We start from the raw sequence: 115,343 nt of genomic DNA on the forward strand, positions 1-115,343 counted from the left end.
GACGACACATAAGCACACACTTATGCGATTCGCAAGCGCCCCCCTCCTGCATTTGTGTCGCAAACCGGATTTTCGCAAATCCACGCTCTCTTGTGTCACGAACGCTTTATGCCCTCGCACGTTCTCACCCGGCCTGATAATCTTCAGGCGGGAGTGATCAAAACAAGTGACTGCATTTACGGTCTTTATAACTATTGTGTTGCTGGTCCTCGGATCGAGCCTGTTTGTTGTCATCAGCAAGCAGCGGGAAAAGACCATTCCCAAGCGTCCCTCAACCGCCCTGCCCGTTGCCGAGGATGCCACCAGGCTCGATCGGCACTGGCAGTCGATAAGGAACGGCTGGAACGAGAAAAACGCGCTCTGCCTGCTGCATTCCAACCTCGATGCCTTTGCCGTGCGGGTGGCGGCGGCACGGGCCGCGGGGCGAAGCCTCGATCTGATGTATTACATGTGGAATGCTGACCTTACCGGGCGGCTGATGATGCGCGAGGTCATTGCCGCAGCGGACCGCGGCGTGCGCGTGCGGCTGCTGCTGGACGATCTCGGCGTTTCCATCTCCGACCGCATCTTCCATGCGATCGACAGCCATCCCAATATCGAACTGCGGCTGTTCAACCCCACCAGGGCGCGGGAAAACATCCTGTATCGAGGCATCGAACTCGTGCTGCGCTTCCGAAGCGTCAACCGGCGCATGCACAACAAGGCGTGGATCGCCGACGGACGCGCCGTCATCGTCGGAGGCCGCAATATTGGCGATGCCTATTTCGATGCTGCCGAGCGGGCGAATTTTCATGATTTCGACATTCTCGGTTTCGGCAGGATCGTTGCTGACGCCACCGAAATATTCGACGATTACTGGAACAGCGCCGTTTCCGTGCCGGTGCGTTCGCTTCTGGCGCGCAGGCCGAGCAAGCTTGCCAGATTGCGGCGCGAGCTTGCCGCGCTGCCGAAAAGCGAGGCCGCCAAACCCTATCTGGAGCGGGTCGAGAGCCAATATGGCAGCGGCCATTTCCTGATGTCGGATCGTCTGCACTGGGTCGATGAAGCGGACGTGCTTGCCGACCCGCCGGAAAAAGCGGCGGGGAAACGCCGGGACGGCTATAATTTCCTGATGGAGAGCCTGCTGCCGCTTCTGCAGGCCGCAAGTGACAGCCTGCACATCACTTCGCCCTATTTCATTCCCGGCAAACAGGGCGTGGATATTTTCTCACGCCTTGCCGAGCGCGGCGTGTCGGTCGCCGTCCTGACGAATTCGCTGGCCGCAACGGATGTGGCCGCCGTTCACGCCGGTTATGCCCGCTATCGGAAACCGCTTTTGCTGGGCGGGGTCCGCTTGCACGAATTGCGCGCGCAGGCGGACCAGTCCAACTTCACCCTGCGCGGTTCGGGACAGGCGAGCCTGCACACCAAGGCCTTCACGCGCGATGGCAAGACCGGCTATATCGGCTCGCTCAATTTCGATCCGCGCTCCGCCTCGCTCAACACCGAAATGGGCGTCGTGTTCACCTCGGCCCCGCTGGTCGCCCGCATGGACGCGATATTCGCCGAAGAAATCCGCCGCCAGATGAGCTTCGAGCTGGATATGGACAGTGGCGATCGCCTCATCTGGAGAACGGAGGAACAGGGTCAGCCGAAGATATACCGGCGCGAACCGGACGCCGCTATCGGCCGCCGGCTCGTCGCAGGCATCATGCGTCTCCTGCCGCTTGAATCGCAGCTTTGACGGATAACGATTTTACGCCGCCGGCCTCACCCCGGCCTTCGCCAATTGTATCTGCACCAGCGTGTCGAGGTTCTGGTTGACACGACAGTAGAACTCTTCGTCGATGAAGGGGCGCAGCATGAAGTCGTTGCCGCCCGCCTTCAGGAACCGCGCCGACAAAAGCCGGTTGGTGGAGGAGGAAACGCCGATGATGCGCAGCTCGTGCGACCCGCGCACGGTGCGGATGCGCCGCGTCAGTTCGAAACCGTCAATATCCGGCATGTTGTAGTCGGTCACCACCAGCCCGATATCGGGATTGGCCTTCAGGATTTCGAGCGCTTTCGCGCCGCTGTCGGCAAGGCTGACGCGGAAATTATAGCGTTTGAGGCGGCTGGAAAGCAGCGCCCGTGCCGTCGGGCTGTCATCGACGATCAGCACATGGTGGCGGTGGTTGGTGAGGAACCGGCAGATGGATTCCGTCAGCATGTCCACGGCGAAAATATTGTCTTTCAGAATGTAGTCGACCACATTCTTGGCAATCAGCGTTTCGCGGGTCGCCTCGTGAAAGGTGCTGGTGAAAACGATGGTCGGGATCGAAAGATCGATCAGATATTCCAGCGCCTCGCCATTTTCCGCCCCCGGAAGGTTGATGTTGGAAATCGCAAGCGTGACAGGATCGGCGGAGTGTTCGTAACACGCCTGCAACTCTTCGAAGTTGCGGCACACCTCCACGGAAACGCCCAGCAGCTCCTTCAGACGCAGGCTCACCATCTGGGTGAACACATTGGTGTCTTCCGCCAGCAAGATGCGGCAATTGGTGAAAGGCACGCCCGAATATTGCATGCCCGTAATGCCCAGAAAATTCATTTTGTCCTAGTCCCCCGTCGTCTTTCAGAGGAAATTAGCAGGCGTATTTTTCAAATTAATTAATAACACTTTTGCCCGAAAACAGTCGGCACACATGCTTACCCAAAAGAAAACACGGCCCCGAAGGGCCGTGTTGCAAATGCGGGCGGAAAAGCGCCTCAGGCGCGCAGCAGCGCATTCTCCGTGTCGAAGGGGCTTTCTTCCACCACCTCGGCATCATAAAGCGTGCCGAGAATGCGGATTTTCAGCTTCGTGCCAACAGCTGCATATTCGGGTTTCAGCATGGCGAGCGCGATGGACTTGCCGACGCGCCAACCGAAACCGCCGCTGGTGACGCGGCCGGCAAGTGCGCCGTTTTCATCGGAGATTGCTTCCGAACCGCGCGCATCGACATCCGTATTGCCCGACACGGTCAGCGTCGAGAATACCGATTTCAGGCCAGCTTCCTTGTAGGCCACCAGTGCATCGCGGCCGATGAAGTTTTTCTCCGGACGCAGGAAGCGGTCGAGACCGGATTCATAGGCGTTGTATTCCACCGAAAGCTCGCGACCCATGTTGCGATAGGATTTTTCGAGCGACATCGACACCATGGCCCGGATACCGAAAGGCTTGATGCCGAATTCGGCGCCCGCTTCCATCAGCCGGTCGAAGATGTAGTTCTGCATCTCGATCGGATGGTGCAGTTCCCAGCCCAGTTCGCCCACGAAGTTGACGCGCAGCGCATGCGCCGTCGCAACACCGACGGAGATCTGTTTCGCCGTCAGCCAGGGGAAATCCTTGTTCTCGAGGCTGGTGCGGGTCAGCTTCTTCAGAAGATCGCGCGACTTCGGACCGGCAAGCACCAGCACACCGTATTTCTGGGTGATCGGCTGCAGCACCACGGAACCGTCGGTGGGCGCAAGCCGCTGAAGCACGTCATGATCGTGGGCCTCAAGACCGCCGGCAGACACCAGATAGAACCGGCCCGGCGCCCATTCATAGACGGTGAACTCGATCTTCACGCCGCCATTCGGCGTCAGAAGATGCGTCAGCGCGATGCGGCCGCGCTTCTTCGGCACGATATTGGCCAGAATGCTGTCCAGCCAGGCGCGCGCGCCGGGACCGGACACTTCCATCTTGGCGAAGGCCGACATATCCAGCACGCCGACATTCTGGGTGACGTTCTTCACCTCGTTGCCGACATGTTCGAAATAGTTCGAGCGGCGGAACGACCATTTCTCGACGATCCGGCCATCTTCCAGCGGCGGCGCATGGTTGTGGCTGGTGATGACGTCAGCACCGACGCCGAGGTCTTCTTCGCGCAGCGCATAACCTTCCGGCGCATACCAGTTGGCGCGCTCCCAGCCATAAACGGAGCCGAACACGCCGCCAAGCTTCTTCAGACGGTCGTAAACCGGCGTCGTCTTCAGCGGGCGGGCGGCGGAACGCTCTTCATCGGGATAATGCATGGTGAAGACGTTGGCATAGGCTTCCTCGTTCTTGGCAATGAGGTAGCCTTCGGTAGCATGAGGTCCGAAGCGGCGCGGATCGACACCCATGAGATCGAGTGTCGGCTCGCCATCGACGATCCATTCCGCTAGCTGCCAGCCGGCGCCACCGGCGGCGGTGATACCGAAGGAATGGCCTTCGTTCAGCCAGAAATTCGTCAGGCCCGGCGCCGGACCGACGATCGGGTTACCATCCGGCGTATAGGCGATCGCGCCGTTATAGACCTTCTTGATACCCACTTCGCCAAAGGCCGGAACACGCGCGATGGCAGATTCGATATGCGGCATCAGGCGGTCGAGTTCCTCCTGGAACAGCTCATATTCGCTGTGCTCCGAAGGACCATCGACATAACAGACCGGCGCGCCGACTTCATAGGGGCCGAGGATAAGACCACCCGCCTCCTCGCGCATGTACCAGGCCGAATCCGATTCACGCAGAACGCCCATTTCCGGCAGGCCCTGACGGCGGCGCTCCTGAATGGCCGGATGCGGCTCGGTGACGATATATTGATGCTCGACCGGAATGACCGGAATATTGATGCCGACCATCTCGCCGGTCTTGCGGGCGAAGGAACCGGTGCAGGAGATGATATGTTCGGCGATGATCTCGCCCTTGTCGGTCGTCACCTTCCAGTGACCGTCCTCGAGCTGCTCGATGGCGGTAACGGTGGTGTTGCGGTAGATGGTCGCGCCGCGGTCGCGCGCACCCTTGGCCAGTGCCTGTGTCAGGTCGGCGGGCTGGATGTAGCCGTCATCGGGATGCTGGATCGCGCCGAGCAGGCCGTCCGTCTCGCAGAGCGGCCAGACTTCCTTGACCTGTTCCGGCGTCAGCATCTTGACCTCGACCCCGATGGTCTCGGCAATACCGGCGTAATACATGTATTCGTCCCAGCGATCCTTGGTGCGGGCGAGACGGATGTTCGAGACCTTGGAGAAACCGACATTCATGCCGGTCTCTTCCTGAAGTTCTTCATAGAACTTCACGGAATATTTGTGAATCTGGCCAACCGAGTAACTCATGTTGAACAGCGGCAGGAGACCGGCCGCATGCCAGGTGGAACCCGACGTCAGTTCCTTGCGCTCGATCAGAACGCTGTCGCTCCAGCCCTTCCTGGCAAGATGATAAAGCGTCGAAACGCCGACGACGCCGCCACCGATCACCACCGCCCGTGCATGTGTCTTCATTTACAGAACCCCTAAAAAGCGCCGGCGTTGCCTGATTGTCCCGCCAAATCGATGGGAGGAATATGAAGCGCCCGGCCGCCCTTCAGCCGCCTGATTGCGACATGGCCATAGGGTGCTGCGACAGGCGCGAAAATGAGCAGCGCCGCTTCATACCTTCCCGTCCTGCCCGCCCTCCCCAGCGGTCTTAACGCCTTCTTTCGGTTCTTCCTTCCTCGGCGAAGCAGACGCCGCGCCCGTATGCGCCACCACCGCCTTGTCGCCCTCTTCGGAAAGCAGCGCCGCCAGCATTTGCGGGTTGGCGTCGCCTTCCACATGGATGTTGAGATTGCGCTGCGGGAACGGAATATCGATCCCCTCCTCGCGGAAGCGTTTGAGGATCGCGATCCTCAGCGCGTTTTTCACGCCAAGCCCGGTCGACAGATCGGCAAGGTGGAAACGCAATTCGAAATCCAGCGAAAAATCACCGAAACGGAGGAATTCCACATGCGGTTCCGGGTTGCGCAGCACCGGCGGCTCGGCGCGCACCAGTTCCAGCAGGATATCCATGACCTTCTGCGGATCGGAATCATAAGACACGGACACCGGAATTTCCGCGCGCATGATGCGGTTGCGGTGCGTCCAGTTGCCGACCGAGGAATTGATGAATTCGGAGTTCGGCACGATGATCGACTGACCGCGGAAGGTTTCGATCTCGGTCGCGCGCACGGAAAGCCGCTTGACGGTGCCTTCCGTCGTGCCCGTGACCACCCAGTCGCCCACCTTGAAGGGACGCTCCACCAGCAGGATGAGGCCGGAGACGAAGTTCGAGACGATGTTCTGGAGGCCGAAACCGATACCGACAGAAAGGGCGGAGGCGACCAGCGCGAGGCTCGAGAGGTTGAGGCCGGCGGACGAGACGCCGAAGATCGCCGCAACTGCGATGCCGAGATAACCGATGCCGGTCTTGACCGAGTTGCGCACCCCGGCATCCACCTGCCCGCGCGCCATGACGTTGTTGTCCAGCCACTTCTGGAACCAGCGCGTGATGATATAGCCGATGGCGAAGACGAGCACGCCGCCGAACAGGCCGATCAGCGAGATCGAGGCATTGCCGACGGTGATGCCGGTCAGCAGGCGATAGGCCCAGCTTTCGATGTCGCCCGGCTGGAACCCCCAGGAAAACAGGATGAGCGGCACGCCGAAGGCAAGTGCGACGACATAGATGCCAAGCCCCGCGGCAAGCCCGGCCTGATCGAGCGCAACCAGGCCGAGACCGTAACGCCGTGCGAGGTAACGGCCGGCGAGCGATTCGGAGAACGCGCCCTGTCTGGAAATCGCCTTGCCGGAAAGAATGCCGATATACATCGTCGCCAGCACAGCACCCGTAGCGACGATCTGCGTGGCGAGGAAGCGCGCCAGCCCGACATAACCCGTCAGGCAGGCGCCGATGAGAACAAGCCCGCCAACCCTGAGCAGAATGACGAGCCAGCGCGGCAGGCGCTGATTGCCGGTGTCGTAGTCCTGCCCCTCGCCGATGACAGGGCGCAGGAACGACACGGTGAGCAGGATGATGCCGATGATGACCGAGGCGACGAAGCTCTTGGCGACGGTGACGATCAACGGCGAATAGAGCGTCTCGCTGATCGTGCCGAACAGATAGTCGAGACCGTTGACGAGCGCCATCAACAGCACCGCCGAAGACAGCGTGTGCGCACCCTTGTTGGAAACCTGCAGCAGACGCCATTCCGGTTGCGTCGGCGCGAAGATCGCATAGCTCAGCCGCGACACGAAATAAACGAAGCCCGTGATCGCCATCGCACCGAACAGGATCGGCGCTATATCGGAACGGAGTACGTTGAAATTATCGAGGAAAAACGCCGAGGTCACCAGGAACAGGAACAGCGACAGCGACTGCACCATCGTCGACCAGAAGGCCACCGAAAGGCGCCGCAGATAGGAAGGCTCGCCCGAAAAGGCACGCCTTTCCATGCGGCTGCCAAAAAAACGGTAACCGCCCACCAGAAACAGCAGCGCCGCCATGATCGACAGCACCACCGCCCCGAACATCGGCAGGCGTTTGTAATTCCAGACGAAACCCGCCCAGCTGCTGAAGGCGTTGTTGAGATTGGTCAGCTCGCTGAGGAAGGCGGAAGATGCGTCACCCAGCGTCTCGGCGGAGACTTCGGTGCGCTTGAACAGGGTGGCGGCGAAAAGCGCCCGGCGAACCGCCGTGATGTTGTTGGAAATCTGCGCAGCGTTGGTGGCCGTGCTCTCCACCTCACCTGCGATCGCATTCACCTCGGCGCGCTCCGCCGTCAGCCGGGAACGCTCCTCCGTCACCATGCTCGCTTCCGGCGGCTGGTCCTCCGCCGGGGCGGCGCCAAGCGCCTCCAGACGCGTCTTGATCTGATCGAGGCGGGTGCGCAGCTTGGTGTTGCTGGCGGACGCATCGGTCGCAACGCCATCGGCGCGGCCCTTCAGGTCCACCAGCTGTGCGTCATCCTTGCCGCCTGCCTCCACCTGCGCGGCGATGGCCGACACATCGGCCTTCCATTTTTCCAGATCCGCCCTTGCCTGCTCGACGATGGAAGCCTGGATCGCCACCGGGGCAGGCGTTGTCGCGTCCTGCGCGGACGCCGGCATTGCGGCCAGCAGAAAGCCACTGGCGAGAGAGAGCACGACGGTCATCATCGTGGCCATGGCGGCTTTTTGCCACCGGCCGGGCATAAGCCCGCCGAACATCCGCCTGCCATATATCAGTCCGCCAAACATCAACCGCACATCCATGCCTTTCGCCTCTTAACTCCGCATCAGGCTATTTACCGCCTGCCGCGCAGAAAACCACCCGCAAAAAACGAGGTTTTCAGGAGTTTGCCTTGCTTTTCACCCGGAGAATCATCACCTTCGATAATGCAGCAAACATGGGAGGAAATCATGGAATCTGCTGGTATCGGCTGGATCGCAGCTATCATCATCGGTGGTGTCGCCGGGTGGCTCGCCGAACAATTCATGAAAAGCAATATGGGTGTTTTCATGAACATCCTTCTTGGAATCGTCGGCGCGATCATCGCCAACGCCATTCTCTCGGTGTTTGGAATCGTTTTGACCGGCTGGCTCGGTTATCTCATCGCCGGCTTCATCGGCGCCTGTATCCTCATCGTTATCGGCAGGGCCTTCAGACGCGGGTGAGCAAAAGGCTAAATCCGTAAAACCCCGGATTTCCAGGCTTTTCCAGCGCGGCTGAAATTTTTTCGTCACAAAAGTCGAAGAAATTTCATTTCCGCGCTGGACAACCCAAAACTTCCCCTTTATATGCCCCTTCACACCGCCACACGGTGTCGGTCGGGTGATTAGCTCAGTTGGTAGAGCAGCTGACTCTTAATCAGCGGGTCGTAGGTTCGAGCCCTACATCACCCACCAAATTCTCCTAAAATGACAAGACGTTGCGATGCTAATTTAAAGCATCGCATCAGCGGCCGAGTGGAGAAAATCATCCACATCGCCATGCCTGAGCGAGACACCGGGCCTGTCCTCCGACGGCGTCGGGCGTACGGCGAAATAGCTCCCCGGACGGTCTACAATTCCATTTCCGGCACGCTGCTCGTTCCGATGAAGCGAGGTCCCAAAGGTCGGCCGGCAATACGGCTTCCGAAGTCCTCGGTGAAAGGAACCGGCGCCGCCTGCTTTACCGCGTCGATGGCGGAATCGATAAAGGCCTGCCGTCTTGGGCTGTCCTCCTGCGGGCGCGCTGCGGTGACGACCACCTTGCCCCGTATCTGCCCGTCCTTGTGCAGGATGAACTGCAGCGTCACCACAAGCCCCTCGCTATCTTCCGGCGGCACCCAGCACGCATAGATCGCGTCGAACATTTCGTTGATATTGCTGGCCGGCGTCGGATCCCTGCATTCCCGCGACTGACCTGAAGCCCGCGTCAGAGCGCCTCCGGTCAAGATAACCAACGCCACGAGCCCCGGCAGCCTGAGGCTGCGGAACACCCAAAACGAGCGATTGAACAACTCAAACATCCTTTATCGGGAAACGACTAGTCTCTCTGGCCAGCCGGTTACAATTTTTTAAAAAACCGTTTTCGTAAGTAAAATTTCTTTAAAGCGTCGGAGATGAAAAACATCCGAAAATCTGGTTTCGCCATCACTACGGAATACATAATATATATGTCGATAAAAATAACAGAGAAATACATATCCATAAAAAATAGTATTGTAATACAAATTATTATCAATCATAAAAATAAATACAAAAATATACATATATAAAATAATTAAACTATCAAACAGCAAAAACAATATGACAAAAATCAATTATGTATTTATAATTTACCAAATAATCTGACTGTCACGAAAATCTACTCCACAAATGCGCTTTCCGCCTTAACCAAGGGCCATAGTTTGCATTGCAAGCCGCCAGTTTGGCTGTATGCATTGCCCGGCCAGAACAATGGCGCAATGGGGGATATCATGACATCGAAATGGGTAATGGCGGCATTTTTCGGCGCGGCGCTGACGGTTGCGGGTGGGGCGCAGGCGGAAGACCTCGTCTTTTCGCTGAAGAACGGCACAAACTCGGTTCTCAACGCTTTCTACACCTCACCGGTCGGCGTCGATGACTGGGAAGACGACGTTTTCGGAAAGAAGGCGCTTGGTCCGGGCGAAACGATGGAGATCTCCATCGCCGATGGCCGCCGCGTCTGCAAATATGACATGCGCTTCGAATTTCAGGGCGACGAGCTGGAAGACCTCGAGGATACGCAGAATCTCTGCGAACTCGGCGAATACACCATCACCGAATAACAGACCGGCAATAACGGCCCCGCCCGATCAAGGCGGGGCCTGCTCCGGCGAACAGTCTTCAAAAACGGGTTTGCCGCTCCGACAATAGCGGTTTTTCGGCAAAGCCGCCGAAACGGTGAAATATCGGCGTGGCTGTGCCGCCCCTTCCCCAAAGCTGTCTCAATCATCCTTATGATTGGCGTGATGAGATTGATCGTCAACATATTGCTTTTCGTCGTCGGCGCAGCCGGAAGCGGGGTATGTGCGTTTTTATTGTCCGGAGCGCTGGCCGATTCCGGATTTCTCGGTTCTTGTTTTGAGGGAAGCTGCGCTTATGCGGCACTTTTTATGGTGCTGCCCGTCACATGGTTCGTGCTTTTTGCGCTTTACGTCATGGCCCTGCTGGTCTGGAGACGGAAACCTTTTCGGAACGGAAGGCGCTGAAAAAGCGCGCGCCTGCGCCGCCGCTACCGCGCGTTCGTTGACAGAGATCGGGACTTGCCGTTAACGTCCCGCCTGCTGGGGGATTCGCTGCCAGTGATATGCGGGCCTGCAAAGCAGGCCGATATCACAGGCCTCTGAATGTGCATGTTCCGATTTGCGTTTCGCGTAACGATGGGCATGACGGAAAACAGGGAGACCAAACGATGCGGGCCGCTATAAATTCTCCATCGCTTTCTATCGACACTATGGACTACCAGGCCGAGTGCCAATTCGCGTTGGAGCCCTCCATTCAGGGGTTGATCGAAAAAGCGGAAAGCGCCGGCTGGAACCGCCAGCAGGCCGCACTTGCCATCGTCGCACTCGCCAGCGAACATTTGAGCGACATGCTCTCCAGCCTGGCCGCGCCGGATCACCGCCCTCTGTCCTGATATCCTCCCGCCAGACGGAGCCGATCGACGTCGGCATCGTCGCCGCATCATCCCGAAAATCGATTGAACTGGCTGGAGCGTCCGCCTCGCTCCCGCAGGGGCATTGCGTCGCTCCGTGGTAAGCACGCGAGGCGAAACGGCTGCGCGCCGCCAACCGCATCGCAGGCCAGCCAGCCCCCCTTACCGGTCATCCCCCGGGGCATTCGCGCTGTCTTGGCGGCAACGCCGCCATAGTGTTGACATAAGCGACCAATAATGAGAACATAAAGTGAACATTATGGAGGCCAGCGATGAACGCAGCAGACGCAACCATAGAAAATGCCCTCTCCGTAGTCGCCCGCTCCCGCGATATGCGTGAACGCGCGCTCGAGCGGCGGCGGGAATTGCAGCGGCGAACGGAAGTCATCATCGCCCGGCCGCTCTACGTGCTGAAAAAGAACGAAGGGCCACGGCAATTGTCGCTGAAACTCGACAGCTAGACGACGGCAGAAGGCTCACGGAAAACGACGGGCAGAGTAGGATCGCGAAGCGGAAACGCTCATCCTCGCCCCTGTCTGCCGAAAGCAAAATCCCGTGCGGATCACATCGCGCACGGGATTTTCAGAATGAAGAGATCATTGTCTTGTCTTATTGCATGCGTTGCATTGCGGCTTCGGGCTCACCTGTCGTCGCAACCGTTGCCGCCGGAAGGCGATCGGTCTTTTTCAGGATGACGACGGGCTTGTCCACCGGATCCGTCGGCGGAACGATGCTTGCGGTTTTGAATTCACGGTCGACGGCAGGAACGGAAGCGTTGATCTTTTCATGACCCGCGCATTCCGCGAACGCTGCACTGGCAGAAAAACCAAGGACAGCGGCGATAATGAGAACTGATTTCATGTCATTCTCCCTTCGCTTTCGTGGCGATCTCCCAGTCTAGGGGGAGATGGTCCGGATTGAAAATCACACTTTAGAGACATCTAAAGTTGTCGATCATTACGGCAGTCGTCGTCATCGGTGGGCAATGGGGCGATGGGTCAGGCATATCGCTATTATTTTTTCCGCACATCCAGCGGATTTTGGCAAAGCGGCCTGCGGAATATCATCGCCACATAACTTCCCTTGAGGGAAATGAGGCTTGGCGTGTAAGTCGTGGCCTTTGCCGCATTGGCGGCCTTTATCGTTCTTGCGTCAGAGGAATTATGCTGCATGGCACGCCTCCTTCCATAAGCGATAACGAAAAAATACCGATATTGTTCCGAAAGCGGTTCCTGTGGCCCGAGGGAGGGCAAGGCGCCGCCGCGTGTTTCTTCTCCCCGCCGGGGAGAAGGTGGCCCGAAGGGTCGGATGAGGGGGGAACCCTCACTGATTATCTCTGACCTTGCCCCCTCATCCCGCTGCCGCGACCTTCTCCCCGGCGGGGAGAAGAAACAAGGAGCACTCTCCCAATCCCAACCCAACCCCACGCTTGAAAATTCGCAGCAAAACCGCTATATGGCTGGGCGAGAGGACGACCTCGGCCATCAAGGCGACAGCATGCGGGACGGCCCGGTCACATACCGGAGAATAAATTGCGCTCCCTGCCCGATCGTATCCGCCACGCCCTCAGCTTCGAAATCCTCGGCCTTTTGCTTGTCGTGCCGCTGGGCGCACTCGTATTTCACATGCCGATGGAAGATATTGGCATTGTCGGCCTCGTCAGCGCCACGCTCGCGACGGCCTGGAACTATCTTTACAATCTCGGCTTCGACCATGCCATGCAGCGCCTGAAAGGCACGACGCTGAAGACGCCCGCCATCCGGGTCGCGCACGCCCTGCTGTTCGAACTGGGCCTCTTGATCGTGCTGATGCCCTTCATCGCCTGGTATCTGGGCATCAGCCTTGCGCAGGCGCTGGTAATGGATATCTCGTTTGCGCTGTTCTACGTGGTCTATGCCTTCGTCTTCAACTGGGGTTACGACCGGCTTTTCCCGCTGCCGGAATGGCAATCGCAGGACGCCGTCTGACCGACGGCGAACCCGGCACGCAGCGAAAAGCTCAAGGCGCGGTCGTTATCCTATCAACTCCTCGGGCTTGCCCGAGGAGCCAGCGATTTCGAAAGGGTATGGGTCAAACTGAAGGACGAGAGGTGTCATCATTCTCGGCAGCCATGGGCTCAACGCCGGCAACTCTTCCTTACTGATCAGAGAGATTTCAGCGTCCAGGCCACGATATCGCGGGTGGCGGCGGCGAAGGCCTGATCCAGCGCTTTCACGAAATTGGCGTTGCCGGAACCGCTGACGCGAGTGCTGGCGCGGAACACTTCCTGCGCCTTCACCGAGCCGTTGCGGTCGTTCAGAAGCTTCACCGACATTTCGATATTGGCGATGTTCTTGCCCGTATCCACCTCGAAGGCGCGGATATCGGTCACCACCTGATAGTCGATCGCCAGTCCCTGCCCCGGACGGCCGACGCCGCCGAGCTTGCCGGTATCCTCAAAGGCTTCCACGAGCTTGGATTGCACCATGCGCGGCAGGCGGTCGCTCCATTGCGAATTGCCGAGATATTGCACTTCCGAACCGGAGAGGCGCACCACGATGTTTTCGCTGTCCAGCGCCTTCAGCGCAGTCGGATCGGCGATCAGCAATTGCCGGCTTTTGAGCGAAGGCCCCTGCGTCACGGTCGCCGGAGAGACGGAGAGATCGAACGTGTCGTTCGAGGGGGTTCCCGCGCAGCCCGCCATCGCGACGGCCAGCAGCGGAGCCAGAAGCAGGGCGCGGCGCATTCGGCCGTTCGTCAATCGTGTCATTGGCCCATACCCCTCTTAGCGCCTTGTTCTGCCGTCATATTGTTTCACGGTTTCGCCGCCGAAAATCAACCGCTGCGGATCGCGGTCGATATTGGTGATGGCATTGTTGAGATTGTCGACTGTCTGCCGCGTGCTGCCGATCAGCGCCTGGAAGTCTTTCAGGCCCGAGCTGGAGAAGCGGGTCAGATTGTCGGCGATCGGCCCGATCCGGGCGTTGAGATTGTCGGCAACGGCCTTGAACGAGGTCAATGTCTCGCGCACCTTGGCAAACAGCGAATTGGCGTCGTCTGTTCCGAGCATGGTGTCGACCTTGACGAGAATGCCGTCGACACGGCTGGAGGCAAGGTTCAGCTTGCGGCCCATGTCGGTGAAGTCGGTAATCGCCTTGTCGATATCGGCGCGGCGGGTGCCGACATCGTCGGCGATCCGCTTGAAGTTCGCCACCGCGTCGCGCGCATCGGCGGTCGCAGAGGAAACATCGTCGACGACGGTGCCCACCTTGGCGGGATCGACGGAGGCCAGAAGCTCGTCGGCGCGCTTCACCACGGTCTGCACCTGCGTGCTCGCCGCCTCGAAGTTACGCGCGGTAGTCTGCACCGTCTCCATGATGCCCTGAATATCGCTGGAAGCGGAAGCGACGTCCTTCGTCACCTTGTCGACATTCGACAGGATGGAATCGATCTTGCCCGCATCCACCGCCTTCACCAGATCCTCGATGGCGGTCAGGGTCCCGTCGAGACGGACCGAAACCGACTGCACGGTGGTGGAAAGCGAACTGAGGCTCGCGATGAAACTCTTGATGCCGTCGGAGTTGGCGGCCAGCGCATCGGAGAATTTCTCGGCGTTGCGCACCGTCTGCGTCAGGGGAGCACGGGCATCCTGCACGAAACCCTGCAATTCGCCGATGGCGCCATCGGCACGCTTCAGGATCTTGTCGGCGGTGGCGAGAAGGTTGGTGACGCTGGAAAGATCGGCGGTCAGCTCGGCGGGAACGCCGCTCTCGACGGATTTCTGCAGAATGCGCTCGCCATCCTTGTTGCCGCCGGAAAGCTCGATATAGGCCGCACCCGTCAGGCCCTGAATTTCAAGCACGGCGCGCGTCGAAGGGAAAACCGGTGCATCGGCCTGCACCTCGGTAAAGGCGATGGAATAGGCCGGATCGTCGCGGTCGATGGCAAGGCCGCGCACCGTGCCGACCGGAATGCCGTTGAAGCGCACCGGAGAGCCGACGGAAAGGCCGTTCGCCGAACCGGGAATACGCACCAGAAGCTGCGCCGTCGGGCCGCCCCGGCCGAATTCCGCCATCCAGTAGACGAAGCCGAATGCGGCGGCGATCACGATCAGCGTGAAAATTCCGACTATGGTGTAGTTCGCCTTGGTTTCCATGCTTCTTGTTACTCCACCGGGTGTTCCTGCCTGCCGTCCGGAAGAACGACAGAGCGCGCTCGTTTGCCGCGGAAATAGGACTGCACCCAGGGGTCGTCACAGGCAAACATGTCCTGCAGCGTCCCTTCCACCAGTACCTTCTTCTGGCCGAGAACCGCGATGCGGTCACAGACGGAGAACAGGCTGTCGAGGTCGTGCGTCACCATATACACGGTCAAACCGAGCGAATCGCGCAAGCGCGAGATCAGCATATCAAATTCCGCCGCCCCTATGGGGTCGAGGCCGGATGTCGGCTCGTCGAGGAAGACGAGGTCGGGATCGAGCGAGAGCGCGCGGGCAAGGGCTGCGCGCTTGATCATGCCGCCGGAAAGCTCCGACGGGTATTTGTCGCCTGCATCCGGATTCAGACCCACCATCTCGATCTTCAGATAGGCAAGCTCGTCCATCAGCTTTTTCGGCAGATCCAGATATTCGCGCATCGGCAGCTGGATGTTTTCCTTGACCGTCAGGCCGGAAAACAAAGCGCCCTGCTGGAAAAGCACGCCAAGGCGCGTATCGAGCATCACCCGCTCTTCCTCGCTCGCCTTGTCGTAATCGGTTCCGAGAATGCGGATCGCCCCCGCCTGCCGCGGCAAAAGTCTCAAAACCGTGCGCATCAAAACCGACTTGCCGGAACCGGAAGGCCCGATAAAGCCCAGAATTTCACCGCGATAGACATCGAGGTTGAGATTCTCGAGCACGTTCCGGCCGTTGAAACCAACGGTCACACCCTCGACCGAAAGCACCACTTCGCGCCCGTCTTTTGCGGTTCCGGTCTGTTGCTGTCTCTGGTCCGGTTTCTCCAACGCGCCCTCCTTAAAAATCGATGGCTGCGTAGAAGACGGCGAAGAGGCCATCCACCAGAATGACGACGAAGATCGATTTGACCACCGACGACGTGACGTGTTTGCCGAGCGATTCCGCCGAGCCGCCCACTTTCATGCCCTCGACCGCCGCGACGATGCCGATGATGAGCGCCATGAACGGCGCCTTGATCATGCCGGCGGCGATGGTCGATTCCTCGACCGCACCATGCAGGCGCGACAGAAACACCTCAAAGGTGATGCCGGAATAAAGAAGGGTGACGACGGCCGCGCCGAAAAGTGCGGCGAAATTGGCAAGGATGGTCAGAAGCGGCAACGCGATCGTAAGCGCAACAAGACGCGGAAACACCAGCACGCCGACGGGGTTGAGACCGATCACCTTCAGCGCGTCGATTTCCTCGCGCATCTTCATCGAGCCGATTTCCGCCGTGATCGCGCTGCCGGAACGGCCGGCAATCATGATCGCGGTCAAGAGAACGCCGATTTCGCGCAATTGCAGAATGCCGACCAGATCGACGACGAAGACTTCCGCCCCGAAATAACGCAGCTGGAAAGCGCCCTGCTGGGCGATGATGGCGCCGATCAGGAACGACATCAGCATGATGATCGGCACGGCGCGCACGCCCATATGGTCGATCTGGTTGACGATCGCCGCCGGCGACACACCGCGTCCGCGCCCGAGCTTCATCTGCGCGCCGCGCACGGCCGAGCCTAAAATATACATGCCGGCCAGAAAATCCGCGCCGTTCTGGACGACGGCCTTGCCGATCGGCGAAAAGATGCGTTCCGCCAGTCCCTCGCGGACAACGGGTTCGCCCTCCATCGCCGCTTCGTCCGGCAATTGGCCGATCAAATCCTCAATGCGCTTATTGCCGGTAAGCGTGACGGTCGCGCCACTTTGTTCCACCGCCTTGCGCAATCGATGGATGACCCATGCGCCGGTGGTATCGATCGCCTCGACGGAGGACATATCGATCTCGACCGGACCGGCTATCCTGCTTTTCTCTATCTTCTCAATATTTCTGAAAACGCTGGAAAGATTGCTGTTGCGCCAGGAGCCGGACATAACATACCGCAGGCCGCCACCGGAGACGGTGCCGTCTTCGGTAATTGCGGCCGGGTTCGCCTGTTGCCGTGTGTCCTGATCTTGCATAATGCTCCGAGCGAATGCCGCCGTCACGAGATTCTTAAAGGTTTCATAACGTTTCGGTCTTCGGCAAGCCACAGTGACGGCTGACAATTCGTGATAAATTTGGCGTCATGTGTCTTTTGTCGCCCAATCGGAAGTGAAAAAACATGCCCCGTTACCTTCAAGCCACAACAGAGCGCTTTCCCGTCGCCGGCAGCTTCACCATCTCGCGTGGCACCCGTACGCATGCGGATGTCGTAACGTGCACCATCCGCGATGGTTCCTTCACCGGCATCGGCGAATGTGTGCCCTATCCGCGCTACGGCGAAAGCATTGAGGGCGTCATCGCCGATATCGAGGAGATGGCTGAGCAGATTGCCGGCGGCCTGACACGGCAGGAGTTGCAGCAGGCCATGAGACCGGGGGCCGCCCGCAATGCGGTAGATTGCGCGCTGTGGGATCTGGAAGCCAAAATGAGCGGCAAAAGAGCCGCCGAGCGCGCCCTCGGGCAGGCGGCAAAACCGCTCGTCACCGCCTATACGATCTCGCTTGCCGACCCCGAGACCATGGCTGCGAAAACGGCGGAAAACGCCGCACGCCCGCTGCTGAAAATCAAGACCGGCACGGCGGATGACGAAGCGCGGCTGCGGGCAGTGCGCGCCGCAGCACCCGATGCACGTATCATCATCGACGCCAATGAGGGCTGGAACGATTATAATATCGAATATTATCTGAGACTTGCAGCCGAGCTGAACATCGCGCTTATCGAGCAGCCGCTACCCGCCGGCAAGGACGCCATCCTCGCCCGCATCGACCACCCGGTCCTGATCTGCGCCGACGAAAGCGTGCATTCCACCGGAGATCTCGCAGGCCTGCGCGACCGTTACGATGCGATCAACATCAAGCTCGACAAGACCGGCGGCCTGACGGAAGCGCTGCTCATGAAGGCGGAGGCGGAACGACTCGGTTTCACCATCATGGTCGGCTGCATGCTCGGCACCTCGCTCGGCATGGCGCCTGCCGTGCTGGCCGCTCAAGGGGCAGCCTTTTCCGATCTCGACGGCCCGCTGCTGCTGGCTGAGGACCGGCAGCCGGGGCTCGTTTATGAGGGATCGCTGGTCTATCCGTCACGGCCGGAATTGTGGGGTTAAGAGCCGTCGTTACGGTTCCACAGAGGACCGAGGCACCGCAGCTATCTACCCACGAAGTCGCTGAGAAGGTTCCAAAACCCCTCCTCCGTCATGCCGGACTAGATCCGGCATCCAGCCACGGCGTGTCTGCGCCGTGAAAAGAGTCTACCGCGATCAAAGACTTGATCGCACTGGATCCCGGCTCAAGGCCGGGATGACGGTGTGCGGATGTTGTCGCCTCCCCGAACGGACCATTCCTAAGAGGGCTTATCGTCCGCTACAGCTAACCGCCCCAATCAGGCCGCGTGCTTGCCGATCAGCCCCGGAATATCCACCGGCTCCATCTCATCCGACGTCCGTTCGGAAGGAACATCGCTTGTCTGCATCCAGGTGATCAGCTCGAAGGTGCCGTCTGCATTTTCGGCGATCGCCGTGCAGCTTTCCACCCAGTCGCCGGTGTTGATGTAGCGGATGCCGTCCATGTCTTCCATCACAGCGTGATGAATGTGGCCACAGATGACGCCGTCGACATTGTTGCGCCTCGCCTCTTCGACAACCACGCGCTGGAACTCGCCGATGAAGTTGACGGCGTGTTTCACCTGCAGCTTGGCCCAGGCCGAAAACGACCAGTAAGGCAGGCCGATACGGCGGCGCACGGCGGCAATGGCGATGTTGATCGCGATCGCCGCATCATAGGCCCAGTCGCCGAGATAGGCGAGAAGGCGGGCATTGCGCACAACCACGTCGAACTCGTCGCCATGGATGACGAGGTACTTCTTGCCATCGCCCGCCTCGTGGATCATGCGCTCGGCCACTTCGATACCGCCAAAATGCATGCCCGGAAACTCGCGCAGGAACTCGTCGTGATTGCCGGGAATATAAACGATGCGCGTTCCCTTGCGGGCCTTGCGCAACAGCTTCTGCACCACGTCGTTGCAGCCCTGCGGCCAGTACCAGCTGCGGCGCAGCCGCCAGCCGTCGATGATGTCGCCGACCAGAATGATCGTCTCGGCCTCGTGATACTTCAGGAAGTCGAGCAGGAAATCCGTCTTGGCCGCTTTGGAGCCGAGATGGACATCGGAAATGAAAAGCGTTCTGAACTGTCTGGTTTCAATTTGACCGGCCACGGATTTCATCCCCCTGTTCGGTTGCGTCCCTGCGGCTTTCTTCCCTCTCAGAACCAGACTCGTGTTTCAGCAACATGACAAAGGCCCGTTTTTATACGGAATATGACTGATGGCATCACGAAAACGCGAATAAGCCATGCCCGCATTTGCATAAGGAGGCGGTAAATAACGGCTGTACCACGGGGAAGTTTGTTGTATTCAGAGGGCCGGAATGAAACGAAATATGACGGTGCCAGATATGACGGTGAAAGAATGACCTCTCACGATAAGAACAACACGCCCGCCGACACGGCAAAGGCCGACATCGAGGAACAGGCGCTCTTTTTCCACCGCTACCCGCGCCCAGGCAAGCTGGAAATCCAGGCCACCAAGCCGCTCGGCAACCAGCGCGATCTGGCGCTCGCCTATTCGCCCGGCGTTGCCGCCCCCTGCCTCGCCATCCATGAGAACCCGGAAATGGCGGCGGAATATACCGCCCGCGCCAATCTGGTCGCGGTCATTTCCAATGGCACGGCGGTGCTTGGCCTTGGCAATATCGGCCCGCTCGCTTCCAAGCCTGTCATGGAGGGCAAGGCCGTCCTCTTCAAGAAATTCGCCGGCATCGACGTTTTCGACATCGAGATCGACGCGCCCGGCATCAACGACATGGTCTCCACCATCTCGGCGCTGGAGCCCACCTTCGGCGGCATCAACCTTGAGGATATCAAGGCGCCGGAATGTTTCGAGGTGGAGCGCCAGCTGCGCGCGAAAATGAACATCCCGGTCTTCCACGACGACCAGCACGGCACGGCGATCATCGTCGCCGCCGCCGTCACCAATGCGCTGGAACTGGCCGGAAAGTCGCTTTCCAACGTCAAGATCGTCGCCTCGGGCGCCGGTGCGGCGGCGCTGGCCTGCCTCAACCTGCTTGTCGCCATGGGTGCTGCCAAGGAAAACATCTGGGTCCACGATATCGAGGGCCTCGTTTATGACGGCCGCAACACGCTGATGGACGAGTGGAAGGAAATCTACGCCCAGAAGACCGACAAGCGCGTTCTGGCCGACTCGATCGATGGCGCCGATGTCTTCCTCGGCCTTTCGGCGGCGGGCGTGCTGAAACCGGAACTTTTGGAGCGCATGGCGGAAAATCCGCTGATCCTGGCGCTGGCCAACCCCAATCCGGAAATCATGCCGGAGGCGGCCCGCGCTGCCCGCCCGGATGCGATGATCTGCACCGGCCGTTCGGACTTCCCGAACCAGGTCAACAACGTGCTCTGCTTCCCCTATATCTTCCGCGGCGCGCTGGATTGCGGCGCAACCACGATCAACGAAGAAATGAAGATGGCGGCCGTGCACGCCATCGCCGAGCTTGCCCGCGAGGAAGTTTCCGAAGTCGCCGCCAAGGCCTATAGCGGCGAAACGCCGATCTTCGGCCCGAACTATCTCATTCCCTCGCCGTTCGATCCGCGCCTCATCCTGCGCATCGCGCCCGCCGTTGCCCGCGCCGCAGCTGCAAGCGGCGTCGCGGCCCGGCCGATCACCGATTTCGAAGCCTATCTCGACCAGCTGAACCGTTTCGTCTGGCGTTCCGGCTTCATCATGAAGCCGGTCTTCAATGCCGCCAAGGCTGCCGAAAAGAAGCGCATCATCTTTGCCGAAGGCGAAGACGAGCGCGTGCTGCGCGCAGCCCAGGTGCTGCTGGAAGAAGGCACCGGCATCCCGATCCTCATCGGCCGTCCGCAGATCATCGAAACGCGCCTCAAGCGCTTCGGCCTGCGCATCCGTCCGCATACGGATTTTGCCGTGGTCAATCCGGAAGACGATCCGCGTTACCGCGATTATGTCGACGATTATTTCGCTCTCGTCGGCCGCGCCGGCATCAGCCCGGAGGCGGCCCGCACCATCGTGCGCACCAACTCCACTGTCATCGGCGCGCTGTCAGTGAAGCGTGGCGAAGCGGATGCGCTGATCTGCGGTCTCGAAGGCCGTTACGACCGGCACCTGCGCGATGTGAACCAGATCATCGGCAAGCAGGAGAGCGTACGCTCGTTTGCAGGCCTCAGCCTGCTCATCACCCAGCAGGGCGCGCTGTTCCTCACCGATACTTTCGTCAATAACGATCCGACATCCGAGGAAGTGGCTGAAATGGCCATTCTGGCGGCCAAGGAAATCCGCCGCTTCGGCATCACGCCGAAGATCGCGCTCGCCAGCCACTCCAATTTCGGCTCGCGCGATTCGGAAAGCGCCCGCAAGATGCGCCGCGCGCTGAAGATCGTGCAGGCGGCGGCACCCGAACTGGAAGTGGACGGCGAAATGCAGGGCGGCTCCGCGCTTTCGGAATCGCTGCGCAAGCGGGCGATGCCGAACAGCGTGCTGACCGGCGAGGCAAACCTGCTGGTCTTCCCCAACCTCGATGCCGCCAACATCACGCTCGGCGTCACCCGCACGCTGACGGAGGGCCTGCATGTCGGCCCGATCCTGCTCGGCACGGCGCTTCCCGCCCACATCCTGTCGCCCAGCGTCACCTCGCGCGGCGTCGTCAACATGGCGGCCTTCGCCGTGGTGCAGGCTTCGCACCCTTCGGTGTGATGCCAGCGCATTAACGCAATTTTGAACAAGCTGTTGCCGCATTGCGGCAACAGCTTATGTTATCTTCCAGAAACACGGTTTTCGTGAAGTATAACGCCCTTGCACCAGCCGGGGACATCGAACGGATCGAACAATTGACCCGGCGCCGCAGCCGCATCATCGGCCTCCTGCTTCCTCTTCTCTTCGTTGCACCGGCCGCCTCTTTCGCGGATCAGGTCTGCGACACGCTTTATGCGCAGCTGCGCGAGCCGCCACGTGTCATCGGCAATACGGCGCAGGTGCGCCGCTACGCCAATGCGCTTACCCGCCAGAACATAGAAATCCGCAGGATCAGGAACGATCTGCGCCGTTATGGCTGCTCTTCCGGAAGCGTCACCGTTTATGGCAGCCCCAATGCCGATCTCTGCGCTGAGATCAGCGACGCGATGGCGGATGCGCAGAGCGAACGCGACGCCATCATCCGCGACCGCGACGATGCGATGGCCGCCCAGAGCAGCGACGATGGCGACATCAGACGCCAGCGCATCCTCGCCGCTCTGGACGCCAATGGCTGCAACGCCATCCCCGAAACGGACGCGCAGTCGCCACAGGCTCCCGATGTGACGCGTTACCCCGATGCATTCGGCCAACCCGGCAATCCGCCGGGACAGGCGGGGCTGTCGCCCTACCCCAACGCCGCAGCCGAAGGCGGGCTTCGGACGCTGTGCGTGCGCACCTGCGACGGCTCGTTTTTCCCCATTGCCGCCAACGCCTCGCCGCTCGATTTCCGCGCCCAGGCAGAGCAATGCCAGAAAATGTGTCCCGGCACGGAGACGGAGCTTTATTTCCACTCCATGACGGATCAGGAAACGGCCGACATGGTCTCGGCCGAAACCGGAAAACCCTACAAGGACCTGCCGACCGCCTTCGCCTACCGCAACGCCTCGACAAAAGCGCCGGGCTGCGCCTGCAACATGGCCGCCTATCACGACGAGATGAAAAAGCAGGAGACCGCCCGGCCAGAGGCTGAAAAACCCTATTCCGGCATCACGACCATTCCATCACCACAAGGTGACAAGGATCAAAAACCAACCGAACTGCAACAAGCCGCAAAGCCGCCGGAGCAACCGGTTCCCGAACGCGACTACGACCCGAACAGCAGCAAGGTCCGCGTTATCGGCCCGAAATTCCTGCCCGACCAGACAGGCCGGATCGACCTGAAGAACCCGGCGTTGAAGGGCCTGCAACCGCAGCAATAACGCCCATCGTATACCGGTTGTGGAACGAGCGAGCGCCACTAGTTTCTTCTCCCCCGATATGCGGTGAGGGTTCCCCCTCATCCGACCCTTCGGGCCACCTTCTCCCCGGCGGGGAGAAGAAATAAGCCCAACGTCCTGCCAGCCAATGGTCACCCACAGTCGATCCCGCGCCGCCCTCTACCGCCCACCCCAGCGATTGCGAAACACCAGTTCCTCCAGCGGCACGCGCTGCCGCCAGCCCTTCACCGCCAGTTCCGGTTCTGTGTAGAGCGTATCGACGCGGCCGAGGCATAGCCATGCGACGATTTCGACGTGGTCGGGAATATCGAGAATAGTGCGAATATCGCTGTCGTGGAAAATGCTGACCCAGCCGACGCCGATACCTTCGGCGCGGGCCGCGAGCCAGAGGTTCTGGATGGCGCAGACGGTGGAATAGACATCGGTGCGCGGATTGTGGGTGCGGCCCAGCACCACCTTGCCGCCGCGCGTCGGATCGCAGGTGACGCAGATGCTGAGCGGGGCCTTGCGGATGCCTTCGAGCTTCAGGCTGCGGTAAAGCACCTGTTGCTCGCCCTCGAACATCGCCGCAGCCTCGGCGTTGGCGCGGCTGAAGGCCACCCAGGCCGCCTGCCTGACCGCGCCATCGGTGACGAGCGTGAAATTCCAGGGCTGCATGAAGCCGACGGATGGCGCGGAATGCGCCGCCTTCAGCAGACGCTGCACCACATCTTCCGGCAGCGGATCGGGTAGGAACTGGTCACGCACATCCCGGCGGGTTTCTATAGCGCGGTAGATCGTCTCTCGCTCCCCGTCGGAAAACGGGCGGGCGGGCGAAAGTGCGTGATCGAACGTATTGGCGTCGAGCGGATTGGTGGCGAACGGATCGGACGGCATCGTTTATCCCCAACAATGCGAAGGCCGGGCGCAAGCGCGCCCCGCCTTTTCAACAACCTGCCGCCGTCCGCGCGGTGCGGTCTATCCTGTCAGGCCGGTCTTCTGACTTGGCTTCATCCGCCCGCTTTCGCCTTCCCGAATTGCTTCAGTGGCACGATAAAAAGGGCATCCGCCTTACAGCGCTGGGCACGTACCGGTCTTGCACCGGATTCCCGATTCTCCCACCGCGAATGGCAGGCACCTGACGGCGGAAGCTTATGGGCAAGAAAGCTCGCCAACGCAAGCATCCTGGCGGGCAATGCGGCAATGCGGCCATGGCACCCCTCACCTTCGTCATGCCGACCTTGAGCCATCCAGCCAGACCAAGTCCTTGGGCTGAAAAGAATCTTTTCGCCGCGCAGACGCGCGTCGGCTGGATACCGGCTCAAGGCCGGCATGACGGAAGGAGTACCTCCTCGTCTTAATCGCATTATTCCACGGGAAAATAACGCACATAGGCGAATTCATCCCCATCCGGTGACCAGTTGGGCGAGTTCATCGTGCCCTGCCCGCCGAAAAGTTCGAACAGCGTCTCCGCGTTGCCGCCATCCATATCCATCAGCCGCACGCGCACATTGAGATCGCGCGGATGATCGAAGACATCGGCGTCATAGGAGACGAACACGACCTTGTCACCCCCAGGAGACGGATGCGGGAACCAGTCGCCATAGGCGCTGTCGGTGATGCGCTCGACGGCCGAGCCATCCACCCGCACGCGCCAGATCTGCATCAGGCCGGTGCGGCTGGAATTGAAATAGATCCATCCGCCATCCGGCGAATAATCCGGTCCGTCATTGCGGCCTTCACCATGGGTAAGGCGCGTCTCAACGCCGCTGTCTATGTCCATGGAATAGATATCGAAAACCTGATCGCGAATGCCGCAATAGGCGAAGCTTTTTCCGTCGGGAGACCAGCCGTGCCAGTAGGAAGGGAGATTCTTAGTCATCAGTCGCGGCGCGCCACCCGTCGAGGCCAGGAGATAGATGGCGCTCTTGCCGAATTCCACCTTGTCGGAAATGGCGTAGAGCGAACCATCGGGCGAAATGCCGTGGTCGTTGTTGCAGATGGTGGCAAAGCCGGTATCGACTTTCTCCGGCAAAGCATCGCCGGCAAGAGACAGCCGGTAAAGCAGCCCTTCGGCGTTCAACAGCAGATATTTTCCGTCCGGCGACCAGTTCGGCGCCTCGAACAGATGAGGTGTCTGCCAGACCACCCGCATCTGCCGGGTGCGGATGTTGAAGATTTCGATTGAGCTGCGCATGCTGCCTCCCGGCCTGTCGATAATCTGGAGCGGAACGTGACGTGGCGCGGATATTCCATTTGCATCCGCCGCCACCGTGATTATGATCCTATTGCCGCAGGCACCGCCCTGCAAATTCAAATCGGAAAAAACAGCAGCGTTCCGGCACCGTCCGCATCGCTCCCCGTTTCTCCCAGATCCGAGGTTCCGCGATGAATACCATCGCCGATCACGGCATCCGGTTCGGCCGGATCGCCGCAATGCTTCCTGTCAAAAATATCGAAAAGGCCCATGATTTTTATGTCGGTCTGCTGGGGTTCGAAAAGACCTTCGAAAACGGCAGCCCCGTGGGTTTCATGATCCTGAAACAGGGTAATGCCGAACTGCACCTGACATTGCAGACCACGCACAAGCCGGCACCCTTCAACGTGGCGCATATGCTGGTCAGCGACGTCGACGCGCTGCATACGCTTTGCAAGAAACATGGGCTGCGCATCATCAAAAGCCTGCAGGACAAGGATTACGGCCTGCGGGCCTTCGTTTTCGAAGACCCGGATGGCAACCGTATCGATGTGGGGCAGGTTATTTGACGTGAGTGGGCGGCGCGGCATGTCCGCGCCGCTTGTCTATAAGAGACACGAGACCTCATAGTGCAGCGTCGTTGGGGACCGAGCGCATGCCACTTGTTTCTTCTCCCCGCCGGGGAGAAGGTCGCGGTAGCGGGATGAGGGGGCAAGGGCAGCGATATTCGGTGAGGGTTCCCCCTCATCCGACCCTTCGGGCCACCTTCTCCCCGGCGGGGAGAAGAAACAAGCGGCGACGCCGAGCGAAATAGCACCTACCCACACGGCCTCCAATCACCGATCCCGAAACCGGTTTGTAATCGGGTAACGGCGGTCGCGGCCGAAATTCTTCTTGGTGATCTTCACGCCGGGGGCGGATTGGCGGCGCTTGTATTCGGCGAGATAGAGCAGATGTTCGATCCGGTGCACCGTCGCCACATCGTGGCCGCGTGCGAGGATTTCCTCGACCGACATTTCCTTCTCGACCAGGCACTCCAGAATGTCATCCAGCACCGGATAGGGCGGCAGCGAATCCTGGTCGGTCTGGTTGGGACGCAATTCGGCGGACGGTGCTTTCGAGATGATATTGGCGGGGATCACCTCACCGGAAGGCCCGAGCGCACCCGGAGGCACATGACCGTTGCGCCAGCTGGAAATGGCGTAGACCTGCATCTTGTAGAGGTCCTTGATGGGATTGAAACCACCATTCATGTCGCCGTAGAGCGTCGCATAACCCACCGACATTTCCGACTTGTTGCCTGTTGTCACCACCATCGAGCCGAACTTGTTGGAAACGGCCATCAGAATGGTGCCGCGTGCGCGGCTTTGCAGGTTTTCCTCGGTGATGCCCTCTTCCGTGCCCTCGAAAAGATCGGCAAGCGCCGTCAGGAAACCATCCACGGGTTCTGCGATCGGCACAATATCGTAACGGCAGCCGAGGGCTCTCGCGCAATCGGCAGCGTCCTTCAGCGAATCCTCGGAGGTGTAACGATAGGGCAGCATGATACAACGTACCCGCTCCTCGCCCAGCGCATCGACGGCGATCGCGGCGCAGATCGCCGAATCGATGCCGCCGGAAAGGCCGAGAACCACGCTCTTGAAGCCGTTCTTGTTGACGTAGTCGCGAAAGCCCAGCATGCAGGCGCGGTAGTCCGCCTCCTCACCATCGGGGATTTTCGAGAATGGTCCGCTTTCGCAGCGCCAGCCTTTTTCCGTGCGTTTCCAGTCGGTCACGGCAAGGGTCGCCTCGAACTGGCTCATCTGGAAGGCCAGAGACTTGTCGGCGTTGAAGCCGAAGCTCGCACCGTCGAATACCAGCTCATCCTGCCCGCCCAGCTGGTTGGCGAAGACCAACGGCAACCCGCTTTCGATCACCTGTCTCAGCGCCACCTGATGGCGCACATCCAGCTTGCCGCGATAATAGGGCGAACCATTCGGCACCAGCAGGATTTCCGCCCCGCTTTCGGCCAGCGTCTCGCACACGCCCATGTCGTTCCAGATTTCCTCGCAGATCGGAATACCGATCCGCACACCACGGAAATTATAGGGACCGGAGATCGACCCTTCGGCGAAAACGCGTTTTTCGTCGAACTCGCCATAATTCGGCAGGTCGATCTTGTCGCGCAGCGCAACGATCTTGCCACCATCCAGAAGCGCCACCGAATTGTGCCGTCCCGTCTCGCCCTGACGAGGGAAACCGATGACGACGCCCGGCCCGCCATCGGCAGTCTCCGCCGCCAGTTCCTCAACCGCCCTCAGGCAGGCGTTCAGAAAAGCCGGCTTCAGCACCAGATCTTCCGGCGGATAGCCGGATATGAACAACTCGGTCAGAAGCAAGAGATCGGCGCCCTGCGTCGCCGCATCGGCCCGTGCCTCGCGCGCCCTGGCGAGATTGCCCGCCACGTCGCCAACTGTCGGATTGAACTGCCCGACGGCAATTCTGAGATGGTTCTTGATGTCGTGTCTGTCGCTCATGACTTTTTCAATACCGCGCCCGTGGCCGCTCCGCAACGCGGCAATTGCATGCCGGGCCGCCTTGGAGCGTTCAAGCAGGGGGCACGTTCCAGCCACGGTTCCCGTTCACACGAAGGTTATCGCCGCGCCCGTCGGATTCCGCAAAGTTCATGTCGCGTTCATCCCGCGTATGTGACATTTACATGACAGTTTTGCGACACCCCGATTCACCTCCCCGAATTGCGCGGTGCCGCCCCGCAATACCGGAGTATGAGTTTGAGACAATCGGCGCCAAAAACAACGGCTTCCGAGAAGGCTGGTTTTACCTTTTCGCCCGCATGGACGCGGGGCCTTTCGAAGCTTTCGGGCACGGCCTATACGCTGGTCAACCTGACGCTCACCTCCGTCGTGCTCATCGTCGTGCTGGAATGGATCGCCCGCGGTTCGCTCAGTGATATCGGCACGTTCCTCACCTCACCCGCCCGCCCCGGCATGACCACCATTGCCGCCGTGCTCACTATCCTCGTGGCGCTGGATTCGATCCTTGGCCGGCGTTACCTGTCGCTGATTGTGGTTGTGCCGCTTTGCGCGCTGACGGGGCTGATTTCCGCGCAGAAACAGACTTATCTCTCCGACCCGCTTTATCCCTCCGACCTGCTGTTCGGCCGGCAGATTCTCGAGCTTCTGCCGACGATGCTCAAAGCTCAGCCGCTGACGGCGGCGCTGGTCGGTTTTGGCCTCTGTGCCACCATTGCGGCTATCGCCGCTCTCTGGCTGCTGGCGCGGCGTCATTCGCCGGGCCTGAGCTGGCGGGAACGCGCCGCCGGGCTGGCGCTCGCGCTGCCGATTTTGGCTGGCCTCGCCTCGCTGATGGACTATTCGCATTATTCCTGGGTACGCGATCGCCTCAACATCATTCCCATGATGTGGGATCAGCAGGAAAATTACCGCCATAACGGTTTCCTGCTGGCCTTTGCCTTCAATATTCCGATGGCGAATGTTTCGGCCCCACAGGGTTACGGCGAAAACAGCATCGCCGATCTGACATCGGAACCGGCCGCCTTCGCCGCCAATAAGGGCGATTACCCTGACGTCATCATGCTGATGAGCGAATCGCTATGGGACCCGACCCGGCTTGAAAACGTGAAGCTCTCGGCCGATCCGATGCCGACCATCCGGGCCAAGCAGTCCGGCAACGTGTTCTCGCCGGAATTCGGCGGCATGACGGCGAATGTGGAGTTTGAAGCGCTGACCGGCTTTTCCAACGCCTTCCTGCCCTATGGCAGCATTCCCTATCAGCAATATATCCGCCGCCCGGTGCCCTCGCTTGCCAGCTTCTTCCGGGGCGAAGGTTATTCGGCCATCGCCATGCATCCGTTTCAGGAATGGTTCTGGAACCGCAAGGAAGTCTACAAGAATTTCGGCTTTGAGGAATTCCGCTCTGAGGAAACATTGCCGCCCATGGAAAAGCGCGGCAACTTCGCCTCCGACGACGCGCTGATGGACGAGATCATGGCGACGACCGAGCAGGCCCGCAACCCGCTCTTCCTCTTCGCCGTCACCCTGCAGGGACATGGGCCTTACGAGGCGGGCCGTTATGCCGCCGATACTATCGGCGTGGAAGGTGATCTTTCCGCTTCCGCATCACAGGCGCTCGCAACCTATTCGCAGGGGGTAGTGGAGGCCGACGAGGCGCTTCTGAAACTGATGCGCTGGGCCAAGAAGCGTGACCGGGAAACCATCATTGTGCTTTTCGGCGATCACCTGCCGCCGCTCGGCCAGACCTTCGTGGAAAGCGGCTACATGCCGGGCATGGTGGCAAGCCGCCGCGCGCCGCTGGATGTCATGAAAAAGGAACACGAAACGCCGCTGGTGGTCTGGTCCTCGAAGACCGGTATGCGCAAGAATATCGGCACGATCAGCCCGGCGCTTCTGCCCTATCACGTGCTGAAGACCGCCGGCTTCTCCGACCCCTTTTATACGGGAACGCTCGGCGAGGTTCAGCAGGCATTCTCCGTCATCGACCGGCATATGCTGGTTGGCACGGACGGCAAAGCCCTGCCCGACTGGTCGATCGCGTCGAATTCCATTCCCGACGTGGTGCGCAACTACCGACTGCTGCAATTCGACATGATGTTCGGCAAGCAATATGGCCGCGAGCGCTTCTTCCCCGGCTTCAACTGGGTAAACGAGGCGGCCCCCTCCGTCTGATGGCCCATCGACGCTGGACGTGAGACCCGCACGGCGGCGGAAATCGTTTGAATTCCACCGCAATGCGGGTCTATTTCGATAGGAGCCCGTAACGAACCATCCGCAACCGGAGACACACCGTGTCAGACATCTCCGATTATATCGCCGCACATTTCAAGCGCTCCTCCCGCGAAATCGGCGAGGTGGAGCGGCGCATTCTGGAATTGTCGCACCAGAAAAAGCTGATCTCCACCGATACCAATGCCGAGTTCTCCGCTGGCGCGAGCCTCGGCGACAGGCTGGCCGACAATATCGCCAAGGTTGGCGGTTCCTGGGGATTCATCCTCAGCTTCTGTTTTTTCCTGGTGGTCTGGGCCATCGTCAACACCATCGTGCTGACCACCGGCGCCTTCGACCCCTATCCCTTCATCTTCCTCAATCTTCTGCTCTCCATGCTGGCGGCCATACAGGCGCCGATCATCATGATGTCGCAGAACCGGCAGACCGCCCGCGACCGTTTCGAGGCCGCCAAGGATTACGAGGTCAACCTGAAGGCCGAGCTTGAGGTTCTGTCGCTGCATGAAAAGATCGATGTGAAGGTGCTGGCCGAGCTTGCAGCGCTCAGGCAGGATCTCGCCGTCCTTCACCGCCACGTCACCCGGAAAGAAGACTGAAGCGGAAAATTTCATCCCCGCTTTTCCCCGCCGCGCCGCACGCTGTTATTCTGACACCAGTCCTGCCGGGTAGAAGCCAGACGTGGCGCAAACCGAGGGACGGTTCTGAACCACGTGAACGCTGGCACGTTCAACCAATTCAGAACCATTTCGCGGAAGGCGGTGCACCGCCTCTCACGAAATGCGGCATTCGGAAAGACCCGGCTGCGCAACGCATCCGATCCACACCTACCTCAACTATAGCGCAGCCGGGCAACCGCCCGACGCCCTCCATCCATCCCACGCCCGGCAGCGCCGCGCGTGGACGAAGTTGTGTCGCTTCATTCTCAAGCTTGGAGATGGCCGAAACCTTGCCGCAGATCGATCTCCCCCCTTGAGGGGGAGATGCCCGGCAGGGTAGAGGGGGGTGAACCCTCACGCACCCCACGGCCGCTGTGAACGGACAACTTCCTCAAAGTTCACACCTAGTTACGAATCCGTCAGATTATTACGCTACAGATTGACGCAGGCGTTTGTTGCATTGCACTCTTGCGGGCAAGATCAAGGGGGAATCACTTCCCCTCGTCAAAATGGCATCACGACCATTTCGCGGCAACGCCACGCCGGATGCACCATCCGGTCCTCATAATGCATTCTGTACCGGGGTTTTTCATGTACCAGTTCGATCTGATTGTTATCGGCAGCGGTCCGGCGGGAAGACGGGCCGCCATTCAGGCCGCCAAGCTCGAAAAGAGGGTTCTGGTCATAGAGAAAGGCAGCCGCGTCGGCGGCGTTTCCGTGCACACCGGCACCATTCCTTCCAAGACGTTGCGCGAAACCGCGCTCAATCTCACCGGCTGGCGCGAGCGCGGCTTTTATGGCCGCTCCTACCGCGTCAAACAGGAGATCGACGCGGATGACCTGCGCCGCCGCCTGCTGATCACACTCGATCACGAGGTCGAGGTGCTGGAGCACCAGTTCGCCCGCAACCGTGTGCAGCACATTCGCGGCACGGCAAGCTTCGTCGACGTCAACACGATGAAAGTTGTGAAGAGCGATGGCGAGATCATGAACGTCACCGGCGCTTCCATACTTCTCGCCATCGGCACGCGGCCCTACCGGCCGCCGCATATTCCCTTCGACGGCGAGGCGGTGCTCGATTCGGACGAGATCCTCGAAATCAAGCAACTGCCACGCTCCATGGTCGTCGTCGGCGCGGGCGTCATCGGCATCGAATATGCCACGATCTTCAGCGCACTCGACACGCAGGTAACGGTGGTGGAGCCGCGCGAGACCATGCTGGAATTCATCGACAAGGAAATCGTCGAGGATTTCACCTATCAGCTGCGCGACCGCAACATGAAGCTGATCTTCGGTCAGAAGGCGGAAAAGGTGGAGCGGGACGAAACCGGCAAGTGTCTCGTTTCGCTCAGCAACGGCCGCGTGCTGAAAGCCGAGACCGTGCTGTTCGCCGCCGGCCGCGTCGGCGCGACCGACACGCTCAATCTTTCGGCCTGTGGGCTCGAAGCCGACAGCCGGGGCCGGCTGAAAGTCGATCCCGAGACTTTCCAGACGACGGTGCCGAACATCTACGCCGCCGGCGATATCATCGGTTTCCCGAGCCTTGCCTCCACCTCGATGGAACAGGGCCGCATCGCCGCCCGCCATGCCGTCGGCGCACCGGCCGGCGAACCGCCGCAGTTCTTCCCCTATGGCATCTACGCCGTGCCGGAAATCTCCACCTGTGGCCTGACGGAAGAGGAAGTCATCGAACGCAGCATTCCCTATGAATGCGGCATCGCCCATTTCCGAGAAACCTCGCGCGGCCATATCATGGGTCTCGACAGCGGGCTGTTGAAAATGATCTTCTCACTGAAGACCCGCCGCCTGCTCGGCGTCCACATCGTCGGCGAAGGCGCCACCGAACTGGTGCATATCGGCCAGGCGGTGCTGAACCTCAAAGGCACGGTGGAATATTTCGTCGAGAACACCTTCAATTATCCGACGCTTGCGGAAGCCTACAAGATTGCCGGGCTGGATGCCTGGAACCGCATGGGCGAGTTGAAGAAGGATTGAGCGGCGTATTTCCAAGGGTACCCCAAGCTACCTTGGGGATGGCGAGCTGCAAAGCCAGCGCCATAACACCCAACCCCGTCATACCGGCCTCGAGCCGGTATCCAGCCAGCCCAAGTCCTTGGGCTGAAAAAAACCTTTCGCCACGCAGACGCGTGTCGGCTGGATGCCGGATCTAGTCCGGCATGACGGAAGAGAGGTTCTCGACACCATCTTCCGCATCTACCTGGAACGACTGGCATACATCAGGTGAATGCCTCACCAGCGAATACTATACCGCGCGCTCACGCCCGGCCGAAAATGATCGGCATAACCCTGATCGAGCGTTCCACGCACCGTCAGGTTATCGCCAAGCTTCTGCTCCACCGCTACGCCGCTGCTGAATTCGTTGAAGCTGTTGCGGCTCGCCCCCGTCAGCACAAAGGCGGTGCCGCTCTCGGAGCGGGAAAGGCGCAGCGATTGCGAAACGTCGAGACCGTTCCATTGCTGCGCCGTGCCGTCATAACGCACCGTGAAATTGCGGTTCGCCTCGATATCCAGTTCCGGCGTGACAATACGTTTCTGCTGCGAACTCATCGAAACGCTGCTCGAACCCGTCAGCGCATTGAAGAGGACGCCGACATCACGGGCAAGCGAAACGCCAGGCAACTGTTCCGCCAGCAGCGTGACGTTGCCCCACAGCCGAACCGGCGTATCCACCACCTGCCCTGTCCTCGAGGCATTCATGCCCATTTCCAGCCCCGCCCGGATCGGCGTATCGACCGGCAGCTTCGCGCCGATGCGCGCCGTGTAGGAACGATCGGAATTCTTGACCGGCTTCCAGATCAACCCGGCGTCATCGGCATGGGCGGTGGTGCCGAGCGCGGTGAACAGAGAAAACAGCAGGGCAAAGCCCGTTCGTGGTGACATATCTTGTCCCCTGGCAAATTAAGGGCGCACCGGGAGAACCCGGCAAGCACGGTAAAAGCTTAAGGCCAATGGTTTTTGGCAGCGATGATGGCCACGCAACGGCGGCCCATATTTCCTGCACGGCCGCACCCGGCAGCCGAGGAAAATCATGCTGCGCAGGGTGCCAGATGAACGGGAGATGAACAAGAGCAGATGCAGCAAAAAATCATGCTGCACTGCATTGTGATCGAAACGACGGGAAGCGCCACCCTGTTACTTGCCTGTGGCAGGGCCAACGCAGCGGGCCAGGATATCATCGACCACCACGTCCAAAGACCTTGATGAATCAATAACCGTTGCATTGACGGGGAGGTCTTCTTTCGTCGCATGGAGTTGCAAGACAAATTCACGTTCGGCCGGTTTTCCACCGAACTCGTCCTCGGGCCTCTCCATCAGCCGTCGTCGCAAGGTCGCAACGTCGATATCCAGAACGAAGACCTGATCGAAGTGGTCTATAAAACGCCAAAAGTTCCTCGAGCCGCCGCAGAAGAACGTGATTGCGTGACTTTGATCTGTCACAAGCTCCTGAACTTTTTCGACATCCCAAATATGACGCCGGTGCCGGAAGGCAATATCCCCATCGCCCTGAAACAGGGCGAGATCGATCGGCTCTCCGGTTTCAGGATCACCTTTGTAAGCCAATTCACGGTCGCCATGAATGACGTGATAGCCGCGCTGCTGAAGTTCTGTAGCAACCGAAGTCTTGCCGGTTCCGGAGACGCCCTCGATCAAATAGTTTCTGACGCCCATGACGCTCTCGTTCGATATTCCCCGGGTTCTTGGCCGCAGGTTTCGTGGCGATGCCTTCTGGCCTGACAGCCGCAGCTTCGAACGATATTGATAGAGAATGGCGCAACGATGTCGGAAGGTTCAAACCCTTGGTATAACGCGGACATCCCTGTTGCGGAACGCCACACGGCGCAAAACGAAAAAAAGCCGCAGCTTTCGCCACGGCCCTTCCATTCATTCAGCTTTCGCCAAGCAAGATTATTCGGCGTCGCCTTCGGCGGCCTTCTTCTTGGCCGGAGCCTTCTTCTTCGGTGCGGCTTCGTCGCCTTCAACGGCGTCGTCAGCCTTGGCAGCAGCCTTCTTCTTGGCCGGAGCCTTTTTCTTGGTTTCCGTCTCTTCTTCGCCGTCGTCAGCCAGAAGCTCTTCCTTGGAAACGGCCTTGTCCGTTACCGAGATTTCCGTGAGCAGCTTGTCGATGACCTTTTCTTCGAAGATCGGAGCACGCAGCGAAGCGGAAGCGCCGGGGGTGTTGCGGAAGAAATCGAGGATTTCCTTCTGCTGGCCGGGGAACTGCTGCAGCTGCTGGAACAGCGCGCGCTGCATTTCTTCTTCGGTCACTTCAACGCCGGCCTTTTCGCCGATTTCGGAGAGAACGAGGCCGAGACGAACGCGACGTTCGGCAAGCTTGCGATATTCTTCGCGGGCTTCTTCTTCCGTCGTGTCTTCGTCAGCGAAGGTCTTGCCGGACTGTGCAAGATCGGTGTTGATCTGGCGCCAGATGTTGTCGAACTCGGCGTCGACGAGGCCAGCCGGCGTGTCGAACTTGTACATTTCGTCGAGCTGGTCGAGGATCTGACGCTTGACCTTCTGGCGAGTGACGTTGCCGTACTGGCTTTCGATCTGGCCGCGAACGATTTCCTTCAGCTTTTCAGCCGATTCGAGACCGAGCTTGGTCGCCAGTTCGTCGTTGATTTCGACAGCAGCGGCAGCAGCGACTTCCTTGACGGTGACGTCGAAGGTAGCGTCCTTGCCTGCGAGGTTCGCAGCCGGGTAGTCGGCCGGGAAGGTCACGGTGATGGTCTTTTCGTCGCCGGCCTTGACGCCAACGAGCTGGTCTTCGAAGCCGGGGATGAAGCGGCCGGAACCGAGAACCAGTTCGGCATCTTCTGCGGTGCCGCCGTCGAAGGCAACGCCGTCAACCTTGCCGAGATAGTTCATGGTGACGCGGTCGCCATCGGCGGCCTTGCCCTTCTTGGCTTCGAAGGTACGGGCGCTTTCGGCGATCTTGAGGATCTGCTCGTTGATTTCGTCTTCGGAGACTTCAACGACTTCGCGGATAACCTTGATGCCGTCATTGGCCTTCAGTTCGATGGCCGGGATGATTTCATAGGCAACGGTGAATTCGAAGTCGGTTTCGGCCGAAAGGATCTTTTCAGCTTCCTGCTCGTCTTCGGTCATGGAGATTGCCGGCTGCGTGGCAGACTTCTCGCCGCGGCTGGAGAGGATTTCGGAAGGCTTTTCACGAACCAGCTCGTTGACGAGGTCGGCCATGATGGACTTGCCGTACATCTTCTTCAGATGGCCCATCGGCACCTTGCCGGGACGGAAACCATTGATGCGAACCTTGTCCTTGGCGTCAACCAGGCGCTCGTCCAGACGGGCCTTCATGTCGGCAGCCGGAATAACGACCTTGAGTTCGCGCTTCAGCCCATCAGCCAGCGTTTCGATAACCTGCATTTTCTCAAACCTTCACATCATGGCGGCGGTGCTCAGACAGCCGTTGGTTTACTTTCGAGCACTGCGCCGGAAACGTCGTTCCCCGGCCGTGGCTTCCATTATTTCTTCACACAAGCCCCTGCCGGACAAAATTGCGCCAGCGCCGGAGACAAGGGCGCAATGGGGATGATGAACCCCGAAGCTCCCCGCATCATTAAAGATGCACTCTGGCACAAGCGTGGCACAGCCATGCTTTACTTGTGGTGCGGGTAGAGAGACTCGAACTCCCACGCCGAAGCGTTGGTACCTAAAACCAATGCGTCTACCAATTCCGCCATACCCGCACGTTGGGCGGCGGTATGTCACAATGTTCTGGAAGGGTCAAGCACGCCTTATCGCCGCCTTTCGTTTCATCAGGACTTTTATTGCCGCCCGTTCCGGCGCCGAAAGGCGGCAAGCCCGCTTTTGCCGAATCGCGCTTGCGCAAAAGGAAGTGGCGCGGCCGCAAAACCCTTGCGAACAAGGATCGGGGAACTGCAAGTCCTGCCCCTGCCCTGCACGCCCGGCCCTGCATGTTTCGACGGTAAAAGCGCGCATATTTATGCGGCTACATGACATTATATATAGGACATCCCGCCTATCGTTTTGCGAGAACGGTGTGTCTCCGACCGAATCCCGGAACCGGACGGCCTTTTGCGCCCTCACTCTACCTTTCCCTCCCCGCCCTTCGCATTCAGCCAGACCGCACGGCTTGGCAGTTGCGGATGCTGGAGACTTCACCAAAAGCACACAAATTGGTCACAAATTATGCAGTAACCGCCGCAATTGAGGTCATTTACCGGTTTGCATTGCGCTCCATGCATAGGTGGCATCTTGCTTTGTCTGTTTTTGTTTTGATTAAACCGATTATATTCATGGTTATACAGAGATCGAGTTCAGCCCCGGACCTAATCCTCCCAAGACGGCCGGGAATGCTGGACAGCACGAAGAGGAAAATGACAATGAACATTACACGCTCGCTGACCAACTGGCGCAAGTATCGTCAGACCGTAACCGAACTGGGCCGCATGACCGACCGCGAACTGAGCGACCTCGGCATTGGCCGTCAGGACATCCGCCGCGTCGCACGTACCGCCGTCGGCATCTAATACGCTCCGCCGCTTAAGTGCGGCGGATGTGAGACGACCTTCCCAAAAGGCCTGAGGCTTCCCGCCTCCGGCCTTTTTTTCGTTTTGGACACCTCTCAAAATCAAGCCGCTCCGCCGCATCAACATGCGCCCGTGACAAACAGATGAAAAATGCATCGATCAGCCGGTTGCCGCTGAGACGCCAGGCGAGCCGGAAGGCCCTTTAAGCACCGTTCAGGGCAGGAAAAGCCGGTTCGACGCAGCCAAAACCTGCAAAACCCTGCAAAACCGCCCGAAAGACAGGCATTTCCGCTCATATTTTGCCCATACGGTAACCAAAGCCGCAAAATTAGCCGACATAGTGCACAAACGCATGGCAGTAGCCTAAATTCTGCACTGCACAACATGACTCAATGTCTATATATAAAACCTCAACAGCCGAGAGCACAGAAACACTGAGCCGGCCGACGAAATCAAAGAAAGATTGAGGAAACGATCATGAACCCTATTCGCATCGCAAAGAACTGGATCTCCTACCGCCGCACGATCAACGAACTTGGCAGCCTCTCCAACCAGGCCCTGAGCGACATCGGCCTGACCCGTTACGACATCCGTAACGTAGCTTCCCGTTCGTTCCGCTAAGGCGTAAACGATCGTCCCGCTGCCCGACCTCCAGGGCGCGACGATTGAGCGACAGGTAAAAGAAAGCGGCGCCTCTGGCGCCGTTTTTGATTCTGGCGGTATCCGCGGGGAATCGGTCTTCCGTTGCCGCTTATACCGGCATTCGCGATCATTTGGTTTGACGAAACCGATGCACCTCCCAAAAGCACGCTAGGGCCAATTGCATCTGGCTCGACATTGCCACTTGTTTCTTCTCCCCGCCCGGGGAGAAGGTGGCCCGAAGGGTCGGATGAGGGGGCAACCTCTCAGCATATCTCTGGCGTCGCCCCCTCATCCCGCTGCCGCGACCTTCTCCCGGCGGGGAGAAGAAATATGCGGCGAGCGCTCTGTCCACAGGCGCCCTTGCAACTATCCCCATCGGCCACCCACCCGCAAAAACATTTGGCTGTCATCGCCATGCATGGTAGTGCATCGCCCTGAAAAACGCGTCCTTCGGGACCCGCGCGGAACAATCACTCGAAAGACAGCCGCCGGACGGGAGCCTTTGGCATCCTGCGCGGCTCATGGACGCCAGTATGCAAGACAAGACCTATTCTCCCATTCACGTCGTGGGCGGCGGACTGGCCGGTTCGGAAGCCGCCTGGCAGATTGCGCAGAGCGGCGTTCCCGTCATCCTGCATGAGATGCGCGGCGTGCGCGGCACGGATGCGCATAAGGGCGACACGCTGGCGGAACTGGTCTGTTCCAACTCCTTCCGCTCCGACGATGCGACTGCGAATGCGGTGGGCGTCATCCATGCCGAAATGCGGCTCGCGGGATCGCTGATCATGGCTTGCGCTGACAGGCATCAGGTGCCGGCCGGCGGTGCACTCGCCGTTGATCGCGACGGGTTTTCGCAGGCCGTGACGGACATGCTCGAAAATCACCCGCTGGTAACGATCCTGCGCGAAGAAGTCACCGGCCTGCCGCCGAAGGAATGGGGCAGCAGCATCATCGCCACCGGCCCGCTCACCTCGCCGGATCTGGCGGCGGCGGTTCAGGCACAGACGGGCGAGGATGCGCTGGCCTTTTTCGACGCCATCGCTCCCATCCTGCATCGCGACAGCATCAACATGGATATCTGCTGGTACCAGTCGCGTTACGACAAGGTCGGCCCCGGCGGCACGGGCAAGGATTACATCAACTGCCCGATGGACGAGGAACAATATAACGCCTTCATCGACGCGCTGATCGCCGGCGACACGGTGGGTTTCAAGGAATGGGAAGGCACGCCCTATTTCGACGGCTGCCTGCCGATCGAGATCATGGCCGAGCGCGGCCGCCAGACGCTGCGCCACGGCCCGATGAAACCGATGGGTCTGACCAACGCCCATAACCCCACCGTCAAGGCCTATGCCGTGGTCCAGCTGCGGCAGGACAATGCGCTCGGCACGCTCTACAACATGGTCGGTTTCCAGACCAAGCTGAAATATGGCGCGCAGGCGGATGTATTCCGCATGATACCAGGTCTCGAAAATGCGGAATTCGCAAGGCTCGGCGGCCTGCACCGCAACACCTATATCGATTCCCCCATCCTGCTCGATCCGTCGCTGAAGCTGAAATCGCGACCGGACCTGCGTTTCGCCGGACAGATCACCGGCTGCGAGGGCTATGTGGAAAGCGCATCCGTCGGACTTCTGGCCGGCCGCTTCGCCGCCGCCGAACACAAGGGCGAAACCCCGAGCCTGCCGCCCGCCACCACCGCGCTCGGCTCGCTTCTGAACCACATCACCGGCGGGCACCTCTCCTCCAACGATGAGCCGGGTAAACGCTCGTTCCAGCCGATGAACATCAATTTCGGCCTGTTCCCGGAACTGGAACCGGGCTCCATCGTCAAGCCGGAAGGCGTGAAACGTTTTCGCGGCAAGGACAAGACGATCATGAAACGCCAGCTTGTCGCGGCACGGGCGTTGAAGGATTGTGCGGCATGGCTGGGTATCGAGGCTGCAACGGCGTCCTGATCCCCGCCGATGACCACCATATCGCGACCATCGGTTACATCACATTCCACTTGTCGAAATCGGATTTTCCAGTCTGATAGGGATAGTGTCTGGAAAAGAAAGGGTTGACGGCGGTTACGTGTTCAAAGCTGATAGCGGTGCCAGACAGGATTGAAAACAGCGGCTGGTAGCTGTAACGCCCGGAAATCACGATAACCGCCTCTTTGGGTCCAAATTTTCCGTCAGTTACCGCTTTTTCCCATTTAACCTCTTCGGCCGAACCGAAGAAGTTGTGGGGCTTAAATTGCTCCACGGGCGTGTTACCCACCAGTTCTACGCTTCTCAACGTCAGGTTCAGCTTGTCCGTCTGAAGAATGCCGTTTCCGGACATGACAGCGAAAGTGGTAACGCCGGTTCTGACCCGTTTCTCGAATTCGGGAAATCTTGCCGACCATCGAGCAGCATTGTCAACGACACTCACGAAACGATCATAGCTGAGCCAACCACGTCCAACTTCGAGCACGACTGCCAGAATGAGGATGAGGAGCGGCGCCAGAAGTGCCATCTCCACGGCTGCGGCGCCCGACCGGCAGTACAACAAACGATGGACACGGGATGAGCGTCTTAAATCGGTCATTCCGTCACCCGTACTGCTGTGATCGCCAGAGAAACATTTTGAAGCTGACGAACGCCTCCCGTCGTTGGCACAAGAAGATGTGTCGTTGGCATAAAGAAATCCCAAGTGTATCCGACTGCCAGTATATATTGCCCTGCGGAGCCATCCGGCGTTTGAAAACGGTTCTCTATCGGAAAAGAAATCGGTGCCGCGGTAATATCCTCATCGGGTATCGGGGCAAGTGTGATCTTCAGAGTTTCAACATCGGTCGCCATAATGAACTTGTCGGCGACTGCATGACGAAGTGCGTCTGCAGTCACCTGTTCGCGCTGCATCGCTGCCTTTCGGAGATATTCTATGCCTGCACTCGTCGCCGTCGAAAGGTAGAGATGGTAGAGAAGCAGCAGCCCGATTTCCAAGATTCCGAAGATGAGCATCAGGAAAACCGGCAACAGCAGCGCGACCTCAACTGCCGTCGCGGCCTGTCTGTCGCCGAGAAGACGCCGATAAAGCCCTCGCTTTTGCAAATCAGAACCAGCTTGGGGCGCTCTATGAGTATCCGGCTGGATGCTAGCGACGCTCATCACCATACCTTCCGATATATTTCAACTCGAAGCCGGTGATGATACCGCCGAAACTGTCACTCAATCCTGATGCTTCAATCGTCAGCCGGTAGGTGGAATAGGTGTCGACTGTGAATTTCTTCTGGTAATATCGCCACCTGATCGTCTGATCGACGGCATCGGGCATTCCTGACCCTTGCCTCATGTCGAATATCTGTTTCACCTCACCCAATTTCGGGCGCAGCTGTTGCAATTTGATGTCGATACCATTCGTCTTTTCCGCGCTGATGGTTTTTTTCGGATCATCAGGATCTGGAAAGTTGCTCTTGCGACCGTTGTACCAGACAGATATTTCATAATGGCCGGGGTGAAGTTCCACTGTTCTAAAGATGGAGCTGTTGGCATCTTTTCTTCCCGCGCCCCAGTGACTGTCTAGTTCGATCACATAGCGTGTGGGCAATGAAGCCAAGTTGCCGGCAGTTTCCTCGACAAGAGTTTTACCGGTCGTCGCGGTCTTACCGCTGCCATTGATTTTGCATGCTTTGTCATTTGCGGTTTCTTCTCCCTTCTTAGGTTCCTGCCCGAACCCATCCGGATAGCCTTCCCAGTCGTGGTTCTTGCGGCAGCAAGGGCTGCTCCAGTCCTGTAATTCGATACCTGGTCCCGTCCCGCCATGCCAACGCAGCTCCGTGTAAGGGTAGACACCCCAGCATCCACTGGGTGTTTCCGGCTTAATCCCGTTTTTGAGAACGCGCTCCACGCCGAGCGTATTGTTTTCGAAATTATTATCGACGAGCACTTCGCCGTCATACGGATAGGGTGGGATACCCTCGCAGGTATAATTCAGACGATACTTGATCTCATCGAGATTAAACATCTTCGCAAAAACAAGACTATAACTGAATTCGGCGCTGACATCCGTTCGTATCCAATCGATGATGACACCACGATTGATGACCTTCTGTTTCGTGGACTGGATCATCGAATCAAAGGTCGAAAGTACACTTTCACGGCGATCCTCGTCAGCAGGAGTATCGGTGCGCGTCGGCTTGGTCGATCGCTCGCAGGCCAGTGCCATGACCCGCTTCGACTGGCTGTAATAGGCCAAAGCCCTGCCGCCTTCGAAAAGCAGGCCGATCAACAGAATGAAAACCGGCAATAGCAACGCGGTCATGATTGCGAACGTCGCCGTCCGGTCGTTCAACAACGCACCTAAGGAGGCCTTCAGTCCGTTCAGTTTTTTCTCAATACCCAACATATGCAAACGCCGCTTCATGAAACTGGTTATCCCGCCTCGGAAAAACGCCCGGCCCCTCCACAGACGGACAGACTCAAACACCACGGCCCAACGAAGTGTTCGGGCCATAGAAAAACAAACTCAGCAAGGGCTGATGGGCCGCGATCATGGCGGTGCGCGACAAATGGATCGGACCATTTGCAAGTATCAGATGAAAAATACTATCATAATCTGCCGCAAACCGGCGTCGACTGCGAGTTATATTTCATTCGAAATTCTATAGTGCGAAATAGACACGAAATGTGTAAATTAAAGATCACCTTTATTCAAAAAAATATATGCAAAATCATATACTTAATTCATGTATTAATAATTTATAATAACCGAAGTAAATCATATGAAAACAGGAGGAAGCATCGCCCTGACGACAGGCCTGTGGCTATGGGCAAATCCCTTGACCGCATGACGGGCATTGCCGTCTTTTGAATACAACGAGACGGATTTGTACCTTGCCCCTGCCGCCAAGCTCGGGCAAAAAGCCCTATCCAATCACGAGACAAATGCTAGGAGATCAAAAATGGACGTTCGCGCCGCAGTTGCCGTACAGGCCGGAAAACCGCTTGAGGTCATGACCGTCCAGCTGGAAGGCCCTCGCTTCGGCGAAGTGCTGATCGAGGTCAAGGCTACCGGCATCTGCCACACCGACGATTTCACGCTGTCGGGTGCCGATCCGGAAGGTCTGTTTCCGGCCATTCTCGGCCATGAGGGCGCCGGTATCGTCGTTGATGTCGGCCCCGGCGTCACCTCGGTCAAGAAGGGCGATCACGTCATTCCGCTCTACACGCCGGAATGCCGCGAGTGTTATTCCTGCACGTCGCGCAAGACCAATCTCTGCACCTCCATCCGCGCCACCCAGGGCCAGGGCGTGATGCCTGACGGCACCAGCCGCTTCTCGATCGGCAAGGACAAGATCCACCACTATATGGGCTGCTCGACCTTCTCGAACTTCACCGTCCTGCCGGAGATCGCCCTTGCCAAGATCAATCCCGACGCGCCTTTCGACAAGGTCTGCTACATCGGCTGCGGCGTGACGACCGGTATCGGCGCGGTCATCAACACCGCCAAGGTCGAGATCGGGGCAACCGCGATCGTCTTCGGTCTCGGCGGCATCGGCCTCAACGTCCTGCAGGGCCTGCGTCTTGCCGGCGCCGACATGATCATCGGCGTCGACATCAACAATGACCGCAAGGAATGGGGCGAGAAGTTCGGCATGACCCACTTCGTCAATCCGAAGGAAGTCGGCGACGACATCGTGCCCTATCTCGTCAACATGACGAAGCGCAATGGCGACCTGATCGGCGGCGCGGACTATACGTTCGACTGCACCGGCAATACCAGGGTCATGCGTCAGGCGCTGGAATCCTCGCATCGCGGCTGGGGCAAATCGGTCATCATCGGCGTTGCGGGCGCCGGTCAGGAAATCTCCACGCGTCCGTTCCAGCTGGTCACCGGCCGCAACTGGATGGGCACGGCCTTCGGCGGCGCGCGCGGCCGCACCGACGTGCCGAAGATCGTCGACTGGTACATGGAGGGCAAGATCCAGATCGATCCGATGATCACCCACACCATGCCGCTCGAAGACATCAACAAGGGCTTCGAGCTGATGCACAAGGGCGAGAGCATTCGCGGCGTCGTGGTCTATTGATCGACTAACACCGGCAGGCGCGCACCTCGCGTCTGCCATTCCTGCGAATTGACCGACTTTTCCGCCTACAGCCCTGCCGATTAACGGGACGGTAAATCTATCGTCGTATGCCAATATTGCGCGGTGGAGTTGAAAAATCCCTCCCCGTCCAAAACGACGCCAGACAGCGGGAGCGACCTCTGAAAACCGTACCGATCGACAACGGAAACCGCGTCGCCGCCGTTGCGCTTTTGACGAAGGGTTTCCCGGAAAAAAGCGAGGCTTTCTGGTCTCGCGGGCTGGCGCTTATCAGCACGCATCATGAGCGGCGAAACCTCGGCGAAATCGGGCAATTGCTGATGAAGGGCGACGATGCCGTCGGCGTTCTTCTGACGATCCGAAGCCGCCTGCCCGACCCCGACAGGATCGTCGTCAACCTGTCGAGCTGGTATGTCGAGCCGTCCAGCCGGTGGTTCGCACCGCGCATGCTGCAAATGGCCTCATCCTCGCCGGACGAAATCTTCACCGACTTCACCCCGTCTCCGGAAGCCTGCAAGCTGAATGAAAGGCTGGGGTTTTCGACGGTGACGGATTATACGCTCTTTTATCCCCTGCTACCAAAGGCGATCGGCCCGGCAAGGGCGCGGCTCCGCCCGCTTGCCGACGTTCCGCCCGGCGCGTTGCCCACGGCAATGCGCGATATGCTGGAAGATCATGCGCTTTTCGGCTGCATGGTGGCGGTGCTGGAGGCGGATGGACGTCATCATCCGCTGGTATTCTTAAAAACGGTGACCAAAAGGCTACCCTCCGCCCGCCTCATCTATTGCGAAGACAGGCACCTCGCACAAAGGCACATATCCGCCATTGCCCGCCATCTTCTTCGCAAGGGCCGGTTCGCCATGACCATGGCGGCCCCTGACGAGGAGCGAGACGCCGGTGGATTTGCCGTGCTGAAATCTGCGCCGATACAAGTAAAGGGCGCATGGAACCCACGGTTCATTAACGAAACATACTCAGAATCGGTGTTATTGCCACCCAGGGTATTGGGACGCTCTTGAAAAGACCGCGTTGAACCTTGCCTGCATAGAAGAAAATGCGCTTCGGCAAATATATCCCGACAGCGCGAACGAGCGGAGAAGAAGCATGGTTTCAGCGAAACTTAGGGAAGCGGATGTCTCAGAGACTATCTATTCCTACCTCTCGCAACGTTTTCCGGCTCACGCCCCCTTTGCGGCCGATACGCAATTGCTCGAAGGAGGCGTGATCGATTCGCTCGGCTTTCTCGAACTGATGATCTTTCTCGGCGAAGGCTTCGGCATCATTCTCAATGACGAACATTTCACCCCGGAAAATCTCGGCACGCCAGCCGATCTGATTGCCTTCGTCGCGCAGGAACGGCGCAGATGACACCCCATGTCCTGCTGCACCACCTGCTCATCACGCGGGCGGAAAGCGGCGATGAGGCGCTTGTCTACAAAGAAAAATCACTAAGCTATCGCGAATTTTCCGAAGCGGCGTCGCGTTGTGCTGCGGCATTGCGGGAAGCCGGAACGGAACGCGGCGACCGCGTCGTCATCTTCCTGCCGCGCGGTATCGAGGAGTGCTGGGCGATCTTCGGCGTGAGTATGGCGGCCTGCGTCTTCGTGCCGGTCAACGCGCTTCTGAAGGCGCAGCAGATCCGTCATATCGTCAGGGATTGCGGCACGAAAATCATCATCAGCAATATGGCGATGAAGGATGAGCTGAACGCGGCGCTGGAAGACATGCCCGACGTCAAAGTGCTACTGGCGGAAGATATCGACAGCCGCCCGAGTGCACTCGCCAAAGCCTCGGCCGCGATCGGCGAGGACCTTGCGGCGATCCTCTATACGTCCGGCTCCACCGGCTCGCCCAAGGGCGTCATGCTGTCGCACCGCAATCTTCTGGCCGGCGCGCGCATCGTGCGCACCTATCTGGAAATCACCGGCAAAGACCGCATTCTCTCCATCCTGCCCTTCAGTTTCGATTACGGCCTGAACCAGCTGCTGACGGCGGTGGAACAGGGCGCCACGACGATCATCTCCACCTTCCGGCTGGGCGATGACATCGTCCGCGATCTGCGCGACCATGCCATCACCGGGCTTGCCGGGGTGCCGACCGTCTGGGCGATCCTGACGCGAGCAGCCCCATTGCTCGCGAAGACGCCGCTGCCGCAGCTGCGCTATATCACCAATTCCGGCGGGCGCGTGCCGCAGGAAACCGTCCGGGCGCTGCGTGAAAAGCTGCCGGACACGAAAATCTTCCTGATGTATGGCCTGACAGAAGCCTTCCGCTCCACCTTTCTGCCGCCGGAAGAAATCGACAGCCGCCCGACCTCCATCGGCAAGGCCATTCCGGAATGCGAAATTTTCATTGTCACCGCTGAGGGACAGAGGGCGAAACCGGGCGAGCCTGGCATTCTCGTCCATCGCGGCCCGACTGTTTCGCTGGGCTACTGGAACCGGCCTGAGGACACTGCCAAAGTCCTGCGCCCTCACCCCTTCATCCCCGCTGCACGCGGCGGCGAGACGGTGTGTTATTCCGGCGATCTGGCGGTGGAGGACGAGGACGGCTTTTTCAGCTTCGTCGCCCGCAACGATGCGATGATCAAATCATCCGGCTATCGCATCAGCCCGACGGAGGTGGAGGAAAGCCTGATGTCGACTGGCCTTTTCCAGCAGGTCGCCGTCATCGGCCTGCCCGACCCGTTTGCGGGCGAAAAGGTGCATGCGGTGGCAACCGCCGCCAACGAGAATATCGATGTTTCGGCAGCGCTCAAGAAAGCCGCCGAAATGCTCGCCCCCTTCATGATCCCGCGCGCCATAGAACTGGTCGACCGCCTTCCGGTCACGGCCAATGGCAAGGTGGACTACCGCGCGCTGGTGCGCGAACGGACGGACGATGGCGCCCACGGATAAACCCCAAAACCACGGCCCGGCCCTTGCCGCCGCGCAATTCGCAGTCAACGAAAACGATCTTGTCATCGGCGGCCTTGCGGTGCGCGATATCGTGGCCGAGACCGGAACGCCGTGTTTCCTTTATGACGCCAGCGCCATGCGCCGCGCCTGTCGCGATCTTAAAAACGCTCTCGGCGGCTTTGCCGACATCTATTATTCGGTAAAGGCCAATCCCCTGCCCGCCATCATCTCGCTTTTCCGGCAAGAAGGCACCGGTGCGGAAATCGCTTCCGTCGGCGAATATCGCGCCGCCATCAAGGCAGGTGTGCTGCCGGAAAAGATCATCTTCGCAGGCCCCGGCAAACGCAGGGCCGAGTTACTGGAAGTGATCGAGGGCGGCATCGGCGAAATCCATATCGAAAGCGCCGAGGAAATCGCCCGCATCGAGGAGATCGGCAAGCCGGTCAAGGCCTCGATCCGCATCAATCCAGTACCGGATGCTCAAGCCGGCGCCATGCGCATGGGCGGCAAGGCCACGGCCTTCGGTTTTGACGAGGAAGAACTGGAAAATATCCTGCCGCTCTTCCAGGCCGCCCGGCATATCGATCTCGTCGGCGTTCATATTTACGGCGGCACGCAGATCCTCGACGCCGACATGCTTGTCTCGCAATGGAGACACGCCATTTCCCTTGCGGCGCGCATGGCGGAGATGCTGGGCAAACCGCTCGAAACCATCGATCTCGGTGGCGGTCTCGGTATTCCCTATTTCACCGGGGAAACACCTCTCGATCTCGCGGCGGTCAGCGCCGCCATTCCAGACCTCAGGGCGCTGATGCAGGCGCATCCGCTGATTGCCGATGCCCATGTCATCGTCGAACCCGGACGCTTCCTGGCGGGGCCTGCGGGCATCTATGTGGCCGAAGTCAATTCGGTGAAGACCTCGCGCGGCACCACCTTCGTGGTGACGGATGGCGGCATGCACCACCATCTGGCGGCATCCGGCAATCTTGGCCAGATCGTCAAGCGCAATTACCCCATCGTCGCACCGGCCATGATGCAGGCAGCCTATGACGAGACCGCAACCATCGTCGGTCCGCTCTGCACCCCGCTCGACACGCTGGCCCGCAACGCGGTCCTGCCGAAGCTGAAGGCCGGAGATCTCATCGCTTTCCTGCAATCGGGAGCCTATGGCGCAACCGCCAGCCCAGCGGGTTTTCTCAGCCATCCGGCGGCGAAGGAAGTGCTGGTTGAGAATGGTGCGTTTGAGGTGATCGGACGTTGAGGACGTGAGGTAGCGAAAACCTGACGCGGTTTTCCTACGGGCACACATGTGACTGCTGACATCGGAGCTTCCTCCAAACCTCATTCCTGTACTCGTCCCAGGAATGAGGGAGAGAGCAGCGCCAGTCACCCCCGCAACAACCTGTCCCCGACCGCGAATTTCGATTTCAGCAGACACTCATCATATTCCGCCTCGGCATCGGAATCGAACACGATACCGCCGCCGACGTTGAAGACGGCGCGGCCTTCGTCGAACAGGGTAAGCGTGCGGATCGCCACCGAGAACCGCATATCACCACTGGGAGACATAAAGCCGATTGCGCCGCAATAGGCGTCGCGCGGCGTCTGTTCCAGTTCGCACAGGATTTTCATCGCCCACATTTTCGGTGCACCGGTGACAGAGCCACAGGGAAACAGCGCCGCGAAAATATCCTCCACCGTCACGTCGGGCAAAAGCTTCGCCCGCACATGGCTGACCATCTGGTGCACGGTCGGATAGGTCTCGATATCGAACAGTCGCGGCACATCGAGACTGCCGACCTCGGTGATGCGGGAAATGTCGTTGCGCAAGAGATCGACGATCATGCGGTTTTCGGCCAGCGTCTTTTCATCCTCAAGCATCGCCGCGATGATCGCCCGGTCCTCTTCCGCATTCGCTCCACGCGGCGTCGTTCCCTTCATCGGATGGGTTTCGATGAAGCCCTGACCATCGACCGCGAAAAACAACTCCGGTGAGCGCGACAGGATGACCGGGCCGCCAAGATCGATCAGCGCGCCATATTTTACCGGCTGGCGTTCGACCAGCGACCAGAAGGCCGTGAGCGGATCACCGTTCCAACCCGCATGAACGGGCATGGTCAGGTTGCCCTGATAACAGTCGCCCCGGCGAAGATGCTCGTGCAGCCGCTCGAAACGCTGGCGATATTCCGCAAACGTCCATGCGGGCGTGGGGTCGGAAAGAAACGCATCCGCATCCGGCAGGTTTTGGGGACGCGCAAACCGTCCCTCATCCGGCTGCGGACCGGAGAAGACGCCGAAACGCAGAAACGGCACATTGCGGGGTTGCGAAGCCGATGGCGCAAGTTTCGGCTCGAACAGGAAACCCGCTTCGTAGGACATATAGCCGGCAAGATATTTCCCGGCACGGCGCAGCTGCTCCATGCGCTTCAGCGCCGCGAAAAACGCCTCCGGCTCATCCGCGACGATGATCTCTTCCGGCTCGGTGAAGGCTGTCACCGTGCCAGTCGTGTCATCCCGGAAAAGAACGTAAGGCGCATGTGCCAAGGAAAAAATCCGTAGGAGGTAAATCAGGGAACTTCAGGGCGTCGGAAAGAAACTTCTCCATCGTCATTCTCGGGCTTGTCTCGAGGATCTACCGCCCGTTGACTTTAGCTACCTCGGCAGATCCTCGGCACAAGGCCGAGGATGACGTCGAGTGTGGAAGAAGCGTTCACCGTTCTCACTAAACCGGGTCTATATCGCCCCGCGCCCACATTTCGATGGTTTCCGCATAAAAATCGGCGAAACGGCCTTCCTCGATCGACTTGCGGATACCCTGCATCAGCTCCTGGTAATAGGCAAGATTGTGCCAGGAGAGCAGCATGCCGCCCAGCGCCTCGTTGGAGCGCGTGAGATGATGCAGATAGGCGCGGGAATAATCGCGCGAGGCCGGGCAGTTGGATTGCTCGTCCAGCGGGCGCATATCCTCGGCGTGGCGGGCGTTGCGGATATTGACCCGGCCCCGGCGGGTGAAGGCAAGTCCGTGGCGGCCGGAGCGGGTCGGCATCACGCAGTCGAACATGTCGATGCCGCGCGCCACCGATTTCAGGATATCGTCAGGCGTGCCGACGCCCATCAGGTAACGCGGTTTTTCGGTGGGCAGCACCGGCAGCGTGATGTCGAGCATGCCGAGCATCACTTCCTGCGGCTCGCCGACGGCAAGACCGCCGACCGCATAACCCTTGAGATCGAGCTGCTTCAGCCCTTCGGCCGAACGGATGCGCAGATCCGGCTGGTCGCCGCCCTGCACGATGCCGAACATGGCCTTGCCGGACTGCTCGCCGAAGGCGACACGGCAGCGTTCCGCCCAGCGCAGCGACATTTCCATGGCGCGCTCGATTTCCTTGCGCTCGGCCGGCAGCGCGATGCATTCGTCGAGCTGCATCTGGATGTCCGAATCGAGCATGCCCTGAATTTCGATCGAGCGTTCCGGCGACATGTGGTGCAGCGAACCGTCCACATGGCTCTTGAAGGTCACGCCCTTCTCGTCCAGCTTGCGCAGGCCCGAAAGCGACATGACCTGGAAGCCGCCGCTGTCGGTGAGGATCGGGTGCGGCCAGCGGATCAGCTCATGCAGGCCGCCAAGCCTTGCCACGCGCTCCGGGCCGGGCCGCAGCATCAGGTGATAGGTATTGCCGAGAATGATATCGGCTCCCAGCTCACGCACCTGATCGAGATACATGGCCTTGACGGTGCCGACGGTGCCAACCGGCATGAAGGCGGGCGTGCGGATGACGCCACGCGGCATGGCGACCTCGCCGAGGCGCGCGCCGCCGCTCGTGGCTTTCAGGGTGAAGGTGAATTTCTCGTGCATCAGTTCTTCCGGAACAACAGGCTGGAATCGCCATAGGAATAAAAACGGTATCCGGTTTCGATGGCATGCGCATAAGCGTCACGCATCGTCTCGAGACCGCAAAAAGCCGAAACCAGCATGAACAGCGTCGATTTCGGCAGGTGGAAATTGGTCATCAGAATATCGACCGCCCTGAAGTGGTATCCGGGCGTGATGAAGATGCCCGTGGCGCCCGACCATGGGTGAATGACGCCATTCTCGTCGGTGGCGCTTTCGATCAGCCGCAGCGACGTGGTGCCGACTGAGACGATACGCCCGCCGCGCGCTTTCACGGCATTGAGACTTGCCGCAGTTTCTTCCGAAACATGGCCGATCTCGAAATGCATCTTGTGGTCGTCGGTATCGTCGGACTTCACCGGAAGGAAGGTGCCTGCCCCGACGTGAAGTGTTACGAAATGCCGCTCTATCCCGGCATTGTCCAGCGCCTCAAACAGATCAGGCGTGAAATGCAGCCCGGCGGTGGGTGCGGCGACTGCGCCTTTTTCGCGGGCGTAAATGGTCTGGTAGTCGGTCTGGTCCTGTGCGTCTTCCGGCCGTTTGGCGGCGATATAGGGCGGCAGGGGAATATGGCCGACGGAGGCGATCGCTTCGTCCAGCACCGGGCCGGAAACGTCGAACAGCAGCGTGATTTCGCCCTCATCGCCCTTTTCCTCGACGGTGGCTTCGAGATGGGCAAGGCCGCAGGCATTGTCGCGCTCGTAACCGAAACGGATGCGGTCGCCCGCTTTAATGCGCTTACCGGGCCGCGCGAAAGCCTTCCAGCGCGATTGGTCGGCGCGCATGTGCAGCGTCGCGGAAACCGCCGTCTCCGGCGCGCCTTCGCGCAGCCGCACTCCTTCAAGCTGGGCGGGAATAACGCGGGTGTCGTTGAACACCAGCGCATCGCCGGGCTTCAGAAAGGAGGTCAGGTCGAAGACACGATGGTCTTCCATGCGGTTGGCATCCGGATCGACCACCAGCAGGCGCGCGCTATCGCGCGGGTTCGCCGGGCGAAGGGCGATATTCTCCTCGGGCAGATCGAAATCGAACAGGTCTACACGCATTGCAACGGCTCTCGAAAATATCAAAACCCGCCCTGCATGGCATGGGGCGGGTGAAGGCTGATGACAAGGCTTCCATACACTCGACGTCATCCTCGGGCCTGTCCCGAGGATCTAACGATCCACAACATCAAATGTGGTTAGATCCTCGGGACAAGCCCGAGGATGACGGCGGAGAGGTTCGACACCTTCTCAATATTCAGACCGCTCCGCAGTCGCCTGCGGAGCGGTCTGATGCATTATCCCTCAGGCTGCCGAAGCAAGCTTGATGGAAACGATCGAATCGGGGTCCTTCACAGGCTCGCCGCGCTTGACCTTGTCGATGGCTTCCATGCCTTCGATGACCTGGCCCCACACGGTGTACTGCTTGTTCAGCCAGGGCGAATCGGTGAAGCAGATGAAGAACTGCGAATTGGCAGAGTTCGGGCTCTGCGAACGGGCCATCGAGCAGGTGCCGCGCACATGCGAGATCGCGGAGAATTCAGCCTTGAGGTCCGGCTTGTCGGAGCCGCCCATGCCGGCGCGGGCCGGGTTGAAGCTTTCCGAGCCCTTCTTGCCAAACTTCACGTCGCCGGTCTGGGCCATGAAGTCTTCGATGACGCGGTGGAAAACGACGCCGTCATAAGCGCCTTCCGACACGAGTTCCTTGATGCGGGCAACGTGGCTAGGGGCAACTTCCGGAAGCAGCTGGATGACGACCTTGCCGGTCGTCGTTTCCATGATGATCGTGTTTTCCGGATCCTTGATCTCGGCCATGATTATTCTCCTCTGTTCGGGCTCTATTGCCCTACCTTACTTTTTGCCGACAGTGACCTTGATCATCCGGTCGGGGTTGGAAACTTCGCCGTTACCGCCGGCGCCGCGCTTGATCTTGTCCACGGCTTCCATGCCGGACACGACCTTGCCGACCACGGTATATTGGCCGTTCAGGAACGGACCGTCGGCAAACATGATGAAGAACTGCGAATTGGCGGAATTCGGATCCTGCGAGCGGGCCATGCCGACCACGCCGCGCGTGAACGGTGTCTTGGAGAATTCGGCCGGAATATCGGCCAGGTCCGAGCCGCCGGTGCCGGCGCGCTGGGCGTTGAAACCCTTCTCCATGTTGCCATATTGCACGTCGCCGGTCTGCGCCATGAAACCGTCGATGACGCGGTGGAACGCCACGTTGTCATAAGCGCCCTTTTTCGCCAGCGCCTCGATCTGCGCCACATGCTTGGGCGCGACCTCAGGCATCAGCTCGATGACGACAGGGCCGTCCTTCAGCTGAACGGTTAGAAGTTCGGCGGCCGAAGCAAAGGTGCTGGCGGCAAGCGCGCCCGCAAACAGGGCGCCGGCAAAGGCAAATCGAACGAGTTTCATCGGATTGGCTCCAGAATGTAGGGCTGAAGTCAGCGCTTCAGCTTGGCGTTGAGGGCTTCAAGCACGGCTTTGGGAACGAAGGCGTCCACATTGCCGCCCATGGCGGCGATCTGCCGGACCAATGTGGCTGTAATGGGTCGCGACGACGTTCCGGCGGGCAGGAACACGGTCTGGATATCAGGCGCCATCTGGCGGTTCATGCCGGCCATCTGCATTTCATAATCGAGATCGGTGCCGTCGCGCAGGCCGCGCAACAGAAGATGCGCGCCGTGCTGGCGCGCGGCATCGACGACCAGATTGTCGAAAGAAACGACCTCCATACGCGCCACCTCACCCGGCAGGGTCTCGGAAAGGGCCTGGCTTATGAGCGCCGCCCGCTCCTCGAAGCTGAACAGCGGTGCTTTTCCGGGATGGATGCCAACGGCGACGATGACTTTCGAAGCCACGTTCAGCGCCTGGATGAGCACATCCAGATGTCCGTTGGTCATCGGATCGAAGGATCCTGGATAAAAGGCAATCGTCATATCGCTCTCAGGTGGTGGGCGTTATGTGCCGCCTTTTGTCATGGAGACGGGCGCGGCGCAAGACTTTTGCAACCCAAGCCTCCACCCGAGGCGGCCTGAACCCCGGATGAATGCGCCGTTCAGTGCGGTTTCAGGGCTCATTTGTATAAATACACACCATAAGGAAACCGAAACGCCCCTCACCCGTTAAGCATCCGGAGAAATGAAAATGCTGGCCTTTATGATCGTCCTTTCGATCACCGCATCATTCGCAGCCGAGTATCTTTTCCTCGAATGAGGCCCACCGCCAGTTTCCTGAACGCCAGATGAACAGGCCATTCAAGGAAGTTTCACAGGCGCGATGCTAATCGATTTTTAAGATTGACGCGGAACATGGTTGGACGTGGCGCGTTAACGACAAACCAAAGGAACAGACAGATGTTTGTAAGAGAAAAACAGTCTACTTCGGCGAAAATCAGCGTCATCAGCACAGCCTGGACAGTACTGGTCATCGCAATGGTAGCAACGACGTTTAGCCTTTATGAACAAAAGCCTGACGCACAGGGACCGGACTACCAACAGATGACTTCCCGTTCCCAGTACATGAATTATTATTGATAAAAGCGAGGAGTTCCTCGCAACACACGGAGACGATCTCATGTTCACATTTCTGACGCTGCTTCTTGCCCTGATCAGCATTATGTTCGTGACATCGATGATCACCGCCGTCGCCGAGATGCGGCGGGAAGACGAGGAGTTCAAGGCCGTGGTCCGGCGCGATCGTGCTTTCTGACCGCCCCCTCTGACCGCAGGAAACCGGCTTACACACCGTTCGAAATATGATTCTTTGCAACCGCCTGGCCGCTCCGGGCGGTTTTATTTTGCCGCCTTACAGGCCGGAACGGCGAAGATGACGGCGCAAAAACCTGGGCCCAATCACATAACCGTTTTCAAAACCCCGTTTTTCCAAGGCAAATTCCCTTCAATTTCCCTTTGGATTGATTTAAGGAACGCCGATACGTTGCGGGCCGGAGAGCTGGCGACCGCGATGATGTTCCTGTGAGGTTTGCATAACGATGCTCGATTCCCTGAGAAATGCTTCTCGAACCATGGCAGCCAAGCTGCTGCTTCTCCTGCTTGTTGTTTCTTTTGGCGTCTGGGGCGTCTCCGCATCGCTTGTCACCGCCAATTCGCATGCGGTCATGACCGTGGGCGACCAGACGGTCAGCCCCGAGGAATTCCGCCTCGCCTATCAGCGTCAGGTTTCCGATCTCAGCCGCCAGTTCGGCACGAGGCTGACGACCGAACAGGCCAAGGCCTTCGGCATCGACCGCCAGGTGTTCAGCCAGCTTGCGGCGGGCGCCTCCCTGGACGAACTGGCCTCGAAGATGAATCTCGGCCTTTCGGAAGACCGTCTCGCCAACCTCATCGCCGAAGACCCGGCCTTCCGCTCGGTCAACGGCCAGTTCGATCGTAATCTGTTCAGCGAGCGCCTGCGCAATTCCGGCTTCCGCGAGGACGACTACATCAAGGAACGCAGCAAGGTTGCAGTCAGAAGCCAGATCGTCGAAGCCGTTTCCGACGGTTTCACCGCGCCGCAGGTGCTCGTGGACGCGCTGAAACAATACCGCAACGAGCAGCGCTCGGTCGATTACGTCATCCTGTCCAACGCCGTCATTCCGCCGGTCAAGGCGCCGGGCGAAGACGTGCTTGCGCCCTGGTTCGAAACGAACAAGACGAAATATCGCGCGCCTGAATTCCGCAAGTTCACCTATGTGAAGCTGGAGCCATCAGACATTGCCGATCAGGCTTCGGTGACGGATGCGCAGATCGCCGATTATTACAACAGCCACAAGGACAGCTTCCGCACGGCCGGCCGCCGCACGGTGGAGCAGCTGACCTTCCCGGACAAGGAAATGGCCGAAGCCGCCGCCGAGCAGATCCGCCTCGGCAACACCACCTACGATCAGGTGGTGAAGGATCAGGGCAAGACGGCCTCCGACGTGACGCTTGGCGAATTCACCAGGGACACGATCCCCGATCAGTCGATTGCCGATGCGGCTTTCGCAATCCAGAAGGATGGCGGCGTATCTGCCGTCGTCGCGGGCTCTTTCGGCCCGGTCATCCTGCGCGTCACCGGCATCAAGCCGGAAACCACCCGCACGCTGGAAGAGGCGAAAGAGGATATCCGCAAGGACCTCGCCACCACGGCTGCCGCCGAAGAAGTCACCAATGTGCATGATCGTTACGAAGACCTGCGCGCCGGCGGTTCCTCGCTTGCCGATGCGGCAAAGCAGCTGAACCTCAAGCCCGTCACCATCGACGCCATCGATGCCGCCGGCCTTGATGAAAAGGGCGACGCCATTCAGGGCCTGCCCTCGCCGCAGCTCGCGCAGGAAGTCTTCAAGACCGAACCCGACACCGAAGCCCTGCCGATCAATCTCGGCCGCGAAGGTTATATCTGGTTCGATGTCGATCAGGTCATCCCCGCCCGCGACCGCACGCTTGCCGAAGTACGCGACGATGTCGTGGCCGACTGGACTGCGGAGCAGCAGCGCATGGCGCTTGCCGCCAAGGCCGACGAGCTGAAGGCACGCGTCGAAAAGGGCGAGACGCTTGCAGCTATCGCTGGCGAACTCAGCCTCGCCGTCGAGCAGAAATCCGGCCTGCGCCGCACCAGCGAGGATGCGATTTTCGGTCGGCAGACGATCACGGCGGTTTTCTCCGGCGCTGAAGGCATGACCGGCACTGCGGCCGACGCCGACGGCTCCAGCCGCATCCTCTTCAAGGTCACATCGGTCGACACCAATGCGCCTGCCGATGCGCTTGCCAATGACGACCAGCAATTCGCCGCCATCGCCCGCGCGGCCGGCGACGACATGCTCGACCAGATGGTCAACCGCCTGCAGAACGACTACGGTGTCACCATCAATCAGGCCCTCGCCGATCAGGCGATGGTCGGTTTCTAACCGGGGGCGGAAACGATGGCCGAACTGAAGCCGCTGATCGCCAAGGTCGCAAACGGGGAAAGCCTGAACCGTGAGGAATCGCGGGCCGCCTTCGACATTCTGATGTCGGGCGAGGCTACCCCGTCGCAGATCGGCGGTTTCCTGATGGCGCTGCGCGTGCGCGGCGAGACGGTGGACGAGATCGTCGGCGCCGTCTCCTCCATGCGCGCGCGCATGCTGCCGGTTTCGGCCCCCGCCAATGCCATCGACATCGTCGGAACCGGCGGTGACGGCATCGGCACCTATAATATCTCGACGCTCGCCTCGATCATCGTCGCCGGTACCGGCCTGCCGGTCGCCAAGCACGGCAACCGGGCGCTGAGTTCCAAATCCGGCACGGCGGATGCGCTCTCCGCGCTCGGCGTGAAACTCGATATCGGTCCTGATCTCATTGCCCGCTGCATCGGCGAGGCGGGCCTTGGTTTCATGTTCGCGCAGCTGCACCATTCCGCCATGCGCCATGTCGGCCCGAGCCGCGTCGAACTCGGCACACGAACGATCTTCAACCTGCTCGGCCCCCTCTCCAACCCGGCGGGCGCAAAGCGCCAATTGCTCGGCGTATTCTCACCGCGCTGGCTGGTGCCGCTTGCCGAAGTGCTGCGCGATCTCGGCTCGGAAAGCATCTGGGTCGTGCACGGCGACGGCATGGACGAAGTCACGACAACCGGCGTCACCCATGTGGCGGCGCTGGAAGATGGCAAGATCCGTACCTTCGATCTGACGCCGAAGGATTTCGGCGTCGAACCCGCCGCCATGGATGACCTGAAGGGCGGCGACGGCATTGCCAATGCGGCAGCGCTGCGCGAAGTTCTGTCCGGCAAGCGCAACGCCTATCGCGACGTATCGCTGTGCAACGCAGCCGCAGCGCTCGTCATTGCCGGCAAGACCGAAACGCTTGGCGAGGCGATGACGATCGTCAGCGAGGCGCTCGACAGCGGAGCCGCAGCGGCAGCCCTGGACCGTCTGGTCGCCGTCTCCAACGAAACAGACCTCGAGCAGGCCGACCATTAAAAGGAATGAGAGCGGGACCATGAGCGACATTCTCAAAAAGATCGAAATCTACAAGCGCGAGGAAATCGCCGCTGCCAAGGCGAAGATTTCGCTTGCCGATCTCAAGGCGATGGCCGCCGGCCAGACTGCACCGCGCGGTTTTTACAACGCGCTCAGGGCAAAGCAGGCTGAGGGTAAATTCGGGCTGATCGCCGAAATCAAGAAAGCCAGCCCCTCCAAGGGCCTGATCCGCCCGGATTTCGATCCGCCGGCGCTGGCTGCGGCTTACGAGGCCGGTGGCGCCGCCTGCCTTTCCGTGCTGACGGACACGCCGAGCTTTCAGGGCGCGCCGGAATTCCTGACCGCCGCCCGCAATGCGTGCGCGCTGCCGGCGCTGCGCAAGGATTTCATGTTCGACACCTACCAGGTGCACGAGGCCCGCGCCTGGGGCGCGGACTGCATCCTCCTCATCATGGCGTCGCTCTCCGACGATGAGGCGAAGCGGCTGGAAGACGAGGCTTTCGCGCTCGGCATGGACGTGCTGGTCGAGGTCCACGATGCCGAGGAAACCGAACGGGCGCTGAAGCTCTCCTCACCGCTTCTCGGCATCAACAACCGCAATCTGCGCACCTTCGAGGTCGGTCTCGAAACCAGTGAAAAGCTGGCTGGCCTCGTGCCGGCGGACAAGCTGCTGGTCGGCGAAAGCGGCATCTTCACCTATGAGGATTGCCAGCGCCTCGAAAAGAGCGGCATCAGCACCTTCCTCGTTGGCGAAAGCCTGATGCGCAAGGACGACGTGACGGCGGCCACCAAGGCCCTGCTGACCGGCGAGACCGGCGTTCTGGCTGCGGAATGATCGCCTGATGAGCGAGGCGGGCAAGCTCACCCATATAGACGCCGCAGGCGAAGCCCATATGGTCGATGTCGGCGACAAGGCGGAAACCGTGCGTATCGCCGTCGCCGAAGGTTTCGTGCGGATGAAACCGGAAACGCTGACCCTCATCCGCGATGGCAACGCCAAGAAAGGCGACGTCATCGGCACCGCCCGGCTGGCGGGCATCATGGCCGCCAAGCAGACGGCCAGCCTCATTCCGCTCTGCCACCCGCTAATGCTGACCAAGGTGGCGGTGGACATCACCGAGGACCCTTCCCTGCCCGGCCTGCGGGTCGAGGCCATGGTGAAACTATCAGGCAAGACCGGCGTGGAGATGGAGGCGCTGACCGCCGTATCCATCGCCTGCCTGACGATCTACGACATGGCGAAAGCCGCCGACAAGGCGATGGAGATCGTCAATATCCGCCTTCTCGAAAAGAGCGGCGGCAAATCCGGCGATTTCCGGCGACAGGAGATTTGAATGAAGCCGCTGCTGCCCGTGGATGAGGCCATAACGCGCCTTCTGAAGGCGGCGGTTCCGGTGGCGGACGAAGAGACCCTGCCGCTCGCCGAATGCGACGGCCGCGTGCTTGTAGCCGACCTTGCGGCACGTCTGACCCAGCCGCCCTTCAACGCCTCGGCCATGGATGGCTATGCGCTGCGCAGCGCCGATGCGCCCGCAATCGGCTCTGTCCTCACCGTCATCGGCCAGGCCGCCGCCGGCCACGCCTTTTCCGGGACAGTGGGGCAAGGCGAGGCCGTGCGCATCTTCACCGGCGCGCCGGTTCCGGCAGGTGCGGACACCATTCTCATTCAGGAAGACGCCGAACTTCTCGGCGACGGCAAAATCCGCACCGCCTTCGAAGTCACCGCCAGGCGACACATCCGCCCGCGCGGACAGGATTTCGCCGAGGGTGAAACCGTACTGAAATCCGGCCGTGAACTCGGTTTTACCGATCTCACCGTCGCAGCCGCGATGAACCACGCCACGCTTGCCGTCTATCGCAAGCCGCTCGTCGCGATCCTTGCCACCGGCGACGAACTGTTGCCGCCCGGAAGCACGCCCCTGCCCGCCCAGATCATCGCCTCGAACACCTTCGGTATCGCCGCCCTTGCGCGGGCAGCAGGTGCCGACGTTCTCGACCTCGGCATCATCGCCGACGATGACGCCTTGATCCGCGCCGCCATCGGCAGGGCCGTCGCGGCAAAGGCGGATGTGCTGGTAACGCTCGGCGGTGCGTCGATCGGCGACCACGATCTCGTGCAGGCGGCGTTGAAGGCCGAAGGCATGCAGCTCGATTTCTGGCGCATTGCCATGCGTCCGGGAAAACCGCTGATGGTCGGCGTCATCGACACCATGCAGGTTCTGGGTCTGCCCGGAAATCCGGTCGCGAGCCTCGTCTGCGGCCTGCTGTTCCTCGAGCCGCTGCTCCGCCGAATCGCCCGTCGCGCCCCCGTGCAACGGACTGCCACCGCCCGCACCGCGACGCCGCTGAAAGCGAACGACCACCGGCAGGACTATCTGCGCGCCCGTTTCCACACCGACGAGAACGGCGTTCTGGTGGCGGAGGCCTATACCAAACAGGATTCGTCGATGATGAAACTGCTGGCCCATTCCGACGGGTTGATCGTGCGACAGCCGCATGCGCCGGCGGTGGAGGCAGGAGCGGAATGCCCGGTGATAAGGCTAAGAGCCTGAGGCGCAAGCGTTGCGACGGCGAGCGAAACAACGCATTGTTTCAAAAGCTTGCCGGGTTTCCACCACAAGTAGTCGCAGAAATGAGACAGGCCGCATCCGGCCGCGTTGAGACGCCCCAATAAAACTGTAACGTTGCTGTATCGGGACTTGCGCGAAGAAATTCGTTGCCTATACACGGCGTTTTTGCCAAATGAAAAACGCCCCGCCCCGCCAATTTCCCAACTATCGCCATACGTTGTTGTATCAAAATAAATCACCCGAATCTCGTTATCGGGATTGACAGAATAAATGCGATACTGGCACCAAGACGAACAGTAGAGACCAAAAAAACACGGAACTCCCTGAAACTGAGAATTACTTATAATTATCAATTAAATAAGATAAATATCACCAAAATTGAAAAATCCCGTGATAAAAATTAGTTTTTCATAAATTAAGCTTTCCAAAACGGGCCATGTAATAATAATCATAGTCGATAAGCAGACTCACTGGAGTTTCTTGATGAATACGGCATCCACGCCCAAAACCACGGGGCCCGACATTGCCGGGCAGATTGCCTACGCCATGCGGACCATGGGTGTTTCGCCGATCCCGCGCAATTACAGCCTGTTTTACGAAGCCTATATCGGCTCGAACCCGGCTTTGACGAAGGATCTGGCCGCGCTCGGAAGTCGGGTCACGCAGGAGGATCTGGACGAACTATCCACGCGTCACGGCGAAGGCAATCCCACGGGGTCGATCGACGACGCGCACGAGAAGCTGCGGCGTGAACTGGAAGCCCTGCTCGGAACGCTGAGGCGCGAGCAATCCTCCATCGAGAACTACAACCGAATTCTCGGAGAAACGCGCCAGCGCATCGACGACAAGACTGTTTCGAGCGCCAATATTCTGAGGAATGCGGTTTCATTGCTGGCAGAGGCTACGGGTTCGAAGATCATCGATGGCGAAAAGGCGTTCAACGACGTCAACCGCCACGCCGAGGAAATGCATCAGGTACGCCTGGAGCTGGATGAATACAAACGCATCGCCAATACCGACTCGCTGACGCGCCTCTCCAACCGGCGCGCTTTCGACGACAGGCTGGCTTCCGTCTATGACAGCTCCATCGGCCTGCAATATACGACGCTCGTCCTGCTCGATATCGATCATTTCAAGCGGATCAACGACACGTTCGGCCATCCGGTCGGCGACAAGATACTGGCCACCGTCGCCTCCGTCATCCGCGCCAATGTCCGCAAGGACGGTTTCGTCGCCAGAAGCGGCGGCGAGGAATTCGCCATCATTCTTGATGGCAACACGCCGGAAGAGGTCATGGTGATTTGCGAGCGCATTCGCCTGTCGCTGGAAAGCACGCCGTTCCGCAATTCGAGGTCGGGCGCCGACTACGGCACGGTGACGATCTCGATCGGTTTTGCCTCCGCCTCGCAGGCCAACAATCCGGGCGAACTCTATGGCCACGCCGATATGGCGCTCTACCACGCCAAGGAAACCGGCAGGAACCGCTCCGTCTTTTACGAGGACGGCATGCAGAAGAACTATGTCGGCAAGAACTGGCTGATTTATCGCACGTGAGAAGGACGACAAGCTCGAGAATATCTCTGCCGTCATGCCGGACCTGATCCGGCATCCAGCCACGGCGCGTCTGCGCCGTGAGAAGAGCCTTACGCGATCAAGGACTTGATCGCACTGGACCCCGAACTAGATCCGGGGTGACGGTGTGTGAGGATGCTGCGTCTGCCAAGCACGCAGGTGCTGCGACGCGTTCCCGGTAGCCTGATCGCGGTCTGGACGCAAGCCGAAGCACATCCCCTTCACCACATGGTCTTCGCCGCCCGCACGGCCCATTCCCGATCATAGGTTTCCTGATCGAACTCGGTCTTTGCGGCTTTGAGCAAGCTGCCGGGCGTGGGCAGCGACGAGGGATCGACGAAATTGTCGGAGTTCCACAGTTCCGAGCGCATCAGAGCCCTGGCGCACTGGAAATAGACCTCGTCTATCTCGACCACGATGACGGTGCGCGGATGTTTGCCGTCCATTTCGAAGCTTTGCAGGAGATCGGGAGCGACCGAAACGTTTGCCCGGCCGTTGACGCGCATCGTCGTATTCGAGCCGGGGATGAGGAACATCAGCGCCACACGCGGATCGCGCACGATGTTCAAAAGCGAATCGACGCGGTTGTTGCCGCGCCAGTCCGGCAGCAGCAGGGTCCTGTCGTCGGCCACCCGCACCACGCCGCCCTTGTCGCCGCGCGGCGAACAGTCCATGCCTTCAGGCCCGACCGTCGCCAGCGCCAGAAACGGCGACGCCTCGATCATGCGCCTGTATTCGGCCGTGAGCGTGGCTGTCACCTTGGCCATCGATGCTTCGCTGGTGCCATCGTAAATGGCCTTCAATTCCTCGACCGTGCGAATGATCGTCATGTCCGCTCCAATTCCTTGAATTCGATGTAGCGCCGAAAACGCGGAGTTTTACTCCTCCGCCGTTTCCGCCTTTTCCCGCTCCGCCCGTTCGCGCGCGGTGCGCGCGGCGACGAGGTCGGCGGGCTGTGCATTGCCCCGGATCAGCGAACGGCCGGCATAGATGCCGCCGACCACTTCCATCGCGAAACGTTCCTCGTCGCGGTCGCGGAATTCCTCCACCAGACGGGCGGCGTCTTCCCGCTCCTCGCCCATGGCGCCAAGCACTTCCTCGCTGAAATTCATCGCCGATTCCAGCGTCTCGCGGATCTGGTAATCCACGCCAGCCTTCAGAAGATCGAGTGCGTGGCCACGGTCATAGGCACGGGCAAGAACGGGAACCAGCGGAAACTCATGCTTTACGATTTCCGCGATCCGGATGGCCGCTTCCTTGTCGTCGACGCAGATCAGCACCGCACGCGCGGTGCTGGCACCGGCGGCATGCAGGATTTCCGCGCGCGAGCCATCGCCATAATAGACCTTGAAGCCGAATTCCGCCGCATCGCGCACGAAATCGGCATCCTTGTCGATCAGCGACAGCGTGTAGCCGCGCGCCAGAAGCGGCTGGCTGACGATCTGGCCGAAACGCCCGAAGCCGATCAGCAAAATGCTGCCTTCGACATTTTCCGGCACATCGAGATCATCGGTATTGGGAACCGCCACCGGCACCAGCCGGTCGTGCAGGATGACCATCAGCGGCGTCAGCACCATGGAGATGATGATGGTCGCGGTCAGGATGGCATTGGCTTCGCGATCGAGAATGCCGGCGCTGACGGCGGCCGAATAGAGTACGAAGGCGAATTCGCCGCCCTGCGCCATCAGCACCGCCCGTTCCAGACTTTCGCGCCGCGTGGTGCCGAGCGCCCGTGCCACGCCATAGATCAGGAAAGCCTTGAGCAGCATGTAGCCCGCGACGCTGACGACAACGAGCTGCCAGTTCGAGCCGATGACGGCAAGGTCGATCGCCATGCCGACGCCAAGGAAGAACAGGCCGAGCAGAATGCCGCGAAACGGCTCGATATCCGCCTCAAGCTGATGGCGGAACGACGATTCGGACAAAAGCACACCGGCGAGAAACGCGCCCATGGCCATGGAAAGACCGCTGACCTGCATCAACAGCGCCGAGCCGAGCACCACGAGCAGGGCGGCGGCCGTCATTACCTCACGTGCGCCGGAGGCCGCCAGCAGGCGGAAGAAGGGGTTGAGAAGATACCGCCCAGCCAGAATGAGCGCGCCGACGGCGGCAAGCGCGATGCCGATGGAGACCCACCGCTCCGAAGCTGTCACATGTTCACCGCCGGCACCGAGGAAGGCGACGAGCGCCAGAAGCGGCACGATGGCCAGATCTTCGAACAGCAGGATGGCGATGATGCGCTGGCCCTTGAGGCTGGACATGCTGTTGCGTTCCTGCAGCATCTGCATGACGATCGCCGTCGAGGTCAGCACGAAGCCGGTGCCGGCGACGAAGGACATGATGACGGGAAAGCCGAGACCGACCCCCACCATCGTCAGACCCGCCATGCAGACCAGCACCTGCAGCGCGCCGAGCCCGAAAATATCCTTGCGCATGGACCACAGCCGCGACGGCTGCATTTCAAGGCCGATGATGAACAGGAACATCACCACGCCCAGTTCGGCGATATGGAGAATGGCCTGCGAGTCGGAGAAGAAACCGAAGCCGTAAGGCCCGATCACCAGGCCGGCGGCCAGATAACCCAGCACCGAACCGAGGCCGATGCGCTTGAAAATCGGCGCAGCCACAACGCCCGCCGCCAAAAGCACGACCACCTGGGCCAGATCATTTCCGTTCGCTTCGACAGCCACACGCCACCCCGTTGAATTGATAGGACGAGGAAGTTCCCCTCACCTGTTTCTAGCGGGATAGCGGTTCCCTGCTCAAGCCCTTTTCCGCGAGCTGCCGTTCATAATCGGCAAACAGTGCGTCGCCGGTCTCACCCAGTTCCTTCAGGTATCTCCAGGTAAAAATACCGCTGTCGTGACCGTCGTCGAAAACGATACGCACAGCATAATTGCCGGTCGCCGTCATGGCGCGGATAGCGACGTTGCGTTTACCGGGAACGGTGATCTTTTGGCCGGGCCCGTGGCCCTGCACTTCCGCCGAAGGCGAAAGCACGCGCAGCATCTCGGCTGCGAGCCGATAAACGCTTCCATCATCGAAGGAAACGGTCAGTTCCCGCCGGTCTTTCGACACAAGTAGTTCAGTCGGCCAGGCATCACTCATTTTTCACTTCCGCAAGCTCGTCATATGCGTCAGAATTACGGACTTGCCTCGCGATAGGCAAGCCACTACATCACCTGGAAAGCACATGCTTGGCTTGTTTGCCCGGCGCATCGCGCAGTGAGGACGGAGACGTGAACAGTTTCCCCGGATCGCTCGAAAGAGCGCAGTCCCTGACGGAGAGCAGCGCACCGATGGTGGACCCCTTCGGCCGGTCCATCACCTATCTGCGCGTTTCCGTGACAGACCGCTGCGATTTCCGCTGTACCTACTGCATGTCCGAACACATGACGTTCCTGCCGAAGAAGGACCTTCTGACGCTGGAGGAACTCGACCGGCTCTGTTCCGTCTTCATTCAAAGGGGCGTGCGCAAGCTGAGGCTGACCGGCGGCGAGCCGCTGGTGCGCAAGAACATCATGATGCTGGTGAGGAACCTCGGCCGCCATATTGGCACCGGCGCGCTGGATGAGCTGACGCTGACCACCAACGGTTCGCAGCTTGCGAAATTCGCCGCCGAACTCGCCGATTGCGGCGTCAAACGCATCAATGTCTCGCTCGATACGCTGGACCCGCAGAAATTCCGCGAAATCACCCGCTGGGGCGATATCGACCGTGTGATGGAAGGGCTGGACGCCGCGCAAGCCGCTGGCATCAAGGTCAAGCTCAATGCCGTTGCGCTGAAGGACTTCAACGAGACCGAAATCCCTGAAATCATGCGTTTCGCCCATGGTCGCGGCATGGACCTGACGGTGATTGAGACCATGCCGATGGGCGAGATCGAGGAAGACCGCACCGACCGCTACCTGCCGCTTTCGAAACTGCGCGCCGATCTGGAACAAAGCTTCACGCTCATCGACAGCGACTACCAGACCGGCGGTCCCGCCCGTTACGTGACGGTGAAGGAAACCGGAGGCAGGCTCGGTTTCATCACACCGATGACCCATAATTTCTGCGAAAGCTGCAACCGCGTCCGCCTCACCTGCACCGGCACGCTCTACATGTGCCTCGGTCAGGACGATGCGGCCGATCTGCGCACCGCGCTGCGCGCCTCCGATGACGACGCCTATCTTTCCAGCGCCATAGACGAGGCCCTTCTGCGCAAGCCGAAAGGCCATGATTTCATCATCGACCGCACCCACAAGCGCCCCGCCGTCGCCCGCCATATGAGCGTGACCGGCGGCTGAGCTTTTTTCTCCCGTTCCCCACACATATAAACGGTTGAAATGCCGGCTTGGCCGTGCCACGTCTCTTGGCATGGAGGAATGCGCAGTCTGGCCCCGAAATCATCGCCCGCAGGCGACGGAGCAAAGCCGCGCATGGTCTGGGATCGTATGGAATGGCATTGACGGACAATACGCGCGGCGCCCTGCTGATGGCGCTCGCCATGGCAAGCTTCACGGCCAACGACGCCCTGACGAAATCCGTCACCCCCTATATCAATACCGGCCAGATCATGTTCGTGCGCGGCATCATGACAGTGGTGCTGGTCTATATCGCCGCCCGGCATTTCGGCGCATTGCGGCCGCTGAAAACCCTCATGCGGCCCATCATCATCCTGCGCTGTCTGTGCGAAGTCACGGCCGCCGTGCTTTATCTGACGGCGCTCGGCCTCATCGAATTTTCCAATGCATCGGCCATATTGCAGTCCCTGCCGCTGATCGTGACACTGGGTGCCGCGCTGTTCCTGCGCGAACCCGTCGGCTGGCGGCGCTGGGCGGCGATCATCGTCGGTTTCATCGGCGTGCTCGTCATCATCCGGCCCGGTCCTGAGGGTTTCACGTCAGGCGCGCTTTTGGTCGTCGCCTCGCTTGCGGTCACGGCGGCGCGCGATCTTCTGACCCGCAAGATGTATGCGGATGTCCCCTCGCTTGCCGTCACCGTCATCACCGCCTCCGTCAACATGGCGGTGGGCGGCCTGCTGATCCAGCCTTTCGGCGGCTGGCAGCCGATGAACTTCACGATCCTGTCGCATCTGGCCGCTTCGGCCGTTCTGGTGCTGATCGGCTATCAGGCGATTATTCTGGCGATGCGAACCGGCGAAATCTCCTTCGTCGCACCGTTCCGTTACACCAGCCTGCTCTGGGGCTTCATGATCGGCGTGTTCTTCTTCAACGAAAGGATCGACAGCTTCACGATCGTCGGCGCCGTGATCGTCATCGGTTCGGGCCTCTATACCTTCTACCGCGAAAGCCTGCGCAAGCGCTCGCAGATGGCCCAGCGCTCCGCCGCGACGCCGACCGCCGCAACCACGGTGCGGCCAGCTTCCGTGACGAAAGCTGCCGCAACGGAAGAAGCGGGAGAATGACATGAAAAGCGCCCGTTTTCTGGACAAGACCACCCCACCCCACATCATTACACTGGTCGTCATCGCGGGCGTCTCGGCCCTTTGCATGAACCTGTTCCTGCCCTCGCTCACCGCCATGGCGCTGTATTTCGAGACCGATTACGCCGTCATGCAATTTGCCGTGTCCGGCTATCTTGCCGCCACCGCCTGCCTGCAACTCCTCATCGGCCCGTTGTCCGATCTGTTCGGACGCCGGCCCGTCATGCTCGCCAGCATCGCGCTGATGATCGTCGCCACGCTCGTCTGCATGCTGGCGCCTGATATCACCGTCTTCATGATCGGCCGTGTGGCGCAGGCGGCCATCGTCTCCGGTTTCGTGCTGGCGCGCGCCATCGTGCGTGACATGGTGCCGATGGAACAGGCCGCCTCGATGATAGGTTATGTGACCATGGGCATGTCAGTCGTGCCGATGGTCGGTCCCACGATCGGCGGGTTGCTCAACGATATTTCCGGCTGGCAATCGAGCTTTGCGCTTCTCACTCTTCTCGGCGTCGGCATTCTGGCGCTCGCCTGGTTCGATCTCGGCGAGACCAACCACAACAGGTCGGGAAGTTTTTCGCAGCAGTTCCACGCCTGGCCCGAGCTTCTGCGCTCGCCGCTCTTCTGGGGATATGCGCTGACCTCGACCTTCTCGTCGGGCATGTTCTTTTCGTTTCTCGGCGGCGCACCCTTCGTCGGCAGCGTGCTTTACGGCCTTGCACCCGCCATGCTCGGTCTGCAATTCTTCTTCATGGCCAGCGGCTACATGCTCGGCAACTTCGTGTCCGGCCGTTATGCCAGCCAGATCGGCATCACCCGCATGATGCTGTCGGGCAATGTCATCGCCGTCACCGGCATCCTGACGGCGATCCTGCTGCTCTCCATCGGGGCGGAAAGCGCCTATGCGTTTTTCGCACCGCTTGCCCTCATCGGCGTCGGAAACGGCGTTACCCTGCCAAGCGCCAATGCCGGTATGGTCAGCGTCCAGCCGCATCTGGCAGGCTCCGCCTCCGGCCTTGGCGGCGCGATGACCATAGGCGGCGGTGCTGCACTTTCCGTGCTCGCCTCCTCGGTCCTATCAAGAGAAGACGGAACATGGCCGCTTCTTCTGGTGATGCTGGCGACCGGCCTTGTCGCCCTCCTCACCACCTATATCGTAAGGCTGCAGGAAAAGCGGCAATGACGGCCCGTTCTAAAATACCCGGTCTGGTGCTGGCGGGCGGCCTGTCGCGACGCATGGGCACCAACAAGGCGATGGTGATGCTGGGCGACGAGCCGCTGCTTTCCCATGTCGTCCGCCGTATCGCGCCACAGGTGTCGGATGTCACCATCAATGCCGCCAATGGCTGGGCCGAAAGCTTCGGTCTGCCATTGCTGCCCGACACAGTGAACGGCCATGCCGGGCCGCTGGCCGGCGTTCTCTCCGGCATGCGCCATTTCCAGGGCCGTAAAGCCGGAGGAAGCCATTTCCTGACGGTGCCCGCCGACAGCCCGTTTTTCCCCGACGATCTCGTGGCGCGGCTTTGCGAACACATAGCTGACGATGCGATCGTCATCGCCGCCTCCAGCGGTCAGCTTCACCCCGTTTTCGCGCTATGGCCGGTGGCGCTCGCCGAGGATCTGGAGGATTGGCTGAAGAACGATGCAAATAGGCGTATCCGCGCCTATCTCGCCCGGCACGTCACGATCGGCATTGCCTTCCCGCCGCTGGAAACGGCAAAAGGCAGCCTCGATCCGTTCTTCAACATCAACACGCCGGATGAACTGGCGCTGGCACGACGCTATCTGGAGAGCATGGAACCATGACGGAGCAAAAGGTCTTCGGCATCGCCGGCTGGAAAAACTCGGGCAAGACCGGCCTTGCTGTGCGCATCGTCACCGAACTCACCGCGCGCGGCTACCGCGTCTCCACCATCAAGCACGCCCATCATGATTTCGATATCGACAAGGTCGGGGCCGATAGCTGGCGTCACCGCCAGGCGGGCGCGCATGAGGTCACCATCGTTTCCGGCACCCGTTTCGCCATCATGCATGAATTGCGCGGCGAGCCGGAACCGTCCTTCGCTGAAATCCTCTCCCGCCTCGCCCCCTGCGATCTGGTGCTGATCGAGGGTTACAAATACGAGCCGGTGCCGAAGATAGAGGCGCGCCGGCTGGAAGCGGCGAAAACCGAACCGCTTGCTCCCACCGACCCACACATCATCGCAATCGCTGCCGATCACGCGGTGACGGACACCGCCCTTACCGTCTTCGATCTCGACGACACCGCCACCATTGCCGATTTCATCGAGAAGACGGTCGGGCTGGTGCGGGCGTAGAGAAGGCATGGCGGATCGGGGCGGCTTTGCCGCTTAGGCTACATCCCCACGTCCGTCATGCCGGCCTTGAGCCGGTATCCAGCCAGCCCAAGTTCTTGGGCTGAAAGACTCTCTCCGCCGCGCAGACACGCGTCAACTGGATGCCGGATCAAGTCCGGCATGACGGAGGAAGAAATGCCTGCGACGCCTGTGGCATCGATTTCCAAACCTCGCGTTCCTTTCCCCCAAAATGAAAAAGCCGGGCGTTCGGCCCGGCTTCATCATTCCTTGAGACGCAATACCTATTCAAGGAAACCGGATGGGTTCACCGGCGTCGCATCCTTGCGAACTTCGAAGTGAACCTGAGGACGTTTGGCGCTGCCGGTCATGCCCGATGTGGCGATGGTCTGGCCGCGCTGAACTTTCTGGCCGCGCTGCACGTCGAGATTGGCGGCGTTGCCGTAAACGGTAACCTTGCCGTCGTCGTGGCGAACGAGCACCGTGTTGCCGAGCTGCTTCAGGCCGTTGCCCGCATAGATGACCACACCGTTTTCGGCGGCCTTGATCGGCGTGCCTTCCGGGACGGAGATGTTGATGCCATCGTTGCGGCTGCCTTCGACATTATCGCCGAAATTGTTGATGACCGCACCGCGAACCGGCCAGCGATATTTGCCGATGCCGGTGGATTCCGGAGCGATCGAGGCCATATCGGACTTCTTCTCGATGTCGCCGACGCTTGCCGTGGCAGCGGGAGCGGCAGGTATGGTCGCAGCGGCGGACGGAGCCTTGTAGGGTTCCGGCTTGGCGGATGCGGTTTCGACTGCCTTCGTCGCTTCCTTGGCGGGTACGGAGGCCGTCTTGATGGCGTCGGTCGAAGCACCGGGCATGGCGAGTGTCTGGCCGACACGGATGCTTTCGCTGGAAATGCCGTTCGCGGCCTTGAGCGCTGCAACCGACACGCCGTTTTCACGGGCGATCTTTGCCAGGCTGTCGCCCGGCTGAACCTTGTAGCCGCCGCTCGGCGGCAGAGGCTTGCCGCCGGGAGGCGTAAGCTTGCCGTTTTCGGCGGAAACCTTGTCGCGGGCCGCCGTCTGCGTGGGCAATACGGCCACATTCTGCTCGGGACCGCGCAGCGGGGTCGGCTTGTCGCCGTTGCGGTTGAGCGCAATGTCGCTGGCCGCAGCCTTGGCGGCGTTGCGGGCCTGACCGAACTTCGGAATGAGGATAGACTGGCCAGCCTGCGCGGAAGCTGCGGTCTTCAGACCATTGACCCGCAGCAGTTCCTTTTCAGGAACACCGTAGCGGTTGGAAATCGTGGCGATGCTTTCACCCGGACGCAGCGTCACAGAAGAAGCGCCATCCGTATGCCAGCCATTCTTGTCGGAACGGACGGTTGCAGTGGTGAGATTGTCGGTGGGAGCGGCGGCCTGCTGTGCGGGCGCTGCGAGAGACGGCGCGGCCTGTCGCTGCGCGGAAGGGAAAGGCTGGGCCATGGCGTCGTTGCGCGTCGCCGGATCGCGGCTTGCCACCGCCGTCGGGGCCGACAGCTCGGAGCGCTGGACCGGAGAGGCCGAAGCGGAGCGCGCCGTGGAAGGCTGCACACCGCCGCCGTAACCGCCGGAGGACGGGTAGGAATTGGCCATGCCGGAATTTGCGGCCATGTTCTGGTTGGCGTAACCGCCCTGCGGTGCCGCAGAGGCGTAGCCGCCGTTCATGTCGCCTTGCGGAACCGGGGCCTGCCCATAAGCACCGCCGCCCTGACGGGCTGGAATTGACGCCGTGGTCATCTTATCCGGTCCACTGGAAAAGAGGCCGCTGAACCGCGTTGCATCCGAGCTACAGCCCGTTGCGACGCTTGCCAGCAATGCCGCTGCGAACATTTTTGCGACTGATTTTCCGATTTTAGACGAATGTCTCATACGCATGACTCGATCTACACTGACGCCAACCCGCCGCATCGAGGTCGATCCGGCACAAATTTCACTTCTTGCAAGGTCCATTTCCCGATCCCGGGAATACCATGCGTCGATGTTTATGATTAAAGCGCGTTAGTGTTACCACGCCGTTAAAACGTTAAGCCGCTCGGCGCTTTTTTGACACTTCGATAACCATGACGAAAACCGGATGCGTCATGTTGAGACAATATTACGATGGAAAATCAGTTGGTTGTGATAATTTAGAATATTCTAAGACGAAAATTAATCGCCCTGGAAATTTTCATTTTGTCACAAATGCCGGGCAATATGGCTGCCAAGCGGCAGATAAGGCGCTTCGAACAGCTCTTCCTTCTCGAAGCGGCTGCCGGTCTTGGAAAAGCGGGTCATCACACAGCGGTCGCCTTCAAGGATGATCGGTGCGATCATCATGCCGCCGGAGACGATCTGCTCGGCGAAAAAGCGGGGCATGGTGGTGAAGGCGGCGGTGGAGACAATGCGGTCGAAGGTGCCCTCACCCACCAGACCGTTGCTGCCATCCGCCTGGCGGATGACGACATTGCGGATGGAAAGATCGTCCAGACAGTTCTGCGCCTGCTGCACCAGCGTCTTGTAACGCTCAAGCGAAAAGACACGCTCCACCCGGCGCGCCATGATCGCCGTCATGAACCCGCTGCCGGTACCGATTTCCAGCACACGCTGGCCCGGCTTCAATTGCAGGCGGGAGAGGATTTTCACCGCCATGTCGGCGCCTTCCATGAAGGCGCCGCAGTCGATCGGGATCGTCCGGCTGGAATAGGCGTCGCTGGCAAATTGCGGCGGCACGAATTTGGAACGCGGCGTCTGCTCGACCGCCGTCAAAAGGTCGAGGTCGGAAATCCCCTCGCCCCGCAAGCGGAGAACGAGAGCTGCAAAACCTTCCTTTTCGACCATGGCAGATTTCAATCGGCGACTCCGAATCCAAGCGCTTCCGCAACCCGATCCTTGACCGTGTAGTCCGTCAGGTCAAGCTTTAGCGGCGTGACCGAAATCTTGCCGTGCTTCAAAGCGTGGATATCCGTGCCCTCACGGAAGGTGCCGAGGCGTTCGCCGAAGCGCAGCCAGTAATAGGGAATACCGCGGCCATCCTTGCGTTCTTCCACCGTCAGGCCGAAATCGAGCTTGCCCTGCCCGGTGACAGATACGCCCTGCACATCATCAGGTGCGCAATTGGGGAAATTGAGATTGAGGAAAGTGCCATCGGGCAGATCCACATTCATCAGCTTGCGCAAAAGATCCGGCGCATGCGTCTCGGCCACCTCCCACGGCACGGCGCGGCCTTCGCCATGGCTGAACGCCTGGCTGAGCGCAAAGGAGCGAACCCCTTGCAGCGTGCCTTCGATGGCGCCGGCAATCGTGCCCGAATAGGTCACGTCATCCGCCATATTGGCGCCGGCATTGACGCCTGACAGCACCAGATCGGGCTTTTCCGGCAGAACCTCGCGAATGCCCATGATGACGCAGTCGGTCGGCGTGCCGCGCAACGCGAAATGCTTGTCGGAAACCTTGCGCAGCCGCAGCGGCTCGGAAAGCGTCAGAGAATGGGCAAGCCCGCTCTGGTCGGTCTCCGGCGCGACGATCCAGACATCGTCGGACAGCGTGCGGGCGATACGCTCCAGCACCGCCAGACCTTCGGCGTGAATACCGTCGTCATTGGTCAGCAAAATCCGCATGTTTCTCTCCCGCTATTCTTTCATTCAAATGCGGGCATGCCCGCCGCCGCCGTTAGATCAGGCAGCTTTTTCAATCCGCTTCAGCCCGCCCATATAGGGCAGCAACACCTCGGGAATTGTGACGGAACCATCGTCGTTGAGGTAATTTTCGAGAACCGCGATCAGGCAGCGGCCGACAGCCGTGCCGGAACCGTTCAGCGTGTGCACGAACTTCGTCGCCTTGTCGTCCTTGCCGCGATAGCGCGCGTTCATGCGCCGCGCCTGGAAATCGCCGCAGACCGAGCAGGACGAGATTTCGCGATAGGTGTTCTGTCCCGGCAGCCACACCTCCAGATCGTAGGTCCTGCGGGCGCCGAAACCCATATCGCCGGTGCACAGCGTCATGGTACGGAAATGCAGGCCAAGACGCTTCAACACTTCCTCGGCGCAGGCCGTCATGCGCTCGTGCTCGGCAACGGCGCTTTCCGCATCGGTGATGGAGACAAGCTCGCATTTCCAGAACTGGTGCTGGCGCAGCATGCCGCGCGTATCGCGGCCGGCAGAACCCGCTTCCGAACGGAACGAGGGGGTGAGCGCAGTAAAGCGCAGCGGCAATTTCTCCTGGTCGAGAATTTCGCCTGCCACGAGGTTGGTCAGCGTCACTTCCGCCGTCGGGATCAGCCAGCGGCCATCGGTGGTCTTGAACAGATCCTCGGAAAACTTCGGCAACTGGCCGGTACCGAACATCGCCTCATCACGCACCATCAGCGGCGAGGAGACTTCCGTATAGCCGTGTTCGCTGGTGTGCAGGTCGATCATGAACTGGCCGAGCGCCCGCTCCAGACGCGCCAGCTGGCTGGTCAGCACGGTAAAACGCGAGCCGGAAAGCTTGGCCGCGCGCTCGAAATCCATGTAGCCGAGCGCCTCGCCGATCTCGAAATGCTCCTTGGCCGCATGGTTCCAGCCGGGCTTCTGGCCGACCACGCGGGCGACCACATTGTCGTGTTCGTCCTTACCGTCAGGCACGTCGTCGAACGGCATGTTCGGCAGGCGCGACAGGGCGTCGTTAAGCTCGGCGGTGACCTTGCGGTCTTCCTCCTCGGCGCGCGGCATGTTTTCCTTGATGTCGGCGACTTCGGCTTTGAGTTTTTCCGCAAGCTCCATGTTCTTCTGGGCCATGGCTGCGCCGATGTCCTTGGAGGCGGCGTTACGGCGCGACTGCATGTCCTGCAGGGACTGGATGACGGAACGGCGCTTTTCATCGAGAGCGATCAGGCCGCTGGCGGCAGGCTCGACGCCGCGCCGGGCAAGCGCCGCATCAAAGGCTTCGGGGTTTTCGCGTATCCATTTAATGTCGTGCATCGTCGTTCCAGACCGTTGTTGGTCGCTCGCGTTTTATCAGCAAAACGCCGGGCGAAAGGCCCGGCGCGAGGAATTTGATGAGCGGGAAGACCGTGGCGAACCGTCAGGTCTCTTCCAGCTCCGTGCTTTTGGATTCCGCAGCACGTTTCCTCTCCACGAGTCGAGCCATGTAGATGGAAATCTCGTAGAGAATGATCGCGGGCAGCGCAAGACCGATCTGGGACATGGGGTCCGGCGGCGTCAGCACGGCCGCGACCACGAAGGCCATGACGATGGCGAACTTGCGCTTTTCCCGCAGCCAGTCGCTGGTCAGAAGCCCGACACGCGCCAGAAGCGTGGTGACGACGGGCAGCTGGAACACCAGGCCGAAGGACAGAACCAGCGTCATGATGAGGCTGAGATATTCCGACACCTTCGGCATCAGCGAAATCGCCACCTCGCCGTCTTCCGGCAATTGCTGCATGGCAAGGAAGAACCACATGACCATGGGCGTGAAGAAGAAATAGACAAGCGCCGCACCGACGAGGAAGAGGATCGGCGAAGCGATCAGGAACGGCAGGAAGGCGGCGCGTTCATTCTTGTAGAGGCCGGGCGCCACGAATTTATAGAGCTGCGAGGCAATCACCGGAAAGGAGAGCACCATCGCGCCGAACATGGCGACCTTGATCTGCGTGAAGAAGAATTCCTGCGGCGCGGTATAGATCAGCGACGATTTCGTAACATCGAGCCCCGCCCAGAGTACCGCCCATTTATAGGGGATGACGAGCAGGTTGAAGAGATGCTTGGCAACGGCGAAACAGCCGATGAAGGCGACGAAGAACGCGCCGAGCGCCCAGATCAGCCGCGTGCGCAACTCCATGAGATGCTCGATAAGCGGCTGCGGCTTATCTTCGGTTTCCCCGCTCATGCTTCATCCTTTTTGGGCTTCACGGCCTTTATTCTTGCCGTTTTGACCGGTTTGGCATCGGCCACCACCTTCTCCGCCGCCGCTTTCTTGACGGTAGCCTTTTTGGCGACCGCCTTCACGGTAGGCTTCAAAACAGCGGCTTCTTCAGGCGCTGCGGCAACCTTGCTGCGGGTGGTGCGTTTCGGCTTGGCGGCAACCGCTTCGGCTTCAACCGTCGCAACCGATTTCGCGCGCGCGCGCTTCGGCTTTTCTTCAGCAGCAGCAATCGGCGCGGATGCAGCAGGTGTGGAAACCACGGCAGGCGGCACGTCCGGAAGCTGCATCTCCGGCTCCGGCACGTTGACAAGTGGTGCCACCGGCTCGCTGGTCGCCGGCGCCGCCGTCGCTTTCTGGAGATCGGACTTGATCTCGTTGCCGAGCTGGCGAAGCGGGTTCATCGCATCGCGCAGGGAATTGGTGGGGTTGAGATTTCGGACGTCCGAGATCGTCTGCCGCACATCGTCCATATCGGCCTCTTTCAAGGCCTCATCGAACTGGGTGCGGAAGTCCCCCGCCATCTTGCGGAGGCCGGCCATCGTCTTGCCGAAGGCGCGGATCATGGGCGGCAAATCCTTTGGTCCGACGACCACGATCAATACGACCGCAATCACCAGAAGCTCGCTCCAGCCGATATCTAACATCAATATGCTCCCGAGAGCCTAGCGCCAGTCTCACAACAGGCAGCAAACACGCCGCTTACTTGGTCTCGTCAGCCTTGTGGTCGACTGTCTTGGCATTGGCATCCGCCGCCGGTGGAGGCGTCGCATCTTCGTCCGACATGCCCTTCTTGAAGCTCTTGATACCCTTGGCGACATCGCCCATCAGTTCCGGGATCTTGCCGCGTCCAAAGAGAACGAGAACGATCACCAGCACGATCAGCCAATGCCACACACTAAAAGAACCCATAACTCAAACTCCTGAATTTCGCTTTCAGACGATGTAAGACGTTTGAAAGGCTTTTTCAAACAACAAATTGTCGGTTTGACAGGGAGTGCGCATAAAGTTTTCGTGCCTTGGCGCCGCCCCACGGCGATATCAATCGTCGCCATCGCCGCCGCCCGGCGCAAGCAGGCCCAACTCTTCCAGATCGAGCTGCGTGATCGGGTCTTCGTCCTCGCGCAATTCGTCGCTCATCATCGGCAAAGGCACGCCGAAATTGGACGGAATGCGGCCCGAAAGCAGGCCCGCACCCTTCAGCTCCTCAAGGCCCGGCAGATCCCGCAATTCCTCAAGGCCGAAATGATCGAGAAACTCAACCGTGGTGCCGATCGTCACCGGCCTGCCCGGCGTGCGCCTGCGGCCCCTGAAACGCACCCAGCCCGCTTCCATCAGCACGTCGAGCGTGCCGCGCGAGGTCTGCACGCCACGGATTTCCTCGATTTCGGCGCGTGTCACCGGTTGATGATAGGCGATAATCGCCAGGACTTCCAGCGCCGCGCGCGAGAGCTTCTTCGGCTCCTTTTCCTCCGAGCGAATAACGAAGGAGAGATCGCCCGCCGTGCGGAACGCCCATTGCCCGCCCACCTGCACGAGATTGACTCCCCGCTCGACATAGGCGGCTTTCAGGCCGTGCAGAATGGCGGTGACATCCATGCCGCGCGGCAGGCGCTCGGCAATGAAAGCCACCGAAACCGGTTCAGCCGAGGCGAAGACCAATGCCTCGGCAATCCGCTCGGCCTCTTTCAGCTGGCGCTCGGAAAATACCGTGGGTTCGGCCTCGGCCGCATCCGCCATGATGGTCGCCTCGCCGGTCTCGTCGTCATTTGTCATCATTGGTCCTTTCGGCATTCACCGCGCGATCGTCTCTTTCGCTCCTGCGCATATAGATGGGCTGGAAGGCGCCATCCTGCCGGATTTGCAACGATCCCTCGCGCACCAGCTCCAGCGAGGCGGCAAAGGCGCTGGCGATCGCCGTCACCCGCATGGCGGGGTCGGGCACATATTGCAGCAGATATTGATCGAGCACGGTCCATTCGCCGACATCGCCGAGCATGCTGTTCAGCAGTTCCCGCGCCTCCACCAGCGACCAGACCTGCCGTTTTTCAATCGTCACCTGGGTAATGGCCTGCCTTTGCCGCAGATTGGCATAGGCGCTCAGGAGATCGTAGAGGTTGGCCTCGTAAGCCGAGCGGTTGATATGCGGAATATGCTCCGGCGCACCACGGGCGAAAACATCGCGGCCAAGCTGGGCGCGGTTGACGAGCTTTTCAGCCGCCTCGCGCATCGCTTCCAGACGTTTCAGCCGGAAGGCCAGCGTCGCGGCCATTTCCTCGCCGGAGGGGCCGTCATCCTTCGCCTGCTGCGGAATGAGGAGTTTGGATTTGAGGAAGGCGAGCCAGGCCGCCATGACAAGATAATCGGCCGCAAGCTCGATGCGCACGCGGCGCACGCTTTCCACGAATTGCAGATATTGCTCGGCAAGGGCAAGCACCGAAATGCGGGACAGATCGACTTTCTGCGTGCGGGCAAGGTGCAGCAGAAGATCGAGCGGGCCTTCGAAACCCGCGACATCGATGACCAGCCCGGCCTCGCCCGTCAGCCGCTCCGGCGTCACATCCTGCCAGAGCTTGTCCATCGGCGTTGAATTGCGAGACTTGTCTGCGGCCATTGTTCCATCCGCCGGGCGTCCGGCCTGTCTTCCCGCGTGGGAGACCGCCGCCCGATCGTCAGGAAACGGCCCACATGGCGTTGAATTCGGCTCTCAGTTCAGCCTCGTCGGAGGCGTCAGTGGCGGGGAACCCCGCTTCCACGGCCCGCACCCGCTCCAGCGAACGGCCGGAAAGAACGGGAACCTCCTTCACGACCTCACGCATTTCACCCATCACGCCGTTGCAATGCAAGACTATATCGCAGCCACCAGCAACAATATTCGCGGCGCGTTCGCCGAGCGTGCCCTTCAGCGCATTCATCGAACTGTCGTCGGACATCAGCAATCCGTCAAAGCCGATCCGGCCGCGAATGATCTCCTCGATCACCTTCGGCGAGGTCGTCGCCGGCCGTTCCCGATCGACGGCGTTGAAGACCAGATGCGCGCTCATCGCCATCAATTCGCGGTTAAGCGCACGGAACGGCACGAAGTCATGGGCGTCCAACTCGTCGAGCGGCACATCGACAACAGGCAGTTCATGGTGCGAATCGACCATGCCGCGACCGTGACCGGGCATGTGTTTCATGACAGGCAGCATACCGCCCGCCTTGAGGCCATCGGCCGCCGCCTGCCCCATCTCGGCCACCATAATCGGCGAGTAGCCATAGGCACGGTTGCCGATGACATTGCTGGCGCCTTCCACCGGCACGTCGAGCACCGGCAGGCAATCGACATTGATGCCGAGCCTCATCAGGTCGAAGGCATGCAGGCGCGACATCAGCCAGGCTGCACGCAGGCCGTCCTCGCGGTCACGCTCGTAGATTTCGCCGAGAATGCGGGCATTCGGATAGGCCTGCAGGATCGGCGGCTTGATGCGCTGGACGCGCCCGCCTTCCTGATCGATCAGAACAGGGGCGTCGGGTCGCCCGATGGCGTCACGCATGGAAGCGACGAGATCGGTGATCTGCTGCGGCTCACCGATGTTGCGCCCGAAGAGAATGAAGCCCCACGGCTGTTCATCGCGGTAAAGGGCAATCTCGTCTGCGGTAAGCGTAAGCCCGCCGCATCCGAGGATCATAGCTTTGCAATCGGTCATGATGTCACGCTCGCAGGGAAAAGAGGCAATTAGGAGGAGGAACAAGCCGCTCGTTTCGAAGCAGCGGTGGAAGCTTGAACGTTTCCACCGTCATCCTCGGGCTTGACCCGAGGATCCATTCCGGCGGCTGCGGATCCTCGGGTCAAGCCCGAGGATGACGTAGAGTTTGCTGGAAGGTTCTCATACTTCAAGGGCTGCCTTGGGCGGCAGCCCCAATCTTTCTACGCCGGACCGGCCGCTATCAGCGCGCCACCAGGCAGCTACCGCCCGCAGAGCGGAACTTTTCGCAAAGCGCCACGGCTTCGTTCTTGTCACCCGCCGGAATGCGGACACGGTAGAAAGTGCCCTTGCCGGCGATTTCGGCGGCCTTGATGTCGACGCCGCGTCCACCGATGACGGAGCCGAACTTGGCCGACATGTTCTGGTAGGACTTCTGGGCCTCCGCCTGGCTCGGCAGCGACGCAATCTGGATGTAATAGCCACCGGCCGAAGGAGTGCTCGTCGCTGCCGGCGTTACGGCAGCTGTCTGCTGCTGCGCGGCAGGCGGTTGGGCCGGAGCGGTTGCGGCAGGGCGGACATTGCCCTGATTGGTGACCGTGGCGACCACATTGGCGGGCTGCGAGGACGGACGCGCCGAGGGAACCGGAGCGGACGATTGCGAAGCCGGTGTCGAAGCAGCCGCTGCAGGAGGCGGCGTCTGCGGCTGTGCGGCCTGCGCGGGTGCCGTAGGAACACGCGATGCGGCGATGACGGCGGGAGCGCCCTCACCCGGCTTGGCCGCCTGGGGTGCGGCAAGCTCAGCGACCTTGTCGGCCTTCGGCGGCTGGGCGGCCGGTGCGTCGACTTCCTGCGCAACCAGCGTGCCGTCAGGCTTGACGATCATGGTGCGGACCTTGCGCGGCGAAACGCCTGTCGCACCGGCACCTTCATTCTGCGCGGCCTTTTCTTCCGGCGAAAGCAGGCGCGGATCTTCGGTCTCGCCAACCGGCGTACCGCCGGCGGTTTCCATATCGGCGTCGTTTTCACCTTCCAGCGGCAATTGTTCGGGGATCAGCGTGCGCTGAACCACATCGACCGGCTTTTCGCTACTGGAGATCAGCGCCGGCTGCTTCGGATCGGCGGCGCTGCCACCGGCCACGCGGTCGTAAACCGCCTTGTCCTGATTTGGAACGACACGACCGCCCGGATTTTCCGGAACGACCTTCATCGGATCGTTATCGGCGGAAATGATGACTGGCGCGCCATTGGAACCCGTGCCGGAAGAACCACCTGATATCAGCGCGTAAACGCCACCACCGACAAGCACCAGACCGATTGCGGCGGCAACCGGCATGATCCAGCGGCGACCGCTGCGTTCATCCTCGTCGCGATAGGTCGCCTGATGATCGGCATAGGTGTTCTCGGCAGCGCGTACGTTGCCACGGGAGGCCGCGGCCTCCTGCATGGAGCGGCGGAAATCCTCCTCCAGCGCCCGCTCGAACTCATCGGCTTCTTCCGGGCTCTGGGCGGCACGCGCCTGCGGGGCACCCCGGTTTTCCGCATGTTTGTGACGGTCGAAACCGCCGGCGACCGCCGGGGCGAACAGCGTCGCAAGTTCAGTGTCGATATCGAGATCTTCTTCGTGACGGCGGGCAGCGGGCTTGGGTTCGAAAACCCCGACCGGCAATTCCGGCACATCCATCTCGATAATGGTTTCCGGATGTTCTTCCGTCTCGCCGATCTGCGAAGGATCGAAAGGCAGGCTTTCCAGCGTTTGCGGTACTTCCGGCTGCGGTGCTGCGACGGCCGGACGCGGCTGAACCGCAGCGGCGACCGCCGGAATGGCGGAAACGGCGGCCGGGCGCACCTGAGGCGCGGGTTGTTCCCTTACAGGCTGGGGTGCCGCAGCAGCAACGGCCGCCGGAGCGACGGGCTGCTGGCGAACGGGCTGCGGCGCAAAGGCGGGCGCAGGTGTCACTTCCGCTGCGGCGATCTCGGAAAGGTCCAGATCAAGATCGAGATCATCAAGCGCAAGCTCGAAATCATCGTCGTTGAAGCCCGCGAAATCGGTAAAGTCCGGCTCCTCGGCGGGCGGCGGCGTTACGACCGGCGCTGCCTTCACAGGGGCTGCGGCAACCGGCGTCGTGGCAACCACGGGCGGCTCCACTCTTGCGGCCTGCGCGATGGGCGCAGCCTCAACGACGGGTTCTTCGCCGCGTCCGGGAATGGAGTATTTCGCAACGCCGTAGATCAGCTCGTCCATCGGCGAAAGATCAGCCGCAGCCGGTTTTTCTTCGAAGGAAGGGGTGAAAGTCTCGGCTGCAACAGGCGCAAAGGTCGGCGCGGTCTCTTCCGCCTGAACGGTAACTGGCGCGAGATCCGGCTCGGCCTGCTGCTCGATGCCGGCTTCCGGCAGCGCTTCGGACCTCGGCTCGATCCGCTTCGGATCGCCAGGAGAAACATCGCGGCGCGCGCCGAAATTGGCAAGCGGCAGACGCAGGCTGGAAAACTCCAGCGAAGAACGGCCACCCTGCGAGGGCGGACGCACGGAAACCGGTGCGGGCGCTTGCTCGGCAACGGCGATCTCTACCTCGTCGGCAAGATCGAAAGCCTGCGGCTCAGTCGCATGAGCGTAATCTGAATGTGCGATATTGCTCGAAACATCGGCCGGAAGTTCCGGCATGGCGTGCCATTCGGGGGCTGCCGGCTCTACGGCCTGCGGTTCTTCCCAGGCGGCCTGCTGGTAAACCAGCGGCTCGGCAGGACGCGACTGGCGCGAATGCACATCGAAAACCTCGGCAACAGCACCGGCATCGTCACGGAAATCCGCGCGAATGTCCTGCCCCGACGTTTCGACGTAATTGTGGATATAGGCGTGGTCGATCTCTGGAAGCAGCTCTTCCCGCACCTCTAGCGCAGGCGTCGGCTCCGGTGCGTACTGCGTCTCAACCGCAGGCTCGGCTACAGGAGAAAGCTCAGGCTCGCGGCGGGCGAAGACCGATTCGACGCGCTGCATGAAATCGCTGGGATGGATGCCGGCACGGACATCGTTTGCCGGATCAAGAACGACCGGGTCTGCGTGCGGCGCATCGTAAACCTCGAACTCCCGAAGCAGCTCGTCTTCGAGATTGAATTCCGGTTCGCGGCGGGCCGCCGGTGAAGCGGCGTGTGGCGCAACTTCGGAACCCGCATGCGAAGGACGATCTTCAAAGCCGACGATACGCGCCAGCTCTGCCAGAGGATCGTTGTCAGCGAAGCCTTCAGACCGGGCATCCCGGTTATACGCGACATTTTTTTCGACCATTACGTGTTCCACCATCTACGCATTGCAGCTCTTGCCAGCGTATTGTGAGCAAATAATGGTGATATGTTATCGCATCTCGTCAGGCGCGTCCGCTCCTAAAAGCGTAAGGCCGGACTTCAAAACATTCGCGACAGCATTCACCAGCCCAAGTCTGGCAATGCTCAATTCTCGGTTTTTATCGTTAATAAAACGTAATTCCGGTTGGTCTTTACCCTTATTCCAGTGTCCATGGAAGGAACTTGCCAGATCGTAGAGGTAAAAAGCAAGCCTGTGCGGCTCGTGCGAAAGGGCTGCGGATTCGATCAGGCGCGGATATTCGGCGAGCTTTGCAACCAGCTGCAACTCGTTGATATCGCTAATCAAAGCAACGGAAGACGACATGTCGTCCTCAGACAGGACAAGCCCCGGAAACGCCTCCTGCGCCTGCCGGAAGATCGACATGCAACGGGCATGCGCATATTGCACGTAAAAGACCGGATTATCTTTCGATTGTTCGGTCACTTTCGCGAAATCGAAGTCCAGCGGCTCGGAATTCTTCCGATAGAGCATCATGAATCGCACCGGATCGCGACCGACTTCGTCCACAACATCGCGCAGCGTAACGAAATCGCCTGATCGTTTCGACATCTTCACCGGCTCGCCATCGCGGTAAAGCTTCACGAGCTGGCACAGAAGCACCGTCAGCTTCGACTTGCCTTCCGAGACTGCGCGCGCGACCGCTTCCAGCCGCTTCACGTAACCGCCATGGTCGGCGCCGAGCACATAGATCATCTCGGAGAAACCACGATCGAACTTGTGCTTGAAATAGGCGACGTCGGCGGCGAAATAGGTGTAGGAACCGTCCGACTTCATCAGCGCGCGGTCCATATCGTCGCCCACCTCGGTGGAACGGAACAGCGTCTGTTCGCGGTCTTCCCAGTCTTCCGGCAATTCGCCCTTCGGCGGCGGCAGGGTGCCCTTGTAGACATGGCCCTTGAAGGTCAGATCGTTGATGGCCGAGAGGATGGGACCGCCATTGCCATCATGCAGCGTGCGCTCCGAGAAGAACACGTCGTGCTTGACGTTGAGCGTCTCCAGATCCTCACGGATCATTACCATCATCGCGGCGATCGCCTTGTCCTTGACGATCGGCAGCCACTTTTCCTCGGGCATGGCGCGCAGCTTGATGCCGTATTCATCCGCCAGCGCCTGGCCGACCGGAACGAGATAGTCGCCGGGGTAGAAGCCCGACGGAATGGCGCCGATATCCTCGCCAAGCGCTTCGCGGTAACGCAGGAAGACCGAGCGCGCGAGCACATCGATCTGCGAACCGGCATCGTTGATGTAATATTCCTTGGTCACGCCATAACCGGCAAAAGCGAGCACATTCGCCAGCGTGTCACCCACGACAGCGCCACGGCAATGGCCGACATGCATCGGGCCGGTGGGATTGGCGGAAACATATTCGACGTTGATCTTCTGGCCCGCGCCGATCTTGGAGCGGCCGAAATCGATGCCCTGCCCGATCATGTCGGCAAGAAGACGCTGCCAGTAACCGACCGAAACCTTGAGGTTGATGAAGCCGGGACCGGCGACATTGACGCTGTCGACATCGCCATCGGCCTGAAGGGCTGGCACGATGAGTTCGGCCAGCGCCCGGGGATTGGTGCCGAGCGGCTTGGCCAGCACCATCGCAGCATTGGTCGCGACATCGCCATGGCTGAGATCACGCGGGGATTCGACGGTAATTCGACTGAAATCGACCTTTTCTCGGTTCTCTTTCACGAGATCGAGGGTCTCGATCGCGTTTTTGATCCTGGTATCGAAATCGGCAAAAATGTTCATCGTTCCAACCTGCGCGAAGGGCTTCTGTTCATGTCCGGCCGTCATAACCGGGTCGGCTCCGCGATCGCCCGCTGCCCTATCGCAAATCGGGAGTGCGGTCAAACAGCCGCTGGTGGGCGCGCAGTGCATAACTGTCGGTCATACCAGCCAGATAATCGCCCACATGCCGGGCTTTTGCGGCCACGCTCATGCCGGAAATGCTGTCCACCCAATAGTGGCTCTGCATCTCCGCCGGCACGTCCATATAGCGGTGGAAAAGATCGGTGACGATCTGCGTGGCGCCGGCGCGAATACGCATGATGTCGGGGTGCCGGTAGATATGGCCGAACAGGAGTTTCTTGATTTGCCGGTCGGTTTCCGCCATTTCCGGCGAGAAGGTCGCGACGGTGAAATCGGCGGCGCGGATATCAGCCGCACTTTTCGGCTTCAGCCGGGAAAGATTGTGCTGTGCGACACCGATCACATCCTCAACCATGTGGGTGATCTGGCGGCGCATGATCTCGTGGGCGAAACGGTCCTTGTCGAGCGTGGGATATTTCGCCCGCACCTCTGCCATCAACTTGCTCAGGAACGGCACTTCCTCCAGCATCTCGAAGGTCAGGTAACCGGCGCGCAGGCCGTCATCTATATCGTGGGTATTATAGGCGATGTCGTCGGCGATTGCCGCCATCTGCGCCTCAAGGCTGGCATAGCTGCCGATTTCCAGATCCTGCAACTCGCAATATTCGAGAATGGGCAGCGGAACCGGCCCCTTCACGCCCTCACCCTTCGCATCCACCAACGGGCCATTGTGCTTGACCAGCCCCTCCAGCGTCTCCCATGTCAGGTTGATGCCGTCATATTCGGCATAGCGGCGCTCCAGCTTGGTGACGATCCGCAATGACTGCGCATTGTGATCGAAGCCGCCATAGGGCAACAGCACCGCATCCAGCGCATCCTCGCCCGTATGCCCGAACGGCGTATGGCCGAAATCATGCACCAGCGCCACGCCCTCGGCCAGATCCTCGTCGAGTTTCAGCGCACGCGCCAGCGCCCGGGCGATCTGCGCCACCTCGATCGTGTGGGTAAGCCGGGTGCGATAATGGTCGCCATCCGGGCTGATGAAAACCTGCGTCTTGTGTTTCAGGCGGCGAAAGGCCGTGGTGTGGACGATGCGGTCACGGTCGCGCTGGAATTCCGAGCGCGTCAGGCTCCCCTCCTCGGCAAAAAGACGCCCGCACGTGGTCCATGGATCCGAGGCGAAAACCGCCCTCTCGCCACTTCCGAAACCCAATGCGCGCTGGTCTATAATCATGCATCCACCTGTACTGTTCTCTGGCCGGGACTTCCTTTGGCCCGAAGTCCATGGTCTTTGACCATTGACCTTTTCATCCACCCTTCATACCTATCGCAAAGGTCGGCGCAAAGCATGATCGCGGCAAAGGCCGTTGCCGACATCGCTATAGACCGTTTATTTGACTGGTTTATAATGGTGGCGACAAATCTATTGCTCTCCGGTTCTTGACCCCGGCACGAGGAACGACATGGAAAACAACGACATTACACTTTCGGAATCAGCAGCGAAGCGAATCGCCCAGATCGTGGCGGCCGATGCGGGCAAGCAGGCGCTCCGCGTTTCAGTGGAAGGCGGCGGCTGCTCGGGCTTCTCCTACAAGTTCGATCTGGCGGAAGACCCAGCCGATGACGACATCGTGATTGCACGGGGCGACGCCAAGGTGCTGATCGACAGCATGTCGGTCGTCTATATGGCCGGCTCCGAAATCGACTTCGTCGACAATCTGCTCGGCCAGTCCTTCCAGATCAAGAACCCGAATGCGGTCGCGAGCTGTGGCTGCGGCACCAGCTTCTCTATTTGATGGTGATATCAAGCGCCAAGCTTGAGATCATTCACGCCTTTCTCTCCGCCCTCATTCCTGTGCTCGTCACAGGAATGAGGGTTTGGGGACGCTGCGGTGCATCCATAGCTGTTGATCTACCCTGCCCCGGCTTCTTTCCACCACATCCTCACCATCCGTTTCCAAAAACGGTGGCAATCGCATTTGCATCGGGTAAAAGTACCCCCACAAAAGGGAAACTCCGATGAAGATTGCCACCTGGAACATCAACGGCGTCAAGGCGCGTATCGAGAACCTCTGCCAGTGGCTGAAGGATTCATCGCCCGATATCGTCTGCCTTCAGGAAATCAAATCGGTTGACGAAGGTTTCCCCCGCCTTGAGCTTGAAGCGCTCGGTTATCACGTCGAGACCCACGGCCAGAAGGGTTTCAACGGCGTCGCCCTTCTCTCGAAGATGAAGCCCGACGAGATCAATCGTGGCCTGCCGGGCGACGATGCCGATGAACAGGCGCGTTTCATCGAGGGCGTATTTTCCGTCGATGGCGGTGTGATCCGGGTCTGCTCGCTTTACCTGCCGAACGGCAATCCGCCCGACGATCCGGTCAAATATCCCTACAAGCTCGCATGGATGGAACGGCTGCGCCGCTTTGCCGAAGACCGCCTCGCGCTGGAAGAGCCGCTCATTCTGGCGGGTGACTACAACGTCATTCCCGAACCCTTCGATTGTCACGACCCACGCGTGTGGGAAGGCGACGCTTTGTTCCTGCCACAGACGCGCACGGCGTTCCGCAAGCTTGAACATCTGGGCTTTACCGATGCCGCCCGCGCGACGACGGATGAGGCAGGACTTTATTCCTTCTGGGACTATCAGGCCGGCGCCTGGCCGAAGAACAATGGAATCCGCATCGACCACCTGATGCTGTCGGCGGAGGCGGCCGACAGGCTGCAATCCGTCAGTATCGAAAAACATGTCCGGGCATGGGAAAAACCGTCAGATCACGTTCCGGTCTGCGGTTATTTCGATTTCACGCCGGTCGGTTGAGCGGCTCTCGCGAGGCGACAGAATTCGCCTCGGTCACAACGGATATTATCTTCAATCCGGATCGTCGATCCGCATGTTCTGCGCCATCGCGATTGCCGCGCGGCGGTCGTTTTCACCCGTGAGCGAAAAAGCCTGTTCCTGAAGGCTCTGGATCCAGGTGCAGTCCACCGCCGTACATTTGTCCATCGCGGCCGTCATGAAAGCCAGTCCCTGCTGCGTCTGGCCTTCCTGGAAAAGCAGATTGCCGAAAATCGACATGGCGCCGGCATGGCCGTGCTTGCGCGCCTGATTGAGCCACTTCTTGGCCTGCTGCACATCCGCCCGGCCGCCCTCGCCCGCCAGGATCATTTCCGCCAGCCGGAACTGCGCTTCGGCCACGCCAAAGGTAGAAGCCACCTGAAAATAAAGCTGTCGAGCCTGCGAAAGGTCCATTTTCACCGGACTGCCGGGAATGCCGTGACGGTAATAATCGGCAAGGGATAAAAGTGCGTTGACGAAAAAGCCGGTGTCCTCGGAACCCGGCTCGACGCCCTGACTGGCAATTTCGCTGTAGATCTTGAAGGCTTCGAAATCGTTTTTGGCAACGCCGTCGCCAAAGGCATACATGTTGGCAAGCGCCCAGCGCGAGCCGGTGTGGCCCTTTTCGGCCGCATAGCGATAGGCCTCGACGGCTTCGTCCTTGTTGCCGTTCTTGTAGGCCTTGAAGCCGAACTTGAACAGATCGAACGGACCGGATTCCTTGGTAACGCCTGCATTGATGTCAAAAGCCAGCACCGGCATTGCGAGCGACGCAAGCAACAGGCTCATGAAGAGCGGCTTTAGAACATGTGCTTCACATTTCAGCATTTCGGCGAACTTCTCTCACTCTTCCCGGCTACAGCCAATACTTGCGGAATATCTACTCCGCCGGGTCGCGATTTTTCGAACACACTGCGTCTTTCCGACAGCACTTTCCAGCGCACTACCGGTGGTCTCTTAACGGTCATTGCCGAAGTTTTTCGGTGAAACAGATATAGGCATAATTTCCGGCAATATAACGGCGTTTCACCGTCTGCCAGCCAGTGTCAAACAAGAAACCCGGATCAAATTCCCGTATTACTTGCTTAAACCCTGAATCCAAACCCGTTTTCACTTTCTGCAATTCCCCAGGTCCACATCAAACGCCTGCATGTTCTTCCATCCCCGCGTCCATAAACATAAGCCAAGCACTTTGTTTGTGGCGGGAAATGGACAGATCTGCCCACATTCCAACGCGGCCTCACGCTTGCAGAAAAGTGTTGCCAAATCGTCACAAAACATCCGGGCCAGAAAATTTTATCGAGCAGGAATCATAGTCGGGAATGAAAAGAAAGGCCCGGTTGGTAAACCGGGCCTTTCTTTTCATGAATGCAGGGAATGGTGTCAGAACTTGACCTTGACCCCTGTGGAGATCGCAGCCACGACATCGCTGCCGAAACTATAGCCCGCCTCGTCGCCGCAGGTTGCCGGACTGCTGGGGCTGCAACGGCCGCCGCTGATCGCGGATTCACCCGAGGTGAGCAGGCCGAGAGCGCCGGCGATCTTGAACTCGAGGTTCGGAGTGGGCGAATAGACGACCTGAGTGCCAATCATCCACGTATCGGTCTGCGTGCCGATCACCGTCGATGTACCGCGATCCCAGGTCAGGCTGACGGCACCGCTCCACTGATCGTTGAACTTGTGGCCGATACCGCCGGTAACCGTCCAGCCGTCACGATAATAAAGATCGAGCGAAGTAAGCGAGGTTACGCCCGCAACACAGGACGAGACACCGACCTGGCAGAAAGGCACAACCTGAATCTGGCTCCAGTCCGTCCATTTCACGGAACCGAAGGCAAGCCAGTTCGGTGCGATACCGGATTGCACTTTAAGCTCCAGGCTATCAGGCATGGAAACCGAGCCGTAGACAGGCGTTACCTTGCCGCCGTAAGCGACGAGCGCCGGGCTGCCGGCCGCTGGAAGGCTTCTGAGGTCAACCGTACCGTTGAGATCGTGATCGACGGCACTATTATAGACGAGGCTCGTGCGGAAAGCGATTTCCGGGATCTCATAAGCGACACCCGCACGCCATCCCCAGCCGTCACCTTCCATGTCAAGCTTGCCGACACCGGAATAGAGAGAGGGATAAGCGGGGCCGAGCGCCGTCGGGGAAACCACCTGACGGTATTTGTAACCGCTGAGTTCCTGATAGAAACCGCCGCCGATGATCGAGAAATCGCCCTTACCGAGATCGAACTTCACACGGCAGGTGGTGGCGTAATTGTGCGACTTGACTTTGGTTTCGATATTGTAGCTCGAACCCTGCCAGATGCCGGGATTGAGATCCGCTCCCCAGGGCTGCGAATAATCGAACATGCAGTCGCCGAAATCGCCGATCGCGGCCTTGGCGCCGACGCGTGTCGACCAGTAGTTTTCCGAGTCGTCCGCGGTGGTCGACCAGGACGACGGCAACGGGCCGCCGCTTTTCACCGGATTGTCACGCGCATTATCAACCTTGCGCTGTGGCGCAACGAATGTAGCGGAACTGTCGAGAACATAATCGGACGGATCGAACAGCAGGTCGATATTGTAACCGCCGCGCTCAAGGCCGCCCGCCAGTGAAGGCGTGACTGCCGCGATGCTGACTGCGAAACATACCGCGCCGCGAAAAAATACAGTTTTTGCCATCTATCTCCCCAATCAAGGCAATGTGATCGTTGATAGAGTGAAACGCTAAAGGGGAAATGACAATGTGTCGCAGCTTGGCGCGATCACCCCCAAACGGCCATTTTTTTACGTAAGTTTTTTATGCGTCCGCTCTTATATAATCATTTTAGGCTATTTTTCTAAACCCACCGAAAAACTTGCCGCAAAACGAAACAAATTCCCTATTTTGTCGAGAAATGTCGCCAAATAACCACAGTTGGAGGTTTCTCGAACAAACCCGGTTATCAGGCCGTTTTCATTGGTCTTTTCCCGCTTTTCCGGGTTATTTCGGCCAAAACCGGGATGAAATAATCGCACTGTCGTGCGTGAGCGATTCGCCGTTGCAGCGCAGCAATAAAACGAAAAAGAAACCTGACAAAACGCAAAAACGCCCCGCTTTTTGCGGGGCGTTCCGGTCTCGAATGGAACCGGGATATTATCCCGCTTCGCTGACCCGCTGCATGGCCGTTCTCAGGCTTGTCAGCTGAACCTCAAGTTCCACCTTGCGCTCGCGCTCGGCGGCCACAACCTCTGGATCGGCATTGGCCACGAACTTTTCGTTCGACAGCTTCTTGTCGATGCGCTCCATCTCCGCATCCACCTTGCCGATCGCCTTTTCGAGACGGGCCTTTTCGGCAGCCAGATCGATGAGGTTGCCAAGCGGCAGGCAGACGGTCGCCTCACCGAGGATGATCTGCGCAGAACCCTTCGGCGCAACATCGGCGGCGCGGATTTCGTCGGCCCGCGCCAGGCGCCGAATGGCGGCGGCATGGCGGTCGAGCCGCGCTTCGGTGGAGGTGTTGGCGCCGACGACCACCAGCGAGGCGATGGCGCCCGGAGGCACGTTCATCTCCGCGCGCGTAGAGCGGATGCCGGAGACCAGATCGATCAGCCAGTTGATTTCCGCAGCCGCGGCATCGTCGCGGAATTCCGGCGTCGGCCAGTCGGTATGGCAAAGCAGATCGCCACGCTCCTCGCCCTCGCCGGCCGTGTGCGCCCACAGCTCTTCCGTCATGAACGGCATGAAGGGATGCAGGAGCTTGTAGATCTCGTCCAGAACATAGGCCGCGCAAGCCTGCGATTCCTTCTTGGCCGCCTCGTCGTCGCCGCTGAAGACGGGCTTGAGCAGCTCCAGATACCAGTCGCAGAACTGGTTCCAGACAAAACGGTAGAGGATGCCGGACGCATCGTTGAAACGGAAGTTCTCAAGAGCCGCCGTCACGTCGCGTGCGGTATCGGCAAGCTCGGTCAGGATCCAGCGGTTGATCGTCAGCGAAGCGGTTTCGGCCAGGAAATGCGGATCGCGCTTCACACCGTTCATTTCGGCAAAACGCGTCGCGTTCCAGAGCTTCGTGCCGAAGTTGCGATAACCGGCGATGCGTGCCGGATCGAGCTTCACGTCACGGCCCTGCGCCGCCATGATGGCGAGCGTGAAACGCAGCGCATCCGCGCCGTATTCGTCGATCAACTCCAGCGGATCGATGACGTTGCCCTTGGACTTCGACATCTTCTGGCCGTTCTTGTCGCGAACCAGAGCGTGGATGTAGACCGTGCTGAACGGCTCGACCGGATTGCCGGCGTCGTCCTTCATGAAATGCAGACCCATCTGCATCATCCGTACGACCCAGAACGGGATAATGTCGAAACCGGTGACAAGGACGTTGGTCGGATAATAACGCGCCAGTTCCGGCGTCTTTTCCGGCCAGCCCAGCGTCGAGAACGGCCAGAGCGCCGACGAGAACCAGGTATCGAGAACGTCTTCGTCACGCGTCAGGATTTCACCCGGCTTGAAGTTTTCAAGCTTCTCCTCGACCCAGGCCTTCCACGGGCCTTCATGGGCAATATAGTGCTGGATGGCGGCCTGAAGCGCCTCTTCCTCGGTCTTTTCAACGAAGACCTGCCCATCCGGGCCGTACCATGCCGGAATCTGGTGTCCCCACCACAATTGCCGCGAGATACACCAGGGCTGGATGTTCTCCATCCACTGAAAGTAAGTGTTTTCCCAGTTCTTCGGCACGAAATTGGTGCGGCCTTCACGAACCGAGGCAATGGCCGGCTGCGCCAGCGTCTTATTGTCCACCCACCACTGATCGGTCAGGCGCGGCTCGATCGGCACGCCGCCACGGTCGCCATGCGGCACCACATGCTTGTGCGGCTCGATCTTGTCGAGCAGGCCGGCTTCCTCGAAGATTTCGACGATGACCTTGCGGGCGAAGAAGCGATCCTGTCCTTCCAGACGATCCCATGCGCCGTGCAGCGCCGCCGGATGGTTGAGGCCTTCGAGGAAATCCTCGTTCTCCTTGATGGAGATCGTGCCATCGATATTCATGACGTTGATGGCGCGCAGGCCGCAACGCTTGCCGACTTCGAAATCGTTGAAGTCGTGCGCGGGCGTGATCTTCACCGCACCCGTTCCGGCGGTCGGATCGGCATAGTCATCGGCAACGATCGGGATCTTGCGGCCAACGATCGGCAGGATGACGTGCTTGCCGATGATGCCCTTGTAGCGCTCGTCTTCCGGGTTCACCGCAACGCCGGTATCACCGAGCATGGTTTCGGGCCGCGTGGTGGCGACGACGATGTAATCGCGCGTTTCGAACTCGGTGGGCTTGCCCTCCTCGTCGAAAGCGACCGGGTACTGATAGGTCACGCCCTTTTCCAGCGGATAGCGGAAGTGCCAAAGGTTGCCCTTCATTTCCAGCTGTTCGACTTCCATGTCGGAAATCGCGGTCTGAAGCTTCGGGTCCCAGTTGACGAGGCGCTTGTCCTTGTAGATCAGGTTCTGCTTGTAGAGGGTAACGAAGACCTCGAGAACGGCCTCGGACAGCCCCTCATCCATGGTGAAGCGTTCACGCGACCAGTCGCAGGACGCGCCGAGCCGTTTCAGCTGGTTGAAGATCAAACCGCCGGATTCGGCCTTCCATTCCCAGACCTTCTCCACGAAAGCCTCGCGGCCCATCTCGCGGCGGCCCGGAAGCTGGCCTTCCATCAGCTTTCGCTCGACGACCATCTGCGTGGCGATGCCGGCATGGTCCATGCCAGGCTGCCACAGCACGTCCTTGCCGCGCATGCGCTCGAAGCGGACCAATATGTCCTGCAGCGTGTTGTTGAGCGCGTGGCCCATGTGCAGTGAACCCGTCACATTCGGCGGCGGGATGACGATGGTGAAGCTTTCCGCGCCCGGCTTGGCGTTGGCGCCGGCACGAAAAGCGTTCGCCTCGTCCCAGGCTTTGGCGATCTTCGGTTCGACGGATGCGGAATCGTAGGTCTTCTCGAGCATTTCCTGACCTGAATTTTAGAGTTCTTGTGTGGATTTTTTTAAATAAGGATGGATGGTCGAGAGTCAACAGAAACCGACCCCCAAGCGACCTATTGAGAGGTCCCATCAGCGACTATGACCCGATAACGCCTTCATCTTCAACAAAAAAGCCGCCCCGGTGCCGGAGCGGCCTTCGTTTCATCGCAGCCGGCGTTGCCTCAGCGGCGCGAGCCGCGCGCCACGCGTTCGATTTCCTCGCGCACGAGACGCTCCACCAGTGTCGGCAGATTGTCTTCCAGCCAGTCCTGCAACATCGGCCGCAGCATCTCGGCGGCGATATCCTCGACAGAGCGCCGCTCGACACCGTCGAAGACTTCTGCAAGCTCGCTGAAGGAACGGGCGATCTGCGCACCGGCGGCGGCAGAAATAAGATTGAGCGACAGGCCGCCTTCATCCGCAGGCTCGGCCAGATCGAATGTCGGCATCTCGACGGCCGGCTCCTGCACCGCCATTTCGAAGCGCTCCTCGGCGACCGGCGTTTCGATGGCGCCACGCAGCGAAAACTGATCGAAGCGGCTATCCGCGAAGGACGCGCTTTCAACGGCGACAGCAGCCGCGCGGTCCTCGGCGACGAAAGGCGCCGGTTGTTCGCCAGCACTTGCGGCAACCGCCGCCAGCAGCGGCCGCACATCCGTCGGACGCTGCGGTGTGGTGCGTTCGGCCTGCGGCACTGTCCGTTCGGCCTGCGGCGCATGCGACGCCTGGGATACGGAGGAAACGGACGAGGCCTGCGCCGGCTCGGTCACGCCCCGGTGCGCCTGCGCGGCGAAAGCCTGCGGCCCCATGGCGGCATTGCGATCGGCGGCGGCGCGCACGCGCGCGGCGACGTCGGCCAGCGACATGCTTCTGTCGGCGGAGCCGTCCTGTTGTTCAGACATCGGCCTTTCGGAAGCCGGCGAAAAATCATGCGCCGGCCGTGCGCCGAAAGCCTGGTTTGCGGCGGGGGGAACGCGCGCCGGCGGGCTGATGGCCTCCGTCACGAAGGCCGTTTCGCTCGCGGCATCGTCTTCATCGTCGTAGACCGGCGGCAATTGCCCGGAAAACGCACCGGCAGGCCCGGGCTCGTTGCTTTCGATAATCCGGCGTATGGACGCCAAAATCTCTTCCATGGACGGTTCACGCGCTACGCTTGGCTGAGCCATATCAATCCCCGGTTTCCACTCTTCAGAGCGCCGTGCATCCATACGGACGCACAAGGGACACTCCAACATTTTCAAATCTGCGCATCGTTCCTGTTGAAAACCGATTCCGTTTCCCCGGCCGATGCTTTGAAACATGTCCGATCAAAACCGCCAGGCGTTTTTGTCGTTCCTGTTCCAGGGTCAAACGAGGCAGAAATACGCACACCCCGAATCACCCTTAGTCTATGGCAGCATAGTCCGGAACTAAATCACTGATTCGACAAGTTTCGCCGTGATGCACAGCTTTGTGAGCGAGGCCTCTTTGGGGCAAGCGGCTGGCAAAGCACGTCTCCGGCAGACCACCCGCAAAAACAAACGCCGGGGCGGAAAATCCACCCCGGCGTCAAAAACATGATGATCGCTTTTAAGGGATCAGAAAACGAATTCGGCCGCCTTGGCAAAACCGGGCAAAGGCTTGATCGAGGCGTTGAAAGAGGTGGCGGCCGATGTGCTGTTGCCGTCGCGGCGATAGACGGTGGCCTTTGCGGCATTACCGTATCCGACGACAACGACCAGACGTCCGCCGTCCCGCAGCTGATCGGTCAGCGCCGCCGGCACTTCTTCGGCCGAACCGTTGACGAAAATGAGGTCATAGGGCGCTTCACCCGCATAACCCTTTTCGAGATCGCCGGTAACGACGGCGACATTGTCATATCCAAGCGAAGCCAGCGTCTCGGTCGCCTCAGCCGCCAGCGTCTCGTCGCATTCGAGAGAAACCACCGAACCGGCGAGCTGGGAAAGGATGGCCGCCGTATAACCGGCGCCACCGCCGACTTCCAGCACCACGTCTTCCTTGGTCACGACCGCAAGCTGCAAGAGCTTCGCCAGCGGCGAGGCCTTCATGACATAACGGGCCGGACGGCCGTCCCGGGCGGGACAGATCTGCAGATCCTCGTCCACATAGGCAATCTGCCGCACACCGGCCGGCACGAAAGCTTCGCGCGGCACGCTCAAAAACGCCTTCAGCACCGAATGCGACGTCACGTCGGTCGTGCGCAACTGGCTGTCGACCATATTGGCGCGTGCGGTTTCGAAATCCATCATATCGTTATCGCCTCAATTTCGCGGATGCCGGTCGGGAAGCCTCGGCTCCAAAAGCTCAAAACGGCGCGGGTTTCCCCCAGCCTTTAGACAATCTCATAATTGCCCAAGCCTGCGCTTTCAAGCGTGGTGAACGGGAAGTGCTGGAAAAAGCGAAATGGCGGGGATTTTTAGAACAGCAAGAACGTGAAAGACCGCAATAAGCATCGTCTTGACTCATCCCCAAACCAGAACATCGCTTGGCACGGCGGCGTGTGCCTTTCGGAAAATCACGGCGGGCGCTTACGGTCCGCCAGTTTCCTTTTCCTTCTTCGCTTGATCGTGATGCCACTTGATGGCGAAGAACATGCCCGTGCCTAACACGAGAATCTTGAGCGGAAAGACGACTATAGGGAACCAGTCTACCCAATCCCAATCCATCATTTTGAATATTTCCAAGCTATTACTTGACACTATCGATCGTGACGAGGGCTACCTCAAAACTGCTGCTTCAACAACTTCAATCGATGCCTTCACCCAGGGTCTTTTTGACGCAGCCCTACGCACCCATTCTAATGAAGCCAGACGAGATAATCTGCCTGAAGGAGGCGGCTCACCGCGCTCGTCGCACCGAGAAGACGACAAGCGGTCTCTGCAAAGAGTATCGCATTGTCCGCCAAGCTGTTCCTGGCGCACCACTAGAAATATCGGCTCCTGCTCTAGAAATGGTCTTACATAACGACGTTGAAGCGTTAGAGCTGTTTCGACGTGGTAGGAGAAGCCACCCGCGCGTCATGCTTTACTTTGATCATTTGGGTCTTCCTCTCTGACAATAAGAGGAGCTTGCTTTTTTGCTGCGAGCAGAGCGGCGCGAAGCGTAGTTACATAATCTGGAACTGATCTGCAGGCGGCAGGTTGCTTAGCTTCTTTGGTCGTTTTGTTTTGGCTGGCCCAAGCGAGTGACGGACAAAGGTGCCTTGATTTGCGAATGGTTCAACCGGCAGGAGGGAACTTTTGAGCATAAGTGGTACGAATTTACGGAAACCAGCCTAGACATTGTTGAATGATTGAGACGGCTCCGTAGCTCATTATGTGTTACCTAGCCAACCGTTGCACAATGTCTCGTGCCGTGCATTCTTGAGTACTGGCATGAATTACACCTTGGGGGGCTGCATGGACGAATTCACCAAACAAAGATTTCAAACGCTCGAAGCGGCCGCCATCGAGGGCGCTGCGCAAGGCCTGAAATCTTTATTCTTGCTGAACGGCGGCGCATGCGTTGCTCTCCTGACCTTCGTCGGTAGCGCATCCACCAGCCAGAACTTAAAGCCGGAGTTCGTCCCGCTTGTAGAGTCTGCCACCAAGTCTCTCATCTGCTTCGCGGTAGGCGCCGGCCTGACGGTGCTTGCAATGACCTGCGCGTATCTGACCAACCAGGCTTACTCTAGCGCGCTCATCGACCCGAATAAAAATGACTGGACGCAAGGGACGAATGCGAACTTGGGCACGGGGATCCTAGCGTCGGCGGCGCTTGTCAGCTTCTTCGCCGGCATTACGATGATCGCACTATCACTGCCGTAACCCTCTCCTGTTGCAATCCATGTCGCATGGATTCGCCGTGGTCGAAAGGAAATGCCCGGAAACAGGGGGAATCCGCGCGCAACAGGATGCAACATTAAATCCCCCGCTGCAAAAGGGGATTACTCAACAAATAGTTGATTTCATTGGTGATTTTTTGGAGGCCTCGCCCGGAATTGAACCGGGGTACAAGGATTTGCAGTCCTCTGCGTCACCACTCCGCCACGAGGCCATCCGTGAGCGATTTTCGCTGTGGTGGCGGCGGTTTAGAATAATCCTAAACGATGCGCAAGAGGGTCATTCTGAATATGATCCTTTTTTTATTTCGAATATCCGTTCTCGCCGCGTTCTTCGAACTGGCGCAGGTTCCCTCGCCTTCGCTCTCCCGATCAAGGACACGAACCCTGTTGACTCCCATTCAAAATGAGAACATTTATAGAACAAATGAGAGAGCAAGACATATGTCGGACGCCGAGAAAATCATCGTAGTGCAGTTCAAAAAGGGGCGTTATGGGATTGTGCCGGGCGAAATGCGCCCCGCAACCAACGCGGCATCTGCCGAGAAAATGGCGGGTGCAATGGCGCCGCGTCACATCGGCGTTGCGGCTTATGCCGTCACCGTGAATGAGGAAAGCGGCAGCATGGCAAACCCGCGCCTGCTGGTGTCGCATGGGCAGATTTCCGACTTGATGCCGGACTGACTTACCGGCGCGACGGCAAACACCCGATCGGTCAGATGCGACCGAGCAGGACCAGGATCAGGATGATGACCAGAACCAGGCCGAGGCCGCCCGAGGGGCCGTAGCCATAATTGTGGTAACCCCAGCTTGGCAGCGCGCCGATCAGGAAAAGAATGAGCAGGATGACAAGGATTGTGCCGAGCATGTTTGGCCCTCCAGTAATACTGTGTGTCCCGCCTGTTTTAATGGCGCAGCCCCGCAAAAGTTCCCTCATCTCCACTCGCTTCTGCACAGCCAGGAAAAGCCACCCCTTATCCGATTCAAAGGGTTAAACCTCGTATCCGGACAAGGCAGCGGGTCGCGCTCGGCGAAGAACGGTATTCCGGCCCCCTACACGACAAGATTATTTGCCGGGTAACAATATTGCATGGCCGCTGGCGATTCTCCGCCCTGCCCGTTGATCGACCATGACAGCGATTTATTCGAGGTGATTTCTCGGTCTATGTATGTCGCCGGTCGTTCGTCATACTAAGTCAAGTCGCCCGTTCCCTGAAACTGGCGGGAGACTGGGAGACCTGGTATCACTGGCAGTGCGCCAGGTCTCGCCTGTTTCATCTTCCGGCGCATCTGGTCTCCGGACAAGTTTCCGCCCCCTCCCGCTTTTCATCCTCAGCTTCCTCGTCTACGCTTTCCCGCGCTGGGTCGCGCGCGAATAGTTCTGGCTCAAGCCGGGAACCGCTGCGCCTCCATATCGTTTTCGCAAACGCACTTCGGAGGACAGGATGAAAACGCTCGTATCATCGGCCACTATCACGCTCGCGCTTACACTTGCGGGATGCACGACCACGGGGCCGGCGGCCTATGTCGAGCCGATCCCCGGCAGCATCACCTATAAGGGCCAGCCGCGCACCAAGCTGACGAAATCGCCAATCGGCAGCACCTTCAGCCATGAATTCCGCATCGACGGCAGCACCCGGGCGGTGGAAACCTATCGCATCGCACCCGACCGCTCGCTGGAACTCATCGACCGCCGCATCATTCGCGACTGGCTGTTCGGGCGCGACGACTGACCGCACCGCAGGCGGCCGTAAACAGGATTGCGCATCCCGCCCGCTTGGTTTAGAGCCGGGCACGACAACCAATACGGATAAGCGATGAACACGCGCTGGCAAAAACCCGTCCTGATCGCGTTCGAAACGCCGGGCGACTATACGAGCATCGAGACGACGCAGGCAGCATCCTGGGCCATGATCGAGGATTGGCCGATAGAGGATGGCGATGCGCTGGACGCGGCGCTGCTGGTCTGCGCCGCCGTCGATGCCGGCAGGAAAAAACCGGAAGATGCGCGCAAGGCCTTCATCGCCGCCGCAATCGAGGCTGGCCTCGACATCAAGGCCTGACATATCAAAGTCTGACACCAGCAAGGCCGCCTGCGGCGCGAAAACGTCACGACAACCGGCTTAAAGGGTAAAAACAGATGGAAGCTTCCGCAAACATGAAAAAAGCACTGTTCATTTTCCTGCTCTGCTGCCTCGCCATCGGCCTTCTCGGCCACCTCGTGGTCGCCTTCGTCGTCACCGGCTGAAGCGCCTGTCTCCCTCCGTCAGCTGGTGGAGAGGCGAGACATTTAAAATTACTAAAATTCACTCTTCTGTTATGGAACCGCGATAGACTCTGTCCGTTCTCTTTTCGCCCAACATACGGAGGATTGGAATGCGTGACGGATTGAACGGTTTTCTCGAAATTTCGATGCTCGGCTTCGTGATTGCAAGCTGCCTTTTCATGGTCAACCTGCCGATCTGACCCGCCTTAAAAAATCCCTCGCCTCCCGGAACCGGCGTCTTCAAATGCCGGAGTAAAGAAAATGCGGCCTTTCGGGCCGCATTTCTTTTTTCAGTGAACGATGCTCAAGCGGAAAGCTTGGCCGCCAGCTTGGCGACATGCGCGCCCTGATAGCGTGCAGCTTCCAGTTCGATCGCGGAAGGCTGGCGCGAGCCGTCACCGTCAGTGATCGTGGAGGCGCCATAGGGCGAGCCGCCCTTGATTTCATCGACGCCCATCTGACCCTGGAAAGCATAGGGCAGACCGACAACCGCCATGCCGTGGTGCAGGAAGGTGGGAATGAAACCGAGGATGGTCGATTCCTGACCGCCATGCTGCGTGGCTGATGAGGTGAACGCCGAGCCGACCTTGCCGACCAGCTTGCCGCCGAACCACAGGCCGCCGGTCTGGTCCCAGAAATTGCGCATCTGCGAGGCGACCGTGCCGAAGCGCGTGCCGGCGCCGACGATGATGGCGTCGTATTCGGCCAGTTCGTCAACGGTTGCGATCGGCGCCGCCTGATCCATCTTGAAGTGCGAGGACTTGGCGACGTCTTCCGGCACCAGTTCCGGAACCCGCTTCACGACGACTTCCGCACCTGTCGATTTCGCACCTTCCGCAACGGCGTAAGCCATCGTCTCGATGTGACCGTAAGAAGAATAATAGAGTACCAGAACTTTCGTCATTCTCTTTGTTTCCTTTGTTGGAACTGTTTCCGGCTTGACCGCCAGAAGCTTCTTCAAGAACTCGATGATCATCGGCGTTGGCCCGTCAGATGTATGTGGAGAAAAGGTAGCGAACTGGCCTGCATTCCGCCAGCCGGGGATTGGCATACGCACTGTTCACGATAAGTGAACGAAAAACCGGAACGTCAACTGTTTGCAAAAAGACATTTTTCCGAAACCGCTTTGCATTCCTCGGACGGGGGACTAACGTCGGTCAAAACAGCTGACGAGTACAACCATGTCCAACCCTTCCCCCACCACATCCGTCGTAACCGCCGCCATGCTCGCCATCGGCGACGAACTGCTGTCGGGGCGCACCAAGGACAAGAATATCGGGCATCTCGCGGATGTTCTCACCATGTCCGGCATAGACCTGAAGGAAGTACGCATCGTCGCCGACGAGGAGGATGCGATCGTCGAGGCGCTGAACGCTCTGCGCGCCCGCTATGACTATGTGTTCACCTCCGGCGGCATCGGCCCGACCCATGACGACATCACGGCGGATGCGGTCTCGGCGGCATTCGGCCTGCCCTGCGAGCACGATGCCGAGGCGCTGCGCATTCTGGGCGATATGTACCGCGTCCGCGAAATGGAGTTCACCGAGGCGCGCAAGCGCATGGCCCGCATGCCGAGAGGCGCCAGCCACATCGCCAATCCCGTTTCGGTCGCCCCCGGCTTCGTCATCGGCAATGTCCATGTCATGGCCGGCGTTCCGCAGGTGTTTCAGGCCATGCTCGACAATGTCATGCCCACATTGCGCACCGGCGCGAAGATCATGTCGCAAGCGGTGCGTTCTCCCTATGGCGAAGGTGATATCGGGACGCCGCTGACGGCCGTGCAGAAGGCGCATCCCGAAACAAGCATCGGTTCCTACCCGAAATATGACGGACAGCGTTTTTCGACTGAGATCGTCGTGCGCGCCCGCGACGCCGCCGTCCTGAAAGCGGCGGCGGATGCGGTGGCCGCGATGATCGAATCCATCGGCCAGGAAAAAAGTCTGGCGGCCGGCAGTGGCGATGCAACCGCCTGAGACGGAAACGGGTTGACCAATATCAAGGTGGCCTCCGGCAAAGGAAGCCACTCTCCCCACAGAAACGCGTGTCACCGAGGAGAGAGAAATGGGTTACAAAACGATACTGGCAGTGGTCGACAATGTTGCGAACACGCAAAAGCTCGGCGAATTCGTAGTAAGTCTTGCCGACCAGTTTTCCTCGCATGTGATCGGCCTGCATATGGAAACACTCGCTGCCGTTCCGCTCGTCGCGCCGATGGAAATCCCCGACCCCGCCACCGTCCAGGTGCTTCAGGACGTGGCGCACAAGGAAACCACTGATGTCGGGACCCTTTTCGAGCGCACGCTGTCCGCCAACGGCATCTCGCATGAGTGGCGCAGCTTCGTAACCTCGGTGGGTTACGCCTCCGCATCGGCAATCGACAGCGCGCGTTGCACCGATCTCATCGTCGCCCGCCAGAGCAGCGCCTCGGCGCTGTCCGACAGCCGCTCGGACATCGATAGTTTTCTTTATGAAAGCGGTCGCCCCGTTCTCCTCGTGCCGCATGTGCTGACGGCGGCCAAACCGATCAAGCGCGTGCTGATTGCCTGGAACGGCTCCCGCGAGGCGACACGCGCTACGTTCGATGCCCTGCCCTTCCTGATTGCGGCGGATAGCGTCGAAATCTTCTCCGTCGATCAGGCCGAGAGCGAAACGCAATCCTCTGGCCTCGCCGGCGCCGAACTGGCCGCGACACTCGCCCGCCACGGCGTCAATGTAACGGTAACCTCGCAGGAAAAGATTGCCGGCGTCTCACCGCAGGCCGCGATCGAAAACAAGCTGTCCGACAACAGCATCGACCTTCTGGTCATGGGCGCTTACGGCCATTCCCGCTGGTGGGAGCTGCTGTTCGGCGGTGTGACGCGCACGCTCCTCGATTCCATGACGGCAATGACGCTGCTGTCCCGGTAAAACGCATGCAGTGAGGTTTGAATGTGGGCGAGCGGATGCGGCTTGTTTCTTCTCCCCGTTCGGGGGAGAAGGTCGCGGATGCGGGCTGAGGGGGCGACGGCAGAGATAGACAGAGAGTTTGCCCCCCTCATCCGGCCCTTCGGGCCACCTTCTCTCCGGCGGGGAGAAGAAACGGGCGGCATTCGCGCATTTCATATGTGATTGGCCTCAAGGACTTTGCGCGGAAAGCTTGCCTTTTTGCAGGTCTTGCGGCTATTAGCCAAAGCCATCGACAATTTTGACCAGATGGTAGACGACATGTCCCTTCCCGATAAAGCATTTCCCGTATCCTGGGACCAGTTCCACCGCGATGCCCGCGCGCTTGCCTGGCGTCTTGCCGGCCTTGACCGGGAGTTCCGTGCGATCGTCTGCATCACCCGCGGCGGTCTCGTGCCGGCGGCGATTATTTCGCGCGAACTGAACATCCGCATGATCGATACGGTCTGCATCGCCACCCGCCACGATTACGTCAACCAGGGCGACACGGTTCTCCTGAAGGGCGTCGCGCCGGAACTGATGGCCGACAGCGGCGAAGGCGTGCTCGTCGTGGACGATCTGACCGACACCGGCAAAACGGCGCTGGAAGTGCGTGAAATGTTGCCGAAGGCGCATTTCGCCTGCGTCTACGCCAAGCCGAAGGGCGTGCCGACCATCGACACCTTTGTCACCGAAGTCAGCCAGGACACCTGGATCTATTTTCCCTGGGACATGGGTTTCACCTATCAGGAGCCGATCGCCAAGGGATCGCACGGCTGATCACCCGCCACAGCCGGAAATCAAGTCTGAAAAGCCGTCCCGCCGGGGCGGCTTTTTTGTGTGGAAATGCTTTTTTGACGACAGTGAAAAAACACGGAAAAACCGCAGTGTCGCCTTTATGCCTCACCCCGGAAATACGGGGTTTTTGCTTTCCGTTGCGGAAACCAGCCCGGCACAAGCTTCAAAGTTCCGTGCCAAGTCACTGATTTTTTTGAACGCTTTCGCTATCCCCGTTTTCCACAGGCACTTCACACAATATCTTGTGGTTAAAAAACGGTTTCAATCTATGTCTTGACGAATCTATGCTGCGGGAGGAAAGTGACAGTTATGTTGCGGCGGCAACGGATCGGAAAGTAACGAGGCCGGTCCCTCTCAATTTCAGCTCGCAAGTCCAGAAGAGGCGTCCCGGCCATCAGGGGGCGGTTCGCCGGTGGATTTCGCGTGTCGTTCGGGAAGCGCCAAAAACATGACGCGGGGACTGGCGGCAGGAAGCTGTTGATACTATATTTAGTATCACACACGCTGCTTGCAGCCGAATAAGCCACGAGATACAGGGATCACATCCAAGGATGAACATCCCTTACAGATCGGCAACAACCGGCTGCGCGCAGAGTTCGCACGGCTGGACCGGATTTTTGCGCCCTTTGCCGGGCGCCCAATGGACGAGGACAGGAAACCATGCGCATTGAACGCCGCTTCACGAAGCCCGGCCAATCGCCTTACGCGGAGATCGACTTCCGCAAGGCCGTCAGTGAAATCAAGAACCCTGATGGATCCGTCGTGTTCCGTCTGGCGGATATCGACGTTCCCGTGCAGTTCAGCCAGGTTGCCACCGACGTTCTGGCGCAGAAATATTTCCGCAAGGCCGGTGTGCCGAAGGTTCTGAGAAAGGTCGAGGAAAACGACGTTCCTTCCTTCCTCTGGCGTTCGGTTGCCGATGAGAAAGCCCTGAAAGACGTGCCCGAGGCGGAGCGTTCCGGCTCCGAGACCGATGCGCGCCAGGTTTTCGACCGTCTGGCCGGCACCTGGACCTACTGGGGCTGGAAGGGCAAATATTTCTCCTCCGAGGAAGATGCTCTCGCCTTCCGTGACGAGCTTGCCTATATGCTCGCCACCCAGCGCGTTGCGCCCAACAGCCCGCAATGGTTCAACACCGGCCTGCACTGGGCTTACGGCATTGACGGCCCCGGCCAGGGCCACTTCTATGTCGATCCCTTCACCGGCAAGCTGACCAAGTCCAAATCCGCCTACGAACATCCCCAGCCGCATGCCTGCTTCATCCAGTCCGTCGAAGACGATCTGGTCAATGAAGGCGGCATCATGGACCTTTGGGTGCGTGAAGCACGCCTGTTCAAATACGGCTCCGGCACCGGCTCCAACTTCTCCTATCTGCGCGGCGAAGGCGAGAAGCTTTCCGGCGGCGGCAAGTCCTCCGGCCTGATGAGCTTCCTCAAGATCGGCGACCGCGCTGCCGGCGCCATCAAGTCCGGCGGCACCACGCGCCGTGCGGCCAAGATGGTCGTCGTTGACGCCGACCATCCGGATATCGAAGCCTATATCGACTGGAAGGTGAAGGAAGAGCAGAAGGTTGCCGCCCTCGTCACCGGCTCCAAGATCGTTGCGCGCCATCTGAAGGCGATCATGAAGGCCTGCGTGAATTGCGAGGCCGACAACAGCGATTGCTTCGATCCTGCTAAGAACCCGGCCCTGAAGCGCGAAATCCGCGCTGCCAAGAGGGATCAGGTTCCGGAAAATTACGTCAAGCGCGTCATCCAGTTCGCCCAACAGGGCTACAAGGACATCGACTTCAAGACCTATGACACGGACTGGGATTCGGAAGCCTATCTCACTGTTTCCGGCCAGAACTCCAACAACTCGGTCTCGCTGAAGGACGACTTCCTGCGCGCCGTTGAAAATGACGGCGACTGGAACCTGATCGCCCGCCGCGACGGCCGGGTGATGAAGACGCTGAAGGCCCGCGACCTCTGGGAAAAGATTTCCCACGCCGCCTGGGCATCGGCCGATCCGGGCCTGCACTTCAACACCACGATGAACGACTGGCACACCTCGCCGGCCGCCGGTCCGATCCGCGCCTCCAACCCGTGCTCGGAATACATGTTCCTTGATGACACGGCCTGCAACCTTGCCTCGCTGAACCTGCTGCAGTTCAAGGATCAGTCGACGAAGCGCATCGACATCGCCGATTACGAACATGCCGTGCGCCTGTGGACCGTCGTTCTCGAAGTCTCGGTCATGATGGCGCAGTTCCCCTCGCGCCAGATTGCCGAACGCTCCTACGAATACCGCACGCTCGGCCTCGGTTACGCCAATATCGGCGGCCTCCTGATGTCGTCGGGCATTCCCTATGACAGCGACGAAGGCCGCGCCATCGCAGGTGCGCTGACCGCCATCATGACGGGCGTTTCCTACGCCACCTCGGCTGAAATGGCCGGCGAGCTTGGCCCCTTCCCGGGCTTTGCGCCGAACCGCGAAAACATGCTGCGCGTCATCCGCAACCACCGCCGCGCCGCGCATGGCCTGTCCGATGGCTATGAGGGCCTGTCGGTCAACCCGGTCGCGCTCATCCATGCCGATTGCACGGATCAGGACCTCGTCGCCCACGCCACCGCCGCCTGGGACAAGGCGCTGGAGCTTGGCGAAAAGCACGGTTACCGCAACGCCCAGACCACCGTCATCGCGCCGACAGGCACGATCGGCCTCGTGATGGATTGCGACACGACCGGCATCGAGCCCGACTTCGCGCTGGTGAAATTCAAGAAGCTCGCCGGCGGCGGTTACTTCAAGATCATCAACCGCGCCGTTCCGGATGCGCTGCGTTCGCTCGGCTATTCCGAAAGCCAGATCGCCGAGATCGAAGCCTATGCGGTCGGCCACGGCAACCTGAACCAGGCGCCCGCCATCAACCCCTCGACGCTGAAGGCCAAGGGCTTCACCGACGAGAAGATCGACGCCGTCAATTCAGCGCTGAAAAGCGCCTTCGACATCAAGTTCGTCTTCAACCAGTGGACGCTCGGCGCTGACTTCCTGAAGGGCACGCTGAAGGTTTCCGACGAGCAGCTCTCCGACATCAGCTTCAACCTGCTGGAGCATCTCGGTTTTGCCAAGAAGGACATCGAGGCGGCAAACGTGCATGTTTGCGGCGCGATGACGCTGGAAAGCGCACCGTTCCTCAAGAACGAACACCTGCCGGTCTTCGATTGCGCCAACCCCTGCGGCAAAATCGGCAAGCGTTATCTCTCGGTCGAATCCCACATCCGCATGATGGCGGCGGCACAGCCGTTCATCTCGGGCGCGATCTCCAAGACGATCAACATGCCGAACGACGCGACGGTTGAAGATTGCGGCAGCGCCTACATGCTGTCCTGGAAGCTGGCGCTGAAGGCCAACGCCCTTTACCGCGATGGCTCCAAGCTTTCCCAGCCGCTCAACTCCTCGCTGGTCGAAGACGAGGACGAGGAAGATCTGATCGAGGAACTGATCCAGCAGCCGCTCGCACAACAGGCCGTGACGATCACCGAAAAGATCGTCGAGCGTGTCATCGAACGCGTCTCCCGCGAGCGTGAAAAGCTGCCGAACCGCCGTCAGGGTTACACCCAGAAGGCAACGGTCGGCGGTCACAAGGTCTATCTGCGCACCGGCGAATTCGGTGATGGCCGCATCGGCGAAATCTTCATCGACATGCACAAGGAAGGTGCTGCCTTCCGTGCGATGATGAACAACTTCGCCATCGCGATTTCGCTTGGCCTGCAATATGGCGTGCCGCTGGAAGAATATGTGGAGGCCTTCACCTTCACCAAGTTCGAACCGGCCGGCATGGTGCAGGGCAACGACGCGATCAAGAACGCCACCTCGATCCTCGACTACGTGTTCCGCGAACTCGCTGTCTCCTATCTCGGCCGTCACGATCTCGCCCATGTCGATACGTCGGATTTCTCCAATACCGCACTCGGCAAGGGTATCCAGGAAGGCAAGACCAATCTCCTGTCCACCGGCTGGACACGCGGTTACAAGCCGACGCTGGTTTCCAGCAACGAAGGCGAACGTGCCGGTTCCGAGCCGAAGGGTTCGGCAACGGCAGCCCCCGCCCGCGCCTCGGCCAACGTCACCTCCTTCGCAGGCTCAGCCGCCCGCAAGCTGGAACCGACCGTCTCCATCACCACCTCGGAAATCGTCTCCTTCAAGCGCGACTATGAAGAGCGCGCCAAGGAACTGGCGGGAGAGATTGCCGAAGAGGTAATCGATGACGTGGTCCAGGAAGCCAAACAGACCGCCACCGCCCTCTTCTCCGACAAGGCCGCAGCAGACGCAGCATCAGCCAAGGCGGAAGCCAAGAAGAAGGAAAACGAACGCCGCATGCGCTCGATCGCTCAAGGCTACACCGGCAACATGTGCTCGGAATGCCAGAACTTCACGATGGTGCGCAATGGCACTTGCGAGAAGTGCGATACTTGCGGTGCGACGAGCGGTTGCAGCTAAATCGTACTCATTCTATCACCTAAAGCAGATTTATCTTCACCCGTCCTAGTGGCGGGTGAATTTGTAATGGGAACGACGTAAAATATGGCGTACTTAGAGTACATACCAACGAAGACGATGTACCACTATACTGCCGAAAGCGGTTTTAAAGGGATTTTACAATCGCACGAACTCTGGCTTTCCGATCTTCAAGCATCGAATGATCCTAGAGATATCCAAATGGGTTTGGATACTCTTCGAAGAGTGACCGATGAAATCGGCCGGAAGGAATATTCCAGCAACAACGCACGCGTTCTCGCGCAAATGACCATGAAGATGATAGAGTACTTCAAAGACGCGCGTTGCTATACGACTTGCTTCACTCCCAACGGTGACAACATCAATATGTGGAGAGAGTATGGTGGCAACGGGGACGGATACGCGATAGGATTTCGCTCTAGAGCCATAACAGATATGCATGGCCGGATTTATAGAGTTCGTTATGTAGATGAAAGCAGCGAAGAGCACCTATACAATCTAATTTCGGAAGTCGTTAAGCCGATAGAGATCTATGGAGAAAGTATATTTCGAGACGCCGAAAAAGAGGTGGAAATCGGAACTGCTCTAATCTCTATCGTAAACTCGCTCAAACACTTTAGCTGGGAATACGAAGGCGAAATTCGGTTGACCTACTCCTCAGGCAATAAGCCCCCACCGAACAACATTCCGATATCGGTATCTTTGAACGGTCGCGAAAAACCGTGGACGCCATACAAAACCCGAAACTCGGGCAACAGTGAGATAAAATACCACTCCTTGCCGTTTGGAAAGTTTATTGACGACCGCAACGACCACCGAGAAGCGATAAAAGAAGTGGTTATCGGCCCCAAATCAGCTCTGAGCGAAGGAGATATCCGAAACCTTCTTTCGGAAAATGGTTTTTTCGGCGTCGAAATTCGTAAATCGGCTTGCGCTTTTCGCTAACGTCAACCGGCGCTTTGCCGCAAGCAAAAGAACGTTAGCATCAAGATCATTTTCCAGCACTAAAGCTGACACAAAAGACGTTTCTAAACAATACCATATCCCTCTCGGCACCCTGCGCGATTGGGAGAAGGGCCGCAGCGAGCCGGATCAACCAGCCCGCGCCTATCTGAAAGTCATCGCCTTCGATCCGGCAGGAACGGCGGCGACACTTCGAAAAGGCGCGGCCTGACGCACCCCTCACCCCACAAAATCAAACAGCAACTTCACATTAAGCGCCGCGATCACCACCGCGATGAACCATGCAAACGCCGAGAGCCATCGCGGGGCGCGCAGTTCGCCCATCTTGGCGCGGTCTGAGGTGAACATGACCAGCGGGAAGACGGCGAAGGAGAGTTGCAGGCTCAGCACCACCTGCGTCAAGATCAGGAGTTGTCCTGTACCGCTGTCGCCGAAGGCGATGGTCACACCGGCGGCCGGGATGATGGCGATGCCGCGGGTGATGAGCCGGCGCAGCCAGGGGGCGAGCCGCATCTTGAGGAAACCCTCCATCACAATCTGGCCCGCAAGCGTTGCCGTGACGGTGGAGTTGATGCCGCAGCACAAAAGCGCCACCCCGAACAGCGTCGGCGCGATGGCAAGGCCGAGAAGCGGCGCGAGCAGACTATGCGCTTCACCCAATTCGGCAACATTCGTCTGGCCCGTTTTGTTGAAGGTGGCCGCTGCCAGGATGAGGATCGCGGCGTTGATGACGAGGGCGAATGTGAGGGCGATGGTTGAATCGAGCGTCGCAAATTTGAGCGCCTCCCGTTTTTCGGCCAGCGTCTCGCCGATGGCGCGCGTCTGCACGATGCCGGAATGCAAATAGAGATTATGTGGCATCACCGTCGCGCCCAGAATACCGAGCGCCAGATAGAGCATCTCAGGGTTGGTGACGATCTCCGTCGTCGGCGCAAAACCGCGGATCACCTGGTTCCAGTCGGGATCGGCCAGCGCCAGCTGAATGGCGAAACACACCGCGATGACGCCGAGAAGCGTGATGACCAGCGCTTCCACCCAGCGGAAGCCGAGCTTTTGCAGATAAAGGATCAGGAACACATCAAGCGCGGTGATGAGGACACCAAGTTCGAGCGGAATGCCAAAAATCAGGTTGAGGCCGATCGCCGTGCCGATAACCTCGGCGATATCGGTCGCAATAATGGCGATTTCGGCCATCAGCCACAGCACCATCGCCACGGGTTTCGGATAGGCATCGCGGCAGGCCTGAGCCAGATCGCGGCCGGAAGCAATCGCCAGACGGGCACAGAGCGCCTGTAGAACGACGGCCATGATGTTCGATATCAGCGCGACCGTCAGCAGCGTGTAACCGAACTTGGAACCGCCGGCGAGCGAGGTCGCCCAGTTTCCGGGATCCATATAACCGACCGCGACGAGATATCCGGGGCCGAAAAACGCCATCGCCCGGCGAAAGGTGCCGGCATTCGGGTTGACCCTGATCGTGCTGTGAACGTCGGAGAGCGAGAGATCGTCGCCGTTCCGCCGCCATCCAAAGACAGGCTTGTCCATATTCTGACTTTCAACTGGGAGAATGATTTGATGCAATTGCAAATCATTCTCATAAAGAGCAGAGACTGGCAAGCGGACTTTTGTTGCGGTGCACTCGCGAAAGGCATAGCGCCCGTCTCCGGCGTGAAAGCGGGCGTGTAAGGATGCGACGTCACAAGCGCACGACCGTTCAAACGCAATTCGTGCCGGTTAGGTGGAAATCTCACGGGCTTGTCATCGCCCCGGCCCTCGCCGTTGCGGAACAGCGGCGCGCATGCCCGCGTTTATCTTCCACGAAGCAACGATAGTCCGGGGAAGTTCATGCGACACGGCAATAAATTCAGCGTGGTGAACCATCCGAGCCGATGGCCGAAATATATCATGGCGCACCGAAGACCACGCGACTGGCTGATGACGATCAGCGGCATCGTGCTGCTGTTCATCGTCGCCGCTGCGGTCGCCATGGGTTATCTCGTCACCAGCCATCCCGGCAAGCCGGAGCCGAACCCCGGCATCGTCGAGGAAACGGCAGCCGAAAACGGCGGTTAAGCGGCGGCGCAGAAAGCACCGCCCATCAGCTCAGGCCTGCAAGATGCCCGCTGAACTGCGCCTCATGCAGGCGGCTATATTGGCCCTTTGCAGCCAGAAGCTCGGCATGCGCGCCGGTTTCGGCGATGCCGGTCTGGTCCACCACCACAATGCGCGAAGCATCGCGGATCGTCGCCAGCCGGTGGGCGATGACGAGCGTGGTGCGGCCCTTGGCAAGCTCCGTCAGCGATTGCTGGATGGCCCGCTCGGTTTCCGTGTCGAGCGCCGAGGTCGCCTCGTCAAGAATGAGGATCGGCGGGTTCTTGAGGAACATGCGGGCAATGGCGAGGCGCTGTTTCTGGCCGCCGGACAATTTCACGCCACGCTCGCCGATCACGGTATCGAGCCCAAGCGGCATCGCCTCGATAACGCCATCGAGCCGGGCGCGCCGCGCCGCATCCATGATTTCGACGTCAGACGCGCCAAGCCGGCCATATTCGATATTCTCGCGGATCGTGCCGCCGAACAGGAACACATCCTGCTGTACAATGCCGATCTGGTTGCGCAGCGAGGCGAGTTTCATTTTTCGAATATCGATACCGTCAATCGTGATTGCACCGCTGGTCACATCGTAAAAGCGCGGCAGCAGCGAGCAGAGCGTCGTTTTGCCCGCCCCCGAAGGCCCGACGAAGGCAACCGTATCGCCCGCACTGATCTTCAGGTCGATATTATCAAGAACCTGCTTGTCCTCGGCATAACCGAAACCGACATGGCGATATTCGATCTCGCCGCGAAGAAGCGGCGCTTCCACCGCATCCGGCGCATCGACGATGTCAGGCGCGGTATCCAGAAGCTCGGTAAAGCGGCGGAAACCGGCAATGCCCTTCGGATAGGTCTCGATAACAGAGTTGATCTTTTCCACCGGGCGGAAAAACACGCCGACCAGAAGCAGGAAGCCGACGAAGCCGCCTTCGGTCAGGCTGCCGGTCAGCACGAACCATGCGCCGCAGATCATCACGATCATCTGCGTCAGCCGCATGCTCATGTAGCTGAGCGAGGTGCTGGCCGCCATGATCTTGTAGGCGTCGAGCTTGGTGCGGCGGTATTTCTGGTTGTCCCTCTCAAACAGCGCGCGCTCGTGGTCCTCATTGGCAAATGCCTGAACCACCCGCATGCCGCCGACATTTTCCTCGATACGGGCGTTGAAATCACCGACGCGACCGTAAAGCGCGCGAAAATTCTGCGTCATGCGGCCGCCGTAACGGCTCGTCACCCAGGCGGTGACGGGCACGACGGCGGCGGTGACGAGCGCCAGCTGCACATTGACCGACAGCATCAGCAGAAATGCGCCGATGAAGGTCATGATGGCGATGAACAGGTCCTCGGGGCCGTGATGGGCCACCTCGCCGATCTCTTCCAGATCCTTCGTCAGCCGCCCGACCAGATGGCCGGTTTTCTGGTTGTCGAAATAACGGAAGGAGAGCTTTTGCAGATGATCGAAAGCCAGACGCCGCATGTCGGTCTCGATATTGATGCCGAGCATATGTCCCCAGTAGGTGACTGTCGCCATCAGCCCGGTATTCAGCACATAAATAACCAGCAGCCCGACAGATGCGGCGAGAATGATGGCCCATTCACCGCCCGGCAACAGCACGTCGACGAAGACCTTCACCGCCATCGGAAAGCCGAGTTCGAGCACGCCTGACAGCACCGCGCAGGAAAAATCGAGAATGAACAGACCGCGATAGGGGCGGTAATAGGCGAAGAAACGTCGCAGCATGGCATGACCTGGAGATCGGGGGCGGCAACCTTGCGCCGCAATAAAAACGGAGTTCAATTGTCATATTTCAATGCGTGCGCCAAGAGCGATGTTCTATTTTTACCAAAATCGTTCAATAGACTAGGCGATAAACACACAACGGTAATGTGATCCAATTATATTGCACCTATATGTATCCGTGTGACAGAGTGAATGCACCCTTCGGGGAGAATGCGAGAAAGAGCCTGCCGTGAGTAACATTGACAGCCGTAAGCCAAATGGCGAACCGAGATGGCTCGGTCCCGCCAGCCCGACGCGGATCGCCCTGATCCCGCCTATATCGGCTGCGCGCTGGCTGCTCGTTCTCGTCGCCCTTGCGGGCATCTATTTCTTCCACGGCTTTCTGGTTCCGGTTCTCGCTGCCCTCGTCATCGGTTTTGCCAGCTGGCCGGTCTATACGCGGCTGCTGCGGCAGGTGGGCGGCAATACCACGCTCGGCGCCACCATCGCCATCATCCTCATCCTCGCCTTCCTCGTGGTGCCGATCTTCATCGCCGCCTCCTATACGGCCAGCGAAATCCGCGAATGGTTCGGCTGGGCGGTGCATGTCAACAAGGTGGGCGCTCCGGTGCCGGACTGGATAGCGGCGCTGCCCGGCGTTGGCGCCTGGCTCGGCGAGCAATGGGTGAAATATGTCGGCACACCGGGTGCCATCGGCGAAGTGATCCAGCTCGTCAGCGGCGCGAATATCGGCAATATCTACCGGGCGATCCTTGCCGCCGGCAACGGCGCGTTCCACCTCGTGCTGACCCTGCTGTTCATGTTGATCGCGCTGTTCTTCGTCTATCGCAACGGTGCCGGCTTCTCCCATCAGGTCGATCTCGTGGGTGAGCGTATCCTGCCGACGCGCTGGGAGCGTATCTCCCGCGTCGTGCCCGCCACCATCAGTTCCACCGTGACAGGCATGACGCTGATCGCCATCGGCGAAGGCATCATCCTCGGCATCGCCTACTGGATCGCCGGTGTGCCCTCGCCCGTCACGCTCGGTGTGCTCACCGGCGTCATGGCGCTCATTCCGGGCGGCGCGCCGCTCTCCTTTACCCTCGTGTCGATCTATCTGGTCGCCAGTGGTTCCCCCGCCTTTGGGCTGGGGCTGTTCATCTGGGGTTCGGTCGAGCTTTTCATTGTCGACAAGACCATCCGCCCGAAACTCGTCGGCGGCCCGATCAAGCTGCCCTTCCTGCCGACGTTCTTCGGCCTCGTCGGTGGCGTCAAGACAATGGGCTTCCTCGGCCTCTTCATCGGCCCGGTGCTGATGGCGCTGCTGGTGGCGATCTGGCGTGAATGGGTACGCGAAGTGGAAATCTCCGCTGGCGCCAGCGCCGAAGTTCCGCCGCCGCCTCCGGCTGAAAAAGACCCGCGCGATGATATCGCTGCGCATGAAGACGACGGCAACGAAACGACCGCGTTTCGCAAAGCGGCGTTTTGATCGCAAAAGCTTGCGGTGAAGGGCGTTTACCTAAATGCCGGACTACCGATCAAGGTCGATTCTCTCTTTCGTCATGCCGGACTAGATCCGGCATCCAGCCACGGCGCGTCAGCGCCGTGAAAAGACTCTCTCGCGATCGAAGACTCGATCGCGCTGGACCCCGGACCTAGTCCGGGGTGACGTAGGGTGGATGCTGCGGCTTATACCTCAAACATCCGCATCGCCGGACTGCCCGATCTATCTACGCTTTCGCGCTAAAGCGCCTTCTCCATGAACATGCTCAGCGGATCCGGCCCGTAGGGCGCAAACGCCTCGATCTCGACGAAACCCGCCTTGCGATAAAGACCGATCGCTTCCGGCTGGCTGATGCCGGTTTCGAGCCGAATGGCTGATAGGCCAAGCTCGATGCCGCGCGCGACAAGCGTATCCATGATCAGCTTGCCGATCCGCAGCCCCCTGGCGTCGGGATCGACGAACATGCGCTTGATCTCCGCCGTGCCGTCGCCCGCCTCCACCAGCGCGCCGCAGCCGACGACCCTGCCCTCATGCCGGGCCACGAAAAAGGAGACATTGTCCTTTTCCAGCTGGCCGATATCGACGAGATGATTGCTCTCGGCGGGATAAAGCGATGCCATATAGACATTCGACAGATCGATGAGGCGCAGAACCGCTTCCTGCCGGGGTGTTTCAAGCTTGATGTCGGTAGCCAATGCGATGCCTGCTTTCTATCGGAAAAATGCGTATTTCGTCGTAATGTCACTGCAATCCGGATAGATGAGTTTCTAGAGCACAATTCCCGACAGAGGCAACACACACCATGAAAACAGCCCTCGTTCTCATGACCTTCCTCGGCTGCGACGACAGCGCGACCGATTGCCATTACCTCGCCACCTCGCAGCAGCGCTGGGCGAGCATCGAACTCTGCGACGCGGTGTCGGAAAAGGAGCTGGAACGCTACGCCAACGCGTCCTATCCCGTGGTCGTGGCCGTGTGCCAGACACCGGGCGAACAGACCCCGGAAACGGCGGGCAATACGCCCCCGCCGCCAGCCACGGCACCGACCGGGACGCCCTTGGCCGACGAACAGGTGACGCAGAAGGAAGAGGAGAGCCTGACACGACAGGCGATCAGCCGCGTCAGCCGGATACTGCCCTCCACCGAAGGCGTGAAGCACCTGCTCGGAACGCCGGTCAGAATGGTGGAAAACAGCTATTCGTGGATTGCCAAACGCTTCGAGAAGTAAACTTCAGGCCGCCTCGACCGTCAGCGCTTCCGCATAGTTCCGCGCCTTCTGCCGCTCTTCGGCGATGGCGAGCTTGCGCACGGCATGCAGCAGTTCGAAAAGCGTTTCGGAACCGTCAACTTCGCGGAAATGTGCAAGCAGTTCGGCAGAGACGGAAGCTGCGGCCTGCGCCAGATGCGAGCGGGCAGCACGGCGCCACATCAGCGTCGCTTCCATGAAAACGTCAACGACATCGCCGAAAAGACCGACGGACTGAAACAGCGCTTTCAGCGCATGCGGTCGTCCGGTTGCGAGAATGGCGCGCACCTTGCGGTCGTCGAGGCCTGAGAGATTGACCATGGCCGCCGTGAAAAACTCCAGCCTGCCCGAACAGACGGCGTGGATGAGCAGCGCCGGTGTCAGTTC

General features: G+C 59.7%; 102 protein-coding genes, 3 tRNA genes, 1 pseudogene and 1 riboswitch (1 of these 107 only partly in view). Of the genes and pseudogenes, 51 read left to right on the plus strand and 55 right to left on the minus strand.

Annotated features, from left to right (window positions below):
* The first annotated feature begins 166 nt into the window (after positions 1-166).
* On the plus strand, positions 167-1,723 hold the full coding sequence (locus tag QSK43_RS03485; protein WP_332302328.1) for a phospholipase D family protein: 1,557 nt from the start codon (positions 167-169) through the stop codon (positions 1,721-1,723).
* Positions 1,724-1,735: 12 nt separating this feature from the next.
* Here the strand turns inward: QSK43_RS03485 and QSK43_RS03490 are convergent, their stop codons facing one another.
* From QSK43_RS03490 to QSK43_RS03500, 3 genes are all read right to left on the minus strand, one after another.
* Positions 1,736-2,569: a response regulator gene (locus tag QSK43_RS03490; protein ID WP_332302329.1), complete on the minus strand. Its 834-nt coding sequence runs from the start codon at positions 2,567-2,569 to the stop codon at positions 1,736-1,738.
* Between the two features lie 158 nt (positions 2,570-2,727).
* A complete protein-coding gene (locus QSK43_RS03495; protein WP_332302330.1) occupies positions 2,728-5,241 on the minus strand; it encodes a GcvT family protein in 2,514 nt (837 codons plus the stop codon).
* A 147-nt stretch (positions 5,242-5,388) separates the two neighbouring features.
* Positions 5,389-8,007, minus strand: coding sequence for a mechanosensitive ion channel family protein (locus QSK43_RS03500; protein ID WP_332302331.1), 2,619 nt, complete (start codon positions 8,005-8,007; stop codon positions 5,389-5,391).
* Positions 8,008-8,154: 147 nt separating this feature from the next.
* Here QSK43_RS03500 and QSK43_RS03505 point away from each other — a divergent pair, with 147 nt between their 5' ends.
* Both QSK43_RS03505 and QSK43_RS03510 read left to right on the plus strand, forming a co-directional pair.
* Complete coding sequence (locus QSK43_RS03505; protein ID WP_332302332.1) at positions 8,155-8,409, plus strand: GlsB/YeaQ/YmgE family stress response membrane protein; 255 nt, start codon at positions 8,155-8,157, stop codon at positions 8,407-8,409.
* 155 nt (positions 8,410-8,564) lie between these two features.
* A tRNA-Lys gene (locus QSK43_RS03510) sits at positions 8,565-8,640 on the plus strand.
* Positions 8,641-8,795: 155 nt separating this feature from the next.
* On the opposite strand, the gene QSK43_RS03515 is transcribed toward QSK43_RS03510, so the two are convergent.
* Positions 8,796-9,245, minus strand: coding sequence for a hypothetical protein (locus QSK43_RS03515; protein ID WP_332302333.1), 450 nt, complete (start codon positions 9,243-9,245; stop codon positions 8,796-8,798).
* A gap of 450 nt (positions 9,246-9,695) precedes the next feature.
* Between QSK43_RS03515 and QSK43_RS03520 the strand changes: the two genes are divergently transcribed.
* The 4 genes from QSK43_RS03520 to QSK43_RS03535 all read left to right on the plus strand — a co-directional run bounded on the left by QSK43_RS03520 (position 9,696) and on the right by QSK43_RS03535 (position 11,358).
* On the plus strand, positions 9,696-10,028 hold the full coding sequence (locus tag QSK43_RS03520; protein ID WP_045022504.1) for a hypothetical protein: 333 nt from the start codon (positions 9,696-9,698) through the stop codon (positions 10,026-10,028).
* 171 nt (positions 10,029-10,199) lie between these two features.
* Positions 10,200-10,451 carry a hypothetical protein gene (locus tag QSK43_RS03525; protein ID WP_332302334.1) on the plus strand — a complete coding sequence of 84 codons (252 nt, stop codon included), beginning with the start codon at positions 10,200-10,202 and terminating at the stop codon, positions 10,449-10,451.
* A 203-nt stretch (positions 10,452-10,654) separates the two neighbouring features.
* Complete coding sequence (locus tag QSK43_RS03530; protein WP_045022396.1) at positions 10,655-10,879, plus strand: hypothetical protein; 225 nt, start codon at positions 10,655-10,657, stop codon at positions 10,877-10,879.
* Between the two features lie 290 nt (positions 10,880-11,169).
* Positions 11,170-11,358 (plus strand): hypothetical protein, encoded by a 189-nt coding sequence (locus QSK43_RS03535; RefSeq protein ID WP_045022398.1) that lies wholly within the window; start codon positions 11,170-11,172, stop codon positions 11,356-11,358.
* Positions 11,359-11,506: 148 nt separating this feature from the next.
* Here the strand turns inward: QSK43_RS03535 and QSK43_RS03540 are convergent, their stop codons facing one another.
* The gene (locus tag QSK43_RS03540) at positions 11,507-11,758 is read right to left on the minus strand and encodes a hypothetical protein (protein ID WP_332302335.1); all 252 of its coding nucleotides are present in this window, start codon (positions 11,756-11,758) and stop codon (positions 11,507-11,509) included.
* 671 nt (positions 11,759-12,429) lie between these two features.
* Here QSK43_RS03540 and QSK43_RS03545 point away from each other — a divergent pair.
* Positions 12,430-12,864, plus strand: a complete 435-nt coding sequence (locus QSK43_RS03545; protein WP_332302336.1) for a PACE efflux transporter — start codon at positions 12,430-12,432, stop codon at positions 12,862-12,864.
* Positions 12,865-13,040: 176 nt separating this feature from the next.
* Here the strand turns inward: QSK43_RS03545 and QSK43_RS03550 are convergent, their stop codons facing one another.
* From QSK43_RS03550 to QSK43_RS03565, 4 genes are read right to left on the minus strand one after another with little or no spacing between them, the layout of a single operon-like run.
* Complete coding sequence (locus QSK43_RS03550; protein WP_332302337.1) at positions 13,041-13,646, minus strand: ABC-type transport auxiliary lipoprotein family protein; 606 nt, start codon at positions 13,644-13,646, stop codon at positions 13,041-13,043.
* 15 nt (positions 13,647-13,661) lie between these two features.
* On the minus strand, positions 13,662-15,032 hold the full coding sequence (locus QSK43_RS03555; protein WP_332302338.1) for an MlaD family protein: 1,371 nt from the start codon (positions 15,030-15,032) through the stop codon (positions 13,662-13,664).
* An 8-nt stretch (positions 15,033-15,040) separates the two neighbouring features.
* Entirely contained in the window at positions 15,041-15,877 is an 837-nt protein-coding gene (locus tag QSK43_RS03560; RefSeq protein ID WP_045022414.1) for an ABC transporter ATP-binding protein, read from the minus strand.
* 10 nt (positions 15,878-15,887) lie between these two features.
* Positions 15,888-17,048, minus strand: a complete 1,161-nt coding sequence (locus tag QSK43_RS03565; RefSeq protein ID WP_332302339.1) for an ABC transporter permease — start codon at positions 17,046-17,048, stop codon at positions 15,888-15,890.
* Between the two features lie 143 nt (positions 17,049-17,191).
* Here QSK43_RS03565 and dgcA point away from each other — a divergent pair, with 143 nt between their 5' ends.
* Positions 17,192-18,175, plus strand: coding sequence for an N-acetyl-D-Glu racemase DgcA (gene dgcA, locus QSK43_RS03570; RefSeq protein ID WP_332302340.1), 984 nt, complete (start codon positions 17,192-17,194; stop codon positions 18,173-18,175).
* 275 nt (positions 18,176-18,450) lie between these two features.
* On the opposite strand, the gene QSK43_RS03575 is transcribed toward dgcA, so the two are convergent.
* Positions 18,451-19,290: a UDP-2,3-diacylglucosamine diphosphatase gene (locus QSK43_RS03575; protein WP_045022423.1), complete on the minus strand. Its 840-nt coding sequence runs from the start codon at positions 19,288-19,290 to the stop codon at positions 18,451-18,453.
* A gap of 243 nt (positions 19,291-19,533) precedes the next feature.
* Between QSK43_RS03575 and QSK43_RS03580 the strand changes: the two genes are divergently transcribed.
* Entirely contained in the window at positions 19,534-21,849 is a 2,316-nt protein-coding gene (locus QSK43_RS03580; protein WP_332302341.1) for an NADP-dependent malic enzyme, read from the plus strand.
* Positions 21,850-21,983: 134 nt separating this feature from the next.
* Positions 21,984-23,087: a DUF2865 domain-containing protein gene (locus QSK43_RS03585; RefSeq protein WP_332302624.1), complete on the plus strand. Its 1,104-nt coding sequence runs from the start codon at positions 21,984-21,986 to the stop codon at positions 23,085-23,087.
* A gap of 177 nt (positions 23,088-23,264) precedes the next feature.
* Here QSK43_RS03585 and bluB read toward each other — a convergent pair whose 3' ends face one another.
* On the minus strand, positions 23,265-23,981 hold the full coding sequence (gene bluB, locus QSK43_RS03590) for a 5,6-dimethylbenzimidazole synthase (RefSeq protein ID WP_332302342.1): 717 nt from the start codon (positions 23,979-23,981) through the stop codon (positions 23,265-23,267).
* A gap of 75 nt (positions 23,982-24,056) precedes the next feature.
* Positions 24,057-24,241: riboswitch (cobalamin riboswitch) on the minus strand.
* A gap of 209 nt (positions 24,242-24,450) precedes the next feature.
* Positions 24,451-25,281, minus strand: coding sequence for a TolB family protein (locus QSK43_RS03595; protein ID WP_332302343.1), 831 nt, complete (start codon positions 25,279-25,281; stop codon positions 24,451-24,453).
* A 191-nt stretch (positions 25,282-25,472) separates the two neighbouring features.
* On the opposite strand from QSK43_RS03595, the gene QSK43_RS03600 reads away from it, so the two are divergent.
* Complete coding sequence (locus QSK43_RS03600) at positions 25,473-25,850, plus strand: glyoxalase superfamily protein (RefSeq protein WP_332302344.1); 378 nt, start codon at positions 25,473-25,475, stop codon at positions 25,848-25,850.
* A 267-nt stretch (positions 25,851-26,117) separates the two neighbouring features.
* Here QSK43_RS03600 and QSK43_RS03605 read toward each other — a convergent pair whose 3' ends face one another.
* On the minus strand, positions 26,118-27,797 hold the full coding sequence (locus QSK43_RS03605) for an NAD+ synthase (RefSeq protein ID WP_332302345.1): 1,680 nt from the start codon (positions 27,795-27,797) through the stop codon (positions 26,118-26,120).
* A gap of 249 nt (positions 27,798-28,046) precedes the next feature.
* On the opposite strand from QSK43_RS03605, the gene QSK43_RS03610 reads away from it, so the two are divergent.
* From QSK43_RS03610 to sthA, 3 genes are all read left to right on the plus strand, one after another.
* Entirely contained in the window at positions 28,047-29,987 is a 1,941-nt protein-coding gene (locus tag QSK43_RS03610) for an LTA synthase family protein (protein ID WP_332302346.1), read from the plus strand.
* Positions 29,988-30,106: 119 nt separating this feature from the next.
* Complete coding sequence (locus QSK43_RS03615; protein ID WP_332302347.1) at positions 30,107-30,640, plus strand: DUF1003 domain-containing protein; 534 nt, start codon at positions 30,107-30,109, stop codon at positions 30,638-30,640.
* Positions 30,641-31,291: 651 nt separating this feature from the next.
* A complete protein-coding gene (sthA, locus tag QSK43_RS03620) occupies positions 31,292-32,695 on the plus strand; it encodes a Si-specific NAD(P)(+) transhydrogenase (protein ID WP_045022442.1) in 1,404 nt (467 codons plus the stop codon).
* Positions 32,696-32,950: 255 nt separating this feature from the next.
* On the opposite strand, the gene QSK43_RS03625 is transcribed toward sthA, so the two are convergent.
* The 4 genes from QSK43_RS03625 to QSK43_RS03640 all read right to left on the minus strand — a co-directional run bounded on the left by QSK43_RS03625 (position 32,951) and on the right by QSK43_RS03640 (position 36,429).
* On the minus strand, positions 32,951-33,601 hold the full coding sequence (locus tag QSK43_RS03625; RefSeq protein ID WP_332302348.1) for a hypothetical protein: 651 nt from the start codon (positions 33,599-33,601) through the stop codon (positions 32,951-32,953).
* A 252-nt stretch (positions 33,602-33,853) separates the two neighbouring features.
* Complete coding sequence (locus tag QSK43_RS03630) at positions 33,854-34,390, minus strand: AAA family ATPase (RefSeq protein ID WP_332302349.1); 537 nt, start codon at positions 34,388-34,390, stop codon at positions 33,854-33,856.
* A 237-nt stretch (positions 34,391-34,627) separates the two neighbouring features.
* On the minus strand, positions 34,628-36,106 hold the full coding sequence (gene tig, locus QSK43_RS03635) for a trigger factor (RefSeq protein ID WP_332302350.1): 1,479 nt from the start codon (positions 36,104-36,106) through the stop codon (positions 34,628-34,630).
* A gap of 240 nt (positions 36,107-36,346) precedes the next feature.
* Positions 36,347-36,429, minus strand: a tRNA-Leu gene (locus tag QSK43_RS03640).
* 657 nt (positions 36,430-37,086) lie between these two features.
* On the opposite strand from QSK43_RS03640, the gene QSK43_RS03645 reads away from it, so the two are divergent.
* The 3 genes from QSK43_RS03645 (at position 37,087) to trmFO (ending at position 39,833) form a co-directional block, all read left to right on the plus strand.
* On the plus strand, positions 37,087-37,233 hold the full coding sequence (locus QSK43_RS03645) for a DUF1127 domain-containing protein (protein ID WP_013636249.1): 147 nt from the start codon (positions 37,087-37,089) through the stop codon (positions 37,231-37,233).
* A 477-nt stretch (positions 37,234-37,710) separates the two neighbouring features.
* Complete coding sequence (locus QSK43_RS03650; RefSeq protein ID WP_003515516.1) at positions 37,711-37,854, plus strand: DUF1127 domain-containing protein; 144 nt, start codon at positions 37,711-37,713, stop codon at positions 37,852-37,854.
* A gap of 542 nt (positions 37,855-38,396) precedes the next feature.
* Entirely contained in the window at positions 38,397-39,833 is a 1,437-nt protein-coding gene (gene trmFO, locus QSK43_RS03655; RefSeq protein ID WP_332302351.1) for a methylenetetrahydrofolate--tRNA-(uracil(54)-C(5))-methyltransferase (FADH(2)-oxidizing) TrmFO, read from the plus strand.
* 34 nt (positions 39,834-39,867) lie between these two features.
* Here trmFO and QSK43_RS03660 read toward each other — a convergent pair whose 3' ends face one another.
* Genes QSK43_RS03660 through QSK43_RS03670 form a run of 3 tightly spaced genes read right to left on the minus strand, consistent with a single transcriptional unit; the run spans position 39,868 to position 42,267 of the window.
* Positions 39,868-40,449 (minus strand): TadE/TadG family type IV pilus assembly protein, encoded by a 582-nt coding sequence (locus QSK43_RS03660; RefSeq protein WP_332302352.1) that lies wholly within the window; start codon positions 40,447-40,449, stop codon positions 39,868-39,870.
* On the minus strand, positions 40,446-41,012 hold the full coding sequence (locus QSK43_RS03665; protein WP_332302353.1) for a TadE/TadG family type IV pilus assembly protein: 567 nt from the start codon (positions 41,010-41,012) through the stop codon (positions 40,446-40,448). The genes QSK43_RS03660 and QSK43_RS03665 overlap by 4 nt, the downstream gene beginning before the upstream one ends.
* Positions 40,999-42,267, minus strand: coding sequence for a TadE/TadG family type IV pilus assembly protein (locus QSK43_RS03670; protein WP_332302354.1), 1,269 nt, complete (start codon positions 42,265-42,267; stop codon positions 40,999-41,001). The genes QSK43_RS03665 and QSK43_RS03670 overlap by 14 nt, the downstream gene beginning before the upstream one ends.
* Positions 42,268-42,805: 538 nt before the next feature.
* Here QSK43_RS03670 and QSK43_RS03675 point away from each other — a divergent pair.
* The 5 genes from QSK43_RS03675 (at position 42,806) to QSK43_RS03695 (ending at position 48,109) form a co-directional block, all read left to right on the plus strand.
* Positions 42,806-43,933: an S-(hydroxymethyl)glutathione dehydrogenase/class III alcohol dehydrogenase gene (locus QSK43_RS03675; RefSeq protein WP_332302355.1), complete on the plus strand. Its 1,128-nt coding sequence runs from the start codon at positions 42,806-42,808 to the stop codon at positions 43,931-43,933.
* Positions 43,934-44,211: 278 nt separating this feature from the next.
* A complete protein-coding gene (locus QSK43_RS03680) occupies positions 44,212-44,970 on the plus strand; it encodes a hypothetical protein (RefSeq protein ID WP_332302625.1) in 759 nt (252 codons plus the stop codon).
* Between the two features lie 85 nt (positions 44,971-45,055).
* Complete coding sequence (locus QSK43_RS03685; protein ID WP_332302356.1) at positions 45,056-45,319, plus strand: acyl carrier protein; 264 nt, start codon at positions 45,056-45,058, stop codon at positions 45,317-45,319.
* On the plus strand, positions 45,316-46,848 hold the full coding sequence (locus QSK43_RS03690) for an AMP-binding protein (protein WP_332302357.1): 1,533 nt from the start codon (positions 45,316-45,318) through the stop codon (positions 46,846-46,848). The genes QSK43_RS03685 and QSK43_RS03690 overlap by 4 nt, the downstream gene beginning before the upstream one ends.
* Positions 46,832-48,109 (plus strand): type III PLP-dependent enzyme, encoded by a 1,278-nt coding sequence (locus tag QSK43_RS03695; RefSeq protein ID WP_332302358.1) that lies wholly within the window; start codon positions 46,832-46,834, stop codon positions 48,107-48,109. The genes QSK43_RS03690 and QSK43_RS03695 overlap by 17 nt, the downstream gene beginning before the upstream one ends.
* 125 nt (positions 48,110-48,234) lie before the next feature.
* On the opposite strand, the gene QSK43_RS03700 is transcribed toward QSK43_RS03695, so the two are convergent.
* The 6 genes from QSK43_RS03700 to coaD all read right to left on the minus strand — a co-directional run bounded on the left by QSK43_RS03700 (position 48,235) and on the right by coaD (position 53,666).
* Entirely contained in the window at positions 48,235-49,392 is a 1,158-nt protein-coding gene (locus tag QSK43_RS03700; RefSeq protein WP_332302359.1) for an aminodeoxychorismate synthase component I, read from the minus strand.
* Positions 49,393-49,570: 178 nt separating this feature from the next.
* Positions 49,571-50,701 (minus strand): tRNA guanosine(34) transglycosylase Tgt, encoded by a 1,131-nt coding sequence (gene tgt, locus QSK43_RS03705; protein ID WP_045022460.1) that lies wholly within the window; start codon positions 50,699-50,701, stop codon positions 49,571-49,573.
* Positions 50,701-51,783 carry a tRNA preQ1(34) S-adenosylmethionine ribosyltransferase-isomerase QueA gene (gene queA, locus QSK43_RS03710; RefSeq protein ID WP_332302360.1) on the minus strand — a complete coding sequence of 361 codons (1,083 nt, stop codon included), beginning with the start codon at positions 51,781-51,783 and terminating at the stop codon, positions 50,701-50,703. The genes tgt and queA overlap by 1 nt, the downstream gene beginning before the upstream one ends.
* A 243-nt stretch (positions 51,784-52,026) precedes the next feature.
* On the minus strand, positions 52,027-52,536 hold the full coding sequence (locus QSK43_RS03715) for a peptidylprolyl isomerase (protein WP_045022469.1): 510 nt from the start codon (positions 52,534-52,536) through the stop codon (positions 52,027-52,029).
* Between the two features lie 36 nt (positions 52,537-52,572).
* A complete protein-coding gene (locus tag QSK43_RS03720) occupies positions 52,573-53,142 on the minus strand; it encodes a peptidylprolyl isomerase (protein WP_045022471.1) in 570 nt (189 codons plus the stop codon).
* Positions 53,143-53,171: 29 nt separating this feature from the next.
* Positions 53,172-53,666, minus strand: coding sequence for a pantetheine-phosphate adenylyltransferase (gene coaD, locus QSK43_RS03725; protein WP_332302361.1), 495 nt, complete (start codon positions 53,664-53,666; stop codon positions 53,172-53,174).
* A gap of 637 nt (positions 53,667-54,303) precedes the next feature.
* On the opposite strand from coaD, the gene QSK43_RS03730 reads away from it, so the two are divergent.
* The 8 genes from QSK43_RS03730 to QSK43_RS03765 all read left to right on the plus strand — a co-directional run bounded on the left by QSK43_RS03730 (position 54,304) and on the right by QSK43_RS03765 (position 61,788).
* Positions 54,304-54,438 carry a hypothetical protein gene (locus tag QSK43_RS03730; RefSeq protein ID WP_267884624.1) on the plus strand — a complete coding sequence of 45 codons (135 nt, stop codon included), beginning with the start codon at positions 54,304-54,306 and terminating at the stop codon, positions 54,436-54,438.
* 117 nt (positions 54,439-54,555) lie between these two features.
* Positions 54,556-54,708, plus strand: coding sequence for a hypothetical protein (locus tag QSK43_RS03735; protein ID WP_332302362.1), 153 nt, complete (start codon positions 54,556-54,558; stop codon positions 54,706-54,708).
* 13 nt (positions 54,709-54,721) lie between these two features.
* Complete coding sequence (locus tag QSK43_RS03740; RefSeq protein WP_332302363.1) at positions 54,722-56,614, plus strand: peptidyl-prolyl cis-trans isomerase; 1,893 nt, start codon at positions 54,722-54,724, stop codon at positions 56,612-56,614.
* Positions 56,615-56,629: 15 nt separating this feature from the next.
* Complete coding sequence (gene trpD, locus QSK43_RS03745) at positions 56,630-57,664, plus strand: anthranilate phosphoribosyltransferase (protein ID WP_332302364.1); 1,035 nt, start codon at positions 56,630-56,632, stop codon at positions 57,662-57,664.
* Positions 57,665-57,683: 19 nt separating this feature from the next.
* Positions 57,684-58,499, plus strand: coding sequence for an indole-3-glycerol phosphate synthase TrpC (trpC, locus tag QSK43_RS03750; RefSeq protein ID WP_332302365.1), 816 nt, complete (start codon positions 57,684-57,686; stop codon positions 58,497-58,499).
* A gap of 7 nt (positions 58,500-58,506) precedes the next feature.
* On the plus strand, positions 58,507-58,998 hold the full coding sequence (gene moaC / locus QSK43_RS03755; protein ID WP_045022482.1) for a cyclic pyranopterin monophosphate synthase MoaC: 492 nt from the start codon (positions 58,507-58,509) through the stop codon (positions 58,996-58,998).
* Positions 58,999-60,216 (plus strand): molybdopterin molybdotransferase MoeA, encoded by a 1,218-nt coding sequence (locus QSK43_RS03760; protein ID WP_332302366.1) that lies wholly within the window; start codon positions 58,999-59,001, stop codon positions 60,214-60,216.
* 501 nt (positions 60,217-60,717) lie between these two features.
* Positions 60,718-61,788 (plus strand): GGDEF domain-containing protein, encoded by a 1,071-nt coding sequence (locus tag QSK43_RS03765; RefSeq protein WP_045022487.1) that lies wholly within the window; start codon positions 60,718-60,720, stop codon positions 61,786-61,788.
* A gap of 239 nt (positions 61,789-62,027) precedes the next feature.
* Here the strand turns inward: QSK43_RS03765 and QSK43_RS03770 are convergent, their stop codons facing one another.
* From QSK43_RS03770 to QSK43_RS03780, 3 genes are read right to left on the minus strand one after another with little or no spacing between them, the layout of a single operon-like run.
* Positions 62,028-62,636, minus strand: coding sequence for a pyridoxamine 5'-phosphate oxidase family protein (locus QSK43_RS03770; RefSeq protein ID WP_332302367.1), 609 nt, complete (start codon positions 62,634-62,636; stop codon positions 62,028-62,030).
* Between the two features lie 48 nt (positions 62,637-62,684).
* On the minus strand, positions 62,685-64,496 hold the full coding sequence (locus QSK43_RS03775; RefSeq protein ID WP_332302368.1) for a monovalent cation:proton antiporter-2 (CPA2) family protein: 1,812 nt from the start codon (positions 64,494-64,496) through the stop codon (positions 62,685-62,687).
* 49 nt (positions 64,497-64,545) lie between these two features.
* The gene (locus QSK43_RS03780) at positions 64,546-64,914 is read right to left on the minus strand and encodes a gamma-butyrobetaine hydroxylase-like domain-containing protein (protein WP_045022493.1); all 369 of its coding nucleotides are present in this window, start codon (positions 64,912-64,914) and stop codon (positions 64,546-64,548) included.
* Between the two features lie 131 nt (positions 64,915-65,045).
* On the opposite strand from QSK43_RS03780, the gene moaA reads away from it, so the two are divergent.
* The 5 genes from moaA to mobB all read left to right on the plus strand — a co-directional run bounded on the left by moaA (position 65,046) and on the right by mobB (position 69,552).
* Entirely contained in the window at positions 65,046-66,095 is a 1,050-nt protein-coding gene (moaA, locus tag QSK43_RS03785) for a GTP 3',8-cyclase MoaA (protein ID WP_332302369.1), read from the plus strand.
* Between the two features lie 152 nt (positions 66,096-66,247).
* Complete coding sequence (locus tag QSK43_RS03790; protein WP_332302370.1) at positions 66,248-67,216, plus strand: DMT family transporter; 969 nt, start codon at positions 66,248-66,250, stop codon at positions 67,214-67,216.
* Between the two features lies 1 nt (position 67,217).
* Complete coding sequence (locus tag QSK43_RS03795; RefSeq protein ID WP_332302371.1) at positions 67,218-68,417, plus strand: multidrug effflux MFS transporter; 1,200 nt, start codon at positions 67,218-67,220, stop codon at positions 68,415-68,417.
* The gene (gene mobA, locus QSK43_RS03800) at positions 68,414-69,040 is read left to right on the plus strand and encodes a molybdenum cofactor guanylyltransferase MobA (protein WP_332302372.1); all 627 of its coding nucleotides are present in this window, start codon (positions 68,414-68,416) and stop codon (positions 69,038-69,040) included. Before QSK43_RS03795 ends, mobA begins: the two co-directional genes overlap by 4 nt.
* Positions 69,037-69,552: a molybdopterin-guanine dinucleotide biosynthesis protein B gene (gene mobB, locus QSK43_RS03805; RefSeq protein ID WP_045022499.1), complete on the plus strand. Its 516-nt coding sequence runs from the start codon at positions 69,037-69,039 to the stop codon at positions 69,550-69,552. Before mobA ends, mobB begins: the two co-directional genes overlap by 4 nt.
* Before the next feature lie 281 nt (positions 69,553-69,833).
* Here mobB and QSK43_RS03810 read toward each other — a convergent pair whose 3' ends face one another.
* The 13 genes from QSK43_RS03810 to QSK43_RS03870 form a co-directional block, all read right to left on the minus strand.
* Complete coding sequence (locus tag QSK43_RS03810; RefSeq protein WP_332302373.1) at positions 69,834-71,411, minus strand: LysM peptidoglycan-binding domain-containing M23 family metallopeptidase; 1,578 nt, start codon at positions 71,409-71,411, stop codon at positions 69,834-69,836.
* 345 nt (positions 71,412-71,756) lie between these two features.
* On the minus strand, positions 71,757-72,410 hold the full coding sequence (locus QSK43_RS03815) for a protein-L-isoaspartate(D-aspartate) O-methyltransferase (RefSeq protein WP_332302374.1): 654 nt from the start codon (positions 72,408-72,410) through the stop codon (positions 71,757-71,759).
* A complete protein-coding gene (gene surE, locus QSK43_RS03820) occupies positions 72,407-73,177 on the minus strand; it encodes a 5'/3'-nucleotidase SurE (protein ID WP_332302375.1) in 771 nt (256 codons plus the stop codon). Before surE ends, QSK43_RS03815 begins: the two co-directional genes overlap by 4 nt.
* A gap of 57 nt (positions 73,178-73,234) precedes the next feature.
* Positions 73,235-74,518 (minus strand): serine--tRNA ligase, encoded by a 1,284-nt coding sequence (serS, locus tag QSK43_RS03825; RefSeq protein ID WP_332302376.1) that lies wholly within the window; start codon positions 74,516-74,518, stop codon positions 73,235-73,237.
* 103 nt (positions 74,519-74,621) lie between these two features.
* Positions 74,622-75,425 (minus strand): twin-arginine translocase subunit TatC, encoded by an 804-nt coding sequence (tatC, locus tag QSK43_RS03830; protein WP_045022528.1) that lies wholly within the window; start codon positions 75,423-75,425, stop codon positions 74,622-74,624.
* Positions 75,422-76,105, minus strand: coding sequence for a Sec-independent protein translocase protein TatB (tatB, locus tag QSK43_RS03835; protein ID WP_332302377.1), 684 nt, complete (start codon positions 76,103-76,105; stop codon positions 75,422-75,424). Before tatB ends, tatC begins: the two co-directional genes overlap by 4 nt.
* Before the next feature lie 55 nt (positions 76,106-76,160).
* Entirely contained in the window at positions 76,161-76,370 is a 210-nt protein-coding gene (locus tag QSK43_RS03840) for a twin-arginine translocase TatA/TatE family subunit (protein WP_045022533.1), read from the minus strand.
* 129 nt (positions 76,371-76,499) lie between these two features.
* Positions 76,500-77,234: an SMC-Scp complex subunit ScpB gene (gene scpB / locus QSK43_RS03845; protein WP_332302378.1), complete on the minus strand. Its 735-nt coding sequence runs from the start codon at positions 77,232-77,234 to the stop codon at positions 76,500-76,502.
* Positions 77,224-78,072 (minus strand): segregation and condensation protein A, encoded by an 849-nt coding sequence (locus tag QSK43_RS03850; RefSeq protein WP_332302379.1) that lies wholly within the window; start codon positions 78,070-78,072, stop codon positions 77,224-77,226. The genes scpB and QSK43_RS03850 overlap by 11 nt, the downstream gene beginning before the upstream one ends.
* 58 nt (positions 78,073-78,130) lie before the next feature.
* Complete coding sequence (gene nagZ / locus QSK43_RS03855) at positions 78,131-79,147, minus strand: beta-N-acetylhexosaminidase (RefSeq protein WP_332302380.1); 1,017 nt, start codon at positions 79,145-79,147, stop codon at positions 78,131-78,133.
* A gap of 241 nt (positions 79,148-79,388) precedes the next feature.
* A complete protein-coding gene (locus QSK43_RS03860) occupies positions 79,389-82,430 on the minus strand; it encodes an SPOR domain-containing protein (RefSeq protein ID WP_332302381.1) in 3,042 nt (1,013 codons plus the stop codon).
* A 66-nt stretch (positions 82,431-82,496) separates the two neighbouring features.
* Positions 82,497-84,254 (minus strand): arginine--tRNA ligase, encoded by a 1,758-nt coding sequence (gene argS, locus QSK43_RS03865; RefSeq protein ID WP_332302626.1) that lies wholly within the window; start codon positions 84,252-84,254, stop codon positions 82,497-82,499.
* A 76-nt stretch (positions 84,255-84,330) separates the two neighbouring features.
* Entirely contained in the window at positions 84,331-85,548 is a 1,218-nt protein-coding gene (locus QSK43_RS03870) for a deoxyguanosinetriphosphate triphosphohydrolase (protein ID WP_332302382.1), read from the minus strand.
* Positions 85,549-85,777: 229 nt separating this feature from the next.
* Here QSK43_RS03870 and erpA point away from each other — a divergent pair, with 229 nt between their 5' ends.
* Together erpA and xth are read left to right on the plus strand one after the other, a co-directional pair.
* Complete coding sequence (erpA, locus tag QSK43_RS03875; protein WP_045022544.1) at positions 85,778-86,110, plus strand: iron-sulfur cluster insertion protein ErpA; 333 nt, start codon at positions 85,778-85,780, stop codon at positions 86,108-86,110.
* Positions 86,111-86,333: 223 nt separating this feature from the next.
* The gene (xth, locus tag QSK43_RS03880) at positions 86,334-87,131 is read left to right on the plus strand and encodes an exodeoxyribonuclease III (RefSeq protein WP_332302383.1); all 798 of its coding nucleotides are present in this window, start codon (positions 86,334-86,336) and stop codon (positions 87,129-87,131) included.
* Positions 87,132-87,182: 51 nt separating this feature from the next.
* Here xth and exoR read toward each other — a convergent pair whose 3' ends face one another.
* The 6 genes from exoR to QSK43_RS03910 form a co-directional block, all read right to left on the minus strand.
* The gene (gene exoR, locus QSK43_RS03885) at positions 87,183-87,977 is read right to left on the minus strand and encodes an exopolysaccharide production regulator ExoR (protein WP_045022548.1); all 795 of its coding nucleotides are present in this window, start codon (positions 87,975-87,977) and stop codon (positions 87,183-87,185) included.
* Positions 87,978-88,532: 555 nt separating this feature from the next.
* On the minus strand, positions 88,533-89,816 hold the full coding sequence (locus QSK43_RS03890; RefSeq protein WP_332302384.1) for an OmpP1/FadL family transporter: 1,284 nt from the start codon (positions 89,814-89,816) through the stop codon (positions 88,533-88,535).
* 454 nt (positions 89,817-90,270) lie between these two features.
* Entirely contained in the window at positions 90,271-93,114 is a 2,844-nt protein-coding gene (locus QSK43_RS03895; protein WP_332302385.1) for a valine--tRNA ligase, read from the minus strand.
* A 197-nt stretch (positions 93,115-93,311) separates the two neighbouring features.
* Positions 93,312-94,295, minus strand: a complete 984-nt coding sequence (gene popZ / locus QSK43_RS03900) for a cell division protein PopZ (protein ID WP_332302386.1) — start codon at positions 94,293-94,295, stop codon at positions 93,312-93,314.
* A gap of 411 nt (positions 94,296-94,706) precedes the next feature.
* On the minus strand, positions 94,707-95,378 hold the full coding sequence (locus QSK43_RS03905; RefSeq protein ID WP_332302387.1) for a protein-L-isoaspartate O-methyltransferase family protein: 672 nt from the start codon (positions 95,376-95,378) through the stop codon (positions 94,707-94,709).
* Positions 95,379-95,657: 279 nt separating this feature from the next.
* On the minus strand, positions 95,658-95,798 hold the full coding sequence (locus tag QSK43_RS03910; RefSeq protein WP_152643151.1) for a hypothetical protein: 141 nt from the start codon (positions 95,796-95,798) through the stop codon (positions 95,658-95,660).
* A gap of 729 nt (positions 95,799-96,527) precedes the next feature.
* On the opposite strand from QSK43_RS03910, the gene QSK43_RS03915 reads away from it, so the two are divergent.
* Positions 96,528-96,935: a hypothetical protein gene (locus QSK43_RS03915; protein WP_332302388.1), complete on the plus strand. Its 408-nt coding sequence runs from the start codon at positions 96,528-96,530 to the stop codon at positions 96,933-96,935.
* A gap of 155 nt (positions 96,936-97,090) precedes the next feature.
* Here QSK43_RS03915 and QSK43_RS03920 read toward each other — a convergent pair.
* Positions 97,091-97,164 (minus strand) — tRNA-Cys (locus QSK43_RS03920).
* 229 nt (positions 97,165-97,393) lie between these two features.
* On the opposite strand from QSK43_RS03920, the gene QSK43_RS03925 reads away from it, so the two are divergent.
* Positions 97,394-97,633 (plus strand): hypothetical protein, encoded by a 240-nt coding sequence (locus QSK43_RS03925; RefSeq protein WP_332302627.1) that lies wholly within the window; start codon positions 97,394-97,396, stop codon positions 97,631-97,633.
* Positions 97,634-97,664: 31 nt separating this feature from the next.
* On the opposite strand, the gene QSK43_RS03930 is transcribed toward QSK43_RS03925, so the two are convergent.
* Entirely contained in the window at positions 97,665-97,817 is a 153-nt protein-coding gene (locus tag QSK43_RS03930) for a DUF3309 family protein (RefSeq protein WP_084687064.1), read from the minus strand.
* Between the two features lie 577 nt (positions 97,818-98,394).
* Here QSK43_RS03930 and QSK43_RS03935 point away from each other — a divergent pair.
* Together QSK43_RS03935 and QSK43_RS03940 are read left to right on the plus strand one after the other, a co-directional pair.
* Positions 98,395-98,682: a hypothetical protein gene (locus QSK43_RS03935; RefSeq protein WP_332302389.1), complete on the plus strand. Its 288-nt coding sequence runs from the start codon at positions 98,395-98,397 to the stop codon at positions 98,680-98,682.
* A gap of 84 nt (positions 98,683-98,766) precedes the next feature.
* Positions 98,767-99,012 (plus strand): DUF982 domain-containing protein, encoded by a 246-nt coding sequence (locus QSK43_RS03940; protein ID WP_003515635.1) that lies wholly within the window; start codon positions 98,767-98,769, stop codon positions 99,010-99,012.
* A gap of 507 nt (positions 99,013-99,519) precedes the next feature.
* Here the strand turns inward: QSK43_RS03940 and wrbA are convergent.
* Positions 99,520-100,119, minus strand: a complete 600-nt coding sequence (wrbA, locus tag QSK43_RS03945) for an NAD(P)H:quinone oxidoreductase type IV (protein WP_332302390.1) — start codon at positions 100,117-100,119, stop codon at positions 99,520-99,522.
* A gap of 277 nt (positions 100,120-100,396) precedes the next feature.
* Here wrbA and QSK43_RS03950 point away from each other — a divergent pair, with 277 nt between their 5' ends.
* The 6 genes and pseudogenes from QSK43_RS03950 to QSK43_RS03975 all read left to right on the plus strand — a co-directional run.
* A complete protein-coding gene (locus tag QSK43_RS03950; RefSeq protein WP_332302391.1) occupies positions 100,397-101,188 on the plus strand; it encodes a competence/damage-inducible protein A in 792 nt (263 codons plus the stop codon).
* Positions 101,189-101,276: 88 nt separating this feature from the next.
* Entirely contained in the window at positions 101,277-102,122 is an 846-nt protein-coding gene (locus tag QSK43_RS03955; RefSeq protein ID WP_332302392.1) for a universal stress protein, read from the plus strand.
* 297 nt (positions 102,123-102,419) lie between these two features.
* Positions 102,420-102,917, plus strand: coding sequence for a xanthine phosphoribosyltransferase (gpt, locus tag QSK43_RS03960; protein WP_045023153.1), 498 nt, complete (start codon positions 102,420-102,422; stop codon positions 102,915-102,917).
* Positions 102,918-103,595: 678 nt separating this feature from the next.
* Positions 103,596-107,414, plus strand: a complete 3,819-nt coding sequence (locus QSK43_RS03965; protein WP_332302393.1) for a vitamin B12-dependent ribonucleotide reductase — start codon at positions 103,596-103,598, stop codon at positions 107,412-107,414.
* A 117-nt stretch (positions 107,415-107,531) separates the two neighbouring features.
* The gene (locus QSK43_RS03970; RefSeq protein WP_332302394.1) at positions 107,532-108,377 is read left to right on the plus strand and encodes a DUF2971 domain-containing protein; all 846 of its coding nucleotides are present in this window, start codon (positions 107,532-107,534) and stop codon (positions 108,375-108,377) included.
* A 56-nt stretch (positions 108,378-108,433) separates the two neighbouring features.
* Positions 108,434-108,606 (plus strand): annotated as a pseudogene (locus tag QSK43_RS03975) (helix-turn-helix domain-containing protein); the annotation flags it as partial.
* An 8-nt stretch (positions 108,607-108,614) separates the two neighbouring features.
* On the opposite strand, the gene QSK43_RS03980 reads toward QSK43_RS03975, so the two are convergent.
* Positions 108,615-109,940, minus strand: coding sequence for an Nramp family divalent metal transporter (locus QSK43_RS03980; protein ID WP_332302395.1), 1,326 nt, complete (start codon positions 109,938-109,940; stop codon positions 108,615-108,617).
* Between the two features lie 300 nt (positions 109,941-110,240).
* On the opposite strand from QSK43_RS03980, the gene QSK43_RS03985 reads away from it, so the two are divergent.
* A complete protein-coding gene (locus QSK43_RS03985; RefSeq protein ID WP_332302396.1) occupies positions 110,241-110,468 on the plus strand; it encodes a hypothetical protein in 228 nt (75 codons plus the stop codon).
* A 25-nt stretch (positions 110,469-110,493) separates the two neighbouring features.
* Here the strand turns inward: QSK43_RS03985 and QSK43_RS03990 are convergent, their stop codons facing one another.
* Positions 110,494-112,227, minus strand: a complete 1,734-nt coding sequence (locus tag QSK43_RS03990; protein ID WP_332302397.1) for an ABC transporter ATP-binding protein — start codon at positions 112,225-112,227, stop codon at positions 110,494-110,496.
* A gap of 229 nt (positions 112,228-112,456) precedes the next feature.
* Between QSK43_RS03990 and QSK43_RS03995 the strand changes: the two genes are divergently transcribed.
* Entirely contained in the window at positions 112,457-113,695 is a 1,239-nt protein-coding gene (locus QSK43_RS03995; protein ID WP_332302398.1) for an AI-2E family transporter, read from the plus strand.
* Between the two features lie 254 nt (positions 113,696-113,949).
* On the opposite strand, the gene QSK43_RS04000 is transcribed toward QSK43_RS03995, so the two are convergent.
* Positions 113,950-114,405: a GNAT family N-acetyltransferase gene (locus tag QSK43_RS04000; protein ID WP_045022623.1), complete on the minus strand. Its 456-nt coding sequence runs from the start codon at positions 114,403-114,405 to the stop codon at positions 113,950-113,952.
* Positions 114,406-114,512: 107 nt separating this feature from the next.
* Between QSK43_RS04000 and QSK43_RS04005 the strand changes: the two genes are divergently transcribed.
* Positions 114,513-114,938, plus strand: a complete 426-nt coding sequence (locus QSK43_RS04005) for a hypothetical protein (RefSeq protein ID WP_045022624.1) — start codon at positions 114,513-114,515, stop codon at positions 114,936-114,938.
* 3 nt (positions 114,939-114,941) lie between these two features.
* Here QSK43_RS04005 and QSK43_RS04010 read toward each other — a convergent pair whose 3' ends face one another.
* Positions 114,942-115,343, minus strand: the 3' portion of a protein-coding gene (locus QSK43_RS04010) for a DUF2336 domain-containing protein (protein WP_332302399.1). Its footprint extends 753 nt past the window's final position; 402 of the gene's 1,155 nt are visible here — the last part of the coding sequence; its start codon lies beyond the right edge, outside the window — the gene reads right to left on this strand; its stop codon occupies positions 114,942-114,944.

This window comes from Rhizobium sp. GR12 (genome assembly GCF_036596185.1).
In the GTDB taxonomy this organism is placed as follows: Bacteria; Pseudomonadota; Alphaproteobacteria; order Rhizobiales; family Rhizobiaceae; genus Agrobacterium; species Agrobacterium nepotum.

Bases quoted from the DNA above. Each gene is read 5' to 3' on its own strand.
- QSK43_RS03490 (WP_332302329.1), bottom strand. From the start codon at position 2,569: ATGAATTTTCTGGGCATTACGGGCATGCAATATTCGGGCGTGCCTTTC.
- QSK43_RS03495 (WP_332302330.1), bottom strand. From the start codon at position 5,241: ATGAAGACACATGCACGGGCGGTGGTGATCGGTGGCGGCGTCGTCGGC.
- QSK43_RS03500 (WP_332302331.1), bottom strand. From the start codon at position 8,007: ATGGATGTGCGGTTGATGTTTGGCGGACTGATATATGGCAGGCGGATG.
- QSK43_RS03505 (WP_332302332.1), top strand. From the start codon at position 8,155: ATGGAATCTGCTGGTATCGGCTGGATCGCAGCTATCATCATCGGTGGT.
- QSK43_RS03515 (WP_332302333.1), bottom strand. From the start codon at position 9,245: ATGTTTGAGTTGTTCAATCGCTCGTTTTGGGTGTTCCGCAGCCTCAGG.
- QSK43_RS03520 (WP_045022504.1), top strand. From the start codon at position 9,696: ATGACATCGAAATGGGTAATGGCGGCATTTTTCGGCGCGGCGCTGACG.
- QSK43_RS03525 (WP_332302334.1), top strand. From the start codon at position 10,200: ATGATTGGCGTGATGAGATTGATCGTCAACATATTGCTTTTCGTCGTC.
- QSK43_RS03530 (WP_045022396.1), top strand. From the start codon at position 10,655: ATGCGGGCCGCTATAAATTCTCCATCGCTTTCTATCGACACTATGGAC.
- QSK43_RS03535 (WP_045022398.1), top strand. From the start codon at position 11,170: ATGAACGCAGCAGACGCAACCATAGAAAATGCCCTCTCCGTAGTCGCC.
- QSK43_RS03540 (WP_332302335.1), bottom strand. From the start codon at position 11,758: ATGAAATCAGTTCTCATTATCGCCGCTGTCCTTGGTTTTTCTGCCAGT.
- QSK43_RS03550 (WP_332302337.1), bottom strand. From the start codon at position 13,646: ATGACACGATTGACGAACGGCCGAATGCGCCGCGCCCTGCTTCTGGCT.
- QSK43_RS03555 (WP_332302338.1), bottom strand. From the start codon at position 15,032: ATGGAAACCAAGGCGAACTACACCATAGTCGGAATTTTCACGCTGATC.
- QSK43_RS03565 (WP_332302339.1), bottom strand. From the start codon at position 17,048: ATGCAAGATCAGGACACACGGCAACAGGCGAACCCGGCCGCAATTACC.
- dgcA (WP_332302340.1), top strand. From the start codon at position 17,192: ATGCCCCGTTACCTTCAAGCCACAACAGAGCGCTTTCCCGTCGCCGGC.
- QSK43_RS03575 (WP_045022423.1), bottom strand. From the start codon at position 19,290: ATGAAATCCGTGGCCGGTCAAATTGAAACCAGACAGTTCAGAACGCTT.
- QSK43_RS03580 (WP_332302341.1), top strand. From the start codon at position 19,534: ATGACCTCTCACGATAAGAACAACACGCCCGCCGACACGGCAAAGGCC.
- bluB (WP_332302342.1), bottom strand. From the start codon at position 23,981: ATGCCGTCCGATCCGTTCGCCACCAATCCGCTCGACGCCAATACGTTC.
- QSK43_RS03595 (WP_332302343.1), bottom strand. From the start codon at position 25,281: ATGCGCAGCTCAATCGAAATCTTCAACATCCGCACCCGGCAGATGCGG.
- QSK43_RS03600 (WP_332302344.1), top strand. From the start codon at position 25,473: ATGAATACCATCGCCGATCACGGCATCCGGTTCGGCCGGATCGCCGCA.
- QSK43_RS03605 (WP_332302345.1), bottom strand. From the start codon at position 27,797: ATGAGCGACAGACACGACATCAAGAACCATCTCAGAATTGCCGTCGGG.
- QSK43_RS03610 (WP_332302346.1), top strand. From the start codon at position 28,047: ATGAGTTTGAGACAATCGGCGCCAAAAACAACGGCTTCCGAGAAGGCT.
- sthA (WP_045022442.1), top strand. From the start codon at position 31,292: ATGTACCAGTTCGATCTGATTGTTATCGGCAGCGGTCCGGCGGGAAGA.
- QSK43_RS03625 (WP_332302348.1), bottom strand. From the start codon at position 33,601: ATGTCACCACGAACGGGCTTTGCCCTGCTGTTTTCTCTGTTCACCGCG.
- QSK43_RS03630 (WP_332302349.1), bottom strand. From the start codon at position 34,390: ATGGGCGTCAGAAACTATTTGATCGAGGGCGTCTCCGGAACCGGCAAG.
- tig (WP_332302350.1), bottom strand. From the start codon at position 36,106: ATGCAGGTTATCGAAACGCTGGCTGATGGGCTGAAGCGCGAACTCAAG.
- QSK43_RS03645 (WP_013636249.1), top strand. From the start codon at position 37,087: ATGAACATTACACGCTCGCTGACCAACTGGCGCAAGTATCGTCAGACC.
- QSK43_RS03650 (WP_003515516.1), top strand. From the start codon at position 37,711: ATGAACCCTATTCGCATCGCAAAGAACTGGATCTCCTACCGCCGCACG.
- trmFO (WP_332302351.1), top strand. From the start codon at position 38,397: ATGGACGCCAGTATGCAAGACAAGACCTATTCTCCCATTCACGTCGTG.
- QSK43_RS03660 (WP_332302352.1), bottom strand. From the start codon at position 40,449: ATGACCGATTTAAGACGCTCATCCCGTGTCCATCGTTTGTTGTACTGC.
- QSK43_RS03665 (WP_332302353.1), bottom strand. From the start codon at position 41,012: ATGAGCGTCGCTAGCATCCAGCCGGATACTCATAGAGCGCCCCAAGCT.
- QSK43_RS03670 (WP_332302354.1), bottom strand. From the start codon at position 42,267: ATGAAGCGGCGTTTGCATATGTTGGGTATTGAGAAAAAACTGAACGGA.
- QSK43_RS03675 (WP_332302355.1), top strand. From the start codon at position 42,806: ATGGACGTTCGCGCCGCAGTTGCCGTACAGGCCGGAAAACCGCTTGAG.
- QSK43_RS03685 (WP_332302356.1), top strand. From the start codon at position 45,056: ATGGTTTCAGCGAAACTTAGGGAAGCGGATGTCTCAGAGACTATCTAT.
- QSK43_RS03690 (WP_332302357.1), top strand. From the start codon at position 45,316: ATGACACCCCATGTCCTGCTGCACCACCTGCTCATCACGCGGGCGGAA.
- QSK43_RS03695 (WP_332302358.1), top strand. From the start codon at position 46,832: ATGGCGCCCACGGATAAACCCCAAAACCACGGCCCGGCCCTTGCCGCC.
- tgt (WP_045022460.1), bottom strand. From the start codon at position 50,701: ATGCACGAGAAATTCACCTTCACCCTGAAAGCCACGAGCGGCGGCGCG.
- queA (WP_332302360.1), bottom strand. From the start codon at position 51,783: ATGCGTGTAGACCTGTTCGATTTCGATCTGCCCGAGGAGAATATCGCC.
- QSK43_RS03715 (WP_045022469.1), bottom strand. From the start codon at position 52,536: ATGGCCGAGATCAAGGATCCGGAAAACACGATCATCATGGAAACGACG.
- QSK43_RS03720 (WP_045022471.1), bottom strand. From the start codon at position 53,142: ATGAAACTCGTTCGATTTGCCTTTGCCGGCGCCCTGTTTGCGGGCGCG.
- coaD (WP_332302361.1), bottom strand. From the start codon at position 53,666: ATGACGATTGCCTTTTATCCAGGATCCTTCGATCCGATGACCAACGGA.
- QSK43_RS03730 (WP_267884624.1), top strand. From the start codon at position 54,304: ATGTTCACATTTCTGACGCTGCTTCTTGCCCTGATCAGCATTATGTTC.
- QSK43_RS03735 (WP_332302362.1), top strand. From the start codon at position 54,556: ATGACGGCGCAAAAACCTGGGCCCAATCACATAACCGTTTTCAAAACC.
- QSK43_RS03740 (WP_332302363.1), top strand. From the start codon at position 54,722: ATGCTCGATTCCCTGAGAAATGCTTCTCGAACCATGGCAGCCAAGCTG.
- trpD (WP_332302364.1), top strand. From the start codon at position 56,630: ATGGCCGAACTGAAGCCGCTGATCGCCAAGGTCGCAAACGGGGAAAGC.
- trpC (WP_332302365.1), top strand. From the start codon at position 57,684: ATGAGCGACATTCTCAAAAAGATCGAAATCTACAAGCGCGAGGAAATC.
- moaC (WP_045022482.1), top strand. From the start codon at position 58,507: ATGAGCGAGGCGGGCAAGCTCACCCATATAGACGCCGCAGGCGAAGCC.
- QSK43_RS03760 (WP_332302366.1), top strand. From the start codon at position 58,999: ATGAAGCCGCTGCTGCCCGTGGATGAGGCCATAACGCGCCTTCTGAAG.
- QSK43_RS03765 (WP_045022487.1), top strand. From the start codon at position 60,718: ATGAATACGGCATCCACGCCCAAAACCACGGGGCCCGACATTGCCGGG.
- QSK43_RS03770 (WP_332302367.1), bottom strand. From the start codon at position 62,636: ATGACGATCATTCGCACGGTCGAGGAATTGAAGGCCATTTACGATGGC.
- QSK43_RS03780 (WP_045022493.1), bottom strand. From the start codon at position 64,914: ATGAGTGATGCCTGGCCGACTGAACTACTTGTGTCGAAAGACCGGCGG.
- QSK43_RS03790 (WP_332302370.1), top strand. From the start codon at position 66,248: ATGGCATTGACGGACAATACGCGCGGCGCCCTGCTGATGGCGCTCGCC.
- QSK43_RS03795 (WP_332302371.1), top strand. From the start codon at position 67,218: ATGAAAAGCGCCCGTTTTCTGGACAAGACCACCCCACCCCACATCATT.
- mobA (WP_332302372.1), top strand. From the start codon at position 68,414: ATGACGGCCCGTTCTAAAATACCCGGTCTGGTGCTGGCGGGCGGCCTG.
- mobB (WP_045022499.1), top strand. From the start codon at position 69,037: ATGACGGAGCAAAAGGTCTTCGGCATCGCCGGCTGGAAAAACTCGGGC.
- QSK43_RS03810 (WP_332302373.1), bottom strand. From the start codon at position 71,411: ATGTTCGCAGCGGCATTGCTGGCAAGCGTCGCAACGGGCTGTAGCTCG.
- surE (WP_332302375.1), bottom strand. From the start codon at position 73,177: ATGCGGATTTTGCTGACCAATGACGACGGTATTCACGCCGAAGGTCTG.
- serS (WP_332302376.1), bottom strand. From the start codon at position 74,518: ATGCACGACATTAAATGGATACGCGAAAACCCCGAAGCCTTTGATGCG.
- tatC (WP_045022528.1), bottom strand. From the start codon at position 75,425: ATGAGCGGGGAAACCGAAGATAAGCCGCAGCCGCTTATCGAGCATCTC.
- tatB (WP_332302377.1), bottom strand. From the start codon at position 76,105: ATGTTAGATATCGGCTGGAGCGAGCTTCTGGTGATTGCGGTCGTATTG.
- QSK43_RS03840 (WP_045022533.1), bottom strand. From the start codon at position 76,370: ATGGGTTCTTTTAGTGTGTGGCATTGGCTGATCGTGCTGGTGATCGTT.
- scpB (WP_332302378.1), bottom strand. From the start codon at position 77,234: ATGACAAATGACGACGAGACCGGCGAGGCGACCATCATGGCGGATGCG.
- QSK43_RS03850 (WP_332302379.1), bottom strand. From the start codon at position 78,072: ATGGCCGCAGACAAGTCTCGCAATTCAACGCCGATGGACAAGCTCTGG.
- nagZ (WP_332302380.1), bottom strand. From the start codon at position 79,147: ATGACCGATTGCAAAGCTATGATCCTCGGATGCGGCGGGCTTACGCTT.
- QSK43_RS03860 (WP_332302381.1), bottom strand. From the start codon at position 82,430: ATGGTCGAAAAAAATGTCGCGTATAACCGGGATGCCCGGTCTGAAGGC.
- argS (WP_332302626.1), bottom strand. From the start codon at position 84,254: ATGAACATTTTTGCCGATTTCGATACCAGGATCAAAAACGCGATCGAG.
- QSK43_RS03870 (WP_332302382.1), bottom strand. From the start codon at position 85,548: ATGATTATAGACCAGCGCGCATTGGGTTTCGGAAGTGGCGAGAGGGCG.
- erpA (WP_045022544.1), top strand. From the start codon at position 85,778: ATGGAAAACAACGACATTACACTTTCGGAATCAGCAGCGAAGCGAATC.
- xth (WP_332302383.1), top strand. From the start codon at position 86,334: ATGAAGATTGCCACCTGGAACATCAACGGCGTCAAGGCGCGTATCGAG.
- exoR (WP_045022548.1), bottom strand. From the start codon at position 87,977: ATGCTGAAATGTGAAGCACATGTTCTAAAGCCGCTCTTCATGAGCCTG.
- QSK43_RS03890 (WP_332302384.1), bottom strand. From the start codon at position 89,816: ATGGCAAAAACTGTATTTTTTCGCGGCGCGGTATGTTTCGCAGTCAGC.
- QSK43_RS03895 (WP_332302385.1), bottom strand. From the start codon at position 93,114: ATGCTCGAGAAGACCTACGATTCCGCATCCGTCGAACCGAAGATCGCC.
- popZ (WP_332302386.1), bottom strand. From the start codon at position 94,295: ATGGCTCAGCCAAGCGTAGCGCGTGAACCGTCCATGGAAGAGATTTTG.
- QSK43_RS03905 (WP_332302387.1), bottom strand. From the start codon at position 95,378: ATGATGGATTTCGAAACCGCACGCGCCAATATGGTCGACAGCCAGTTG.
- QSK43_RS03910 (WP_152643151.1), bottom strand. From the start codon at position 95,798: ATGATGGATTGGGATTGGGTAGACTGGTTCCCTATAGTCGTCTTTCCG.
- QSK43_RS03915 (WP_332302388.1), top strand. From the start codon at position 96,528: ATGGACGAATTCACCAAACAAAGATTTCAAACGCTCGAAGCGGCCGCC.
- QSK43_RS03925 (WP_332302627.1), top strand. From the start codon at position 97,394: ATGTCGGACGCCGAGAAAATCATCGTAGTGCAGTTCAAAAAGGGGCGT.
- QSK43_RS03930 (WP_084687064.1), bottom strand. From the start codon at position 97,817: ATGCTCGGCACAATCCTTGTCATCCTGCTCATTCTTTTCCTGATCGGC.
- QSK43_RS03935 (WP_332302389.1), top strand. From the start codon at position 98,395: ATGAAAACGCTCGTATCATCGGCCACTATCACGCTCGCGCTTACACTT.
- QSK43_RS03940 (WP_003515635.1), top strand. From the start codon at position 98,767: ATGAACACGCGCTGGCAAAAACCCGTCCTGATCGCGTTCGAAACGCCG.
- wrbA (WP_332302390.1), bottom strand. From the start codon at position 100,119: ATGACGAAAGTTCTGGTACTCTATTATTCTTCTTACGGTCACATCGAG.
- QSK43_RS03950 (WP_332302391.1), top strand. From the start codon at position 100,397: ATGTCCAACCCTTCCCCCACCACATCCGTCGTAACCGCCGCCATGCTC.
- QSK43_RS03955 (WP_332302392.1), top strand. From the start codon at position 101,277: ATGGGTTACAAAACGATACTGGCAGTGGTCGACAATGTTGCGAACACG.
- gpt (WP_045023153.1), top strand. From the start codon at position 102,420: ATGTCCCTTCCCGATAAAGCATTTCCCGTATCCTGGGACCAGTTCCAC.
- QSK43_RS03965 (WP_332302393.1), top strand. From the start codon at position 103,596: ATGCGCATTGAACGCCGCTTCACGAAGCCCGGCCAATCGCCTTACGCG.
- QSK43_RS03970 (WP_332302394.1), top strand. From the start codon at position 107,532: ATGTACCACTATACTGCCGAAAGCGGTTTTAAAGGGATTTTACAATCG.
- QSK43_RS03980 (WP_332302395.1), bottom strand. From the start codon at position 109,940: ATGGACAAGCCTGTCTTTGGATGGCGGCGGAACGGCGACGATCTCTCG.
- QSK43_RS03985 (WP_332302396.1), top strand. From the start codon at position 110,241: ATGCGACACGGCAATAAATTCAGCGTGGTGAACCATCCGAGCCGATGG.
- QSK43_RS03990 (WP_332302397.1), bottom strand. From the start codon at position 112,227: ATGCTGCGACGTTTCTTCGCCTATTACCGCCCCTATCGCGGTCTGTTC.
- QSK43_RS04005 (WP_045022624.1), top strand. From the start codon at position 114,513: ATGAAAACAGCCCTCGTTCTCATGACCTTCCTCGGCTGCGACGACAGC.